84 protein-coding genes and 2 pseudogenes (2 of these 86 only partly in view) are annotated in these 115,343 nt (G+C 47.6%); 24 read left to right on the top strand and 62 right to left on the bottom strand.

The features are described 5' to 3' along the window. Positions 1 to 22: the 5' portion of an ABC transporter permease gene (locus MHB46_RS18700; RefSeq protein WP_341163085.1), read on the bottom strand. It extends 932 nt beyond the left edge of the window; only the first 22 of its 954 coding nucleotides appear in the window; it begins with the start codon at positions 20 to 22; its stop codon lies beyond the left edge, outside the window. A gap of 327 nt (positions 23 to 349) precedes the next feature. On the opposite strand from MHB46_RS18700, the gene MHB46_RS18695 reads away from it, so the two are divergent. From MHB46_RS18695 to MHB46_RS18680, 4 genes are all read left to right on the top strand, one after another. Further along, positions 350 to 1,027, top strand: a complete 678-nt coding sequence (locus MHB46_RS18695) for a response regulator transcription factor (protein WP_341163770.1) — start codon at positions 350 to 352, stop codon at positions 1,025 to 1,027. Beyond that, positions 1,024 to 1,941 carry a sensor histidine kinase gene (locus MHB46_RS18690; RefSeq protein WP_341163769.1) on the top strand — a complete coding sequence of 306 codons (918 nt, stop codon included), beginning with the start codon at positions 1,024 to 1,026 and terminating at the stop codon, positions 1,939 to 1,941. Before MHB46_RS18695 ends, MHB46_RS18690 begins: the two co-directional genes overlap by 4 nt. A gap of 109 nt (positions 1,942 to 2,050) precedes the next feature. Then, positions 2,051 to 2,728 (top strand): ABC transporter ATP-binding protein, encoded by a 678-nt coding sequence (locus tag MHB46_RS18685; RefSeq protein WP_341163084.1) that lies wholly within the window; start codon positions 2,051 to 2,053, stop codon positions 2,726 to 2,728. Further along, a complete protein-coding gene (locus tag MHB46_RS18680) occupies positions 2,725 to 5,265 on the top strand; it encodes an ABC transporter permease (RefSeq protein ID WP_341163083.1) in 2,541 nt (846 codons plus the stop codon). The genes MHB46_RS18685 and MHB46_RS18680 overlap by 4 nt, the downstream gene beginning before the upstream one ends. 111 nt (positions 5,266 to 5,376) lie before the next feature. On the opposite strand, the pseudogene MHB46_RS18675 reads toward MHB46_RS18680, so the two are convergent. After that, positions 5,377 to 5,907, bottom strand: a pseudogene (locus MHB46_RS18675) (GNAT family N-acetyltransferase). A 250-nt stretch (positions 5,908 to 6,157) separates the two neighbouring features. Here MHB46_RS18675 and MHB46_RS18670 point away from each other — a divergent pair. After that, complete coding sequence (locus tag MHB46_RS18670; RefSeq protein WP_061828937.1) at positions 6,158 to 7,129, top strand: ring-cleaving dioxygenase; 972 nt, start codon at positions 6,158 to 6,160, stop codon at positions 7,127 to 7,129. A 265-nt stretch (positions 7,130 to 7,394) separates the two neighbouring features. Here the strand turns inward: MHB46_RS18670 and MHB46_RS18665 are convergent, their stop codons facing one another. The 6 genes from MHB46_RS18665 to MHB46_RS18640 all read right to left on the bottom strand — a co-directional run bounded on the left by MHB46_RS18665 (position 7,395) and on the right by MHB46_RS18640 (position 15,641). Then, entirely contained in the window at positions 7,395 to 8,192 is a 798-nt protein-coding gene (locus MHB46_RS18665; RefSeq protein WP_341163082.1) for a hypothetical protein, read from the bottom strand. Between the two features lie 663 nt (positions 8,193 to 8,855). Continuing rightward, positions 8,856 to 9,059 (bottom strand): hypothetical protein, encoded by a 204-nt coding sequence (locus MHB46_RS18660; RefSeq protein ID WP_341163081.1) that lies wholly within the window; start codon positions 9,057 to 9,059, stop codon positions 8,856 to 8,858. 77 nt (positions 9,060 to 9,136) lie between these two features. Further along, complete coding sequence (locus tag MHB46_RS18655) at positions 9,137 to 10,834, bottom strand: M3 family oligoendopeptidase (RefSeq protein WP_341163080.1); 1,698 nt, start codon at positions 10,832 to 10,834, stop codon at positions 9,137 to 9,139. A 237-nt stretch (positions 10,835 to 11,071) separates the two neighbouring features. Then, a complete protein-coding gene (thiD, locus tag MHB46_RS18650; protein WP_341163079.1) occupies positions 11,072 to 11,881 on the bottom strand; it encodes a bifunctional hydroxymethylpyrimidine kinase/phosphomethylpyrimidine kinase in 810 nt (269 codons plus the stop codon). A gap of 197 nt (positions 11,882 to 12,078) precedes the next feature. Beyond that, positions 12,079 to 13,485, bottom strand: a complete 1,407-nt coding sequence (locus MHB46_RS18645; RefSeq protein ID WP_341163078.1) for a DNA-binding protein — start codon at positions 13,483 to 13,485, stop codon at positions 12,079 to 12,081. Positions 13,486 to 13,730: 245 nt separating this feature from the next. Further along, on the bottom strand, positions 13,731 to 15,641 hold the full coding sequence (locus MHB46_RS18640; protein WP_341163077.1) for a bifunctional 2',3'-cyclic-nucleotide 2'-phosphodiesterase/3'-nucleotidase: 1,911 nt from the start codon (positions 15,639 to 15,641) through the stop codon (positions 13,731 to 13,733). A gap of 257 nt (positions 15,642 to 15,898) precedes the next feature. Between MHB46_RS18640 and MHB46_RS18635 the strand changes: the two genes are divergently transcribed. From MHB46_RS18635 to phnE (MHB46_RS18620), 4 genes are all read left to right on the top strand, one after another. Further along, entirely contained in the window at positions 15,899 to 16,867 is a 969-nt protein-coding gene (locus MHB46_RS18635) for a phosphate/phosphite/phosphonate ABC transporter substrate-binding protein (RefSeq protein ID WP_341163076.1), read from the top strand. Between the two features lie 133 nt (positions 16,868 to 17,000). Then, a complete protein-coding gene (phnC, locus tag MHB46_RS18630; protein ID WP_039273947.1) occupies positions 17,001 to 17,771 on the top strand; it encodes a phosphonate ABC transporter ATP-binding protein in 771 nt (256 codons plus the stop codon). Continuing rightward, on the top strand, positions 17,768 to 18,622 hold the full coding sequence (phnE, locus tag MHB46_RS18625; protein ID WP_160789521.1) for a phosphonate ABC transporter, permease protein PhnE: 855 nt from the start codon (positions 17,768 to 17,770) through the stop codon (positions 18,620 to 18,622). Before phnC ends, phnE (MHB46_RS18625) begins: the two co-directional genes overlap by 4 nt. Beyond that, a complete protein-coding gene (phnE, locus tag MHB46_RS18620) occupies positions 18,619 to 19,416 on the top strand; it encodes a phosphonate ABC transporter, permease protein PhnE (RefSeq protein ID WP_013312028.1) in 798 nt (265 codons plus the stop codon). Before phnE (MHB46_RS18625) ends, phnE (MHB46_RS18620) begins: the two co-directional genes overlap by 4 nt. 87 nt (positions 19,417 to 19,503) lie before the next feature. Here phnE (MHB46_RS18620) and MHB46_RS18615 read toward each other — a convergent pair whose 3' ends face one another. The 14 genes from MHB46_RS18615 to MHB46_RS18550 form a co-directional block, all read right to left on the bottom strand. After that, complete coding sequence (locus MHB46_RS18615; RefSeq protein WP_341163075.1) at positions 19,504 to 20,634, bottom strand: aminotransferase class V-fold PLP-dependent enzyme; 1,131 nt, start codon at positions 20,632 to 20,634, stop codon at positions 19,504 to 19,506. A 162-nt stretch (positions 20,635 to 20,796) separates the two neighbouring features. Next, positions 20,797 to 21,672 (bottom strand): sulfate ABC transporter permease subunit CysW, encoded by an 876-nt coding sequence (gene cysW, locus MHB46_RS18610; protein WP_190298001.1) that lies wholly within the window; start codon positions 21,670 to 21,672, stop codon positions 20,797 to 20,799. Positions 21,673 to 21,764: 92 nt separating this feature from the next. Then, complete coding sequence (gene cysT / locus MHB46_RS18605; protein ID WP_254329475.1) at positions 21,765 to 22,598, bottom strand: sulfate ABC transporter permease subunit CysT; 834 nt, start codon at positions 22,596 to 22,598, stop codon at positions 21,765 to 21,767. A 78-nt stretch (positions 22,599 to 22,676) separates the two neighbouring features. Further along, positions 22,677 to 23,741: a sulfate ABC transporter substrate-binding protein gene (locus tag MHB46_RS18600; RefSeq protein WP_341163074.1), complete on the bottom strand. Its 1,065-nt coding sequence runs from the start codon at positions 23,739 to 23,741 to the stop codon at positions 22,677 to 22,679. A gap of 355 nt (positions 23,742 to 24,096) precedes the next feature. Next, the gene (locus MHB46_RS18595; protein WP_025722514.1) at positions 24,097 to 24,780 is read right to left on the bottom strand and encodes a hypothetical protein; all 684 of its coding nucleotides are present in this window, start codon (positions 24,778 to 24,780) and stop codon (positions 24,097 to 24,099) included. A gap of 116 nt (positions 24,781 to 24,896) precedes the next feature. Then, positions 24,897 to 25,391 carry a hypothetical protein gene (locus MHB46_RS18590; RefSeq protein ID WP_341163073.1) on the bottom strand — a complete coding sequence of 165 codons (495 nt, stop codon included), beginning with the start codon at positions 25,389 to 25,391 and terminating at the stop codon, positions 24,897 to 24,899. 93 nt (positions 25,392 to 25,484) lie between these two features. Further along, the gene (locus MHB46_RS18585) at positions 25,485 to 25,775 is read right to left on the bottom strand and encodes a hypothetical protein (RefSeq protein WP_341163072.1); all 291 of its coding nucleotides are present in this window, start codon (positions 25,773 to 25,775) and stop codon (positions 25,485 to 25,487) included. A gap of 333 nt (positions 25,776 to 26,108) precedes the next feature. Continuing rightward, on the bottom strand, positions 26,109 to 27,410 hold the full coding sequence (locus MHB46_RS18580; RefSeq protein ID WP_341163071.1) for a pyrimidine-nucleoside phosphorylase: 1,302 nt from the start codon (positions 27,408 to 27,410) through the stop codon (positions 26,109 to 26,111). A 32-nt stretch (positions 27,411 to 27,442) separates the two neighbouring features. After that, positions 27,443 to 28,150 (bottom strand): purine-nucleoside phosphorylase, encoded by a 708-nt coding sequence (gene deoD / locus MHB46_RS18575; protein WP_013312036.1) that lies wholly within the window; start codon positions 28,148 to 28,150, stop codon positions 27,443 to 27,445. A gap of 90 nt (positions 28,151 to 28,240) precedes the next feature. Further along, entirely contained in the window at positions 28,241 to 29,425 is a 1,185-nt protein-coding gene (deoB, locus tag MHB46_RS18570; protein ID WP_190298005.1) for a phosphopentomutase, read from the bottom strand. Between the two features lie 29 nt (positions 29,426 to 29,454). Continuing rightward, complete coding sequence (locus tag MHB46_RS18565; RefSeq protein WP_013312038.1) at positions 29,455 to 30,633, bottom strand: NupC/NupG family nucleoside CNT transporter; 1,179 nt, start codon at positions 30,631 to 30,633, stop codon at positions 29,455 to 29,457. 75 nt (positions 30,634 to 30,708) lie between these two features. Further along, positions 30,709 to 31,104: a cytidine deaminase gene (locus tag MHB46_RS18560; RefSeq protein ID WP_029519322.1), complete on the bottom strand. Its 396-nt coding sequence runs from the start codon at positions 31,102 to 31,104 to the stop codon at positions 30,709 to 30,711. Positions 31,105 to 31,134: 30 nt separating this feature from the next. Next, positions 31,135 to 31,797 carry a deoxyribose-phosphate aldolase gene (gene deoC / locus MHB46_RS18555; protein WP_341163070.1) on the bottom strand — a complete coding sequence of 221 codons (663 nt, stop codon included), beginning with the start codon at positions 31,795 to 31,797 and terminating at the stop codon, positions 31,135 to 31,137. A gap of 208 nt (positions 31,798 to 32,005) precedes the next feature. Further along, the gene (locus tag MHB46_RS18550) at positions 32,006 to 32,941 is read right to left on the bottom strand and encodes a sugar-binding transcriptional regulator (protein ID WP_023990386.1); all 936 of its coding nucleotides are present in this window, start codon (positions 32,939 to 32,941) and stop codon (positions 32,006 to 32,008) included. A 275-nt stretch (positions 32,942 to 33,216) separates the two neighbouring features. On the opposite strand from MHB46_RS18550, the gene MHB46_RS18545 reads away from it, so the two are divergent. Beyond that, on the top strand, positions 33,217 to 33,630 hold the full coding sequence (locus MHB46_RS18545; RefSeq protein WP_023990387.1) for a chemotaxis protein CheW: 414 nt from the start codon (positions 33,217 to 33,219) through the stop codon (positions 33,628 to 33,630). 62 nt (positions 33,631 to 33,692) lie between these two features. On the opposite strand, the gene MHB46_RS18540 is transcribed toward MHB46_RS18545, so the two are convergent. From MHB46_RS18540 to MHB46_RS18520, 5 genes are all read right to left on the bottom strand, one after another. Further along, positions 33,693 to 34,811, bottom strand: a complete 1,119-nt coding sequence (locus MHB46_RS18540; protein WP_341163069.1) for a slipin family protein — start codon at positions 34,809 to 34,811, stop codon at positions 33,693 to 33,695. A gap of 829 nt (positions 34,812 to 35,640) precedes the next feature. After that, positions 35,641 to 38,559 carry a glycosyl hydrolase gene (locus MHB46_RS18535; protein ID WP_341163068.1) on the bottom strand — a complete coding sequence of 973 codons (2,919 nt, stop codon included), beginning with the start codon at positions 38,557 to 38,559 and terminating at the stop codon, positions 35,641 to 35,643. Between the two features lie 573 nt (positions 38,560 to 39,132). Next, positions 39,133 to 40,233 (bottom strand): bifunctional diaminohydroxyphosphoribosylaminopyrimidine deaminase/5-amino-6-(5-phosphoribosylamino)uracil reductase RibD, encoded by a 1,101-nt coding sequence (gene ribD, locus MHB46_RS18530; RefSeq protein WP_341163067.1) that lies wholly within the window; start codon positions 40,231 to 40,233, stop codon positions 39,133 to 39,135. Beyond that, positions 40,230 to 40,994, bottom strand: a complete 765-nt coding sequence (locus tag MHB46_RS18525) for a GTP cyclohydrolase II (RefSeq protein ID WP_341163066.1) — start codon at positions 40,992 to 40,994, stop codon at positions 40,230 to 40,232. Before MHB46_RS18525 ends, ribD begins: the two co-directional genes overlap by 4 nt. An 82-nt stretch (positions 40,995 to 41,076) precedes the next feature. Then, the gene (locus tag MHB46_RS18520) at positions 41,077 to 42,174 is read right to left on the bottom strand and encodes an FAD-dependent monooxygenase (protein WP_341163065.1); all 1,098 of its coding nucleotides are present in this window, start codon (positions 42,172 to 42,174) and stop codon (positions 41,077 to 41,079) included. Positions 42,175 to 42,441: 267 nt separating this feature from the next. Here MHB46_RS18520 and MHB46_RS18515 point away from each other — a divergent pair, with 267 nt between their 5' ends. Then, complete coding sequence (locus MHB46_RS18515; protein WP_013312049.1) at positions 42,442 to 42,777, top strand: winged helix-turn-helix transcriptional regulator; 336 nt, start codon at positions 42,442 to 42,444, stop codon at positions 42,775 to 42,777. A gap of 148 nt (positions 42,778 to 42,925) precedes the next feature. Here the strand turns inward: MHB46_RS18515 and MHB46_RS18510 are convergent, their stop codons facing one another. Further along, positions 42,926 to 43,318 carry a winged helix-turn-helix transcriptional regulator gene (locus tag MHB46_RS18510; protein ID WP_039273904.1) on the bottom strand — a complete coding sequence of 131 codons (393 nt, stop codon included), beginning with the start codon at positions 43,316 to 43,318 and terminating at the stop codon, positions 42,926 to 42,928. Between the two features lie 149 nt (positions 43,319 to 43,467). On the opposite strand from MHB46_RS18510, the gene MHB46_RS18505 reads away from it, so the two are divergent. Continuing rightward, entirely contained in the window at positions 43,468 to 43,986 is a 519-nt protein-coding gene (locus MHB46_RS18505) for a DJ-1/PfpI family protein (protein WP_341163064.1), read from the top strand. A 193-nt stretch (positions 43,987 to 44,179) separates the two neighbouring features. Continuing rightward, complete coding sequence (locus MHB46_RS18500) at positions 44,180 to 44,881, top strand: YoaK family protein (protein ID WP_341163063.1); 702 nt, start codon at positions 44,180 to 44,182, stop codon at positions 44,879 to 44,881. Positions 44,882 to 44,893: 12 nt separating this feature from the next. Here MHB46_RS18500 and MHB46_RS18495 read toward each other — a convergent pair whose 3' ends face one another. The 4 genes from MHB46_RS18495 to MHB46_RS18480 all read right to left on the bottom strand — a co-directional run bounded on the left by MHB46_RS18495 (position 44,894) and on the right by MHB46_RS18480 (position 48,888). Next, the gene (locus tag MHB46_RS18495; protein ID WP_341163062.1) at positions 44,894 to 46,069 is read right to left on the bottom strand and encodes an alanyl-tRNA editing protein; all 1,176 of its coding nucleotides are present in this window, start codon (positions 46,067 to 46,069) and stop codon (positions 44,894 to 44,896) included. Between the two features lie 331 nt (positions 46,070 to 46,400). Beyond that, a complete protein-coding gene (locus tag MHB46_RS18490; protein ID WP_023990396.1) occupies positions 46,401 to 46,832 on the bottom strand; it encodes a universal stress protein in 432 nt (143 codons plus the stop codon). Positions 46,833 to 46,867: 35 nt separating this feature from the next. Then, positions 46,868 to 48,070, bottom strand: a complete 1,203-nt coding sequence (locus MHB46_RS18485) for a CynX/NimT family MFS transporter (RefSeq protein ID WP_341163061.1) — start codon at positions 48,068 to 48,070, stop codon at positions 46,868 to 46,870. A gap of 251 nt (positions 48,071 to 48,321) precedes the next feature. Further along, a complete protein-coding gene (locus tag MHB46_RS18480) occupies positions 48,322 to 48,888 on the bottom strand; it encodes a helix-turn-helix domain-containing protein (protein ID WP_023990398.1) in 567 nt (188 codons plus the stop codon). A gap of 315 nt (positions 48,889 to 49,203) precedes the next feature. Here MHB46_RS18480 and MHB46_RS18475 point away from each other — a divergent pair, with 315 nt between their 5' ends. The 3 genes from MHB46_RS18475 to MHB46_RS18465 all read left to right on the top strand — a co-directional run bounded on the left by MHB46_RS18475 (position 49,204) and on the right by MHB46_RS18465 (position 52,429). Next, a complete protein-coding gene (locus MHB46_RS18475; RefSeq protein WP_341163060.1) occupies positions 49,204 to 49,737 on the top strand; it encodes a MarR family winged helix-turn-helix transcriptional regulator in 534 nt (177 codons plus the stop codon). 138 nt (positions 49,738 to 49,875) lie between these two features. Further along, complete coding sequence (locus tag MHB46_RS18470) at positions 49,876 to 51,195, top strand: HlyD family secretion protein (protein ID WP_341163059.1); 1,320 nt, start codon at positions 49,876 to 49,878, stop codon at positions 51,193 to 51,195. After that, positions 51,179 to 52,429, top strand: a complete 1,251-nt coding sequence (locus MHB46_RS18465) for an ABC transporter permease (protein ID WP_341163058.1) — start codon at positions 51,179 to 51,181, stop codon at positions 52,427 to 52,429. Before MHB46_RS18470 ends, MHB46_RS18465 begins: the two co-directional genes overlap by 17 nt. Positions 52,430 to 52,551: 122 nt before the next feature. Here the strand turns inward: MHB46_RS18465 and MHB46_RS18460 are convergent, their stop codons facing one another. Continuing rightward, on the bottom strand, positions 52,552 to 53,112 hold the full coding sequence (locus MHB46_RS18460; RefSeq protein WP_160789910.1) for an NAD(P)H oxidoreductase: 561 nt from the start codon (positions 53,110 to 53,112) through the stop codon (positions 52,552 to 52,554). 161 nt (positions 53,113 to 53,273) lie between these two features. On the opposite strand from MHB46_RS18460, the gene MHB46_RS18455 reads away from it, so the two are divergent. Continuing rightward, on the top strand, positions 53,274 to 53,669 hold the full coding sequence (locus MHB46_RS18455; RefSeq protein WP_025721442.1) for a winged helix-turn-helix transcriptional regulator: 396 nt from the start codon (positions 53,274 to 53,276) through the stop codon (positions 53,667 to 53,669). Positions 53,670 to 53,710: 41 nt separating this feature from the next. Here the strand turns inward: MHB46_RS18455 and arsC are convergent, their stop codons facing one another. The 4 genes from arsC to MHB46_RS18435 form a co-directional block, all read right to left on the bottom strand. Next, entirely contained in the window at positions 53,711 to 54,130 is a 420-nt protein-coding gene (arsC, locus tag MHB46_RS18450) for an arsenate reductase (thioredoxin) (RefSeq protein ID WP_160789912.1), read from the bottom strand. Between the two features lie 25 nt (positions 54,131 to 54,155). Continuing rightward, the gene (locus MHB46_RS18445) at positions 54,156 to 55,445 is read right to left on the bottom strand and encodes an arsenic transporter (protein ID WP_245248335.1); all 1,290 of its coding nucleotides are present in this window, start codon (positions 55,443 to 55,445) and stop codon (positions 54,156 to 54,158) included. 87 nt (positions 55,446 to 55,532) lie between these two features. Next, entirely contained in the window at positions 55,533 to 55,883 is a 351-nt protein-coding gene (locus MHB46_RS18440; protein WP_160789908.1) for an ArsR/SmtB family transcription factor, read from the bottom strand. A gap of 81 nt (positions 55,884 to 55,964) precedes the next feature. Further along, the gene (locus MHB46_RS18435) at positions 55,965 to 57,557 is read right to left on the bottom strand and encodes an alkaline phosphatase family protein (RefSeq protein WP_341163057.1); all 1,593 of its coding nucleotides are present in this window, start codon (positions 57,555 to 57,557) and stop codon (positions 55,965 to 55,967) included. Between the two features lie 185 nt (positions 57,558 to 57,742). Between MHB46_RS18435 and MHB46_RS18430 the strand changes: the two genes are divergently transcribed. The 4 genes from MHB46_RS18430 (at position 57,743) to MHB46_RS18415 (ending at position 62,111) form a co-directional block, all read left to right on the top strand. Continuing rightward, the gene (locus MHB46_RS18430; RefSeq protein WP_069290455.1) at positions 57,743 to 58,516 is read left to right on the top strand and encodes an alpha/beta fold hydrolase; all 774 of its coding nucleotides are present in this window, start codon (positions 57,743 to 57,745) and stop codon (positions 58,514 to 58,516) included. 293 nt (positions 58,517 to 58,809) lie between these two features. Continuing rightward, the gene (locus MHB46_RS18425) at positions 58,810 to 60,315 is read left to right on the top strand and encodes an alpha/beta hydrolase family protein (protein WP_341163056.1); all 1,506 of its coding nucleotides are present in this window, start codon (positions 58,810 to 58,812) and stop codon (positions 60,313 to 60,315) included. Between the two features lie 87 nt (positions 60,316 to 60,402). After that, positions 60,403 to 60,576 carry a helix-turn-helix domain-containing protein gene (locus tag MHB46_RS18420; protein ID WP_341163055.1) on the top strand — a complete coding sequence of 58 codons (174 nt, stop codon included), beginning with the start codon at positions 60,403 to 60,405 and terminating at the stop codon, positions 60,574 to 60,576. Between the two features lie 308 nt (positions 60,577 to 60,884). Further along, positions 60,885 to 62,111 carry a sugar efflux transporter gene (locus tag MHB46_RS18415; protein ID WP_341163054.1) on the top strand — a complete coding sequence of 409 codons (1,227 nt, stop codon included), beginning with the start codon at positions 60,885 to 60,887 and terminating at the stop codon, positions 62,109 to 62,111. Between the two features lie 8 nt (positions 62,112 to 62,119). Here the strand turns inward: MHB46_RS18415 and MHB46_RS18410 are convergent, their stop codons facing one another. Further along, positions 62,120 to 63,337, bottom strand: a complete 1,218-nt coding sequence (locus MHB46_RS18410; RefSeq protein ID WP_341163053.1) for a macrolide family glycosyltransferase — start codon at positions 63,335 to 63,337, stop codon at positions 62,120 to 62,122. 189 nt (positions 63,338 to 63,526) lie between these two features. Further along, positions 63,527 to 66,835, bottom strand: coding sequence for a pectinesterase family protein (locus MHB46_RS18405; RefSeq protein ID WP_341163052.1), 3,309 nt, complete (start codon positions 66,833 to 66,835; stop codon positions 63,527 to 63,529). 188 nt (positions 66,836 to 67,023) lie between these two features. Between MHB46_RS18405 and MHB46_RS18400 the strand changes: the two genes are divergently transcribed. After that, the gene (locus MHB46_RS18400; RefSeq protein WP_341163051.1) at positions 67,024 to 67,863 is read left to right on the top strand and encodes a helix-turn-helix transcriptional regulator; all 840 of its coding nucleotides are present in this window, start codon (positions 67,024 to 67,026) and stop codon (positions 67,861 to 67,863) included. Between the two features lie 222 nt (positions 67,864 to 68,085). Here the strand turns inward: MHB46_RS18400 and MHB46_RS18395 are convergent, their stop codons facing one another. The 8 genes from MHB46_RS18395 to MHB46_RS18360 all read right to left on the bottom strand — a co-directional run bounded on the left by MHB46_RS18395 (position 68,086) and on the right by MHB46_RS18360 (position 76,968). Then, positions 68,086 to 69,123, bottom strand: a complete 1,038-nt coding sequence (locus MHB46_RS18395; RefSeq protein WP_341163050.1) for a threonine aldolase family protein — start codon at positions 69,121 to 69,123, stop codon at positions 68,086 to 68,088. Continuing rightward, positions 69,110 to 69,571 carry a MarR family winged helix-turn-helix transcriptional regulator gene (locus tag MHB46_RS18390; RefSeq protein WP_013312065.1) on the bottom strand — a complete coding sequence of 154 codons (462 nt, stop codon included), beginning with the start codon at positions 69,569 to 69,571 and terminating at the stop codon, positions 69,110 to 69,112. Before MHB46_RS18390 ends, MHB46_RS18395 begins: the two co-directional genes overlap by 14 nt. 175 nt (positions 69,572 to 69,746) lie before the next feature. Further along, positions 69,747 to 72,857 carry an efflux RND transporter permease subunit gene (locus MHB46_RS18385; RefSeq protein WP_341163049.1) on the bottom strand — a complete coding sequence of 1,037 codons (3,111 nt, stop codon included), beginning with the start codon at positions 72,855 to 72,857 and terminating at the stop codon, positions 69,747 to 69,749. Further along, positions 72,854 to 74,245: an efflux RND transporter periplasmic adaptor subunit gene (locus MHB46_RS18380; RefSeq protein WP_134902989.1), complete on the bottom strand. Its 1,392-nt coding sequence runs from the start codon at positions 74,243 to 74,245 to the stop codon at positions 72,854 to 72,856. Before MHB46_RS18380 ends, MHB46_RS18385 begins: the two co-directional genes overlap by 4 nt. Positions 74,246 to 74,446: 201 nt before the next feature. Continuing rightward, positions 74,447 to 75,097, bottom strand: a complete 651-nt coding sequence (locus MHB46_RS18375; protein WP_254327026.1) for a response regulator — start codon at positions 75,095 to 75,097, stop codon at positions 74,447 to 74,449. Then, positions 75,094 to 76,332 (bottom strand): sensor histidine kinase, encoded by a 1,239-nt coding sequence (locus MHB46_RS18370; RefSeq protein ID WP_341163048.1) that lies wholly within the window; start codon positions 76,330 to 76,332, stop codon positions 75,094 to 75,096. The genes MHB46_RS18375 and MHB46_RS18370 overlap by 4 nt, the downstream gene beginning before the upstream one ends. Before the next feature lie 251 nt (positions 76,333 to 76,583). Then, on the bottom strand, positions 76,584 to 76,754 hold the full coding sequence (locus tag MHB46_RS18365) for a hypothetical protein (RefSeq protein ID WP_176716844.1): 171 nt from the start codon (positions 76,752 to 76,754) through the stop codon (positions 76,584 to 76,586). A 19-nt stretch (positions 76,755 to 76,773) separates the two neighbouring features. After that, positions 76,774 to 76,968, bottom strand: a complete 195-nt coding sequence (locus MHB46_RS18360) for an H-type small acid-soluble spore protein (RefSeq protein WP_341163047.1) — start codon at positions 76,966 to 76,968, stop codon at positions 76,774 to 76,776. A gap of 199 nt (positions 76,969 to 77,167) precedes the next feature. On the opposite strand from MHB46_RS18360, the gene MHB46_RS18355 reads away from it, so the two are divergent. Beyond that, a complete protein-coding gene (locus MHB46_RS18355) occupies positions 77,168 to 78,367 on the top strand; it encodes a macrolide family glycosyltransferase (RefSeq protein WP_341163046.1) in 1,200 nt (399 codons plus the stop codon). Positions 78,368 to 78,442: 75 nt separating this feature from the next. Here MHB46_RS18355 and MHB46_RS18350 read toward each other — a convergent pair whose 3' ends face one another. From MHB46_RS18350 to MHB46_RS18325, 6 genes are all read right to left on the bottom strand, one after another. After that, the gene (locus MHB46_RS18350) at positions 78,443 to 79,858 is read right to left on the bottom strand and encodes a glycoside hydrolase family 32 protein (RefSeq protein WP_341163045.1); all 1,416 of its coding nucleotides are present in this window, start codon (positions 79,856 to 79,858) and stop codon (positions 78,443 to 78,445) included. An 83-nt stretch (positions 79,859 to 79,941) separates the two neighbouring features. Next, positions 79,942 to 80,769, bottom strand: coding sequence for a carbohydrate ABC transporter permease (locus MHB46_RS18345; protein WP_069080153.1), 828 nt, complete (start codon positions 80,767 to 80,769; stop codon positions 79,942 to 79,944). Next, positions 80,769 to 81,653, bottom strand: a complete 885-nt coding sequence (locus MHB46_RS18340; RefSeq protein WP_341163044.1) for a carbohydrate ABC transporter permease — start codon at positions 81,651 to 81,653, stop codon at positions 80,769 to 80,771. Before MHB46_RS18340 ends, MHB46_RS18345 begins: the two co-directional genes overlap by 1 nt. 59 nt (positions 81,654 to 81,712) lie before the next feature. Continuing rightward, on the bottom strand, positions 81,713 to 83,038 hold the full coding sequence (locus tag MHB46_RS18335) for an ABC transporter substrate-binding protein (protein WP_341163043.1): 1,326 nt from the start codon (positions 83,036 to 83,038) through the stop codon (positions 81,713 to 81,715). Positions 83,039 to 83,202: 164 nt separating this feature from the next. Further along, complete coding sequence (locus tag MHB46_RS18330; protein WP_341163042.1) at positions 83,203 to 84,180, bottom strand: LacI family DNA-binding transcriptional regulator; 978 nt, start codon at positions 84,178 to 84,180, stop codon at positions 83,203 to 83,205. A 308-nt stretch (positions 84,181 to 84,488) separates the two neighbouring features. After that, positions 84,489 to 85,835, bottom strand: coding sequence for a cellulase family glycosylhydrolase (locus MHB46_RS18325; RefSeq protein ID WP_341163041.1), 1,347 nt, complete (start codon positions 85,833 to 85,835; stop codon positions 84,489 to 84,491). A 385-nt stretch (positions 85,836 to 86,220) separates the two neighbouring features. Between MHB46_RS18325 and bglS the strand changes: the two genes are divergently transcribed. Continuing rightward, on the top strand, positions 86,221 to 86,934 hold the full coding sequence (bglS, locus tag MHB46_RS18320) for a beta-glucanase (protein ID WP_013312075.1): 714 nt from the start codon (positions 86,221 to 86,223) through the stop codon (positions 86,932 to 86,934). 91 nt (positions 86,935 to 87,025) lie between these two features. Here bglS and MHB46_RS18315 read toward each other — a convergent pair. From MHB46_RS18315 to MHB46_RS18275, 9 genes and pseudogenes are all read right to left on the bottom strand, one after another. After that, positions 87,026 to 87,199: pseudogene (locus tag MHB46_RS18315) on the bottom strand (ATP-binding cassette domain-containing protein). A 15-nt stretch (positions 87,200 to 87,214) separates the two neighbouring features. After that, positions 87,215 to 87,565: a DUF1048 domain-containing protein gene (locus MHB46_RS18310; protein WP_165179253.1), complete on the bottom strand. Its 351-nt coding sequence runs from the start codon at positions 87,563 to 87,565 to the stop codon at positions 87,215 to 87,217. Between the two features lie 12 nt (positions 87,566 to 87,577). Further along, on the bottom strand, positions 87,578 to 87,925 hold the full coding sequence (locus MHB46_RS18305) for a DUF1048 domain-containing protein (protein ID WP_165179252.1): 348 nt from the start codon (positions 87,923 to 87,925) through the stop codon (positions 87,578 to 87,580). Then, positions 87,922 to 88,230 carry a PadR family transcriptional regulator gene (locus MHB46_RS18300; RefSeq protein WP_341163768.1) on the bottom strand — a complete coding sequence of 103 codons (309 nt, stop codon included), beginning with the start codon at positions 88,228 to 88,230 and terminating at the stop codon, positions 87,922 to 87,924. The genes MHB46_RS18305 and MHB46_RS18300 overlap by 4 nt, the downstream gene beginning before the upstream one ends. A 267-nt stretch (positions 88,231 to 88,497) precedes the next feature. Then, complete coding sequence (locus MHB46_RS18295) at positions 88,498 to 89,010, bottom strand: hypothetical protein (RefSeq protein WP_341163040.1); 513 nt, start codon at positions 89,008 to 89,010, stop codon at positions 88,498 to 88,500. An 893-nt stretch (positions 89,011 to 89,903) separates the two neighbouring features. Then, positions 89,904 to 108,755, bottom strand: a complete 18,852-nt coding sequence (locus MHB46_RS18290) for a non-ribosomal peptide synthetase (RefSeq protein ID WP_341163039.1) — start codon at positions 108,753 to 108,755, stop codon at positions 89,904 to 89,906. A 229-nt stretch (positions 108,756 to 108,984) separates the two neighbouring features. Then, entirely contained in the window at positions 108,985 to 110,718 is a 1,734-nt protein-coding gene (locus tag MHB46_RS18285; RefSeq protein ID WP_341163038.1) for an ABC transporter ATP-binding protein, read from the bottom strand. After that, positions 110,715 to 112,541, bottom strand: a complete 1,827-nt coding sequence (locus MHB46_RS18280) for an ABC transporter ATP-binding protein (protein ID WP_341163037.1) — start codon at positions 112,539 to 112,541, stop codon at positions 110,715 to 110,717. Before MHB46_RS18280 ends, MHB46_RS18285 begins: the two co-directional genes overlap by 4 nt. Continuing rightward, a protein-coding gene (locus MHB46_RS18275; protein ID WP_341163036.1) for a non-ribosomal peptide synthetase crosses the window boundary here: on the bottom strand, positions 112,531 to 115,343 show its 3' portion. The gene runs 496 nt beyond the window's last position; the window shows 2,813 of its 3,309 coding nt (coding positions 497-3,309); its start codon lies off the right edge, out of view; its stop codon occupies positions 112,531 to 112,533. Before MHB46_RS18275 ends, MHB46_RS18280 begins: the two co-directional genes overlap by 11 nt.

The following is a 115,343-nucleotide window of genomic DNA, read 5'->3' as shown; positions in this document are numbered from 1 at the left end:
GTATTAAATAACGCAATTTCATCTCTAACTAAGGGAGCCTGTCCAATAACCTGTACCAAGCTTCGGCCCTGTCCTCCCCTCCAATAATGATAATCATTATCAAAAATCAACTAGGATAAATTATATCAGTCAACTCGTATCTGTCAATGTGAGGAGGTTTTAAAGTAGGACAAAAAAAGCTGCTGAGAACTTTCTCGACATCCCGCCTAGGCAATCCAAGGAGCAAATAAGAGTAAAATCCGGTAAACTGGAAATGGAGAGTTTGGGAGCCTCTTTTTTATGTTTATGATGAGTAGTTCTGGAAATCGAGTTCAATGACTTTGGTTAGTAAAAAAATAGGAGGAGAATGATGAATCACATATTAATCATCGAGGACGATATCGCCTTGAGTAACGGTATTGTTCTTGCTCTTAAAGAACCTAACAACGTATTTACGCAAACGCATGACATAGCTACTGCAAAAGAACATTTGAATGTTACTGCCTTTGACCTAGTGATTCTTGATGTAAATTTGCCGGATGGAAGTGGACTCGACCTTTTAACCCATATACGTAAAACAAAAGCTTTACCAGTCATTGTTCTGACTGCAAATGATATGGAAACAGATATTGTCACTGGTTTTGAGCTGGGTGCTGACGACTATATCACCAAACCTTTCAGTCTTATGGTACTGAGAGCAAGAGTTGGTGTTCAGCTAAAAAGAGCTAGGTATCCACTTGCCGATTCCTTCCAGCTTGATGGTTTTTCTTTTTCTTTTAACAAAATGGAATTTATTAAGAATGGTATACCTATTGAACTAAGTAAAACGGAGCAAAAATTGTTGCGCATCCTAATCAACAATCGGGGAAATACCGTTTCGCGTGATCATTTGATAGACAGCATCTGGACTGACGGGGCTGAATATGTAGGTGAAAATGCCTTGTCAGTTACGATAAAAAGGCTACGTGACAAGCTCGAGGATCATCCTTCTTCCCCACAATATATTAAAACGGTTTATGGGCTGGGCTACACATGGGCGTTGAAATGACAACACTCCTCTATATATGTACAGGAATTGCCGTTGTTGCTGTATGCACCGCTGTGGGTGCTATTATGCTTTATCGCAGGAGCATCCATAAAACAATGAAAACCATTGAAAACATGCTGGATGCCGCGATAAATGGCAGCTTCTCAGAGGATGTCTTTGATGAATCCGTTCTCTCTGCAATAGAAGCTAAATTTGCGAAATTTCTTTCCATTTGTTCCGTGTCCTCCAAAAATCTGCTTGCCGAAAAGAATAAAATAAATGAGCTGATTTCTGATATTTCGCATCAAACGAAAACGCCTGTTGCTAATATCTTGCTGTATTCCCAACTGCTTAGTGAATACGAATTATCGCAGGATGCATTCACTTGTGTGAAAGCTCTCTCTGCACAGGCCGAAAAGCTTAACTTCCTGATCCATGCATTAGTGAAAACTTCGAGGCTTGAAACGGGGATTATCACGGTAGCGCCAAGGCGGGAATCTGTTCAAAAGCTCCTTGATGCTGCACTGGAGCAAATGATACCAAAAGCAGAGACCAAAGGGATTTCAGTTGTTATGGAGGACACAGTTATCCATGCTTATTTTGACCTAAAGTGGACGAGTGAAGCTGTCTATAACATTATGGATAACGCCATAAAATATACAGAGACAGGCGGAAACATGAATATAAAAGTAATGGCATACGATTTGTTTTGCCGAATTGATATTATCGACAACGGCATAGGTATTGCAGAAGAAGAACAAGGTAAAATCTTTACCCGCTTCTATCGCTCCCCCACTGTTAACTCGCAAGAGGGTGTAGGTATTGGACTGTTTTTAGCTAGAGAAATCATCGCTGCGGAGGGTGGTTACATCAAAGTACGGTCACGCTACGACCGTGGTTCTACCTTCTCTATTTTTCTTTCTATGGATACTTAATTCTTTCAATACCGTTAGATTTCAGAAAGATTGTAGAAAGATCAGTGTGTTAATGTCTGTACTGTAGATGACTACGATCCAGACATTTTTTTGTGGAGGAGAACGTAATATGGCTCTATTGAAAACTCAGGCATTAAGGAAGCATTACGGGAACGGAGATACTGCTGTTCATGCCTTAGACGGCGTGAATCTGGAGGTGGAAAGCGGAGAATTTGTCGCTATTGTTGGTACGTCCGGGAGCGGCAAATCTACCCTTCTGCATATGTTGGGTGGACTTGATCGTCCGACAAGTGGAACCGTTACGATTGATGGTAAGGATATTTCTTCACTGAAAGACGAAGAATTGACTATTTTTCGCAGACGAAAGATTGGCTTCGTGTTTCAAAATTACAACCTGGTACCTGTCTTGAATGTCTACGAAAATATTGTGCTTCCTATTGAACTGGACGGTAAAGAACCGGACAAAGCCCACGTAGATAAAATTGTACATACCTTGGGCCTTCACCACAAAATGAATAATCTGCCAAACAATCTTTCCGGTGGACAACAGCAACGTGTAGCTATTGCCAGAGCACTGGCAGCCAAGCCCGCCATTATCTTGGCAGATGAACCCACTGGAAACCTGGACAGTAAAACCAGTCTGGATGTGATGGGATTGATCAAAGTTTCCAGCCAGCAGTTCCGCCAAACGATAGTGATGATTACTCATAATGAAGAAATCGCGCAGATGGCAGACCGTATCATCCGCATTGAGGACGGTAAAATAGTTGGCGGTGAAGGCGAATGATCAAGGTAAAGAACAAAAAAGTAATCCGCAAGCTGGCAGATAAGAGCTTCAAAGTAAACAAAGCCCGTAACCTCATTGCTATTGTTGCTATAGCACTAACCTCATTGCTATTTACAACACTGTTCACTATGGGGATTGGCGCTGGGGAAAGCTTACAACGGGCGACCATGCGCCAGGCCGGTGGAGATGGGCATGCCGTACTTAAATATATAACGGATGACGAATTTAATCATGTCAAGAATCATCCGTTGATCAAGGAAATAGCTTATAACCGTATATTAAGCGACGAAGTTAAAAACGATAAATTTCTAAAACGCCACACAGAGTTCTGGTATTACGATGATGTAGGGATGAAGCTTGGTTTTATTGAGCTTAAAGAGGGGCACAAGCCTGCGGCGGAAAATGAAGTGATCGCAGACTCCAAGACGTTGCAGCTATTGGGTGTTCCACTGGAGGTTGGAGCACCTTTGAGGCTAAAGCTTGACATACGAGGTAAAGAAGTACAGCGTGATTTTATCCTCTCCGGCTGGTGGAAAAGCGATCCTGTGTTTAACACAGGACAAATATTCGCCTCCAGATCCTATGTCGATGCTCATGCAAAGGAATTACAAAGCACCTATAAAAAAGATCATTTCTATACAGGAACCATTAGTGCATATATGATGTTCGACAATAGCCTTGATTCGCGAGGAAAGCTCAATAAAGTGATTACCGAAAGCGGATATTCGCTTGACGAAGATGCACCGAACTATATCGCGAGTAATGTAAATTGGGCATACATCTCAACCAATTTTAGTCTAGATACAGAGACCATCATAGCGTTAACTTCTGCCCTGTTACTGATCATGTTTACCGGTTATTTGATCATATATAATATATTCCAAATATCAGTGATGCGAGATATTCGTTTTTATGGTCTTTTAAAGACGATCGGCACAAGCGGCAAGCAGATCCGCCGGATCATTCGCAGACAGGCGTTAGTTCTTTCAGTGATAGGAATCCCGTTTGGATTAATAGCAGGTTTTTTTGTCGGTAAAGCACTTATACCACTTCTTATGAACAACACTACCTTTGCTGGTACCGAGATATCGGTATCTCCCAACCCATGGATTTTTATAGGATCGGCTTTGTTCGCGCTCATTACCGTAATGATCAGCACTTTCAAGCCAGGCAGGATTGCGGCAGCTGTTTCGCCGGTTGAGGCAGTAAGATACACAGACGGAAATACCAAGGGCAGCCGTAAGCTGAAAAAATCCACCGAAGGCGCTAAAATGATCCACATGGCTCGCTCCAACTTGGGGCGCAATACAAAGCGTACCGTGTTGGTAGTCATCAGTCTTTCGTTAAGCCTTGTACTTCTTAACACGGCGTTCACCCTGTCTCAGAGCATTGATATGGATAAGTTTGTATCCAAATTCAATGACACTGACTTTCTCATTGCTCATGCTGAATATTTTCATCGTCCCTATTTTAGCGGCCCTAAAAATGAGACCTCCGAGAGTTTTATTCAGGCTGTACAGACACAGCCCGGCTTTGAAGAGGGCGGTCGCTTGTACGGCGGCAGATTAGTGCTTACTGTCGAGAATGGAAAAGACACCCATGAGGACGATGAGACTGATTCTCGCGGCAACTTCATTGCGGCAGTATATGGGCTGGAAGATTTACCACTGCACCGGTTGCGATTACTAGACGGTGAGCTCGACTTTGAGAAGCTGGCTTCCGGTAAGTATATATTGGAAGGGGTAGATTTAGATGACCATGACATCCCCCAGATGGAAGAAGCTCTTTATAAGGTGGGTGAAAAGGTCACGCTTCACAGTTATATGGGAGCAGCAGAAGCTCCGCTGGATAGAGAGTATACTACGCATGCATTCACAGTGCTTGGTCATGTTGCAATTAAATATAGTACCAATTCTGATCGCTTTTCAAGTAAGTATAACTTCTATCTTCCGGCGAATATTTACAAGCCGCTTGCGGAGCAGCCTGCTGTGATGAGCTACGCCTTTAATGTATCCCCTGATCAGGAAGATGCCATGGAGAGCTTTTTAAAAAGTTACACCGAAACTACAGAGCCGGTAATGAACTACACATCCAAATTCACTTCAATGAATGAGTTTTCCGGTATGCAAAACACCATCATGATGATCGGAGGCACGCTCAGTCTGATTATCGGCATGATTGGTATCCTCAACTTTGTAAACGCAATTCTGACAAGTATATTGACCCGACGTCAGGAGTTTGCCATGCTGCAAAGTATCGGCATGACCAAAAAGCAATTGCGGGGTATGCTGATCTATGAAGGGCTATATTATGTTCTCGGCACCGCCCTATCCTCCATTTTATTAGGGATCATATTCTCTATTTCAATTGTGAAACCCCTAAGCAGTATGATGTGGTTTTTAAGCTATCACTTTATAATCTGGCCACTTCTAGCCTTATTGCCTGTACTATTATTGCTTGGGATACTTATTCCAGTAGCAGTCTATTCTATGAACAACAAACAAAGTATTGTGGAGCGACTTCGAGAATCAGAGTAGATGCACCTAAAAATAAGAAAGTAAAATACCCATGCGCGTCAAAAAAGATGACTCCTGATCCATTCAGAAGTCATCTTTTTATGCTTAGTAAGGCCTTATTTTACAGAATACCTATAACCTCCACTCTTCCCGTAGAAGCCCCATTCGGATCGAATCATAATACTCTCCATTATAATATCTGCACTTTCGAAGCCTGGCCTCGAGGGTCATGCCCAGCTTCTCTCCCACCTTCATCATCCGATGGTTTCCTGACCAGGTTGTAAAGCCTACTCTTACTAGAGGCAATGTATTAAACAAATGTGTGATCCATAGTCGAAGCGCCCTCGTACCATACCCACCGCTCCAATATTGTGAATCAAAGATACCTATTCCCATTTCAAGCCATTGTGAAGGCTGATGCTCCCAATAGTAGCTCACCGATCCAATGACCTTGCCTTCCACTTCAATGATCCAAAAGTCATCTTGTCCGATTCGTTATTCCTTCTCTTTTAAATAATCATCAAAAGAAAGTGGCTTATGTTCATAGTAGGGTGCATCCCACTGCTTCCATTCCGGTGCTTCTTCCTTAAAAGTTAACGTCCAAAGAGCCGGCAGGTCTTCTTCTGTAACAGGCCTAATCGTTAAATCCTTATCCGTATACATTTAGTGCACTCCTTTTATAATAAAATTTGTTCTATCTATATTGGGCTATATCGGGCTTTATTGTATCTGCTTTTGCATTATTTCGAATTTCTATTTTTGTCCGTCTTTGTAGCTAGTGTATAATTCAAGTTGACAAACAATCAAAAAACATATATCTTAATATCAAGATAATAAATATAAAGAAAAGTTTTTCGACTGTTTATTTTGTTTAGAAAAACCTAATCATATAAAAACCAAGGAGGATAATGACATGAAACTATTAGGATTGCATCACGTTTCGGCGATTACAGCGGCAGCGGCTAAAAATGTTGATTTTTATACTCAGGTAATGGGACTTCGGCTGATCAAGAAAACGGTGAACCAAGATGATGTTAGTGTGTATCACCTTTTTTACGGAGATGAGCGTGGAACTGCGGGTACAGAAGTCACTTTCTTTGAAATTCCACATGCGGGACAAACTCGTACAGGAAATAACAGCATTTCAGCACTCTCCTTACGGGTACCGAACGACAAGGCACTGGATTACTGGAAAAACCGCTTTGAGCAACTGGATGTAAAACATGGCGAAATTACGGATCAAGCAGGACGCCTGGCGCTTTCGTTTGAGGATTTTGAAGGACAACGCTTCTTCCTCGTTTCAGATGAGCATGATCACGGAATGCGCGGCGGCACGCCTTGGGAGAAAAGCCCTGTCCCTGCCGAATACGGCATTGTAGGACTTGGACCGGTTCATCTGACTATTCCCAAAGCGGAGAATACCATTCTTATTCTTGAACAGGTTATGGGCTTCCGCAAAAAGGGCTCCTATCCTTCTCCTGTTGCTGGACAACCGGATGTGGTTATCTATGAAACGGGTGAAGGCGGTACAGGAACCGAAGTTCATCTGGAAGAGCGCAACGATCTGCCACAAGAGCGACCAGGACGCGGCAGTGTGCATCACGTAGCCTTCCGTGTTGAAACTGAGGAAGAGCTCAAACAGTGGGTAGACCGTATTGGGCAGCTGCAAATTTCCAACTCAGGCTTTGTAGATCGCTTTTACTTCCGTTCATTGTATTTCCGTGAGCCGAACGGCATTCTGTTTGAATTGGCAACCGATGGACCCGGCTTTGATACGGATGAAGAACTCGAGTTTCTGGGTGAATCGCTGGCGTTACCGCCATTTTTGGAATCACGCCGCGCATCTATTGAAGCCAATCTCAAACCGCTTAACACCAAACATTAATTGAAGTTTAAGGATACGATCAGGTATGGTCAATTCGCCCCATAAATATTTATATTTCATGTTATTCAACTCATGAATTGTGACCGTTTATTGTGCATGGAACGACCAGCCACGAATGACAGAGCAGATCGAACACACCATACCATCTACCGGATATAACGGATTATTCTTTCTTAAATCTCAAAATGATCCGATAAATAAACAAAGAAAGCTTCAGACCGATGAAGGCCTGAAGCTTTCTTTGTTTTTCGCGCTTTACTTAACATCAAGCACCATACACTTTAGCTGTAACGAAGTTTACTGCTTGGCTAGCAGGATCACCAGCCCAAAATGCATCAAAATAAACCCCTCTGCCATTATCCGCATAAACAATGCTTGCACCTTTAACTAAAAATATCCCTACAACAATACCTCCAATCCAGCCTGGTAGACCCAAAGACGAAAGAATACCGGTAAGAGTTGATCCGGATATTGCACCAATTCCCCCAGCGTAAAGGGCTTTTGATTTGATATCATTTATTAATTGATGAGAAAAATAGATACGGTATCCCCACCAAAGTAATTCATAATCCCAATAAGAGAAAGTGTTAATCGAAGCTGTAGAGAATTTATTAGTAGGTACTACTTTTAAACTGTTATTATCCGTTGTAGTAACTGTTACATCACCTGAGATATTTTTCGCTTGATTATTTGCCGAATCTAAAGCTTTATTAACGAGTCCAAGTTCATCTTCAGTTAAATTTTTTGAAGCCTCTTCACTTAAAGTGAATGTTTGTGACTGTAGTTTTATGTAGGGATTTGCTTTGTTAATTAATTCTTGGCTGAGTTCGGAGGTTGATTCTCCCTGTACTGCATTTGGCGCTGCTGCTGCCAGTGCTGCTGTACTGCTGATAACAAGCATTAACATAACTGATGCCATCAAAGCTGATACAAATTTCCTTATTTTACCATTTTCCTCCCAATAATATGATATAATTGTAATAACAATATATATAGTACCATACATGAGATATTTTTGGTACATTTTTTTAGAAGGAGTTGTCAATTTTGAAAAACTTTTCAAAAATATTGATCATTGGATTTTTTACTGGAATCTTGACTATATTTATACTTACTGGAAAAGTAGAACTAAATGGTTTACTAGTTTGCTTTTTAAGCGCAGGAATAGTAGCAGTAGGATATCTGGCTATATATTTAATAAAGAAAAGGCGTAAATGATTTAACACGAAATCGGAAACCGCGAGTGTTCCAGCTCTCTTGGACTGATTTATATAATTACATCACACAATACAGCGTTATCGCATTACCTAGATGGCATATATATGTCTAGCCTTCCATGGAACAATGTAAAAAAGCAGAGATTTGGCTATCTAGCTGATCTCTGCTTTCTCCCGATTTCTTTGATTTTCGCCTATGCCCATTTCTGAAATAACGCCTTATTTTGGCTTACCCCTCGGCGGCTCATGCCGTTTATTTCATCCAAAATCTTCAGCACGTTGCCCCAATCACTCGGCAGCCGGATTTTTACCTGTTCTGCCGGTATTTCTTCGTTAATGACTCCCCACGGATAAACTTTCCCTTCTGCATCAATTCATAGTTAATTTGGAACAACCCAAAAAATTGTTTGCGCTTGCCGTGCAGCTCCAGCCGCAAAACAGCCCCGCAATTTCCGTGAGCTGCTGATCTGCACGTTCTAGAATTTAGCGCGCTTCCTCCAGGACACCATTTATCTGGTCACCAATCCCGGAATCGGCCTATACTGCTCCACGACAGCATTTATGGCGCACTGATACTCAACGCCACGATTCAGGAAGTCCAGCAGCTCACTAAAGGCTACAATGTCGTGATCTACAAAGGCTTGATGTTTTTTTTCATCCTTAGCAAACGCATAGCCAGCTTCTTCAAGAGTTCTCGCAAACTTATTAACCATTTACACAAAAGGGCATTCCGCTATCTGCAAGCTTTTCAGCTTTGACAGGTAAGCGGAAATGCCCTTTTTAGTTATGCTTACAGCTTTTTATCATCCACGCTGTTCAGCCATGCTTCGATTTCTCCGATCACAGAGGCGATACAGCCATCCTGGAAGGGCGAGATCAGTCCAGCCAGCTCAACCAATCCGGTAAAGGATCGACTTCCCCCAGCACGACACAGCTTCAAATAATCTTCCCACGCCGCTGTCCGGTCGATACTCATGCGTTTCCAGAATTGGAACGCGCACAGTTGCGCGAGTGTATAGTCAATGTAGTAGAACGGAGATTGGAAAATATGCCCCTGTTTGTGCCAGAATCCGCCCTGCTCCAGATACTCGTTGCCTTCATAATCCAGATGCGGTTTATACTTACGTTCAATGGAGCGCCATGCGCTTTTACGTTCGGCTGGGGTCCAGTCCGGATGTTCGTATACGGTATGCTGGAATTCGTCCACGGCTACACCGTAAGGCACAAACAGCAATGATGAAGATAGATGTTCAAAGTGATATTTGTCCGTATCTTCTTCGAAGAACAGATTCATCCAAGGCCATGCGAAAAACTCCATGCTCATAGAGTGGATCTCAGCCGCCTCCATCGTTGGCCAATGGTACTCAGGAATTTCAAAATGTCGGCTTTCATAGACCTGGAAGGCATGACCTGCTTCATGCGTCAATACGTCGATATCACCGGATGTACCATTGAAATTGGAGAAAATAAACGGTGTGCCATATTCGCTCAAAAATGTACAATAGCCTCCGCTTTGCTTGCCCTTTTTGCTGATCAAATCCATCAATCCACGTTCGATCATAAAGCTGAAAAATTCATGTGTTTCCGCTGAAAGTTCCTCATACATACGTGCTCCATTACGAATGATCCACTCCGGGTCACCTTTAGGCGTAGGATTGCCTGACAGGAAGTTGAAGCCCTCGTCATAATAGCGAAGCTGATCTACTCCGATCCGTTCGCGCTGGCGCTCCTTCAACTTGGTTGCCAGAGGAACGATATGCTTCAGCACCTGCTCGCGGAAATTGGCTACCATTTCGGCATTATAATCTGTACGTCCCAAGCGGGCATAGCCCAATTCTACGAAGTTGTCATAGCCCAACTTGTGTGCCATGCGCGTGCGCACCTTCACCAGTTCATCATAAATCCGGTCCAGCTCGTCCTCATGCTCACTCATAAATTGATATTTAGCCTCGGAGGCCTGTTTGCGCGTCTCCCGGTTGGTAGCCATTTCAAAAGGCAGGAGCTGCGACAATGTGCGTTCTTCTCCCTCGAACGGGATCTTCGCTGAAGCAATCAATTGAGCATATTCCGAGGTCAGCTTATTTTCCTGCTGCAAATCCTCAATAATATCCGGATGGAACGACTTGAGTGCTACCTCGGCAATACTGAAAAGCTGGCTGCCCCATTGACTCTCCAACTCGGTTCGGAATGGAGAATCCACCAATGCCCGGTAGTAATCGGTTACATACTCCTGAATAACCGGCATGAAATCATCAGCATACTCTTGCTCCGCTTTGTAAAAGGCATCCTCCGTATTAATGGAGTGCCGAACTTCCACCAATTGCAATTGTGTTTCCACATTACTGCGCAGCTTGTTAATTGCATGAATCACTTCATTTTGACGTTCTACGCTGTCTGCTTCACGAAACTGCTGCAACAGCGTTTTAAACCACTGTTCAATTTCAGGTTGCTCTGGTCGACTGTAAGCCATTTGGCTGAATAATGTCATTGCTTCGGTTCCTCCTTAAATGTAATAAATCTGATGCTTATTATACAGTACGATTAGACCAAACTGGAAGCTGCAATTCCAAAAAAATACAACCTCAAAAGCCGCAATACTATGTATTGCGGCTTTTGAGCCACATCTAACTCTATATATTAAAAAAGTCATGGTCTAAAACAATCTAATATATATTCAGCCTGATGGAGATTTATAAGTCTTTCTAAGATCGCATACCTTCATGCTTTATTGATTTTGCAAACGATGTGCCGCATGCAGGGTCGGACCGACGAATTCATTCAGCTTGAAGCTACCTTCAATGGCCTGTGTAATAAATCTCTTGGCCTGATCCACTGCTTCACGTATAGTCAGCCCTTGAGCCAAACCAGCCGTTACCGCTGCCGAAGTAGTGCAGCCTGCACCGTGGGTAAAGTTTGTTTTTACAACATCGGCTTCAAACCAGTCAAAAGTGATTCCGTCATATAGCAGATCCATCGCTTTACCTGCGCGAATTTTGCCACGGTCCTTGATCAGTACATGCTTAGCTCCACGCTCATGGATAATCGCAGCCGCTTCCTGCATCTGCTCCAGTGTCGTGATTGGTCCATTCTTCGCCAGTTGCGAAGCCTCGAACAAGTTCGGTGTTACCAGGTCAGCGCCAGGAATCAACAATTCCAGCATCGCCTCTGTATTTTCCGGCTGAAGCACTTCGTCCGTGCCTTTGCAGACCATAACCGGGTCAATTACGATCCGCTTCAGATCATGCTTTTTCAAATGGCTGGCTACCAGCTCGATAATTTCAACGGAACCAAGCATACCGGTTTTCATCGCATCAAAACCGATACCTTCCAATACAGTACGCAGCTGCGCTTCTACCACATCCAACGCAACAGGATATACAAGATGATCCCAGGTTTTAGGACCCATCGCTACTACGGTTGTCAATACGGTCATGCCATATACGCCAAGCTCCTGAAAGGTTTTCAGGTCTGCCTGAATACCCGCTCCACCGCTTGTGTCGGAGCCGGCTATCGTTAATGTTTTGGGAATCGTCATTTGTACATGCTCTCCTTCACTTTCTGTGCTGCATTTATCCTAATCCCGCTTGCGAAACTTGTCAACGCGCAAAACGGTCCTCTCTATGCTAAAAGTCACAAGCGACAGCAGCAGCTAAAAAACGAGAACATCCCCTTTTGAAACGGGAACATCCTCGCAATAACGTGTTATATGAAGAATTCGAATGAAATTTGGAATTATAAATATCCACCGGTACTGTGATCATAGGCATGATTCTTTTCATTTGCACGTACGCCCAGGCACAGACTCTGATACAACTGCTGCTGTTCCGGTGTAGCAAAATTCCGATGCTGCTCAAATAAAGCCATACAACCAATGATATGTTCGGTATAGCTATTATCGACAGACAGTTGCAAGCAATGCAGTATTTGTCCCACTCCCTCGGGGTAATCGCCTTTTCGGAAATAATACTCCGCATACACCTTACAAAAGGATGCAAAGCGAAATGCATTAAAGTGCTTGCGATAATGAGTGTCCCATCGTTCCGGTGCAAGCTCCCAGAAGCTCTTGAGTTGCTGACTAAACAGTCCCAGTTCGGCATCCACGAAATAACCGAATCGGTTCGCCGATTCGAGCAAGGTGTTCAAGCCTTCCAGTATCTCATCCGGATGCTCACGCAGGTAAGTAATATATTCATAGATTGCAGAAGTGTTGCCCATTTTAATTTCAATACAAAGTCGGTTGCCCTGTGCATATACACGATGCAGGTTGACCACTTTCCAGCCTTCTTCGTCTAAACCCTCAAACCAGCTCAAATCTGCATAACCCTCAATCCATTGCTTGGATTCCTCATATCTGCCCTGAAACTCATAGCAGCTGGCCTTGAGCAGATGCCCCTGAGCATAGTAATAAACGAGCGGCTTAAGCAGCTCCAGGTGCTCATCTCCAAAACGGTTCCGATTGCGATACAATGCCTGCGCCAGCTCTCTTAGCTCGTCCGCATACATTTCCATCTCGGACCATTGCATTTTTAAAGCAAACACTTGAGATAGCATATGTAAGCCTTCCAGTGCGTAAATTTCCGGTAGACGACTACGGTACAAATGGAATTGTACAGCAGCCTTCAAGTTCCGTTGGTTATCCTTGATCTGAATCTGGAATATACGGAAATAGCTGATCGCCAACCGTTCAGAGTGGGTATACTTCTCACTCTCGATGACACAATCATACAGAAGCATGGCGGCTTCATGTCTGCCATCCTCAAACATCGCTTCTGCGGTCTCAAAAATAGCAGGAACGTTCGATAAATCGTCCATCAAATAGCCAAGTACACTGCGTATACACTCCAGCTTGTTCAACTCTGAGCAACGTAGGAGAAACGGACGCAACCTCCTCCAGTGTGGTAAGGAATGAATAAAACATTCATCCACATACATCTCGAACAAAGATCCTTCTTCCAATCCCATGGCCTCGGTAATCAGATCAAGCTGATTGACTGAGATAGGCCGTGGTGGGTTCCGATTAAGTATACCGCTAAGTGTACCCGGATTTACCTTGGAAGCATCTGCAAAACATTGCATTGAAATGCCTTCACTTTGAATATACTTTTCTATTTCTGCGCGGATCGTGGTGTTTTTTTCCAAAGGGACACCCCCTCAAACGAATGATGGTGACTTTTTCATTACCTTTTAAACCAAAATTTGTTTAATCAAAGTATATGTCTATTTATACGAGAGGTCAATAACTTTAAACACGACTCAGGACATATAAAATCACGAATTTTGTACGATTTTAAAACTGTTTTATGAAAAAAGACCGTCCTCTGCGGGACAGTCTATTTCTATTATTTTGATGCTTGGACTTATAGGACAAAAACTAGTTAGCAGTTCTACCGTGAACGTCCGAAATCGATGGCAAACTTAGCGTATCCCTCTACCGTTAACCCTTCATAAAGCAACTCCGAACAGGCATTAGCGGCATCCGTTGCTTGCGGCGAGGTCAGAAACGTCACATGCGGACGCCCCGACCATGGGGCGAGGGACCAATGGCCGTCAGCTTTTGGCGTCAACGTCTTCATATGCCGCACGTATTCGGTCAGCACATGACGGTTCTCATCCGGTGAAGCAAGTATAATTCGCTCTCCACCCGGATTGACCAGCGCAGAGGAAAACGCGCGATAGTTATTCGTAACAACCAGATAATTTCGCTGCATATCCATCGGTTCGCCATCAAAAGACATCTGAATGATTCTGTGTGCATCTGGGTCCTTTAGGCCCCCGTCAGCATCATATTTGGCTGGCTGTGTTACATCAATCTGATACCTGATGCCGTCGATGATATCAAAATTAAAGCTTGGAAAATCAGAATTAATCAGCTCTTGCTCTTGTTCTGCTGAAGGATCAATTTGCCGGAATTGTCCAGCAGACCACTCTAGCCATTCCCGAATTTCCGTTCCGGTCAGTCGAACGACATGCAGCGTATTCGGAAAATTGTACAGATCGGCGATATGCTTGATCGCCAACGTCCCCGCCGGAATATGGGTATAGTACGACGGGCCATATCTGCCGCCTGTTTTAAAAGGAGCTGCTGCCGACAGAACGGGCAATCCTTCGTACTCGCTCCCTTGCATCTGCTGCTTCACATACCACATTTGCGCATCATTCACGAGCTGAACCGAAGCATCATCCATCACCTGAGCAAAAAAGCTGTTCACCCCCATCGTCGTCTGACCTACAGGTGCACGAATATACTCTAATGTTCCGGCGTGCTCTTCTGCTACCGCCAGCTGAATGGCAGTATCCGGTTGTACCAGCGCCTCCTTGCGTATCGGATCATACACCGGGCGTACCTCGGCAGCAGATGCAGCCACTTGCCACTTCCCTCCACTAAAGGTCAGCTCCAGATCAATGATCCCCAGATGATCCCCCCAAAAGCCCGGCTCCACTGCTGGAATATCGTGGATGGTACCTCGCTCTATATCAACACCTGTTTTCCCCATAAACGAAGGTCCGGGAAATACTTTATGTGCATGACCAAACACAATGGCATCGATCCCTTCCACCCTGCTTAGATGCAGCACCGCATTTTCCATATCAAGCGTTTCGGGAATATCCTCAAAGCCTGCATGGGGCATGGCAATGATCAGATCGGCTCCCGCCGCCTTCATTTGTGGAATAAACCATCTTGCCGTTTCCAGCATATCTTTGACAATGATTTTCCCCTCCAGCCACGCCTTGTCCCATTGCATAATTTGCGGAGGAACAAAGCCGATGATCCCTACCTTCAACAGATGCTTACCGCCTGCTTCATCCTCTACCGTCTTATCCAGCAATAGATAAGGTGTAAAGTAATTTCGTTCTTGTTCTCCTGCTATATAAATGTTGGCATTCACATAAGGAAATTGCGCTTCTCGAAGGCAAGTCTGCAAGTATTCCAGTCCATAGTTAAATTCATGATTCCCGATATTGCCTGCCTCATATCCAAGCAGATTCATGGCTTTATAGGCGGGATGCACCGCGCTTGAGTCCTGTTGGATTCGTTGTACAGCATAATCCCCCATCGGATTCCCTTGGATCACATCTCCGTTATCCAGCAGCATATGGTTGGGTACCTCCGCCCGGGCTATTTGAATCAAGCTGGCTGTTTGCGCCAGACCGTAATGCAGCGTTTCCTGATCCGTATAATAATCGTAATTCCACAAACTGACATGCAAATCGGTTGTAACCATAATGCGAAATTTCACTCTCACAAGGCTTACATTATCTTGGTCTGCCTTTTCGTTAATATCCAAAATATCCAATCTTGTTCTCTCCCTCAGCTTCGGTCATAGAGCTTGAACAAGTCTAACAGAGCACTGTTAAGAGAATGTTAAAATAAGCATTTCGCATAAATCCAGAAAATGGTTTTTACCATACGATAAATTTTACATCATTTTTACCAAAGTCAGGAGTGGTTTTTACCCTAGCTGTGGGACTAGCTGTTAAGATTTGGTTTGTCACAGTATTTACAGGTTTTTAATTTTATTTTCGTTATTACTATGTTTAGGGGGAAATTATTTTGTTCAAAAAAGCACTGACCTTGTGCATGACCTTCACACTGGCAGCGGGTCTAGCCGCTTGTGGCTCCAATGCAAGCAATAATAACAGCGCGTCCACTCCGGGTACAGATGGCTCTAAAAACGAAAGCACAGCCTATGTTCCTAAAGAGTTAAAGGTACAGTTCGTTCCTTCTCAAAATGCAGATACGCTCGAAGCCAAAGCCAAACCGCTCGAAAATCTACTGGGTGACAAGCTTGGAATCCCGGTGAAAGTAACGGTATCTCCTGACTACAATACAATTGTGGAAGCCATGTCTTCCAAGCAGGTCGATGTAGGATTCCTTCCGCCGAATGCTTATGTACTGGCCCACGATAACCGTAAAGCAGCCGACTTGCTGTTGCAAGCTCAACGCTACGGCATTGAAGATGCTACAGGTAAGGACACGACTGAAAAAGTAAACTTTTATAAAGCAATGATCGTGGTGAAAAAGGGTTCTCCGATTCAAAGTCTAGCTGATCTGAAAGGCAAGAAGGTTGGCTGGCAAAATGTAACCTCCTCCGCAGGCTACGTGTACCCTGCAGCAGAGCTGAAAAAAGCTGGCGTGGACCCGGACACGGATGTGCAGGGTGTGACAATCAAAGGCCACGATGCTGCTATTCTGGCGTTGCTGAACGGTCAAGTTGATGCGGTAGCTGTTTTCCAGGATGCACGTAACACGGTGAAGAAGGAAATCCCGGATGTATTTGAAAAAACTCGCGTCATTCATTACACAGCTAAAATTCCAAATGACACCGTCAGCGTACGTTCTGATATGGATCAAGCGTGGAGAGACAAGATCAGCCAAGCCTTTATTGACATTGCCAAAGACCCTGCAGGCGGCGAGATCATTAAAGAAATTTACACCCATGTAGGTTATGAAAAGGGTGACGATAAAAACTTCGACTCCGTGCGTGAATACGCCGAAGCCGCTGGTCAAGCGGTTAAGTAATCGGAGCAAACAAGGTACTTTAATGAAGTAACAGCTACGAAACAGGCTTTACGAATGACAGGGCAGCACCGTCCATGTATTCATGGCGGTGTTGTTTTCATTCCACCCCATCGGGGGAGAAAGTTGGGAGCATATGATCGAATTCCGTAACGTATCGAAAACATACCCGAACGGCACCAAAGGGTTGAACCATATTAATTTGACGATTCAGGAGGGAGAAATGGTCGTCATCGTCGGCTTATCCGGTGCAGGTAAGTCTACCCTGCTGCGTTCCATTAACCGACTGCATGACATTACGTCCGGCGACATTGTCGTGGGTGGCAGGTCCGTCACGTCTGCTGGAAGCAGCGAGTTGCGGCGCATTCGCCGTGATATCGGCATGATCTTTCAAAGCTTCAATCTGGTTAAGCGTTCGACAGTGCTCCGCAATGTACTTTCCGGCCGCGTCGGCTATCATTCGACGCTGCGGACCATTCTCGGTCTCTTCCCGAAGGAGGATATCGAACTGGCACTAACAGCGCTGGAGCGCGTGAACATCCGCGAAAAAGCTTACAGCCGGGCAGATGAACTGTCCGGTGGCCAACAGCAGCGCGTATCCATCGCCCGCGCCCTGGCGCAGGAGGCTAAAATCATTCTGGCGGACGAGCCTGTCGCATCGCTGGACCCGCTGACCACCCGCCAGGTCATGGATGACCTCCAGCGCATCAACCGTGAAATGCAGATTACGACCATCGTCAATCTGCATTTCATTGATCTCGCGCGCGAATATGCAACGCGGATCATCGGATTGCGCGCCGGAGAAGTGGTCTTTGACGGCACACCGGAGGAGGCTACGGATGAGGCCTTTGCGGAGATCTACGGCCGGGCCATCAAGCATGATGAGCTGCTGGGAGTGGGATCATGAAGCCCGGCTCCACTGCCCAGCCGCTCTCTTCGACGCAACCGTCACCGCATGCTGGACCGCCGCAGCCAAGCAAGCCGCCAGCAGGGCCACCTTTGCCAGGACGTTACAAGCGTTATGCCACCTGGATGATTTTTATCGTAGTGCTGGTAGCCTGCTCCATTCATACGGATGCCACACCTTACCAGTTGATCATCGGCTTGCCGGAGATGGGCAAATTGTTGGGCGAAATGTTTCCACCCGACTGGAGCTATCTGCCTACCATCTGGAAACCGATGCTGGAAACGATCCAGATCGCCATTGTTGGCACGACACTGGGAGCCATATTGGCGATCCCTGTCGCGTTGCTGTGTGCCTATAATGTGATGCCGCGCAAACTGATTTCGCTGCCAATGCGCACGATCCTGAACCTAGTACGGACAATTCCTGATTTGCTGTTTGCCTCAATCTTTGTGGCGGTGTTCGGCATCGGGCCGTTTGCAGGGATGCTCGCCCTGCTCTTCTTCTCCTTTGGCATCATAGCCAAGCTGACCTTTGAGGCGATTGAAGCCATTGATCCCGGGCCGCTGGAAGCCATGACCGCTGTTGGCGCGAGCCGCATTCAAATCATCGCCTTTGGTGTGGTTCCGCAGGCTCTTCCTTACTTTGTGTCGTACTTGCTGTATACCTTTGAGGTTAATGTGCGCGCGGCTTCCGTTCTGGGCCTGGTCGGCGCTGGTGGTATCGGTCTGTTGCTTGACCGTTCTCTGGGGCTATTCCGATATGATCGGGCAAGCATCATTATTCTACTGACCCTCGTCATCGTCCTTGCGATTGATTACGGCAGTAACCTGCTACGGAGGAAATTATTATGAATGATCCTACGCTTCGCAGACCTATTGGCTCCCGCCTGCGCCTATGGGCGATAGCTATTCTGCTAATCATCATTTATATTTGGGCTTTTCGCGGGATGCAGTTTGAAGGATTACAGGGAACGGCTAAAAGTGTCTCTGTCGCTATATTGGACGGCTTCCTTCATCCCGACTGGTCGTTCGTCTACATCCCTGAGGGAGAGGATTTACTGCGCGGGTTGCTGGATACGCTGGTCATTTCAGTGCTCGGAACCTTCGTGTCCGCATTTGTCTGCCTTCCGTTCGCCTTTTGGGCGTCCAGCAATATGACCCGTCTGCGTCCCTTATCGGGTAGCGGGAAATTTGTGCTTAGTGTCATCCGGGTTTTTCCAGAAATGATCGTCGCCATCCTATTTATCAAAGCCGTTGGCCCCGGTTCGTTTGCGGGTGTGCTTGCCCTCGGCATTCATTCCATCGGCATGCTAGCGAAGCTTTTCTCGGAAACGATCGAAAGTGTCGATCACGGGCCTCAAGAGGCTTTGATCGCGTGCGGTGCCAACCGTTGGCAGGTGATTTTCTTCGCCGTGCTACCGCAGGTGATTCCACAGTTTCTTTCGTATTCGCTTTACCGTTTTGAAATTAATATCCGTTCCGCTACCACGCTCGGTCTGGTCGGTGCAGGTGGTATCGGTACTCCGCTACTGTTTGCACTCCAAATGCGCAACTGGAACCGTGTAGGCGTTATCTTGCTCGGCATTGTGGTCCTGATCATTTTGACGGATCTGATTTCCGGCTGGCTGCGCAAACGGATCGTATAATTAGAATTCTAAACGTCCAAAGAGCCTCTCCTGTGTAAAAAGGGATGTTATACTCCCATTCACTCGGAAGAGGCTTTTGCCGTTCGTTCAACATCGCCCTGCCAATTCATCTATGACTCGTCGGACTTCCTCAGCCGTATTGTAAAAATGCGGAGCCACACGGATAACATCCTTTCGTGCTGAAACGATCATATTTTGGCTTCTCAAATTCCTTTCCACAGCCGACACGTCGGCTACTTCAACAGCGAGCAGGCTTGGTAATGTGCCTCCCCTGTAAGGTACACGTATGTGTAACCCTTTGCGCCGTCCATATTCAACGGAAAAATCCAACAACTCACTCATATAGGCCTGAATACTCGTGACTCCAATCTCCAGCAGCAGCTTTAAGGCCGCATTGGCGGCAAAAATGCTAATGAAAGAAGGCAATCCCGTCTCAAAGCGTCGGGCTCCCGCCGCCGGAACCGGGTGAGCAATATCAAACCGGGAAGCGGGCTCCTGCCCAAGCCAGCCTGTAAGACGGGGCTTGAAGCGGTCTATTCGGTCCTTGCTTACATAAAGAAAAGCCACGCCCGGAATTCCAAGCATATATTTGCGTGCTCCCGCGACCAAAATATCTACGCCCATTGCCTTTACATCCACTGGAACGATCCCTGCAGACTGATAAGCATCCACAAACAGCAACGCCTGCTTTCGGTGGGCTATATCGGCAATGGATTTTAAATCCTGCTGAAATCCGTTGGTATAGTTCACTTGTGACACCATAACGAGCGCAGTTTTCTCCGTAACATGCTCCTCATACTGCTCTATCGTCACTTCTCCCTCGATGGAGGGGATACAGCAGATGTGATCCCGGAACATCTCCTGTGCCTGCCAGATGTGTCCCACCGTCGGAAAGTCGGTGTCCGCATACACAATGCCTTCTTTTCCCGGTACATAAGGAAGGGCTGTGGCCACCCCGGCAATCGCCTCAGAGGCTGAGGACAGGACCGCAATTTCGTCAGGCTCCGCCCCAATGAGCTTGGCAAAATGCCCTCTAGCCTCCTCCAAACGTGCCATAGACAGATCGCCGTTATGACCGTGTTGCAGCAAACTTCGATGATATTCCTCAATGGCAGCGGAAACCGGCCTTGATACGGCCCCCTGGGAACAACTCCCTACATGGATATGTGAGGACAGCACTGGAAACAGCTGACGGTAGGACTGAAACGGATGTTTCATTTTTCCCTTCGCTCCTCCTGGGCACACCAACGTGCCTTGATATGATCATTTTATTATCCATATAAGCCACCTTAGAACAAGGGCCTCTCTTCCCATCTTCCCGCCGTTAACAGACGATAGACGCAAAGAGAGGCCCTGAGGGATCATATACAAAATCATAAATTAATGCACGCGTTTGCGTCCAAACCAGCTTTTAAGTACCAAGGTTGCCAGAGCAAGTAACAATAACAACGAGGCCACCGCAAAAGATGCCGAGAACTGATATTCGTTATACAAAATTTCTACATGCAGCGGCAGTGTATTCGTCTCTCCACGGATATGTCCAGAAACGACGGACACTGCACCGAACTCACCCATGGCTCGCGCATTACACAAAATGATGCCATACAACAAACCCCACTTGATGTTCGGCAACGTCACTTTCCAGAAAATGCGCCAACCGCGCGCGCCTAGCATGACCGCCGCTTCTTCCTCCTGCTGTCCCTGATCTTCCATCATTGGAATGAGTTCTCGCGCCACAAATGGAAAGGTGATGAACAGCGTCGCTAAAATAATACCAGGCAGAGCAAATATAATTTTAATATCATGCTCGTCCAACCACGGTCCAAGCCAGCCCTGTGCGCCGAACACTAATACATACATCAGCCCTCCGACGACAGGAGAGATGGCAAAGGGTAAATCAATCAAGGTGACCAGCAAGCCTTTGCCGCGAAATTGAAATTTCGTGATCAGCCAAGCGGCAGCTACACCAAATACCGTATTCAGCGGTACCGTTATCGCTGCCACCAGCAGCGTCAACCGCAATGCAGACATGGCATCTGGGTCCCGTAACGCTTCGACGTAGACGCCCCATCCTTGCTTGAGCGCTTCGGTAAGCACGACGATTAGCGGCAATACCAGTACCCAGAGCAAAGCTAAAAAAGCAGCACCAATTAGCGTCCACTTCACCCAAGTGGCCTCGGTCGTGACCCTGTTGGGCGGTGCGGATGAAGGCACTGGTGCAGAAGCAAGCTCCTGCCCAGTTATTGCTTGTGACATGGTGTATCCCTCCTTAGAATGCGGTTATCATGCGCAGCCCTGCATGTTAACGTTAGATAATTACATTAGACAGTTGCGTTTAGGCAGTTACGTTAAACTGCACGGCGCCGTGACCAGCGCTGAATGCTGTTAATCACGAGTAACAGCACGAATGAAATTACCAACAGCATCAACGCTACCGCCGTAGCTCCTGCATAGTCATTTTGCTCCAGCTTGGACATTATGAGCAGTGGAGCAATTTCCGTCTTCATCGGCATATTGCCAGAGATGAAGACGACAGAACCGTACTCGCCAATACCACGGGCAAAGGCGAGCGCAAAACCCGTCAACAGCGGTGGCACCAGCTCCGGCACAATAACGTTGCAGAAGATACGCCATCTGCCAGCTCCCAGCGTAGCAGCGACCTCCTCCTCATCCTTATCCAGCTCCTCCAAAACCGGCTGAACTGTCCGTACGACGAACGGAATGCCAATAAACATCAATGCTAGCGTAATTCCCGTCTGTGAGTATGCCAGCCTCCATCCAAGCGGTTCAAACAATGAACCGATCCAGCCATTCTGCGCATACAGAGCAGTCAAAGCAACCCCCGCTACGGCAGTAGGCAAAGCAAAGGGCAGATCAATCACCGCATCAAAAATTCGTTTCCCCGGAAACTCATAACGCACCAGCACCCAGGCTATCAATAAACCGAGAAACAGGTCGATCAGCGCCGCAGCCGCGGCACACAAAAAGCTTACCTTGTAGGAAGCCAGCACCCTGACATCAGTCGCCACGTCCCAAAATTTTTCCCACGTCAGTCCAGTTGAATTCAGAAGCAGTGCCGATAAAGGCACCAGCACCACCAGACTGAGATACAGCACACTATAACCCATTGTTAATCCGAACCCGGGAAGTACGCGTTTTCGGGTGGCTTGCACTTGACTCATGTTCTGTTCATCCCTCTCTGAATCCATTCACTATGACACTCGCGGCTACCGATCAATCGCCTACACAGTCCACCTATTTTATGAACTGCCGGGTACATAAATCTGGTCAAAAATGCCTTTGTCGCTGAAATGCTTCTGCTGCGTCTCCTTCCATGTCCCGAATACATCCTTCAAGGTTACGAGCTCCAAATTAGGAAATTGATCCTTGAACTTTGCCGTCACACTCTCCAGTGTTGGGCGATAATAATTTTCGGCAGCAATGGTCTGCCCTTCTTCACTGTACAAATATTTCAGGTACGCGTCCGCCACCTCGCGTGTACCTTTTTTATCTACCACCTTATCGACTACTGCTACCGGAGGTTCAGCCAATATACTGATCGATGGATATACGATATCGAATTTATCCGCACCCAGCTCCTTCACGGAGAGCAATGCTTCATTTTCCCATGCAATCAGCACATCGCCAATTCCACGCTCTACGAAAGTCGTTGTCGCTCCACGTGCTCCGCTATCCAGTACGGGCACATGCTTATACAGGTCCTGTACAAACTGCTGGGCTTTAGCTTCATCGCTATTGTTCTTCTTGAGCGCATAGGCCCAGGCTGCAAGATAGTTCCAACGTGCTCCGCCCGAAGTTTTAGGATTCGGTGTAATAACTTGCACATCGCCACGGATTAAATCGTCCCAGTCCTTGATCCCTTTCGGGTTCCCTTTGCGCACCAGTAACACGATGGTTGAAGTGTACGGGGCGCTGTTATGCTCATATTTACTTTGCCACCCCTCTTTAACAAGTCCTTTTTCCTGTAGCGCATCAATATCGTAGCCCAGGGCCAGAGTTACCACGTCCGCATCCAACCCGTCCTGCACAGAACGACTTTGCTTGCCAGATCCTCCATGAGATTGCTTGATCGTAACCTTCTGTCCTTTCTCCTTCTCCCAATGGGCGGCAAACGCTTTATTATATGCCTCATACAGCTCACGGGTCGGATCATAAGAAACATTGAGCAACTCCACTTCCTTGGAACCGGCAGCAGAACTACCATCCGCCTGCGTCCCTCCCTTGCTTGCCCCGCAAGCGCTCAGCATAATCGTTAAAACCAAAGATAGTCCGAGAATAAGTCCACTTTTCCATTGCCTTTTCATCAAGACACCCCGAATTCTATGTAATTTGTATTCATTTACGCCTGTTATTGACAGACATAATCAAAAAAAGAGCGGAGAATTCCCTGATGCAGCCCTGATAGGTCAAACCTGTCACGTGGACAGTGTCTGCCTGCTGTTCCTAGAGGTTCTCCGCCAAAATGGCGAGATCATACATTAATTCTTTAATTCCTACCTGTTTAATGAGTTATATGGATATAATACGAGAGTTTAGGAGTGATGTCAAACCTTTTTTTGGTATGTATCATCTGGACTTTTCTTTCTTTAAGAGGGGGGCAGTCAGAAACATGATATATGTTTCCGACCGTTTAGAGGTCATTTACACACGAAGTACGACTTAGTTGGCAACCGTTTCAAGATTAATCGAAAAGACTCCAAAAAGCTTCGGATTGTCCGTAGCTCTTCTCAACCACAGTTCACCCGATCCCACCATGACTCCCTGATAATTAACAAACAAATCATCTGTCTTTTGATTCACCAGCGCCTCGCGAATTGCATCCGTAAAAATCTGATCATACTTGGCCATAAAATCTTTCTTATTCGGAATCGTTAGCGACTTTTCACTATCATTAACACGCAGAGGGTACAAAATATAATTGGCCACTTTTTCCTTGTCATTGTCGGCAACTGCCTTCTGCAGCGCTTTGAACGTGTTCAAAAACGCTTTAGGATCTTGAATACCCGCTACCTCAAATGGATTTTGCGATGGATTGGAGGTTGCCGGAGAAGAAGATGTATCCGATGAAGCAGATGGAGCCGAAGGAGTTGATTTTTGTGCATCAGTACCGCTGTTTTCTGCACTCTCGCTCTCTTTCGCTGCTTTGTCACTTTGGGCTGAACCGCTACGATTACCACCGGCTCCGTTCTCGATTACGCTTGTACTGCTTCCAGTATCAATGGTTTCAGCATTCTTATCCTGACCACAGCCAGTAAGTGCTACAAAGGTAAGTGTAAGTAAAATGGCTGTCAGTGACAGCCTCCGTGACATCTTTTGATTACCGAATTCATGGTTTTTGGGCACAACGGGTCATCCTTTCTGCTTTCTGCTCTGACCTATTCTGTTCATTAAGTCTTCAACCGTTCTATTGTAACATAAGTAGACTAATGACCGCATGTCGCACCCTTTCTGGAAGGGGCTTACAGTGTAATATATGCGAAGGTTTTAACGTTTCCTTGCGATCCATCGTCCGTACTTACTTTCAAAATCAGCTCTTTCAAGGAGTCATTTGCTGCTTCATCCTGCCCTTCTGGCTTTACAAACAGCAGATCATGGCGTTCTCCTGGCTGCAACGTTCGACTGGAAAATCCGCTCGTTGTACCTTGCAAGTCCGATCCATTCGAACTGTTGAGCTTGTATTGTATGGGCTGCTTTCCAACATTCTTGATACTGATGTACAGCTTGCGCCCCTCTTCAAATTTAAAGTTCGTTTCGCCTTGTCCTTCAAAATGCATTCTTTGATCATGTACGATACGCTTCGCTGTGCCTCCCTGCTTATTCTGCACGCTTAGCGGTATTGCTGGATGCGTCACACTCGACGTTGATGTAGTATATGTGTGTGTCGGAAAACTAGCAAAAGTGGCATAACCCACAATTGCCCCTGCAACCCCCATCCAAACCCATTTCTCCATCATTTGATTTCCTCCTTTTCTTATCTATCCTTCAGTCGTCACCATGATTGCACAGATGGAACGGCTTATCTTCTATAAGGAAGCGATCCAGCCAAGTCATTTTATATATAAAATCGGGTGCGATTCGATGAATCCGTTCACAATGTCCAAAGAGCGTAGATTGTTCAAGTTTTGTATTTCAGGAGGCAACGTACGGATTCCGCTATACTGGATATCCAGATACTCCAGTTGTTGCAGCTCTCCAATTTCAGGAGGCAAATGCCGGAATGCCAGCTCCTCTTTGGGAATTACTTTAACATCTGGTGCCGGGCGATCATAGCATCCACAGCTGATCCTCAGGCTTTTGAGCCGGGTCAGCTTGGCAATGTCAGCCGGTAGCTCTTCCAAATCCGCTACTCGTATCGTCAGTGACTCCAACGATTCCAATTCGAATAAAGCGTGCGGTAGTGTTCGTATATCCTGCTCGAAAATGGTCAGATGGTTCAGAGAATGCAGTGTATGCCTAGCATAAACGTGTCTGCCCGTTCCATAGCATAATCAATCAGTCTTTCATAGGCTGCTCCCCGAACATCGCTGTATAATCTGAACATGTCTCTCTCCCTCTTGCCCTCCGCCTTACAATAAAAAAAGCCGAACTCATATCTATTATGAGTCCGGCTGTCATATTTTTCAAACTTGATCAAAGGCACCCAATACGACTTTTTGAATAGGGCTTACCGCTTACTCTGTCACTGTTCCATAGATCAGCACTGGTGCTTCCGCATGATCCGCAATACGGATGTTCGCGTAGATTTTCTCCAGTACTTGAGCTACATCTTCACGGTTCGCATGGATGGTAACCAGTGAATCGCCTTTTTGAACAGCATCCCCGACCTTTTTGTTCAGCATCAAGCCGACAGCCAGATCAATCTCGGATTCTTTGGTCGCACGTCCTGCTCCAAGCAACATCGCTGCGGTACCGATTTCGTCAGCCACGATTTCAGCTACCACACCGTCCTGCTTCGCAGGCACCTCAATAAGATACTGTGCTTGCGGCAAGCGTTCAGGATGATCCACTACAGAAGCGTCACCGCCCTGATTCGCAATAAACTCTTTGAATTTCTCCAGTGCTTTGCCATTGCGAATGACTTCTTTGAGCTTCTCTTCGGCGTTTTCGAGGGAATCTGCTTTCCCTGCCAAAAATACCATCTGACTGCCCAAAGTCATACACAGCTCTTCCAGATCTTTCGGTCCTTGGCCACGCAGCGTATCAATCGCTTCTTTTACTTCCAGTGAGTTACCAATGGCTACACCCAGCGGTTGACTCATATCGGAAATGACTGCCATCGTTTTTCGGCCCACATTGTTACCGATGCTCACCATAGCATGTGCCAGTGCTTTGGCATCATCTACGGTTTTCATAAATGCGCCTGCACCTGTTTTTACATCGAGCACGATGGCATCGGAGCCGGCAGCGATTTTCTTACTCATAATCGAGCTGGCAATCAGCGAAATCGAGTTGACCGTCGCCGTAACGTCACGCAAGGCATACAGCTTTTTGTCCGCAGGTGTAAGGTTACCGCTTTGTCCGATGACCGCAATTTTGCTGCGATTCACCAAATCCACAAATTCGTCCTTGCTGATTTCGACGTGGAAGCCTGCAATAGCCTCCAACTTGTCGATTGTTCCTCCGGTATGTCCGAGGCCGCGGCCTGACATTTTGGCTACCGGAATGTCCAAGGCCGCTACGAGCGGAGCCAGTACCAGCGTTGTTGTATCACCCACACCGCCAGTGGAATGCTTATCGACCTTTACACCTTCAATCGCGGACAGATCAATGGTATCACCCGAATGAACCATCGCCATCGTCAGATCAGCGCGTTCGCGTTCAGTCATATCTTTGAAGAAAATGGACATCGCCAATGCACTGACTTGATAATCGGGAATTTCACCCTGAGTGTAGCCTTGGATAATAAAATTAATTTCCTCCGTACTCAGTTCTTTTCCGTCACGTTTTTTCTCAATCAAGTCTACCATTCTCATATGTCATTTCTCCTCACTGTGCGTATGATCGTTTACAGAGATACTGCTGTATCCAGTGCAACTTCCATCATTTCTTTAAAGGTTGTTTGCCGTTCTTCTGCGGTCGTTTCTTCCCCCGTCAGCAAATGATCGCTTACCGTCAGAATCGTCAGTGCGTTTACGCCAAACTTGGCTGCCAACGTATATAAAGCCGAAGTTTCCATCTCTACACCCAGCACGCCGTATTCCATCAGCTTTTGTACCACTGATTTGTCATCACGGTAGAAGCTGTCTGAGCTGAATACATTACCGACATGCATGTTCAGGCCTTTGGCAACACCACGATCATAAGCGCCCTTCAATAGATCGAAGCTGGCAATCGGCGAGTAGTCGTAGCCGCCAAAGATATGGCGGTTCATGCCGGAATCCGTACAGGATGCCTGTGCCAAAATGACGTCACGAACGTGCACATGCTCCTTCATTCCGCCACATGTACCTACGCGGAACAGGTTTTTCACACCATATTCGCTAATCAGCTCGTTGACATAAATACTGATAGAAGGCAGCCCCATCCCAGTTCCCTGTACAGACAGGCGTTTGCCTTGGTACGTACCCGTGAATCCGAGCATTCCGCGAACCTCATTGTAGCAGGTCACGTCCTCCAGATACGTTTCAGCAATAAATTTTGCCCGTAGCGGGTCTCCTGGCAGCAAAATCGTTTCTGCAATTTCTCCGGGTTTGGCTCCAATGTGTACACTCATGTTTTTTATTCCTCCGTCCCATTTGTCCATGCTTGTATCGTTATTTATATTGTTACTAGTAATCTTGCTTGTACTCTTGCTGGTCCTTGATTACTGAAGCTCTGCCAAAAAGCTCGTTCCGTGTTCAGGCAGTTTCACACCAAAGTTATCTGCTACGGTCGCTCCAATATCAGCAAAGGTTTTACGAACCGCAAGCTCCTTGCCCCCAGCTGTAAAACGCGGGGAATATGCCAGCAAAGGTACGTATTCGCGGGTGTGATCCGTTCCCCGATACGTCGGGTCATTCCCATGGTCTGCAGTGATGATTAGCAGATCGTCATCGGTCATTTTGGCAAAAACCTCTGGCAAACGCGCATCGTAATCGTCCAAAGCTTGACCATATCCCTGCGGATCACGACGGTGACCGTATACAGCGTCAAAGTCCACCAAATTCAGAAAGCTTAATCCGGTGAAATTCTCATCGAGCGTAGCCACCAGCTTATCCATGCCGTCCATATTGGACACCGTACGCACCGCCTTTGTCACACCCTCACCGTCATAAATGTCGGAGATTTTACCCAAGGCGATCACATCTAGACCTGCATCCTTCAGCTCGTTCATGGTGGTGCGGCCAAACGGCTTGAGCGCATAATCATGTCGATTGGAGGTACGGGAGAAGTTCCCTGCCTCGCCTACGAACGGACGTGCAATAATGCGACCCAGCATGTACGGATCTTCCAGCGTGATTTTACGGCAGAACTCGCAAATCTCATAGAGTTCCTTCAAAGGTACAACTTCCTCGTGCGCCGCAATTTGCAGCACAGAGTCCGCCGAGGTATAGATGATGAGCGCTCCAGTTTTCACGTGTTCTTCGCCCAGCTCATCAATGATTTCCGTTCCGCTAGCAGGCTTATTGCCAATAACTTTGCGACCTGTGTGCTCCTCAATGCGTTGAATCAGCTCATCCGGGAACCCATCAGGAAATACACGGAAAGGAACCGCAATGTTCAAGCCCATGATTTCCCAATGGCCCGTCATCGTATCCTTGCCATTGGACGCTTCCTGCATCTTAGTGTAATACGCGAGCGGCTTGTCGGCCGCTGCCACTCCTTCTATGGAACGAATATTGGACAGACCGAGCTTACCCATATTCGGCATCTTCAGGCCACCGCGTTCGCGGGCAATATGACCGAGCGTATCTACATCGTAATCATCAAACTGGGCAGCATCCGGCGCTTCACCGATACCAACCGAGTCCATAACCACCAAGTGAATCCGTTTGAATTTAGACATCATAAAAATCCTTTCCTGACTCGCTGTTTTTTTTACAAAAACAACCCTGCAATCGTTGCCGACAGCACGCTAACCAGCGTTGCCCCGTACAACAGCTTCAGACCAAAGCGGGCCACCACATTTCCCTGTTTTTCATGCAACCCCTTCACAGCCCCCGAAATGATACCGATGGATGAGAAGTTAGCAAAGGATACGAGGAATACCGATACGATCCCGACCGTGCGCTCCGACAAGCCTGTTTGCTTGGTCAGATCCAGCATGGCCACGAATTCGTTGGATACGAGTTTGGTAGCCATAATGCTGCCCGCCTGAACGGCTTCGTTCCACGGAATACCCATGACAAAAGCGAAAGGCGCAAACACATATCCAAGCAGCGCCTGAAAGCTGATTCCAAACAACCAGGAGAAAATCCCGTTAACCATGGCAATCAGCGCCACAAAACCGATCAGCATCGCAGCTACCGTAATAGCAACCTTGAAACCGTCCATAATATATTCCCCGAGCATTTCGAAGAAGGACTGCTTCTCTTCCTCCTGAACCTCCAGTAAATCGTCTTCCTTCTCAATCTTGTACGGATTAATAATGGAAGCGATAATAAAGCCGCCGAACAGGTTCAATACCAAAGCTGTGACCACATATTTGGGATTTAACATTTGCATGTAAGCTCCCACAATCGACATGGACACTGTAGACATCGCAGACGCACACAGCGTATACAACCGATGTTTTGGCAGCAGACCAATTTGCTTCTTAACGGAAATAAACACCTCGGATTGACCCAAGATAGCCGAAGCTACAGCGTTGTAGGATTCCAGTTTACCCATTCCGTTTACTTTGCTCAAGACAAGCCCGATATATTTAATAATAAAAGGTAACACTTTTACATATTGCAAAATACCAATCAACGCGGATATGAACACGATTGGCAGCAGTACACCGATAAAGAACGGTGCTGCTCCTTCATTCGCAATTCCGCCAAAAACAAAGTTAATCCCTTCAGTTGCATATGCCAAAAGACTATTAAAACCTTCTGCAAAGCCTTTGACCAAAAATTCGCCAATTCCTGTATGCAGTAATACGAAAGCAAGCGCTGCTTGCAGAACAACCATAACCACCAGCGGACGATACCTGATTTTGCGCTTGTCACTGCTGGCAACGTAAGTAAGTGCAAATACAACGAGCAGTCCCACCAGAGCGATTACATATTTCATTTAATTTCCCCCTCATTACATTAAGCGCTTACATTACCCATAAAAAGAACGCGCCCCAAAGAGGCATTCTTTTTTTTATTTCCCCAGATCCGCAGGTCGAAAGGCACCCGGCAGTAATTGATCCACCGTCCACTCTTCTGTGTTGCCATGAAGGTTTGTCAGATAAATTTTGGTATCTTGATGAGCAAATTCGGAAATGACCTGACGACAGGCCCCACATGGAGACACAGGCCCTTCCGTATCAGCTACAACCGCAATCGAATCAATTTTCCGGCAGCCTTCGGATACCATTTTGAAAATCGCTGTCCGCTCTGCACAATTGCATAAGCCGTAGGAGGCATTTTCCACATTACATCCGTGGTAAATCGTGCCATCGCTTCCGAGAACCGCAGCACCCACCTGAAAATTCGAATACGGAACGTATGCCTGTTTACGCGCCTCAAGCGCTTTTTGAATCAATTGATCCTTCATTGCGAATCCCTCCATGACTTTAAAATAAACTTAGTAGGAAGATGTAGACTGCTCGCCCTCGATGATCTTCACACCGGAACTTGCACCGATCCGACTTGCGCCAGCTTCTACTAATTTTTGCACGTCTTCCAGACTGCGTACACCGCCTGAAGCCTTAACACCAATCTCAGGTCCTACCGTTTTGCGCATCAAAGCCACATCTTCCGCAGTAGCTCCACCTGTTGAGAAGCCTGTCGAGGTTTTCACAAAATTCGCTCCCGCTTTGACGGACAGCTCACATGCCAGTACCTTCTCTTCGTCTGTCAGCAAGCAAGTTTCGATAATCACTTTTACCAGTGTACCGGCAGCTGCCTCCACGACCGCACGGATGTCCTGCTCGACGAGCTGTACATCACGTGCCTTCAAAGCGCCTATGTTAATAACCATATCAATTTCAGTCGCACCGTTAGCAATAGCATCTTTCGTTTCAAATGCTTTTGTTGCGGACGTGCTCGCTCCCAGCGGGAAACCTATAACCGTACAGATGGCCACGCCCGTACCTGCCAGTTGCTCTGCCGAATAAGCTACCCACGCCGGGTTCACACATACAGAAGCAAACTGATATTTTTTGGCCTCGGCAGTCAATTTCGTAATTTCATCCTTCGTCGCATCTGCACGCAACAATGTATGGTCGATTAATGCTGCAATGTTCATATCTAAAAGCTCCTTCATTAGATAAATAGTGTGAAGACAAAAGTCATTTATTTCTCTGTGATGAGACCATCATAGCACGGCTTTGAACATATGTAAAACACATTTTGAAATTATGTTCAAGCTTATGCACAAGGCGTCACCTACAATTCATATTTCCCTGTAGGGACGTGCCATAACCGTATATTTTGCTGGGTTGAGACGACTTGCTCTATTGTAAAAGTGCTTGAGCCGTAAACTGATCCGTCACCAAAATATTCGCATACTTGCCACGCAGCGATGCCCGAATGGCCTCCACTTTACGCTGGCCTCCAGCGACGAGAATGGACTTCTCCTTCTTTCGCAAATCAGGCAAATCAATCCCGACGGTACGGCTATTGATTTCCTGACTGCATATATTGCCCTCAGCGTCAAAAAAGCGCGAGCAAATATCGCCCTTGCCAATTCTTTGCAGTAGCTTCTGCTCTTCCCCGTTAAAATAGCCCAATCGGAACAGCAACGCATCCTCCTTGACCGTACCCACCGTAAACACAGCGATGTTCGCCTGCTTGCCAAGTTCAATGATACGCTGGATATGCCGATCCTCCTCGACCATTTTCTTAACGGCGTGACTGTCGAAAATCACAGGCAGCGGCAAATACCGTGCTATGGTATGAAAGGCTTCTGCGAACAAGTTCACGGTTTCCACGGCATATGTGTTGACATGCGAATGGCTCACGCCTCCTTTGAGCTGAACCACCTCAACACCCTTGACCTGCTTTTGCTGGAGATGAAGCGCTACGGCATGCATCGTTGTTCCCCATGTCACTCCAATAATATCAGCATCCTGTACCGTTTCATGCAAATAATCGGCTGCTTTTTTGCTAATATGCTTCTTGATCTCCTGATATTCATTTAACGGCGAATAACAGACTAACACGGTATCCAGTCCGTACTTCTTCTTCACCTGCTCTCCGAGCGCGTCCATATCCTCCATCGGGTCCACAATACTGATCCGCACGTATCCCTGTTCCTTGGCAGCCTGCAGTAACCGCGATACCGTAGGACGCGAAACCCCGAGTCTGACCGCGATATCTTGCTGACTGTAGTCGTTTAGATAGTATAATCTGGCTGCCTCGATACTTAATCGCTGCTTTTCATGATCCATTCTACCTCAACCCGCTTATCTTAAAATGTAGTGCCAGCGGACACAGCTTTAGTCCCAAACATTATATATGAAGGGAAACTTGAAGCCACGCCTTGGCCGTATAGTTGTTAATTTGGAAGATTTAACTGCTCTTTTGTGATATTCTGTGATTAACTACAACTACTTTACCGCATCCTCAACTTTATCGTTCCATCTGTCAAAACGCAATAGTTAAACCATTTTACCGCTCATTCACAATCTGTGATGGCTTATCTGAATATGTAAGGAGAATTGCTATGTCTGAATTTATTGTGTGCAGTCTGGCGGACAAAAAGTTCGCTTTAAACTTTGTGGAAGTAGAAGAAGTCATGAATGCCAAAAAAGGAACGCCGCTTCCCTTTTCCGAGGCGTGGCATGAAGGAATGGTGACTATTCGCGGCAATGTATTTACGATCCTTAATTTACGCAAAAAGCTGTTTCTTCCTGCATCAAGCGATTCCGCCGAGGACAAAATGATTTTGCTCAGCCGTGCGAAGATTGCTCTGCTTGTCGATCAGGTGGAAGACACAGCTTCTGCTGAGGACAGTCAGCTACAAAGCAATGAGGAAGAGTGGCAACGCGAGTTGTTCCCTACAGTGATGGAGCATCAGGGTACCCTCATTCCGGTGATCGATATGGACGCTTTTCTTGCATCCACCAAGACGAACTAAAAAGCAAAAAATACTCCCGAACCTTGAGCCGGCTTGCACTCATCGTTCGGGAGTATTTTCAGTTATTGGAGTCCCTGCCCCTCTTTCATGTGAACCAGTGTGTTCAGCTGCTCCAGCAACGTATTTCCGCCAGTCAGCGAAATCGTGCCAATCTTCTCGCAGATTTTTTCCATGAATTCCAGTTCTTTAAGACGAAAGAGGGTGGCATTCTCGTCCATCAGCTTGGCCGTATTGAGCAGACTACGAGTGGATGCCGTCTCTTCACGTCGTGTGATGAGGTTGGCCTGTGCCTTCTTCTCTGCCAACAGCACGGTATTCAGAATATCCTTGATATCCCCCGGCAAAATAATATCCTTCACCCCTGCTGACGTAAAAGTCACTCCATATTCGCCACTCTGCTCATTCAGTCGAGTCAAAACATATTCCGCAATCTCTTGCTTCATTTTCAGCAAATCATCCAGCTTCATCGTGCCAACATATTCGCGCAGCAGCAGTTGAAGCATAATGTACATTTGTTCCTCGTATGCCCTGAATTCCAACGCCCGCAACGGGTCGATGATACGGTACTGACAGACGAAGTTGAGGCGCAGCGTGATTTTGTCCTCTGTCATGATTTCCTGTCCCGTCAGGTCCATCTGCTGTTGTCGCATATCTATCGTTTTGATCTCTGTATTCACTGTGGACATCCAGAAATAATATTTGCCCGGTTTTAGCTCACCCTGCAACACATTATCGTAATACAAAAATCCCAATTCATAGCTGCCCACCTGAAGTGTCTTCCAGAAGCCCGGTGTCTTGGACAAGAATGCTTGCCCCAATGCCTTATCAATTGCAGGCTGCCGAGTATCTGCACGAACAAAACGATGTTCCTTGAGCATGTTCCAAAAAGCATATTTTCCAGCCGTCAGTAGCTCCACAAATCGATTATCCTCATAATGCAACACATATTCATGGTCCTCTACATCAATGACATTCAATTGCTCAAGCAATAGGGGATCTGTCAAAAACAAACGAATGTCATGATCAGGTACAAAAAATGGTTCGGCTACATTCAAAATTTCAACTGCTTCCTGCTGAAATGTCTTTAATAGGTAAGTTCCTGGATGCAACAACTTGTGGTAGCTTCCTTTTTTGAACAGCAGCCCGCGCTCATCAGATTTAATCGTTATCTTCTTAAACATCGTATCACTCCTAGTATTAAAATCCTCCACTTAAAAGTATGCTTCTTTCTATGTGTGGCGGCTCCGCGGTCCAATTGATCTTCCGATCGCTGTTGCCACTGAATTTTTAGAATGGATGAACCCGTTAAAGGGTTAAAATTCAGTGGCAAAGGCGAACGCTTCGCTTCTTCAGATTCAAATGGGCCGCTCCGCTGCTATCCGCCTTAAAATCAACACACTTTTAAAATGAGGATTTTTTATTTTTTATTTGTTGTAGTAGGGTTATTGACCCTTGCAGAGCATCCCTCCGGTGTGGACGGCGGGGTCAAGCTTAAGGAAAAAGAAAGATACCGTCTGTTTCCGTGTTCTAGGGATGGGATTCATCAGCCCAACATCGACTGTGAATCTGTATCCCCGAGACCTCAAAACCTGTCGGCGCTTGCTCTCTCCGGTATCCACTGACCGCATAGCCATCGCCCCGGTATCTGTCATCGAGACCAGACATGGGATGCTCTTATCCGGGTCTTTTCATTGTTTTTATTCGATCATTCGAATACTCTACCAGAAGTCGCGTGGAAGGCGATTGGGAATTGAACCCTAATGTTGGTGGATACATCAGATTTACAGGATACCTGACCCCATCAGGGTAGGCACTGTGGGACCTTTGGAAATCCACGCCTCGGTAATATCTTCCTGTATCAGCCTTTATCATTATCGCGCAACCTGGAACTCACGAACATGACGAAAGTATTACGACCCTATAAAAAAAGACACAGGAGAAGCGTATGTGCTTCCCTTGTGTCTTTCTTTCTATAATTAACTGTCGCGTTCGTATCTTAGGTCTGATCCACTAGGATGTTTTTTCGAAAACGGGATCGACGCTCGGTAGTGGAAGTTGTGGAACGTCTGTTGTTGTAGAAGCAGTCTGCTGGTGTGTATAGCTGAATGAAGGGGTCTCGTATTGCAATCCCGCCTTTTCATAGGTAAACCAATAGCTGACAGCCTTCCCGATATCGAGGTCTGTAACCCGCTGCTCCCAGACACCGCCGTTGTTTGTCATTCGGTAATTGAGCTGTTGTCCACCAGTTAAAGTATAATGCACATCAACATAGGCCGAGGCTGTTTTGGGTGTAAATTGAAGCAATGCTTCATGATCGCTGACAAAGCGAGCTCCTACTTTATAATCCTCCGTTTCCCCGCCACCCTCATTACCACCAGATGCTGGCTCTGTCGTTACCCCTACCGCATTGCTTGCTGCAGATAGGTTACCAGCTGCATCTCGAGCCTTAACGGTAAAGCTGTAAGTGGAAGCTGCATTCAGCCCTGTAATTGAAGCGGAAGTACCGCTTATCTCTGCTGCCTGGGCCTCGTTCTTATAAACGATATAACCCGTAACGCCAACATTGTCTGTAGCTGCATCCCACTCCAGAGTGACTACCGAAGCCGTTTTGGTCGTAGCTCGAACATTCGCCGGGATGGACGGAGCCTCCGTATCAGGTTGCGGATTGCCACCGCCGCTTCCATTTCCGGTATTAAAGCTATTCGGCTGCACGGTAATACTGTGCCCATCTGAGAAGGTTACTGTTTTGACTTGGTTTGTAAAATTGTAGGCCACATAAGTTTTTACACCGTTTTTATGAAATACGGCATAAATAGGTGAATTAGCGGTGATGCTGCGGTCGATGTTGCCTAAAGCACCCAAATTGTAGATCCAGTGGTAGGCATTCGCCTTGGAATTCCCTGCTTCCGGTGTCATGGCTGCTACGCGTGCACTGAATTTCGCCTTGGCATCGGACGGGTTCGAGATTGCTCTGTACATATACACAATATCTTCCCACGGACTGAAGTTCCCACCGCTTTTTCGCAGCAGATCGTTATAGTTCTTAGCCGCATACTCCGAATATTGCGTCAGATACAAGGAGGCCGAGGTGATCGGTAGCCAGTTGATACCATGCACCTCTGCGGCATTATCGGTCCACCATGTTGCATTCCCTACCGTTTTACCGCCCCAGATCATGCTTGCCGTCGCGCTTTGCATCCCTGCAGGAGTGTTTGTGCCATGCACATCAAACCAGTATTCGTTAATGGCATTCATTTCAGTTGTGTATAGATAGATGCCGAGATCACGAGTTTGAGTATTTCCCGTCGCCTCGCCCCATAAAATAAGACCTGCCCAAGCATTCATCGCTTCCGAGGAGGATTCATTGTTGTTGCCATCACCAAATTTGGCATGGCCGGAAGCCCAAGTGTGTCCGGCATAGGGATCAAAATTACGCAAATACGGAAATTTTGAATCAGACCTGTCGGTATTGGCAATGTCGCGAATGAGCAGCTGCACCATTTGTCCCCATTGGGAATCGGATGCCCAGCTCTTGTCCACACGTGCAATTTCGGCTGCGGCCTTGATAAAGTATCCATAATGGAAGTGATGGTCATTTAATTCTACCGCACTGCCAAAGCTGTCGGGATAACCGATCAATGTCCCCCAATGGTTGTTATACACAAATAGACTGGAGCTTTTCAGATTCCCCGAGTTGTCACTAGCCTTAAACCAGTCCTGCAGCCGGCTTTTGATCTCATTGCGGAACTGGGTCGCTGCTGCGGTATTGCCAACCTGGTCGGCAATCGGCGCCAGCGCTGCTAGCTTGCCCAGACGTTTTCCCGTCCAGTACGTGTCTCTATCGCCAGAGTAGACTTCCGCTTTCGCTTCGTCTATATAACTGTTGAGCGTATTTTTATCGTAGGACCCCAAGTCGGGCAGGGAAGGCAGTACTCCTGTAAATTTCATTTTCGTTTGAAAAGACGCACCCTCTGCTGTTTTCATCAGACCGCGTACAGAATTGTACGTATAGCCTAGCAGGGGTTGTGATGAATTTTTCCACTGATGAGGGTATAAGGCAAAAATAGTGCCGCTTTGTGTGCCTTCCTTCGCTGTCGTTGCAACAGTAAAGGTGGTCGTTACCTCGGAAGAGGCTTCGTTATAGCTGTACTGTGCTTTGGAGTTTGTAACGAAAGAATAGGCGTATTGCTGAAATTTGTCCAATGTCGCGGTTGTTTTGTCAGGCAAAGCCGCCACTGTAAAATAGTTTTTCCCGTTTAATTGATTGATCAGCGTACTCGACCCGAGGCCAGACCAGGTGCTGCCGGAAGGACCAAACAGACCATAGTGTGAGCCATTGACTGTAATGCCAAGCACAGGGGAACTAGCTGACCCAGACCAAACCTCTGGCACCCCATTAAATGAAAGCTTGGGATTGCCACCGCCAAACTCAAAAAAAACATAAGGGGAGCCGTGTCCATAGGTAGCACTCATTTTATTGTTGCCGCTTTGAAATAATGATTTGACAAACCAGTCGCTGAAACCGTCCACTTTGGCATCCGGAAATGAAGCGCTTACAGAATGACCGATGGTAAAATCGTTCACATCATCCATCCAGCCCGCGATGTATCCCGGATTTACCGTAATTTTCCCACTCGGGTTAAAGATGCGTAAACCGTTTTGCTGATTTTTCAAGGCAAGGGGATGCGGATATTGAGCCTCGGAGTACGGTACCCAGGCCAGGCTGCTCCACCAGTCATTGGTAGGCATTGGGCTGATTACATTCGCTGTTTTGTAAATCTCGTTTTGCGGTGTTGCTGCTCCGGCAGGTAGTGTAGTTGAATATGAGCCAGCGCCTTGTGTGACCTCACCCGAAAAGGCTTTAGTAGAAACCGGTGCAGCTAAAAATATCAGACTGGCACTTAACAAGCATAATATCATCTTTTTCACAACCTACATCCTCCTTTGAATTCTATAATCCCTTTCACTGCAAGGATTTCCCTTTCTCTTCCAAGTTGAATTCAACTTCATTGTGCTCGATCTCAATTTCCAGGTCAATCCTTTTATTTCTATATTCTAACTAAACGAGGCGAAAGTCTCTAAAAATACATAAGAAACCAGGACGAAAAACCCAAATATTATGTAATTATGTCATTTCGATTTCACCCCATAAGACGTTCACCTTATGAGTTATTCACCCCATTAACCATTCACCCTAATAAACGTTTAGTATATAAAAAAAGAATCCTCCAGGCCTTTTAGCCCTTCAGATTCTCTGTTCTTTTAAGTATATGAGCTTTTGAGCTTTTCCCCTTCCCATGCTCCCCACCATTTCGAAAAATGAGTGACTTTGCGGTGGCCAGCAGCGGAGCGAAGGGGTTGAATCTGGAGAAGCGGTAGCGTTCGCCTTTGCAGTGGGATTCTTACCTTTAAATGTCTTATACAATCCGAAGAATCCCACTGCAACAGCGATCGGAAGATCAACCCCTTCGCGGAGCGCCTCCTCCACCGAAAACAACTCACTCATTTTCCCCGCCCAAAATACCCTTCTATTTTCCAATCTACACCAACCTGTGTCACGCTCAAATCATGCAATGCCACCGCATCGCTCATCGCAGACACGCCTTCTCCCCCGAGAAATCCCGGGGCCGCGCGTCCTCCTACCAACTTCGGTGCAATATACAGCACCAGCTTATCTGCCAGCCCTTGCTGCACGAACGAAGCGTTCACCTCGGCTCCGCCTTCCACGAACACCGATGACACCTCCGCCGCACCCAAAATATCCAGCATTTGCGGCAGGTTAACCCGATCACTGTTTTCATCCTGAGTCGGATATACCTTTACACCCAGTTGTTCCAACTGGCTACGCTTGCCTTCATCATAAACGCGCCCTGTGAATATCCAGGTAGGTGCCTCCACATCTGTAATGACACGGGCATCCACTGGAATTCGAAGCTTGCTATCCAAAATGATACGAATCGGATTCCGTCCATCCGGTAGACGAGTCGTAAGCTGGGGATTATCGTGAATCACCGTCTGTACACCGACCAGGATTCCCACATGCTCGTTACGTAGACGATGCACATCTTCCCGTGCAGCCTCAGACGTAATCCATTTGCTTTCCGAGGTCCGGGTTGCAATTTTACCGTCCAGTGTTACTGCCGATTTGATCGTAATAAAAGGACGCTTGCTCACGATATATTGGTTAAACACTTCATTCATGCGGATGGATTCCTGCTCACATACGCCGACAATGACCTCAATGCCCGCATCTTTCAAAATCTGTACCCCTCTGCCGGAAACCAGCGGGTTCGGGTCCAGCGCTGCAATCACCACTCGACGAATGCCAGCCTTCACAATCGCTTCCGCGCACGGGCCTGTCCGGCCGTGATGGGAACACGGCTCCAGCGTTACGTAAATCGTCGCTCCCTGAGCGTGTTCACCCGCCATACGCAACGCATGAATCTCGGCATGTGGCTCGCCGGGCTTCAGATGAGCGCCGATCCCAACGATACGACCGTTGTTGACAATGACTGATCCGACGAGCGGATTCGGTACTGTTTGCCCTTTAGCACTTCTGGCATTTTCCAGTGCCAGGCGCATATATTTTTCGTGAATGGTCATAGAACCTCCCTGAGATCGGAATCCCGCAAATGGCCGGATCGTTCCACTTTTGTATTCAAATACCGTTCATTATATTGCGACACATCGCCCCAGAGCGGCATGCGACCCGCCACATTCATACCCGATTTCTTCAAGGCATCCATTTTTTTAGGATTATTTGTAATCAAAGTTACCGGTTTTTGTCTCAGGTGACGGAGCACACTAATGGCATCCGCATAGTTGCGTGTATCATCTTCAAAACCCAATTGATGATTGGCTTCGACAGTATCCATGCCTTCTTCCTGCAGAATATAAGCCATTGCTTTACTAAACAAACCGATCCCGCGGCCTTCATGGTTAGCCAGATAGAACAACGCACCCGTTCCATGCTCCACGATCATTTTCATGGACTGGTGGAGTTGAAATCCGCAATCACAACGCTTGCTACCAAAAATATCTCCAGTATGACAAATACTATGCATGCGAACTAATGCATTTTCCGACTGTTGAAGATCACCGTACACCAAAACGCTTGACTGTTGTCCCTCTGCCAAATCCAGTGTGGACAATCGCTTCACAATCGTCACAGCGGTGGCATTCAGTAAGTCCTGACGATCTTCCTCATCCCGTACAGGCAACCAGCAGTACCACTGAAAAACAACCGTTTCTCCTTCCAAATTAACTGGCAGCTTGATCGGTCCTACCAAAATCGTCGAAGATTGCTCTCCACGAACGGTTTGAATTTTATCGTTAAGTAGCGTAGCTACATCTTTTTGGTTCATCTCTCTGCACCATCCTTTATATGAGCTCTATATAGAAAATGCCTAATTCTTCAAAGGCTAATCGTTATTGTCAGGGTACAAATCATTGAACTATGTGTAAGAAATGTTCATGAAACGTGGATTCCATCGTCAGCTGCCGTTCCTGAAGCTCGGTGACAGCCTGTCGTCGTCCGTCTTCGAACGCCTTTAGGTCTCCTGCGGTATAGCTCTTCTGCCGTAAACGAAGAAGCTCACTGGCTAGCACATCGGCATCCTTCAAAGCTGCGTTCAAGCCAAAAGCTCCCGTAGGTGTCATGGTATGCGCCGCATCTCCGATAAGGACCAGTCCGTTCTGCGCCCAGGTGTCACTGCGACTGCTGAAAATATCCAACGGTACGAAGTCCTTCCATGAACGAATGTGATCATGCACACTATGCTTCAAATCTGGAAAAGCCTCTGTAAACCGTTGTATAAAGGGTTCAAAGGATTGCTTAAACAGGGTTGAAAAGCTACCTTCCTCCACATTCCAGCCAATTTGAATATAGCCCTCAGCCTGCGAGAATAAAGCCAACTGCCCTCCGTTGACCCGTGCCAGACGAGTGACGGGCTCCCATCCAGCAGGTGCCGTAATTTTCGCCCATAGCAGATCATAGCCGTGTCGAATGTTCGTCACAGGCATCTGCGCCAGCTTGCGCACAGTCGAGTAGCGACCGTCTGCCCCTACAATCAACGAACTGTCAATCGTGATCTCATGGCCGTTCTTATCGCGGGCGGTCAAGCCTGTATACCCCTGCTCGCTGTTACCTTCCAAGGTAGTCACCGTTGTACTGGCCAGGTAACGGAAGAACTCGTAGGTTGCCGCCTGCTTGAGCAGAGCCTCCAAAAATCGAGGCTGTGGAATATGAACCCCCACATTATTATTTACTGAAGCTGGTTTGACCGTCTTCACCTGCTGCTGATGCTCCCAATATTCGATTCTTGTAGAGGCGAGAACATAGTCCTCATGAATTTGTTCGAGCAGCTTATGCTTTTGGATCACTTCCTGACCCTCATCATTCAAGATTTCACCGCGGAAAGCCTTACCCGCCACGCTCTGCCGCTCAATCAATACCGTGGATACACCCTGCTCCGCCAGTAGACAGGACAACAAAGTCCCTGCGGGTCCCCCTCCAACTACGCAAACTTCACATTCCAACTTCATCTGACTTCCCCCTACGCCCAAACCATAACCTCAACGATTAGTTCGTACCTGTTCATTTAATTACATCATTAATAATATCAAAATAATATCAAATTAAGTTCAAATTTTAAGTATTTACATCTTAAGTTCCGTATCGAATCCAATAAGTTACTTTATGTAACAAAGTATATTTATATCATGTCGTTTCGTCAAGTAATAAATTTATGTAAAGTAAAATCATTTACTTTTAACAGTGAATCGTTAATAATAGGAGCATGAGGTGATCATATGAACATTCCGCAGATGTGCCCACGGTTTGAAAAGGCTATGGAGCTACTAAGCAAGCGTTGGACGGTGTTGATCGTATTTCAACTAACTAATGGTCCGCAACGTTTCGTCGCTATTGAGAATTCAATTCCTAATTTAAGTGGAAAGGTCCTTTCGGACCGTTTGAAAGAGCTGGAGGAAGAAGGAATCATACAACGTATGGTTTATCCTGAGAAGCCTGTACGGATTGAATACTCTCTTACAGATAAGGGACGCGATTTAGCTCCTTTGTTTGACCATATCGGTACTTGGGCTACACGCTGGATTGAGGTTCTACCAGCACTTGAACAGCAATGATTCTTATTGAAGCAGCTTCACGGCTACCGCTATTGTTCCTAGACTAATATGATAAAAACACAGACTGCTAACATGCCAAAGAACGCCTTTGCTCTAAGTACAATTGTACTCATAGTGCAAGGCGTTCTATTTTTCATATGAAGGAACTTTAAACGTTCCCCTCACCGCTGCGTTGCATTTCCTCACGAATGGATTGCACCCGTTTTTTCCCCCAGTCATACATCATCTCCACAATCGGTAAAATCGTCATTCCTAGCTCGGTCATCGAATACTCCACCTTTGGAGGTACCTCGGGATACACTTCCCGGTGCACAATACCGTCCTCCATCAACTCCCGCAACTGATTGGTCAGCACTTTATGCGACAGCTTCGGAAACAGCCTTTGCAGGTCACTGAAACGGTGCGCTCCTTCCACACCCAGATGCCATAAAATGACGACCTTCCATTTTCCGCTTAACACTGACAAGGTTAGTTCCTTTTCGCAGTTATAGTCTCCGTTAACGATCTTTTCCCGTATTTCTTCTCTCAGCGTATCAGTCATATATCAACTAACTCCTTCTAAACCATCATGGTCTTGCACTTTAATAGTAACCTGCAGGTAACCTCCGTACTTGAAAGTGCATTCTTCACAGCCTGACGAGTCCACCCTACAATAGTAGATAACGTTACACATTCAAGGAGGAATAAAGTATGAGTAAAAAAGCTCTTTTTATTATACCCCCAGAGCGCTTTAATGAGGATGAATTGTTTAAACCAAAGGAAGCACTGGAGCAAGCAGGTGTTACTGTGACGCTAGCTAGTACAAAAACAGGCGAAATCACGGGTGACTACAACGGTAAAGCGACAGCTGATCTTGTTTTTACAGACGCTATGCTGGCTGATTATGATGTAGTATCTGTGATCGGCGGATCAGGTACGAATGACCATCTGTGGAATAACGCGGATCTCCAAGCTCTGCTAAAACAAACTCATGAGCAAAAGACTTTATTGGCTGGCATCTGCGCAGGCTCTGTAGCCGTGGCTCAAACCGGACTGCTCTCTGGCAGAACGGCTACATGCTATCCAGTGGATATACAAAAAGATCAGCTCCAATCGCATCAAGCCGAATATGTGGCGCAGCATGTCGTTGCGCATAGCGATATTATCACGGCCGATGGCCCGGATGGTGCTGAGGAGTTTGGTAAAGCCCTCGTTCAAGCTCTGCAATAAGCACATTCTCGAAGTTCCAGGTGGCACTTTAAACAACACTGTAACAAGCCGCATCACGTCCTTTCTATTGTATGGGACCTGATGTGGCTTCTTTGTGTCATTTTCATGCTAAAGTGACTAATTTAATTGTATGGTCCTGGATTTTCGTGTTAGCTTTAAAGAATCGACGTTTAGCATAGGAGGCTTATATGCCGTGATTATGAAAGGCAAAATCCATTTACATCAGGTAACGTCCGAATCGTTACGACTGGGCGCCTTACTATCATTAGTAGGGGGCTTTTTGGACACATATACCTTTGTTGGAAGAGGCGGTGTTTTCGCCAACGCACAGACAGGCAATATCGTGCTGCTGGCTGTCAAAGTCATTCAGGGGAACTGGATTCAGGCGTTATCCTATATCCCACCCCTGATCGCCTTTTCACTGGGCGTTTTTGTTGCTGAAGGGATTAAACGAAAATCAACCCATCGTTTAACTCCGGACTGGACCCGCACAATTATTTTACTGGAAATTGCGATTTTTTTCATCGTGGGACTGATTCCGCAAGGAGTTCCCAATACGGTAGTGGTGGTGATCGTCTCGTTCGTCGCTTCCGTGCAAATGACTTCCTTCCGCAAGCTCATTGATGTGCCGTACACCTCCACGGTCAGCACCGGTAACCTTCGATCAGCTATCGAGGCTGTCTATGTCGCTATGACGACCAAGGACACGAACGCTGCCATTCGAGCGATGCGTTATGGTGTCATCTTGGCAGCCTTCTTGGTAGGAGCCTTGCTGGGGGGATTTCTGACTTTGACGATTGGGGATAAAGCCGTTTGGGGCGCTGTTGTTGTACTTATTTTTTCGTTTATTTTATTTACAGAAGAGGAAAAGTGGAAGCTGCCGCTGCGTCACTAATCCTCCATTACATCAGCCCTGAATGAACTGCCGCTGGGCCGTTTCAAAGAAATTCAAAAGGTCTTCGCGGGACGCGAATGCTGCCTGAGCAGATTGGTTGCTACCGCCCCCCTTACCGTGAAACGCGCCCAGATTCTCTTTCAAAAATGCTCCGCAGGCAACAGACTGGGTGCCGTTATGTGCCAGAATGATTTTGTTTTCTGCTGTTGTGGCAAATAAAACAAGCAGATCATGCTCAGCTGTTAGCTTGGTAGCCAATTGCTGCATGTCCTGAAGGGATTTTTGCTCGAATACATGAGCAAGAACATGCCCCTGCACAGCAGATAGCAACTCTTTCGCCTGGTACGAAGCATTTTCCTCTTGTAGGAGCTCCACTTGCGCCTTAAGCTGCCTATGCTCCTGCTCCCACTTTTCGAATCGGGTCAAAATATCTTTTCGCCCGGTATTGAACTTCGTAGATAACACGTCCAATATCTGAACACTATCGTTAAAATCCTGGAGTGCGCGAACGCCACATTTGAAATGGATTCTTGCCATCCCCTTCTGCTTCTCCCATTTTAAGCATTTAATGATCCCAATTTCCCCGGTCTGAGCTACATGTGTGCCGCCGCAAGCATTATATTCAATGCCCTCGATCTCGACAATCCGAATATTTTCTGTCACTTTGGGCGTTTTCACCAGCGGAATATCCTTCAATTGCTCACTGGTTACAAAAAAACTTTTTATGCTGCGATTACTATAGATTTGCTGATTTACTTCCTGCTCGATTGCCGATAGCTGCGCAGGCGTTACATCCGAACAGTTCACATCAATCGTGGCATATTCTTGTCCCAGATGAAAGCTTTCAGTACGCGCACCCAACAACTCCAGACAAACCGCTGACAGCAAGTGCTGCCCGCTATGCTGCTGCATATGATCAAATCTGCGCTCCCAATCCAATTGGCAGGCTACTTTCCTATCCTCCGGCAAATGCTCTACCTGATGCCAAATATCCCCATCCTCGAGAACAACATCTAATACACGGACGCCCTGAATTGTTCCTGTATCACAAGGCTGGCCTCCGCCATGCGGATAAAAGGCCGTTTCCTCCAGCATAACCAAATATTTTCCGTCTCTTTCCATGCTCTGTGTAATATGAGTGTCCCACTCCGTAAGATTTGGAGCAGTGTAGTATAATTTTGTCGTCATTCCAGATTCCTCACTTTTAGGTTCTTTGTCTCGTACGATATCCACTTATTATCAAGCACTTCATTGTAAATATCAATGTAGGGAAAAGCTTGAACCATGGCACGAACAACTGTAGAAAGAAAATAAAGTACTAGACTGGATATGTTGGTCCCACGCGACATTTCGAATTATAAAACCGTCAGATCTCGTAAAAAAAGTATTAGACTGGCCCCAGCTATAAAAACAGCGGCAGCCGTGGACGAGAAAATAAAGTCCTAGACTGTCGCTGTTTTATTGAACTAAAGTTCTCCGTTAGTATAACAATGCATCATCTTTACGGTTCCCGAAGGAGTTAATGCACAATGAGGACTGGGCAACTTGATAGCTGTGAAACCTTGTGGCTGACACTTCCAAGCATCATTTCTTTTATGCCACTTAGCCCACGGCTTCCAATAATAATGAGTTGCTGCTTGGAATCTCTTGCATAATTTAATATTTCATGTGCAGGATCTCCCTTAAGATGAAGTGTTTCCGGGTTAATCCCCGCAGATTCTAATTTGGATTTGGCTTGTTGCAACTGTTCCAAACTCGCTTTCTCCATTTCGTTCAATATTTCTTCCAAGAAATGCCCTGGTAAATATGTCATGCCATTCGATACATATTCCTGGCTGACATTAACCAAGGTAACTTGAGTTTGTTTGTTTCGAGCTATTTCAACGGTTGCATCGAGGAGTTTGTTCGTTATTTCAGCTTTATCAATTGCCACAATAATTTTGTCAAACATATTTATCGTCCTTTCCGTGGCAGATCGTAACTATTTCAGCTACCTACAAAACGGTTTCTTGCTGCTCCTATACCGACTAAAAAGAGTAAGACCGAAGCGCCAAGCAGAATGAAAAGTGGCAGATTCCAACTATTTGTCGCATCATGCAGAAATCCTATAAGGGCAGGACCGATTGCGGCAAGAAGATATCCGATCGATTGCGCCATGCCAGACAGTTCCGCTGCTTGATGCGCATTTTCAGTACGTAAACCGAAAAACATCATGGACAAACTAAAGGCGCAGCCTCCACCAATTCCGAGTATTATAATCCACAACAGAATGATATTGGAGCTTCCGTATAGAAGTCCGAGCGTTCCCGTTAAAAGCAAAATGATTGTGATGACCACTAACAAACGTTGGCTAGACATGCGCCCAGCAATAACGGGGACAATAAAGGTAAATGGAAGCAGAGCTAACTGCATTATCGAGAGGTACCATCCTGATTGGTTTGAGCCAATTCCTTGCTGCTTTAAAATTTCAGGCAACCATGCGATCAACACATAGAAAACCATGGACTGTATACCCATAAACAAGGTTACTTGCCAGGCAAGAGGGGATCGCCAAACATTCACATCGTTGCTGGCCATCTGTTGACTCGTCGTGGTTGTTTGCTTCGTTTGATTTCTTAATTGGGGTAACCAACAGAGAATCGATACAAAGCTTAGAATCCCCCATATTCCCAATGCTCCCTGCCATTTTAGACCTGCGTTCACGGCTAGCGGTACACTGATTCCCGATGCGATTGCTCCAAATAAACTCATTGAAATTGAGTAAACACCTGTCATGGAGCCAATTTTATTTGGGATATCCCTTTTGATTAAACTTGGCAATAATACATTACATACGGCAATTGCGAATCCAAGAATTGCTGTCCCAATATATAGATTAGCTGCGCCAGATAAAGAACGTATTACAATGCCAACAGTCAGAACGATTAGGGCAATCAAAATGATACGTTCAATCCCATACCTTCGTCCAAATTTGGGTACTAGAGGTGATAATAAAGCAAAGACAAGCAAAGGTAGCGTTGTTATCAGGCCTGCTACTGTATTTGAAATACGAACGTCATCCCTTATGAGACTCACTAAAGGACCGACTGAGGTTAAGGGAGCACGTAAATTAGCTGCAATAATAATAATGCCGAGAATTATCAGTCCTATAGAGGATGGTACGGCTTTTATATTTTGTTTGTTCGACATTCTTCATTTCTCCTTACTAAATTCATACGTAAAATTTGTTTCCTGCTGATTGAAAAACTATGAAATAACATCCGCGCGAACAATAATAGTATAGTATAATATATTATTTTTAACAATAATTATTTTATGATATATTATTTTTAACAATAAGTATTTTATAACACACATTAACTCATCTAAAAACAAAAATACAACTCTGAATTCCCGTCATGGAATTCGGAGTTGTATTTAATAAGTGGAATTTTCGACTTTTAGAAACCATACTTTAAGGATATATGGAGCACTGTTTCGCTATTCGTACGATTGGTATAAGAGTGAGGACAATCTGCACGAAAACTGATCGTATCATATTGATTCAATGTGTAAATCTCTCCATTGACTTGAATTTCAATGGAACCAGTCATTACTGTCGCAATTTCAGTTGTATTCACATGATGACCTTCAGGGTGATACGAGCTATTCGGCTGTAAGTAAGCCCGACACATTTCAATATCGTTGCTTGCGTTTTTAAAGACCGGTTCAATGATCCAATTTTTTTGATCATTAGAAAACCGCAGTCCTTCGCCTGCTCGATACAAACTAACAGGGTCTTCTGATTTCAACAAAGCTAATAGCGGTAAAGATATGCCTTTTGAAATTTTCCATATAATCGCCAAAGTTGGATTTGTATCGCCACGTTCGATATTCCCCAGAGTAAGTTTGCTTACACCCGTTAATTCCGCTAAGTCGTCTAAGCTCATGTTTTTTTCTTTTCTGTACTTTTTCAAGACACCGCCGATTTGTAATACAATTTGTTTTGATTCATCGATTTCATCCATTTGATATTCACCTCAACAAAAAACAATTATAGCTAGTATACTGTTTATCTAGACTCTTTTCCATACAATTAGTATGGGATGGTGGACTACACTCCTATGCAAAATTCTGACGTCTATGTAACTAATCTGCCAGTTAGCTTAATGAAGCATCGTCAGTCTAATACTTTATTTTCTTTTGACAACAACCTCCATATAGTGAAAAATCTACATGACGATTAACAAAATTTAGCTTGAAATTCATTTTTGAATAGATTAAGATTAGTCGGCTAACTAATTTGTTGATTGGAACATACTGTAAGGAGAAAGGAGAACCCTATGGATTTTGATTTACGGGACTTGCCCACTCGTGAGGCGCTACAAGAATTTTCTAAGCGTATCCCCGAGATTGATGTAAGAGCGACGGAAGCTATGCTATTTTTTATGCGGGTATCTTCCAGGGTCTTTAAAGTCAGTTTTGAGGGTTTTGAGAAGTACGGTATATCTCATGGTAAATTTTCGATATTAATTCTTCTGTATCGCAACATCCATACAGGGTTACTGGCTACAGAGCTTGCGGAAAAAGTAGGGGTTAGCAAGCCAACCGTTACCGGTCTCGTTGACCGTCTGGAACGCGATGGGCTTATTATTCGATCTGTTCATCCTTCCGACCGCCGTATGAGCATTGTTAAACTGACCGATCAAGGAACAGAAATGATGGAAAGACTGCTGCCTATACATTTTACAAGCACTTCCACACTGATGAGCCACCTGTCCACCGATGAAAAAGAGCTGCTCCTGACGTTAATGCAAAAAATAGAAAGCGGCATCCCTCAAGCAAAAGAGATATATAAAGCAGCAAAACCAGAATAAGTTTTAATTTTGCGCTTTAGTTAGCCGACTAACTTTTAAATTATTAAATAAAAGAATAAATAAAATGTACATATCAGGATATTTATTTATTCGAGTCCCTGTTTAACTCATTTTATGAATTTAAGGAGCGTATTACTCATGAATCGCACACAAGTCACCAGCCTCATCATCCCTCTCATTTCTATCGCCTGTCTTATCGGCGGGGGGTTCCTACTCCAGACCAACGGACAAGATCAAGTCAATGCTTCTCGATCCGTTAAAGGCACAACACTAAATGCGGATAGCATTCATGTATCGTTTGAACAAGTAGGAGGCAAAATCCTGAACATCCCGGTAACAGAAGAAACTAAGGTGAAAAAAGGAACTGTCCTTATGACTTTGGATTCCACAGATGTGGATCTGCAAATTGAGCAGCTGCGGACACAAATCGCCCAGTTCAATACGCAAATCAGCCAACAACAACAATCCATCCATTTAGGGTATACACGAGCAGCAACTCAGGAAAAACAGGCACAGCTAGATATCGCGCAAGCTCAAGTGACTGAGCGTAAAAGTCAGGCGGCATTGCAGCGGGCACAAGCGGCTGAGCGTCAAGCCACTGCTGCGGAACAACAGGTCAATAACGGGGCTCGGGCTGAAGATGTTCAGCAGCAACGAATTGCCGTAGCTTCAGCCACCAAAAACGTTCAGACGGCGCAGACCAACTATAAGCGTAATAAAGCACTCTATGATGCAGGAAGTGCATCCAAAGCAGCGTTGGATGATGCCGAATCCTCTTTGACTTTAGCGACAAATCAGTTAAGCCAGCAAAAAGAGTCTCTTCAAAAGCTACTTCATGGCGCCACTTCTGAAGAACGTATGCAGGCCAGTGAACAGACGACACAAGCAGCCGTTTCGGTAAAACAAGCCGAGGAAGAAATTCGCGGTGCCCAATTGTCCGTCGATCGTTCCAAGACCCAGCTGGAAACCATTCAGCAGAGTCGTCAACAGTTGGCCGATCAGAAGCTGGCTATTGACCTCTTAAAGCAACAAAAAGACACACAGGAAGTTCAGCTTAAAACGTTGCTGCTCAAAAAAGAACGCCTGGTGTTAAAAGCACCACAGGATGGCAAGGTGACTTCGATTAGTACCAAAGTCGGCGAAAATGTGGCGCAAGGGGCTCCTGTGATTACCCTGGAAACCAATGATTTATATTACGATCTCTATGTGAATGAAGAACAAGCGGGGAAATTCAAGGCCAATCAAGAAATTAAAACTCATATCTCTGGTCTCAATAAGGACCTGAAAGGTACGGTACGCTATGTAACTGCTGCACCACAATTCGCTAATGTGAAGATGTCCCGTGAAAAAGGAGAAGCAGATACCGCTACATTCCAGGTACGTGTATATGTAACAAGAGAAGCAGCTTTGCTACCAGGCATGACCGTTGAGGTGAATACAAATGAAATCTCTTCGTGATGAATGGTCGTATCTGGTTCACTCCAAGTATCCGATCATAGCTATTATCTTCCCGTTGATTGCCGTACTGGGGTATTCACTGTTGCTCCCAAGCAGCCAAATTAACGACGCTAACGTGGTAGTAGTGGATCAAGATAACACAGCTTACAGCCGTGAGTTCATTCAGAAAATAGATGCTTCCCCGTATATGAACGTAGCTGAGATTGTTTCGTATACGGACAACCCTGAACAGTATTTTTATCATGAGCAATATTTGGCTGTTATTTCCCTACCGCATGGTTTAGAGGATAATCACAATCGTTCCCTTTCCAGCCGCGTGGGTCTCATTCTCGATAATACCAATGTTCAATCTATTACTTCGATTCGTACAGCTATGCAGGAAATTAGCGTTTCCGAGAATATGGAACTGTCTGTTCCAGCTATGTTGAAAACAGGGATGAACGCAGAACAGGCTCAAGGGGCCCTCAATGGTATCGCCTTGGAAGTGCGTTCCCTGTTTAATCCAACGAATGACTATCAGAATACGACGATACTTGCATTCACTTGTATGTTCTCTTTTATGATACTGAATATAAATAGTTTACCTCTGGTCGCCAGACTCCGAGTTTCCAAGAGGCTGGCTTCTGAGCTGCAAAATCCATTCAACATCCTGCTGCGTATGCTTCCTTATACGCTGTTTTCGACGGCTGGCTTAATCTTCTCTCTCGGGATGCTTAAAGTGTTTGGGGGAGGCCGTTTCGAGGCCAATCCAATTCTCTTTATAATTCCAGTTGTCCTGTATGTATTCGGTACCGTTTGTATCAATGTCCTGGTTGCATGGGGCGCTGCACATCCGGGAATAGCCATTGGCAGAATGGTGATGATACTCATGCCTGCTTTTGTTCTATCGGGGGCTGTTCTTTCCAGATCACTGTTTCCACCTTTAGCGATTCAAATCGGTGATTTCTTCCCCTTTGTATGGATGTATAAATTCCTGCGCACCATGGGTCTGCGTGGTGCACCCTTGCAGGAGATGCTTCCCGAACTCGGTTCTCTGTTACTATATGTGGGTGTACTCTCCATGCTGGTGATCGCCAGAGCCCTATGGGAGAAACAGAAGCTGGCCAAGCAGACTGCGGGCACTGCTTCTGAAAAGGGATTACCACATCCCGTTATTCCAGCAAGCACACCTGGCGGCGGATTATCTATGCAAGGGGCACCGTCAGCACCTATGCACGAGCCTGTAAAAGGATAGAGTCTCGTCTGTAAAATAAAAAAGGGTTAAGTGCCGTCTAACGAGCCTTAACCCTTTTTCAATAATCAGGATTTTGCGAAATCCTCAATAATATTAAATTCTCATTGTTATCAGAATAGAATTCACTTATATGCCAGACCTAATTGATAAGCGTGCTCCAGTAATCCTTCAATGTATTCTTTCGATTCGGACAAAGTATCATAGAAGAACTCCACCTTGGACTCTCTTACTCTTGCGTAACCAGCAATGGCTTTATTCAAATAATTAGTAACCAAATCGTGATATTCATACTTGATCAGATGTTCTTTCGTCCCTCCCGCCAAGCACATCCACAGAACCTGCTTTGTCGTGAACTCCTGAAGTAAACCTATGTTCCACACTTTATCCAGGTATCCTTTTAGCATGGACGGGACACTATACCACCATAATGGAAACACAAAGACTAGAGCATCCGCAGCCACTATTCTATCCATCTCTTTCCGTGTTTCAGGAGCATATTGTTTATGGGGCGTATTCCAATCCAGCTCATCTGCAGCGCTGTACACCGGATTGTATCCATCCCGATCCAAGTCCAAAATATCTACCTCGTGCTTATTCTCTTTCAATCCCTCTACAAAACGATTCATGACCGCAAGAGTAAGTGAATCTTCTCTAGGATGCGTGACGACCAATAGAACTTTCATGTATCCGTAACCTTCTTTCTCCTCATAATTGTTGAACCCTGTCTACAGATGCTATTATGGATGTTATACATTAAAGTGTGAAGTACGCACTTCAATGTACTGTAGGTACTTTAAGGTTCCTTAGTGCCTTTTGTACTACAGGTCGGAGAGGGGGAAAGTCTATGGAAGACAAAGCCAAAACCTATATGCTCGGGATCGATGCAACTTTGGAGGTCATCAGTGGAAAGTGGAAAGGCATTATCCTACATCATTTAACCAGCGGCAGAAAACGTACATACGAACTTCGTCAACTCATTCCGAAAATCACCCAAAAAGTGCTCACCCAACAGCTTAGAGAGCTTGAAAAGGATGGAATCATCCACCGCATCATTTATAACCAAGTTCCCCCCAAAGTGGAATATGAGCTTAGTGAATATGGATGGGATTTTAAAGATCTGCTTGATCGTTTTTGCTTATGGGGAGAAGATCATTTGGATAGGATCTATGGAGATAAAACAAAGGTACTGGAAGAGTATTCTGTGAAGGAAAAAAACGCCAAACAAGCACCACCTCTTTAAGGAGGCGTGCTTGTTTGAAATACTATAGCTGTGCACCTTGTTTATTCACCAGTCTCCGCAAATTTCCGAATACGAGCCCCAACTTCATCCCGTACACGCTGGAATACGCTCCATTTCTCTTCTTCTGTTCCTTGTGCTTTAGCCGGATCATCAAACCCCCAATGTTCACGACGAACGTGCGGAGGTGTGATAGGACATTTATCAGCAGCATCTCCGCACAAGGTCACAACGAAATCCGCGCTGTTCAGCAAAGCAGGATCTATAATATCTGAAGTTTGACCGGAGATATCGATCCCTATTTCATTCATCGCTTGCACCGCTTTAGGGTTAAGGCCGTGTGCTTCAATGCCCGCACTGTATACATTCCAACGGTCTCCCAAGTATTTTTTGGCCCAGCCTTCTGCCATTTGACTGCGACAAGAATTACCAGTGCACAAAAAGTAAATTTTCTTCTTTTCCATCATTACCGTCTCCTTCAATGTTCAATTATGAAATGATTAACCACAGATATAAGCCCAGTAGGGTCATAAAAAGTGTAGGAATAGTTAAGATGATACCCGTTTTAAAATAAGTCCCCCAAGAAATTTTCACGTTTTTCGAACGAAGCACATGCAGCCACAATAATGTGGCTAACGAACCGATTGGGGTTATCTTCGGCCCGAGATCCGACCCAATGACGTTAGCATAAATCAGTGCCTCTTTGACCATACCTGTTGTATGGGTGGCATCTATAGCAAGCGCATTAATCATGACTGTAGGCATGTTATTCATGACCGACGAGATAATCGCCGCAATAAAACCCATGCCCATGGTGGCCACAAACATACCTTGATTGGCAACCGCTTGAATCACATGGGCCAGCAGATCCATCAAACCGGCATTACGTAGACCATACACCACAACATACATTCCGATGGAGAAAAATACGATAGCCCATGGAGCGCCCTTAATGATTTCTTTCATCGGCACTGCAGGGCTTCTACGCGCCATCAATAAGAAAAAGATAGCAATAATACCGGCCACCACCGAAACGGGAATATTAAAAAATTCGCATGCAAAGTAGCCAACGAACAAAACCGCGAGAACGATCCAGGACATACGGAACATCTTTGGATCTTTAATCGCTTCCGCAGGCCTGATTAATTGTGTCGCATCAAACGTTTTAGGAATCCTTTTACGAAAAAAGAGATACAGTACTCCTATACTGGCTGCTAAAGAAAATAAATTAGGTATAATCATGCGACTCGCATATTCCATAAAGGTGATCCCAAAGAAATCGGCTGACACAATATTAACCAAGTTGCTGACCACAAGCGGAAGCGACGTCGTGTCTGAAATAAAACCGCTCGCTATGATAAAAGGAAACACCATTTTCTCATCCAATTTAAGTGCCCGAACCATCGCCAGTACAATCGGTGTCAGTATTAAGGCGGCACCGTCATTCGCAAAAAAAGCAGCAACAACGGCGCCAAGAATGGTCACATAAACAAACATCCGGGTTCCGCTTCCTTGCGCAGCTCGTGCCATGTGAAGCGCCGCCCATTCGAAGAAGCCTATTTTATCAAGCACCAACGAAATCAGAATAATGGCTACAAAAGCCAGTGTCGCATTCCAGACAATATGAGTAACTTCCCAAACATCATGCAAATCGACGACACCCACCAGCAAGGCGAGTATGGCACCGCCGCAGGCAGACCATCCGATGGACAAATTTTTAGGCTGCCAGATCACCAACACTAAAGTGGCTAAAAATATAATGCATGCCAACAAAATCAATGTTTTAAACCCCCATTACATTACCTTATAAACATATACTTATATTAAAAACACCGTTTATCCCCAAGGATATAAACGGAGTAGCCTTTAGGATGAACAAGCTGAGGAATCCGGTCCACAAGATGCGATCGGCTCCTCTTTATTCAGCCCTTTTAAAATCTGCTTAGAGTCTGGCATACTCTCAAGAACAGCTTGAATATGCGGCTTATCGTCTACATTTAAGGAATAGTATACCCACTGACTTCGTCGTTCTTCTTTTACAATCCCTTGCGACTTTAATTTTCTCAAATGTTGGCTAATTGCTGGCTGCGACATATCAAAGATATCTACAAATTCGCAAACACACCATTCTCTTTCTCTTAGCAGGGAAAGCATGGCCAAGCGGTTTTTATCTCCCAGTAGCTTTAAATGATCGGCTACATAACCAAGTTGCTCCAAAGTGTGACCCCCTTCCGGTTATATAACTACATGCTTATATGCTAATGGAGTTCAATCTTAATATCAAGAACCGAATAATACTTATTCGTTTACCAATTGCAGAATCCAGTCTTTTATATCCACAATTCGCAGTGTTTTGGGGCGTGTATTCGTTTCGGAAATAATTAATGGGACAAGGGAATCCTTTTCGTGCAGCGATCCATGAGCACCTCCACCGATGTGGGTGGGAGAACTTTCACCGACGAGTTCATATCCGGGTTGGACCGTGACGACAACATATCTTCCTTCATGTGAATTCATTGCCCCGTGTAACCTCGCCAAAACGTCTGGATATTTTCCATATTTGATCCGGTTGTTGTTTATCGTAATATCCACTAGATTTGTTTGACCCGATAATGTCCATGATTGTCCATATTCATCGGTCAATTTCCCACCGGGACGATAAGAAAACAGGCCACCATTTTTCCCCTTTGTAACATGAATATGGTTTGTACCATCTTTCATAGCGATAATGTCGAGCTTGTTCTCCTTTTGTAAAGACTTCACCACATCGGATAGCTCTACGTTATCGTTTATTGCATAGATATAGGCCATCCGTTCATTAGCGGCAATCACGATTTGGTCATCGTTTCTTACTGGTTGATTTAATTTTGCAATCCGGTAATGATTCAAAAGCGACTTTAAATCAACCGTTGCTACCTGTCGATCATTATAAATAGCGCTTTGCGCACTGTCACCCATGACAATCCATGTCGCATTGTTTACAGCCTGTTCCCACGAACCATATGCATTCAACACAGTTTGCAGTGCTTGATCCGCTTTTTCGATTCCCTCCAGTTGAGTCGGGCCCTTTCTATGCGCCAAATTATCATTCTCTGGAAAGTATGTGATGGTTACGTCTGGAAGTTTCTTCTGACTTATTAGAAAAGCGGTATCTTTTGCGGAAAATTCGTCGTTCATCCCAAATTTTTTCCACAAAGGAGTATTCCAGCTATTTTTCGGATTCAATTGTGCCAGAGCTGCATAAGATAACCATTTAGGTCCTGTTACTATCATTTTTTCTGGCACCCTGTTGCTATTCGCTATGAAGTCAGGCACCTTTAAGGCATGTTTCGTTTTCCCTCTGAAGACAACAGCATTGATGGACGCGGATTCTTTACCTTTGTCAGCCAATTCCTCATGTATGGTTTTCGTTTTTTTGTTCAAATGAACTTGGTTTAATTGGTAAATTGCGTCTAAGAATACTTGCAGTTGGTCTATCTTCAAGGCTTCTTTGGCACCATTGCCGTAGAGAATCATGCGTTTCTTTTGGTCGCTGTACCAAACAAGTCCAGGCACATGATGTTGGTCTGCATACGTTCCCGTTAATAATGTACTGTCGATTGTCACAGACATCGTAGGAAATGAACTCACTACCTGCGGGAAATATTGCCCATGTTTCAGGAGATATTGCATTGCCGGTGCGCGGCCTGCTTGAATCGCGTCTTGCAAAGGCTTATCCATTAACGAATCAATCAAGATCACAATGACAGGTTTTTTGCCCATTTGATTTACTGTGATAGGTGGCTTCACACTCTGTTGTTTTAACTGTTGACTGGAGTCCGCTCTACAGCCCAAGATCAACAACAATAAACTTAGCACTACTGCAATGGTAACTTTATTTTTCATACCCATGTATGTGTCCCTTTCTTAGAAAAACTTGATCCTCTTATTTTTTTCTTGTACTAAAAATATTATTCCTGCATTGGATCATCGGGACAAAGGTATCTCATACAAGCAATTAAAGTTAGACCTCCATGAATTTTTTGGATCTAATAGGCCAAATTTAAGATCAAACCATTCAGGAAGGGAGCATAACCATGACTACGACAAACATAAACGAATACTCCATGCATTATATGGATTCCGGTGAAGGAATGGCCATCCTATTCATTCACCCTCCAGTACTCACAAGCTTAAATTTCACATACCAAATTCAAGGACTCTCGCCCCATTTTCGAACTATAGCTTTTGATATCAGAGGACACGGTAAAAGTCAGCCTTCCGAGCAAACGGTTACTTACCCTCTCATCGCCCTGGATATTAAACATTTGATGGACCGGATGAGCCTTGATAAAGTATTTCTGTGTGGATATTCTACCGGGGGCTCGATAGTACTTGAATTCCTCTTGACTTATCCAGATCGGGCATGGGGAGGCATTGTTATCAGTGGAATGTCGGAAGTAAACGAATGGCGACTAAGAAATAAAATTTCTTTGGGCATTGCTCTTTCCAAAATCGGCACAATCGGTACGATTGCCCTTTCTAATGCTTGGTCACAAACGAAACAGCTATCTTTATTCCGTAAGTTATTCAACGATGCGAAGCAGGGAAATCCCAGGAATGTCGAACAATATTATCGATACAGCTTGAAGTACAACTGCACCTCACGGCTCGGGGAAATCCATCTTCCTGTCCTGCTCGTTTATGGTGAAAAAGATAAGCACTTTCATCCCTATGCCAAAATATTGCATCAACAATTACCAAATAGTGAGCTGGTTTTCCTTAAGAAAGCTGATCATCGCCTTCCTACGAAGGCCGCTGGATTATTGAATGAACTGATCAAGCAGTTCGTAGATCGGTTCAGCCTTTAAAGCAAATCCTACAGGATAATTCCACATACATATCTACATCCCACTCCTGTTACGTTAAGCGTCAAATAGCCCCCCACCTGTCAACATCCGTTGGCCATGACATGCGGCGGATGGGCATTCCTTTCCGGACCCCGGCCGAAAGGCAGGAATCAGCACATTACATGCCGTTTTCTGCGCCATCATCGCGCAATCTTACAAGAGTGTTAGGCAATTGTCATCTAGATCAATGGTATCAACCTAGCTGCTCCTCTATACTAATCCATTGATAGGATTATTTTTAAGGGGGAGTTGGCGTGAGGTTTTTTGAAATGCTGCTATTCTTTTCAAGTGCTTGTTTGTTGGCACTCCTGTTCATTATCAATCAACGTATCCGAAGACCAGCTTTGCTCCTGACAAGCGGAGCAGGCTCCATTTTTTTAGTGATACATTTGCTTGTCGAAGGATACAGGGTTCAGCTTTTATTTTTATACGGATTTACGATCCTGATGCTTATGCTCTCGCTTATAGACGTTTTCATAACGCTGAAAGTCGTTCGGACTGCCTCGCGAATCCGTAGGGTGCTGGGCCGCCTTTTTATCGTGATTGGGCTAATCGCAACGGCGTGCTTCCTCTATGTGTTTCCCGTATTCGACTTTCCGGCGCCAACCGGCGAGTTGAAGGTAGGCACGCAAGTCTTTCATTTCATCGATCCAAGCCGGGAGGAAACATTTGGCAAAACTGCGACAGGCAAAAGGGAATTGATGGTTCAGGTATGGTATCCGGCTCAAGCTGGCACCGACAAGTACGCTCCCTTTATTCCCGATACCCAGATTTTACGTTATATGGCCGCGGACTATGGCCTTCCCGGGTTTACTTTTCAACACCTGAAGTACGTATCCAGTCATGCTTATTCGGGGGCCGAAGTCTCTTCGGCACAGACTTCATACCCGCTGATCCTTGCGAATCCCGGCAATGGCTCTTCCAGGTTCCTCCACACGTCGCAAGCCGAAAATCTCGCGAGTCATGGATATATCGTGGCAGTGATCGACCACACCTACAATACATTTGCAACCGAGTTTCCGGACGGGCGAATCACGACCAGCACAACCAACGACTTATTCTCGCCCGCCCATGATTACCAGACGAGTAGAGGAAATCGCGACAAGTTGGGAAAAGTTTTAACCGGCGATGTGGCGTTTGCGCTGGACCAATTCGAGCTCATCCAATCGGGGCAGATTCTAAGTCATCTAAAAGGGAGGATTGATCTCGGTCATGTCGGGGTGTTCGGTCATTCCATCGGCGGAGCGACGGCCTATGACGCTTCTTACGATCCGCGAATCGCGGTTGGAATAGACCTTGATGGAGGGCTTTATCGACTGCGTGACAGAGAGGGTCTGCGAAAGCCGTTTTTGTTCATCAACTCGGAAAGCTATTTCGAAAAATTAAAAATGGTGATGGATAACCGGGTCTACACGGATGCAGAGCTTAACCGTATGGGCTCAACAAGAGAGTGGGAGGATCAAGTAACGGAAGATAAAAAGTTGGAGCTTGAACGGATGCGCGAAACGGTCGACGAAGGGGGACAAGTCCTCTATATCGAAAATACGGAGCATTTGAATTTTGCCGACGTACAGTTCATTTCTCCGATTTTCAAAATGCTGGGCATTACAGGAAAGATTGCGCCCGAAAGAGCGAACTCCGTTATCAATGCCTATATGCTGGATTTCTTCGATAGGTATCTGAAAAATCAAGGCGGAATCTTAATGAAAGGACCGGATAGCCGCTTTCCGGAGGTGAAGTTCGTAACCTCGCTATTATAAATTACGGAACAGGCTACTGATTTTGATATGCTCCCCTTCAAGTAGGCAGGTTTAATAAATAACCGCTACTTGAAGGGGAGTTTTCCTTTGTCTAAGAAGAACGCATACAATGCGATTGAGAAACTAGCCATCATACAGGAGTTAAAAGCAGGACAGAGCAGCCGTGTGGAAGTAGCAAAAAAACATAACATCAGCGTTACCACCTTAGTGAAATGGCGACATCGCTATGAGTTGTACGGAATGGGGGAGCGAAAGCTATGAGCAAGGGGCGGTCTACCAATCATCAGGAACGAATAGACATTGTTCTTTACTGTCTTGCCCACGATCATGACTACCGGAAGACAGCGGAACAGTCAGGTTAATCTCATGATCTCATAGCTAGGTTAGGAGTTGAAGGTGTGGAGAGTTTGACGCTTAGCCTGTTACTGTATCTTTGCCTGTATATTGACCTGCTCATCAAAGTGAAAAATAATATATAATATTTTACACCAAGTAAAGTACAAATTATGCTAAAGTCATATATAGTTTGGTTGGGATAGGTATGTATTCGGAAGGAGTGTAAAAATGAAATGCTAAAGCGTATTCAGAATCTTTTTGTTATCCCTAACTACCCATTGTTCATGATCTGCATGTTATTGCAAGGCATGGCTATATCCATCAGCGCACCTTTTTTAGCTGTATATTTTACAAGTACACTTGGCGTATCTGTGGGAACCTTTGGTGTGTTTACAGCGGTAACTTTGATTTGTGGCATATGGATAAGCTCTCTGATTGCCAAACGTTCTGATACCGGATTAGATCGTAAACAAATTTTGGTGATTTGTACGTTATTTAATGCCATAGCCTTTGCAGGATATCTTGTAATCCAAAATTTTTATGTACTTTTTGTTTATATGACGATCTTTACGGCCATTGGTGCTCCTGGGATGCCGCAGTTATTTGCCAGTGCACGTGAAGCAGTAGATCGCAGTAAATCTGCGGATCACGCCTTTGCTAATTCAACACTTCGGTCTATGTTTTCTCTTGGATTTATTACCGGGCCGCTTTTTGGTTCCTTTTTGATTGCACATACGGGCTTTAAGGGTATCTTTATGGGGACGACCTCTATTTTTGTTCTTATTGCTGTTCTTTTATTCTTTTTTATCCAGCAGCCTCCCGCTCAGCTTAAACATAAGAATCAACTTTCACTTCATAACATTACATTACATAAAAATATTGAGATTCTGATCCCCTTTTTAGTTCTTACTCTGCTCTATACGTCTCACTGGATGAACAGTTTAAATATTTCTTTGTTCATCATTCACAATTTAAAAGGTGACACGAGTGACGTTGCTCTAGTATCCAGTATTTGTGCCATTTTAGAAATACCTTTGATGCTCATGCTAGGCGTACTAGCAGCTAAATACTCCAACCGTTTGCTTGTATTTTTAGGGGCATTAACAGGAGTTGTCTATTATATCCTTGTCCTTATGTCTACGGAGATGTGGCAGCTATTCGTGGGACAGCTTCTTCTAGCTTTCTTTGTTGCAGTGATTTCTGCCATTGGCATTAGTTACATGCAGGATTTGTTACCCTCTCTTCCAGGGTACGCATCGACGCTATATTCCAATGCGACAACCATAGGAAGACTGGTAGGGAGCTTGATGGGCGGATTAACCGCTCAATGGATGGGTTACCGAAACACCTATTGGGTATGTTTGGCCCTAATTATCTGCTCCCTGGGTCTCCTGGCGATTTCAAAGAAATTAGAGTTTGGAAAATCTGCTGCTTTAAAAGAAAGGAATCACAGTATATAGACTGCGCCTTATTTTTCTATGGTGGAGAAATGACTCATAATTGTATCTGCAGCATGTCTATACCCACCAGCCTGGCGTAATGATTCACCGATCACATGAGCCTGTTCTTTATAGGTTGGATGACTCAATACCGCTAATAAGGCAGCTCTCAAACTAGCGGGTGTAAGCTCATTTTTATCCACAACAACACCCGCTCCCAGTTCCTGCACCCGACTGGCTACGATCGGCTGATCCGATGTTAAAGGAATCATGACCTGCGGTACATTGTAATATAGGGCTTCACTTGTACTGTTCATCCCCGCATGTGTAACAAAAGCGTCCACATGCTGAAGCATTTCCAATTGCGGAATATAAGGCTTGATTATAAAATTGTCAGGGATACACGGGGCCAAGGGCTCCATGTCTGTATAATTGCCTGAAGACAGCACAAACTGCACAGGCAAATCGCGAAATGCTGCAAAACAAAGCTTATAAAATTCCAAGTCTTTATTCAAAATAGTACCCATTGAAATGTAAACCGCCTGTGGATGCAGAACACGAAGTTGTTCGAACGGGAAAGATGGAGCATCTTTACGCGGTACAATAGAAGGACCTGTAAAAATAAAACTGTGATCCAGTTTTTCGGCTTGCGGTTGAAAATAGCGGCTTGTATAAACGATTCTTAAGCGCCCGCCATGAGGAGCAATCTCTTCTATAGCCGGAGCGTCAACCTGAAGCTCATTAGCTAGTTGATGCGTTATTTGCATCGTAGCCGTGTACAACTTTTTTACCTCCGGATCATTGTCATTCATGCCTTGCCCCGATCCCAACGGCTCTACGAAAGCAAAAGAAGCGATAGAGCACACAGCAGGGATTCCTAGCTTCTCTGCAATAATCGTTCCTCCCCAGCCCATCAAAGAATCATAGATTAAATAATCATAGGTTCTGTTTTCAATAACTCTCAAAACCTCTGGAATAATCGGAAGAATCATACCTTTTACCATCATGTACACAAATTGATAATGATGTTTGTATTCTGCTGGCTTTAAATCAGAGTCTTTAGAAAAAGCATCATCAACAAAAGGGTAGGTGATCATCTGTGCTCCTGTCTGTTGAATTCTCGTACGATATTCTTCCGTACACACATAGTCAACATCCTCCCCACTGTCTACCAACCTTTTCACTAATCCTAGTGTCGGATTAACATGGCCTTCAGCAGGCGTGATCACTACTAACACACGTGCCATACCTTACACCTCCAAATCAATAATAAATTACAATTTGAAATAAATGCACTTTTAACATAGCAAACATTTACCATATAAACAAGTATTTTCAACACCGAAAATTAAGTATGTATCCTCTACTCAAACTATAGAAATAAGCGAGGCTGAACGCTAGAAGCGCTTGCCCCGCTTAACCATTGAACATCAAATTTAAAGACGCCAATCCCAATGGTCTGTCCCGCTCAGAACAGCTTCAACGGTGTACTGGCTTGCTTCATCGGCGGTAAGCTGTTTGGCCCAAGGTACACGCCCGCTACTTTCTGCACCTGGCCCAAAGTTGTCAAACTCTCCAAATCTTGCGGTCTGCTCATTGGATTCCTTGCCCCAATTGTTCCAGCCGCCCGGCTTGATATGGTCATCCATATAGGTCTTCAAAAAAGTAACATGAGCGTAAGGGCGCCATGGCCGTCCGAGATCCACCTTGCCTGTCAAGCCATTTTCTGTTGTCAGCCGACATTGAATAAATACAAAGCCCGGCTTGTTCTCTTCTGTTGAAGCTGCTGTCACATATCCAGCACGCAGGCTGTGTATGATCGAATTATCAAACACGGCAGGTGCATTGCCAAATATAAAATCTACACTGCCACTGAGGTAGCTGTCCTTGAAATACTGTCTGCCACGGTTCACAAGCAACGTATCCTGTAGGCCGGTAATTTTGACATTATGATACTTACCACGATCGCCTTCGGCATATAACGCTACAGCCTGCACCTGCCCAGTTCCTTCTGTATTGGCAACCGTGACATTCTCCAACACAAAATCGGGACTTTGCACACGCATTGTATAGCTGTTGCTTGTTCCTAATTCTTTTCCGTCCACCACGGTTTTGGCCGTATCATCAAAAGAAATGATCGTTTTGTCGCGATCTTCTCCGATAATACTCAGATTTTTTTTGGAGGAATTCACCTTTATTTTTTCACGATACGTACCGTTTTTGAGATGGATAACTGTCCTTGTGTTGCTGTCGTCAGGGACTGCATCAATCGCTGCCTGGAGAGATGTAAAGTCAGCAGGGCCATAGGTCGCTACCACCACACTAGTGGGATGAGTTCCTCCTGAGTCTGTCAGGTTGCGGATGGTGACATTGCTGAATTCCGACGTATTGTAATTCCATACATCGTTTTGTTGTTTGGATGCATCGGTGGCCAACCCGAACAATAGCGGCTGATTATCCGGCACATCTATAACAGTTTCACCAACCTTCTCCCAGTTCGTCACACCATCTGCGGATACCCAGCCCGTAACCTTTTGTCCTTGTCGTACCAGACGAACCGAATATGGCGTTGCAATAAACGTCTCCATTGACGCACGTTTCGTCTTACCATCCGTTTGATCACGACTGATAAGAATACCCTGTTTGCCATATTTAACAAATGCTAAAGACATAAAGGCCATTTTTGATCCAGGCTTCAGCGATTCACGAATCATTACACCCGCTTCGGCATTATCATCCACCGGGGTAATTTGTTCCACACGGGCTGTAATTTCAGTGTCACCTTCCCATTTTTGATAAGCATAATGGAAAATATCTGCCTTACCGTCAACATCTCCCGCTGACTTCAGTCGTATTCTGCTGCCGCTTGTATCTTCTTTTAAGACCTGAGTATGCCCTTTTATATAACCATCGTTGCCCTCAGAGCCAATCTCTTCGCTGAGCCAACTTCCCGATGGCGCAGTCGTATTGACGTGAATGGTAACAGGATTGGAAAATGCAGCAGTCCCCTTGCGGTCGGTCACCCGTACAATAATATTATGGGTACCGTCTGTTACATGATTCCAATCGAGATGATAAGGCGCGGTCTCTACTTTACCAACAAGTTTACCATCAATGATAAATTCAACGTGAGCAATGCCATCTTGGTCCTTGGCCGTTGCAGTTATGGTCGCATCATGTCCTGCTTCCAAAATATCGTTATGCTTTAGTGCACGTCCGTTTGCATCCGACACCTGAACGACGGCCTCTGGATTGTCCACCTCATTTCCATTCGACAGCTTCTCAATAAGATCATTTAAATAGACCTCCAGATTCGTATAACCCTTGGCAAAATGAGCATACGCCCCTGTGCCAGCAAGCCCCTGACCGTTACGGTCATCTGCATTATTGGGGTCCAGCCCATGGGCACGTTCCCATTCATCCGGCATTCCATCATGGTCACTGTCAGAAAGCTCCGTCGTCGTTACGTTATAATCGTCGTAAATCCACCCTGCTTCACGCGGGGAGTTAATAAACGCACCCGTTCCATTCTTCACATCATTTATAATTCGGGCGTCCACCGCATCTCTTCTTGGCAGCGTGGCTCCTGAGCCGGCAAGCACTTCATTATATGCGGTTTGTGCATCCGTCGCTTGATATGGACCATACGCATCCGGTGAAATTCCGTTGTCGTATTCCCCTCTGACTTCAATCGGCTCCGCCAAACGGGTGGAAGGATCAATAATTGACCCAATGGATGTGCCAAGCTGCCAGTTATCTTTCGTAACCGAGTCATTGCCGTACATGTAGTTACCACCAATAAAGATGCGTGTTTTATATTTTTTACTACCTACGTCTACAAAAATTTGACCGCGAACGTCCTGATATGTGTTGGGGCCATACTTATAATAGTTATTTAGCACATTATACGATCCTTCACCGCCGCCGTATGAAGAGAAAAATCCCCAGTTATAAATGACATTATTGGTCATTTCCACAGCGTCAATTTGTTTTTTATCGGTTGGAAAACGCGGATTACGGCTTGCATTGTGAGCCAACAAGTTATGATGATAGGTGGAATTTCGTCCGCCCCATATGCCGCCATAGCCGTGGCGACCTTTCTGGTGCGTGGTCATTAGCATACTTTCGGACGCAATGGACCATTGTACCGTTGTATTGACGTTGTCATACAGGCTCAGTACCTCATCCACCGACCAGCTAAAGGAACAGTGATCAATCATTATGTTTTTATGGTATCTGGCCCCTAACGCGTCATCCTCACTGGAGTGACGATCGGTCAATCGGAAACGCAGGTAACGGAGAATGACGTTATCTGCATCAATCCCTGTTGTGTAATCGCTTACAGTTATACCGTCGCCAGGAGCTGTCTGACCAGCAACCGTCAGGTTGTTTCCCAAAATTTTAAGTGGCTCCTTGAGATGAATCGTTCCACCCACCCGGAATACGACCGTCCGATTATCGGAGCTGACCGCTGCGCGAAGAGATCCGGGTATGATCTGTTCCCCTTTGCCGTAGTCTGCCAGCGTGGTAACCTCATACACTTCACCTCCGCGTCCACCGGTAACATATTTACCGCCACCCTCCGCCCCCGGAAACGCCGGAATATCCGTCGCCACTTTTGCCACCTTTGCGATCTCTGTTCCTACCGCAGTCTCCGCTTGGATTAGTGGTGGGCACAAGGTCAACAACAATGAACCCACAACCACATTACATAGCACCTTTTTCCATGTACGCTGCTTGCTCATATTCTGTTTCCTCCCTAAGATTTTCTTCCACATCAGCGCATATTTTTATAAAAACACGATCCGAGACGTTCAGAAGCGCCTTCACCTCCCTTCATCAATCTTTTCTGCTTTTATCATTGGCAGGTTGTCATATATACTGTTGGTATATGAATGCGCTTACTTATCTTAATTTGTAAAGGAAGAAGCACATGAATGAAATGAAAGAAGATAAATATGTCATTGGCGAACAACAATTCTCCATTCATCACATCTATCGTACCGGTTTCACAGTTATGCCCCGGCCTCATGTCCACGAGAACTATGAGCTGTATCTCTTACTGCGAGGCGAACGCATCTATTTTATGAATGGCAAGGTATACACCGCTCGCAAGGGGGATCTGATATTCATCCTTCCTCATGACTTGCACTCTACTGCCAGTACGCAATTGCAGGAAACAGAGCGCATTTTGATTCATTTTTCTCCGACATTTCTCCCACAGCAGGATCATGACATTCTTGACCTGCCGCCGTATCAGCAATCCGCGTTACTTCGCTTACCTGCGAGAGAGCAAGTGGAGGTTGAACGTTTATTCCTACAGATGAATACCGAATGCAGGAATAAGCAGCCTCTGCATGACCGTTGCGTACAGCATTTACTGTTGGAAATGCTTATCCTGGTGCACCGATCGGAATCGATCGAGCGTAGTGAACCTGTTTCCTCTCATCCCATGCATCAGAAAATCACGGAAATTTCTTCTTTTATTCAGGATCATTACAATGAACCGTTAACTCTCGAACAAGTGTCCGCCTGCTTTTTCATTAGTCCAGCTTACCTAAGCCGTATCTTTCTAAAGTTGACTGGTTTTCATTTCAGCGAATACATCCGCGTAGTGAGGGTCAGAGCGGCCCAAACCAGACTCCGAACCACCAAAGACAAAATCCAGCATATTGCAGAGGAAGTGGGGTTCGGTCATGCTTCCCACTTTAATAAAATTTTCAAAAAAATAACCGGGCTCTCCCCTCTTCAGTACCGCAAGCAGGTTCGGTAGATATTCAGTGTAAAGAATTAGACTCCAATTTTATACCTCCGCTCTTGTCTTGTTTTTCCATTTTTATATCCACTTGCTCTTTCATGGAACTAAAGACAAGCCGCTTTGAAATAAGTAAAATGCACAAAAAAGCCATACTTCGCTGCAATGCATGCAACGAAGTATGGCTATTCCATAGTCATTCTCCATCTTTAAAATTATAAATTACTCTTTCTATGACTTTTATTGCAATGCTTTAATATCCTGAATCAGCATTTCAACATTTTCTTTCTTCGTAGCCCAACTGGTACAGAATCGAACTGCACTATGTGTATCATCAACCTTTTCCCAAAAGGAGTAAGTATATTTTTCACCCAATGCCTTTAGTATACGATCTGGTAAAATCGGAAACTGCTGATTGGTTGTAGAACGGTATTGAAAAGAAAAACCTTGCTCAGATAATCCGTTTTGAAGCAGCATTGCCATATCTATAGCGTGTTTGGAGATTTCAACGTATAAACCGTCTTCAAACAAAGTTTCAAATTGAATGCCCAACATTCTTCCCTTAGCCAGCAGTCCTCCTTTTTGCTTGATCATATATCGGAAATCTTTTTTCAATGTATCATTTAGAATGACTACTGCTTCTCCCATCAATGCTCCAATTTTTGTCCCGCCAATGTAAAACACATCGCAAAGCTGTGCTATATCTGCTAAAGATGCATCGCTATCTTCGGCCACCAAGCCATAGCCTAATCGGGCTCCATCTATAAACAGTGGTAAACCACACTCTTGACAGACTCTACTTAATGCTTCTAGCTCTGATTTGCTATAAATCGTTCCATTTTCAGTAGGTTGGGAAATATAAACCATCCCGGGCTGTACACTATGCTCAGGAGCGGCATCATTCCAGTGAGCGTCATACAGCTCCTTTACCTGCACGGCCCGGATTTTCCCATCATCACTTGGCAAAGTAAGTACTTTATGCCCAGTAGCTTCAATCGCTCCGGTCTCATGTACGGCAATATGTCCAGAAACTGCCGCAACGACGCCTTGATGCGGACGCAGAATAGAAGAAATGACGGTGGTATTGGTCTGTGTGCCTCCAACCAAAAAGTGTACATCCGCATTTGGGGAGTCACATGCTTCTTTAATATATGCTCTGGCTTTTTCACAATGATCGTCGACACCATAACCTGGAGTTTGTTCATCATTAGTCTCCAGTAGTCGCTTTAATATGCGCTCATGAGCACCTTCGGTATAGTCGCATTCAAATCGTATCATTCTGTATCCTCTCCAAATTATCCAATTTCTTCTGAATTAACAACATAGAAGCATGTAATTCCTTAATCTCTTCTTCTGAAAGTCCTTGAACTAATTTTAGAATTTGTTCATCAGACCTTTCATTCAGTTGGTTGTAGAATGCTTTTCCTTTAGGAGTCAAACGAATCAGATTTGTTCTATTATCCAACGTTGAATTTTCCTTAACAAGAAAGCCCTCTTTGCAAAATTTTGCAATGATCCTACTCATATAGCTGCGATCAATTTTAAGAGATTCGACTAGAGTATTCGCAATACAGGGCTCGATCAACCCGATCTCTATAATGACACGGGCCTCGGTAAAGGAATATCCGCTGTCCAGCACATGTCTATCTAAAACACCCAGTATATTCGTATAGAATCGATTAAAACGCCTCATATCCGCTATGATATTAGCATCTATATTGATCATAACTCCCCCTATTTAGTGGACTTTTGCAACAATTATAGTAATGATTTTTGTGGACTCTGTCAATGAAATAATAATCAATATCGACAAAAGAAAAAATCGTACATTAAGACACTCGTCTAATGCACGATTTCATAGTAATAAGGAGATAATGAAGTATATTCTTTTCTATATTTACCTATAAGGTCATTGAGCTATCGCTATTTATAGCCTTTTCCTTCTTATGCTTCCGTTTCAGCTTCAGATGAGCTACGACCATATACAGCGTCGGAACTACAAACAATGTTAAAATAGTTGAAAAAATTAGTCCGAAAATAATGGTCGTTGCTAACGGTTTGAACAAGATCTCCCCGATTGTGGCAATAGGAATCATACCCACAATCGCAGTTAGCGAAGTAAGCAGGATCGGACGGAAACGGGCAGAGCATGCCATTAGAATGGCGTCTGTTAAATCAGCGCCTTCACGCCGCGCATCTTCAATAAACTCTATCAGCACGATACCGTTACGCACGACGATACCAGCAAGTGAAATGATACCCATAATACTCATAAATCCAATTGGCATCCCTGAAATAAAACTTCCAAGGATTCCTCCTGCCGCTGCCAGATAAACAGTGGTCATAATAATGAGCGGTGTGGAAACCGAGTAAAACTGCATGGTAATTAAGAGGAGAATAAGAAAAATAACAATCAAAGCTAATTTGCCCAAGTCCTTAAACATATCAGACTGCGCAGATGTTTCCCCTCCCATCTCCCAGGTGTAGCCTGGTTCAAACTGGGTATTTGTAAGTTTGCTACGGATATCATTAGTGAGTTCTGTAGCCGTACGCCCATTTCCATTGGCTGAGATCGTTACCGTCCGTTCCAGATCATAGCGGTGGATTTGTTGGATGGAAAAGTCCGGTTTCATCGTGGCTAATTGGGATAAGGGGATTTGCTCCCTTGCCGCATTGTTCACACTTAATTGTTGGAATAATACCTCAGGATCATGGTTTGGTTTATTCATGTATATATTGACATCAAGCAATTCCTTACCCGTATCAAAATCCGTTACATTCACCCCGTCACCCATTAATAGCAAAGTACGCGTTAAATCGGAATAGCTAACCTGATATTTATCCAAGGCTTGCTGATTGATTTGGAAATTCAGATTATAGCTTTGCATACCCATATTATCGGTCACATCTACAGCTCCGGGGGTTCCCGCAACCATTTCTTTGACTTTAGTTGTCATGTTTTGCAGCTTATCCATGTCTTCTCCTTTTATACGGATAGACACCGCACTGCCGACCGGAATACCTAATTGGGGAACACGAATGCTGATTAATGCAGATGGATATTTAGCTTGTAGCGTATGGGTCCAGTTATCCACTGTTTTTTTGAGATCAAATAGCCCTTCTTTTCCAACGACAGCAATTTGGCCGTTTACCGCTCCCCCAGAGCCGTGACCACCTGCAACATCGCTGTACAGCTGAGGCGCTCCTCCACCTGCCGTTGCCGCCAGCCGCTCTGTTTCTGGCTGTTTTTTGACCCACATGCCAATCTCGTTAATAACCTGATTGGTTGCCTGCAACGATGTTCCTTCTGGCATTGTTACACTGATCGTGGCATCCGCTTGATCGGAATCCGGAAATAATTCAATAGGAACAACAGCAAGTAGTCCATAAGCTGCTGTACCCATCATAAGACCAATAAGCGCTGTTAAAAGTGGGCGTCGCAGTATTCTTGGCATCCAGTTTTTAGAGTACACATTGGATAGAGACTGGATTTGATTCCCCAGAAGTCCAGGTGGCTTAACTGTCCTATTATTCTCTTTTCCTTTACGACGTTGATCATACCATTGACGGAAAATAGGAATGATCGTTAATGACATAATCATGGAAGCCAGCATCGTTAACGAAATAACGGTAGGTATCGGTTTAATAAAGTCACCAATGGTGCCCGGCAGGAATAAAAGCGGGGCAAATGCTGCAACCGTAGCTAGTGTAGCTGTAATGATTGATAAGGATACCTCTTTCGTTCCTTTAATGGCTGCCTCCGTAGCATCTTCCCCAAATTCAGTGCGTCGGCGTTCAATATTGTCATTGACCACGACGGCATCATCAACCAATATCCCTAGCACGATGATTAATCCGATGACTGAAATTTGATTCAGCGTGATTCCTGTTGTGGGCAAGAAAATAAAGCCGATGGCGATGGAAACAGGAATGGCCAAGGCCACAAATGCAGAAGTCAGCAAATTTAAACCTAATGTACATATAACAATGACCGATATAATAGCGATGATCATCTCTTTGGTCAGATTTCCAAACATTTCATCTACTCGATCATTTTGCGCAAAAAGCAGCTCAAAATGTACATTCTTCGGCAAACTGCTCACAAGTTCATTGATTTTGGCTGTAGTCGCTTTAGATACTGTTGGTACGTCTGTGCCTGTATCTCCACTCACACTGATCGAAATAGCAGGCTTGTTATTCACATACGTATAACTAGCTGCTTTTTTAAAAACAAGTGAGGCTGTCCCTACATCTTTCAGAGATATCGGGAATCCATCGTCATTGCTTGAAATCTGGACGTTATTTAGAATGGATGGATCGGTAGAGGCATTTACCGTCAGCTGATAAGTACGCTCATTGAAATCCATACTACCTGTAGGAACTCTTTCATTCTCATTTTTGATTGCTTGAACAACCTGCTCCCAGGAGATGTTATATTGTTGCATCTTTTGTGTGTCTAAACTGATTCGTACTTCTTGATCTGGTATTCCTTGAATATTAACTTGCGAAACACCCGAGACCGTTTTTAATTGATCTTTCCATTTGTTCATTAATTCATTCAACGAGTATAAATTCTCAATTTTATCAGAAGTAATCGCATATGAACCAATGAAAGAGCTTGTCATGCTATCATTGATAACCGGCTGCATCGCATCATCTGGAAGCTCGGACTGTGCATCCTGTACCTTTGTACGAAGATCAGCCCATACTTTTGTCGGGTCTGCATCTTCAAAAGCTTCTACAGTTATACTGGATTGGCCTTTAGATGAAGTGGAAGAAACCGTTTTGACACCTTGTACGGCTTTAATTTTCTGTTCCATGACCTTAGTAATGGTTTGCTCGATTCTTTCGGGTGAGGCGCCCGGATAGATGGTTGTAACACTGGCTGACAAGGGAATAACATCGGGCTGCTCTTGTTTAGGTAACGATGTAAAATTGTAGAGCCCTAGCACAATGCACATGCCAAAGAAAATGAGTGTAATTTTTTGTTTTTTACCGATATATTTAATCATTCGGACGACTCCTCCGATTTCCCAAGTACATCATTCCCAATTAAATCACCATTAAATAAGGTTCCTGCTCCTTGTGTAACGATTTGATCGCCTGCCTGTAGTCCAGAGACCACTTCGAGCTGATTATTAGTCACTTTCCCCAGTTTAATCGGTGTTTTGACGGCTTTTCCGTTTACTGCTTTAAAGACATAAGGATCATTTCCCGTACTAATTACGGCCTCTACGGGCACTAAAAGCGCTTCGTTTTGATTCATGCTTTTAGATGCGCTTATGACTTGACCAGGTTTCCAATTCAGTTCGGGATTGGGAATGCTAACTTCCACATTGATGCTTCCCGTTTTGGAGTTAGTCGATGGATAGATCTGAGTAACGGTCCCTGTTCTAATTTCATCATAGAGAGATATATTTACTTTTTGGTTTTTCTTCCACGATAAGATTTCACTGTCCGGTACAGGGAGAAGTACTTTTAAAGTCTTGATATTTCCGACAACAAATGCCTCACTCCCGCTGGAGCCCAGTTGACCATCAGATATCTTTTTTTCAATCACAACACCCGTGATCGGGGAAGTTAAAGTAGCTTTTTTCAGTGACAAGGCTGACTGTTCATAAGCAGCCAATGCATCCTCATAGGTAGCCTGCGCCTGAGCTTTACTGGCTAGCCCTTGTTGTATAGTAGCCCTAGCCGATTCCAGCCCTGCCCTGGCCTGATCTACCCCGGCCGAAGCTTGGGCACGCTGTTCCTGGGATGCCCCTGCAAGCAAAAGAGACAATTTCTCTTGCGCATCACTTAAGCTTTTTTGTGCGTTTGCTAATTCCAGCTGCGCATTCTCATTTTCCGTTAATGATACTGCACCTGCCTGGAATAGACTTTGGGACCGTGCGGCATCCGCTTTCTTCTTGTTATAATTATTAGTTGCTACAGTAACCGCATTTTGAGACTGTGCAATCTCCTGCTTTTTGGCGCCATTGTTCAATTCCTGCAATTTGGATTGGGCCGCGTTGACCTGGGATTGTGAACTATGAATGCCCGCCTGGGCCGATTGAACAGAAGCCTCCGCTTGGCTTACACCAGCCTTTGCCTTTTCCATGGTTGCCTTTGCCCGATCTAGCTGTAACTGGTAAGCAGATGTATCTAGCTTCGCAAGGACACTCCCTTTTTCTACTGAATCCCCAACCTCGACCATGGTGTTCAATATACGTCCATCCGCTTCAAAGGAAACATTGGCCTCATTACTTGCCTGCAATGTTCCCGCCAAATTAAAATCATTGGCCAAAGGTTTCATTGCAAGTTTCTCAATTTTTACCGGGTGACTTGCTTCTGTTACAGAGTTCTCCGATGCACTGGAGCAACCGGAAGCTACTAAAGCTAATGCAACCCCTGCAATCATTATCCTGATTTCTTTTCTCTTCAACTAATGTCATCCTCTCTGATTCTCTCTTCTAAAGGTGCTATCAGCAACCCGTGGGTCAAGTAAACTTTTTCATTCTTTTTTCATGTTATAACAATGTACAAACAAAAAAATCGTACAAAGGGGCAAGCACCTTATGTACGACTGGGCAAATAAATAACATATTTTCAGTTATTATTTCTAAAGCTGTAAAATACCACGTTCCAACGAAACGGCAACGGCTTCGGATCTGGAATCAACACCAAGCTTGTTATAAATATTCGTTAAATGTGCTTTTACGGTACGCTCGGAAATTCCCATATCAAACGCAATTTCCTTACTTTTAAAACCATGTGCAACAGACTTTAATATGTGTCTTTCCTTATCAGTCAGAACTAAGCTTCTTTCGTGTGATTCTATCTCTGCTTCTCTCTTATTCGTAGCAGCAAATACCCTTGCTGTTATTTCTGGCTGAAGCAGCGTTTCACCCCTTAGCGCAGACTCAATAGTGCGAAATAAGTTTTCTCGACTGGTATCTTTTAGTAAATATCCTTTTGCCCCCAAAGATAGTCCCTTAATCATTAAATCATCTTCGTTATAGGTCGTCAGGATAATGACTGGTGTGTCATTTTGTTTTTCTCTGAGGGCTTTCATGGTTTCCAAACCACTCATTTGTGGCATATATAAATCCAACAATATGACATGTGGCTGAAGTTCCTCGATCAATTTAAGAGCCGTTACACCTTCTCCAGCTTCACCAATCACTTCATAACTGTCATTGGTCTCCAGCACCAGCTTTAATCCTTCTCTAACTACCCAATGATCGTCGACGATTAAAATCTTGTATTTCATGATAGGTCTCCTTTAGTAAGAGGCGCCTCTATTTTTATAGCTGTACCTTCTTGAAATATACTGCTGATATTGATTTTTCCACCCAGCATCCGTACACGTTCATGTATACCTATTATTCCGTAATGCCCTGTTTGCTTGGCAATAATATCCGTATCAAATCCTTTTCCATCATCGCGAATCTCAATTTCAATCATGCCCTCTTTATCTAAAATATGAATCCATACGGTATTAGCATGTGAATGTTTCGCTACGTTGGTTAAACACTCGCTTATAATAAACAATCCATGTTCGAACAACAGTCTGGGGACGGAAGCTTTAATTTTGATGTTGCGTGTTACACGAATGCTCGTAGCCATTGTAAATCGCTGTATTTCTTCCTCCACTGCTTCTGCAAAATCAACTTCCGAGATGGTTTTCGAACGCAGATTGTCTATAGCTCGCCTTGAATCAGACAATGTTCTTCGCACTTGTGACATCGATTGTTGGACGATCTCCTGAGCTCTTTGCGTACTCCCTTTTGTCAGATGGGCATCAATGGCTTCAAGTTGCATGATTAGCCCAGCAAGCCCTTGAGCCAGCGTATCATGAAGATCACGGGCCATGCGTTGCCGTTCGTTAGCAATTGTAAGTTCTTCGACCTTTTGATGTGCGATTTCAAGTTCTTTAAGAACGTTTTGCGTTCGGATTCGTGCTTTGACTTGTTTGAGAAAAAGAACGGCATAAGCTACTATAACAACTGCAATTAGAAAAAATAGCGGGATGAACAACACAAACTGCCTGCCATCATTATGCCAGACCACAGCTACACAAAAAAGTACATAGGAGATCAAAAATACAAGAATGACCTTAAACGGCTTATAATAAATACCTATACTCTGACCCACCAAAATTGGCATTAACCCAACCAGTACAATCGAAAAACTGTCAGGTAGAAGAAATGCACTTGAAAAGATCAATCCCCCTTGCACAACAAAATAAACCCATGAAAAATATTTTGCAACTCTTTGAGCATGCAAGTACAAGAGGATGTGCAATATGATGATTACAGTGAATAAGACACTTTGCAGCAGATTTAGACCACTAGACAAATGTTGAAGAATGACAGACTCACTATAAATTATAAAAATCCATATTATAGTTAATACTTTTGAAATATCTTTCTTCTCAAATTCACCTTCACTTTCACTTATTTCCGTATCTACATTCTGGACCTGTACATTGAATTCATCGTTCATAATTCCCTCCTACAATTCTAAATTCGGCTTTTCAACTTAATAGAGATAATAGCACTATGACGGCCTGGTCCATTTAGTTTGAACAGAAATCATTTATATATTATTTTACAAAAAAACAAACAGAAAAAAACGTACACATGGGCAACATCATTTGTACGTTTGGGCACTAAATACTATTTGTTCGACTCCAGCCAAATATGTGTCATATAAAAAGCACGCAGCAGGTTACCCTGTGCGCGCTTGGTCATTCTCTATTTCTCCTCCAACTCATCCGGTACATCGTATTTATTGATATGTGAGGTCATTGCTGCAACTGCTTCGCTGGCATCCGTCGTGGCCGGCACTTCTCTAACCACATCATCCGTCTGATCACGAAAGTTCAAACGGTCTGCCTCGATTTCCTTCTGTTGATTGGGTTTCATTTTTCATAGCCCTCCTTTCTTATTCCAGTGCCTGATCTCGTTCTGTTAACGCGTACAAAGGCACTTCCCGTTCCTCTTCCGGGTTGTTTAGCGCATAGATCCGTGCCGTCTCACGCTGTTCATTCACATGCTGAATATAAATGGGTAGCCCATCGCACAACACATTCGCCATGATGGAAGAGGACGCTATTTCTTGTGCTCTTTGAACATTCACTTAGAAAAAACCTCCCTTGCTAAATAGCGTTCGTCTTTACTATGCACGAGGTAAATATTTGTTATACACATTTCATGCCAACATGTGTTTCACGATCATGAAAGGATATCATTTGAAAAAATAAATATTATTGTTATTATGGATTAAGAGATTCAGTGAAAACTGCGATCTTAATTGTAGAGAAAAGGAGTAATGATGAATGTTAAACGTATTAATGGTTAACTTTCCGGCAGAAGGACATGTAAACCCCACGCTTGGGATCACGCAAGCCTTTGCAGCACGAGGGGACCAAGTACATTACATTACAACTGAGAAATACAAGAATAGACTCGAAGCAGTTGGAGCGAAGGTTCACCTGCATCCTGATCTGGTCAGGACTGCTTCCATTGATACCAACACTCCGGCAGGACTGAACGCATTTATGAATATTCATATCCAGACTTCGATGGACATCTTAGCCATCACTCAGGAGCTGTCCGAGCGTATTCAATTTGACTTGGTGTTCTATGATCGATTCGGAGCTGGTGAATTAGTAAGAGATTATTTGAATATTCCAGGCATTTCTTCATCCCCATCTTTTCTCATTTCAAATCATCTGATGGCTGCCAATCTCTTCCGCTCCGACGCTAAAGTACCGTTTCAGCCTGATGAACAAGTCACGTCTTCACTGCATCTCATGAAAGAAAGGTTCGGTGTTGCTCCCAAAGATCTGGTTCAATTTATGAACAATTCAGGAGCTTTGAATGTTGTATATACGAGCAGATATTTTCAACCGAATGGTGAAAAATTTGGGGACGAGCATCTTTTTATTGGCCCCAGCTTCCCGGAGCGCAAAGGAGAAAATTCATTCCCGCTGGACAGACTACAGGGTAAAAAGGTTTTATATATTTCGATGGGAACTGTGCTGGACCACACTGAAGACTTTTTTAACACCTGCATTGAGGCTTTTTCCGATTTTGAAGGCATCGTCGTGATTGCAGCTGGCGAGAAAGCTGACTTTACCAAAATTAACCCGGCTCCTGAGCACTTTATCATCTCGTCTTATGTTCCTCAATTGGAGGTATTACGTCATTCAGATGTATTTATTACTCATGGTGGAATGAACAGTGTGAATGAAGGAATTCACTTTAATGTACCCTTGGTCGTACTGCCTCAGGACAAGGATCAGCCCATGGTCGCACAGCGGTTAACAGAACTTCAGGCTGGCTATCGAATAACTAAGGATCAAATCAATACACAAACGTTAAAAGATGCCGTACATGAGGTAGTGTCAAACGCAGCGTATAAAGAGGGCGTACAAAAAATAAATGACAGCTTCCAGCAATCCGGCGGTACAAAAGAAGCTCTCGCAAAAATTGATGCTTATCTTGATGCTTATCTGCAACATAAGCGCGCCTAAAATCACACGAGCAAAATGGCCACAAAAAAACAGGAATCTGACCATCCACGGTCAGGTTCCTGTTTGTATGCGATTCTATGCGAGGATATCCCACTTCTGGAAAGAGGCAATCGTACAGTTTCCGTTCGCAAATGCACGAATACCTGTTGATTCCATTCCGGGATACACTCTTCCTGTGAGAACGTATTCGCCGTCGCCGATGAATATCTCCACAGAGCTTTTATCGACGAAAATCCGAAGCTCCAGACGCCCCTCTTGTAATTCCAAGGGCACTCTTCTCTCTCCGCCCGGTCCGATACCGGCACGCTCACGGTTAAAACGGAACAGACCGTCATCAGGACGATACGAGAGTACAGTCTCCTCTTCGTCGCCCACCCGCAGCTTCAAGCCGAATTCATCCGTATGGCCAGCCTCGAACTCAAATACGACCTTCAGTTCGTAGCTATCTCCGCGCGTGTCCATAATCTGCTCACCTGTCAGTAAGATATCTCGCTGCTCGAACAGATTGCATCGGTAATTCTTTACCTCTTCAAGTGGACGGAACAGCAGCCTGGCGCCGTCGATCACCGCTTCCCGCGGAAGACTCATCGCACCAGCCCAATGGTGCCCCTCCTGAGTCGGCATCTCCGATTCCCACATATCCATCCATCCGATAACGATACGCCGCCCTTTATCATCCAAGGTTGACTGTGGTGCATAGAAATCGAATCCGTGATCCACCTGAGCATACCGCTCTGCCGTAAATGTTCCGGCAGCGGAATTGAAATCACCTATACCGTACATAGTGGAATGCAGATTGCGGTAAGCCTCCCCCTGTGCAGGCATGCGCTGCGGGGATAGCATAAATACGTGCCGACCACCGAGCGGGAACAGATCTGGACACTCCCAATTATCGCCGAAGCGTCCGTCACTCACGGCTAGTACATTGACATACGTCCAGCTTTTCAGGTCTTCAGAACGGTAAAGCAGTACAAGTCCGTTCCCTTTCGCATCATTAGAGCCGAGAACGGCGTAATATTGATCTTCGTGCCTAAACACCTTAGGGTCACGGAAGTCTTTACGGCTGATCGTGTCCGGTATAGCGTCATAACCGATGACCGGGTTGCCCTCCCACTTTTCGAACGTTATTCCGTCTTCTGATACTGCAATTCCCTGCGACTGCTTGTAATCCTGATCTTTGTCAGGCCCGGTTACAACATGTCCGGTATACATCAGGACAAGCTTTCCGTCCTGCTCAATCGCACTGCCAGAGAAGCAGCCATCCTGGTCGAACTCACCGTCCGGTGCCAAAGCGATCGGCAGATAATCCCACTTCATAAGATCGCGGCTGACTGCATGTCCCCAGTGCATCGGTCCCCATACTGATTTATACGGGTAATGTTGATAGAACAAGTGATATTGCCCGTTATATTGAATGAAGCCGTTCGGATCATTCATCCAGCCCAATTCAGCCATTAAATGGTAGTGCAGCCGATAATCTGGCCGAAGCATATGCTTCGATTGGGAAATAAATTGATCTGCACGCTCTCTCGTATACGTTCTAGTCTGTTTGATAAAGCATCCTCCCCCTGCAGTTATTTAATCGAGCCTTGCATAACACCCTGAATAATATACTTCTGGGCGAACAGATAGATGATAATGATCGGAAATATCGTCAGTACCAAACTTGCCATCAATGGACCATAATCCACTGTATAGGTTCCATAAAAGTTATACGTGGACAACGGAAGTGTCCTTTGCTCCGGATCGACCAGAATGAGGGAAGGCAGCAGAAAATCATTCCAGATCCACAGCACATTGAGAATGGAAATGGTGGCAGTCGTGGGCATCAGTACCGGAAACACAATCCGGAAGAATGTCTGAAACCGCGTGCAGCCGTCAATTAGCGCCGCTTCCTCCAGTTCCTTTGGAATACTCTTTACGAAACCATGATAAATGAAGACGGCCAGCGAGCTGCCAAAACCGATATACATGTAAATCAGCGACCACTTGCTGTTCAGCAGATCAAGTGACCCGTAGATTTTCACCAATGGAATCATGATAGCCTGGAATGGAATGATCATGGATGCAACCATCAGCATAAATGTATATTGGTTGAACTTGGTGTTGTTTCTGACAAAATAATGAGCCGTCATCGCCGCGAACAGTGAGATAAACAGAACACTTAGCACCGTTATGACCAATGAGTTGGTGAAGGCAGCGATGTAATTCATTTTATCGAATGCATTCATATAATTGACCATACTGAAGCTCTCGGGAAGGGATAACGGATTTGAGGTGATGGCCATGTTTTCCTTGAACGAATTGATCAGTAGAAAGACGAACGGTACGATGAACAATATGAGTATGACTGTCAGCACAATGAATTTGATCACGGAGGAAGCAACTCTTTTTCTTGTCATTACGCCTCCACCTCCAACTTCTTGCTAAAATAAACCTGAAGCAGAGTGATGAGAGCAACCATCAGGAACAACACGAATGCTTCTGCTTGCCCCACACCATAATCACGGGAAAGGAATGCCTTTTCATACACATGCATCGACACCATTTGAGTACTGCTGAACGGCCCACCTTTTGTGAGCGCAAGGTTCACGTCATAGACCATAAATCCGCGTTGCAGGGACAAAAATATACATACGATGAAAGAAGGAACCATCAAGGGCAGTACCATTTTCCGTAGTCTGGTCCAGCTGTTTGCCCCATCAATGCTTGCGGCCTCCATAATATCATTCGGCACACCCGTCAATCCTGCGATGTAAATGACCATCATGTAACCCGCGTTCTGCCACACGGTTACAATCACGAGTGCCCAGAACGCTTTGTCGGGATCAGCCAGCCAAGTCGTGCTGAGCGACTGTATGCTGGCATGTTGTCCCAAATAGACAAGCACGTTGTTGAATATAAACTGCCAGATAAAACCGAGTACAATGCCGCCGACAAGGTTGGGCAGGAAAAATCCCGCCCGGAAAATACTCTGTCCTTTTAACCCTTTAGTCAGCACATAAGCCAGCATAAAAGCGATCACATTGATAAGAACAACGGTATAAAACACATACTTGAGCGTCAAGCCGAACGATTTCCAAAACTCAATATCTCTAAAAACAGACAGATAGTTTTGGATGCCAACTAGCGATAGTGTGGTGGAAATACCGTCCCAGTTTGTGAACGTCAGATAGATGCCATACAAAAATGGAATAATCATTACCGTTATGAAGGCAAACAAGGTTGGGCCGGTAAACAGCAGCCGCGTCCGCAGCCGGTTCCATACTCCTTTTTCCGTAATCATGATGATCCCTCCCTTTGTTCCGGGTTTCTCTCTCTATTCCAGGTAATTTGAAAACAACCTTATTTAACGGTTTTCCAGTAGTTTTCGATTTCTTTAACCAGTGTTGAGCGATCGCCCTGTTTCGCCAGATACTTTTGCATGGAAGATCCTGTCTTGGACCAGTGGTCGGCAGGCAGCATGCTCATCGACTGCTCTGACTTGCCTTTTGCGATATAATCCTGGATGGACTTGCCAAGCGGGTCGGCCGCAGGCAGTGTAATATTTTTGAACGCCGGGATAATGTTCGCTTGGTTCACGAGGAAATCCTGGCCTTTCTCTTCATAGACGATCCAGTTCAGGAACTTCTTCGCCGCCTCTTGCTGTTCCGGAGTAGTCTTCTCCTTGTCAATAACAATGCGCTTGGATACAGCAGACGAAATCTCCTGATTGCCGTAGTCAGCGGCATTGTCGCTGATGGGTACAGGCAGAAAACCATATTCTTTGTTAGCGGTATCAAAACTGTTGATTTGCGGCCATGCCCAGTTGCCCATGAACCAAATGCCAACTTCACCTTTGCCGAGCAGTTCCGGTCCGCGTTCATAAGTTCCTGCTAGCGGAGAAGCCTGATCGATATTGTATTTCATCATGACGTCGAATGTATCCATAAGTCCGTTAAATACAGGATTATTAGCCAAGTCCGCCTGGCCCGCTTTTAGTGACGCCATGAATTTGTCCACTTCAGCCATGTCTTTGTTCTGGCCTGCATAAGCAAGAGGCAAATAATGAGCGCCCAGGGACCAGTCCATTGATGAAATCACCAGTGCTTTCTTTCCGGATGTCTCGATTTGCTGAAACAGTTTTTCAAGGTCATTTCGGGTTTTAATTGTGGTGGGATCAAAGCTTCCGCCTACCGCTTTATCTACAACGGCTTTGTTGTAAATGAATCCGTAGCCTTCAACAGCCAGTGGAAACGCGTAATTTTTACCATCAAATGTCGTAGCATTGGTAGCGTTTTCAACAGTGTCCGCATTCCACTTTTCCCCGCTTAGATCGAGGATACGGTCCTTAAATTTCTCAACATCGCCTGTATCTAGCATGATCATGGTCGGCGGGTTTCCTGATGCATACAAGGCAGAGGCACGCTCAAAAGGAGATCCACCAGTCGGAACCGGCTGGATTTCAACAGTAATGCCCGGATTGTCTTTCTGGAACGCCTTCGCGGCTTCCTCCAGCTGTGGAAGGATTTCGCCTTTGGAGTTCAAAAGCGTAATTTTCACATTTTTCGAATCCCCTGATCCCCCTCCAGAAGCCGAATTACCTTCTCCTCCGGAGCCACTGCATGCAGACACCACCATAACCAAAAGAAGCAGCATTACCATCCATTGAACTCTTTTGAATTTCCTCATTGTTGTCATCCCCTTATTTATATAATGGCTCTGAACACTTAAATAAAACGCTTACAAACGGATTATATGTCAAGGGTTTAACTTGTGTCAATCGTTTGACATGTTGAATTTTTAACATGTACTAAAAAAAATCTGTTCCCCTTGTTAGAGGAACAGATTTTCATTCAGGTCGTTGCACGCTCAATTAGTTCAACAGGCAGCAGATTGACAGGTTGTACCTGCTCCCCTTCCGCCTGCCTGCGGATCAGCTCGACCGCCAGTCTGCCGATGTCTGTAATCGGCTGTCTTACCGATGTAAGTTCCGGCGTCAGCCAGGAAGCAACGCTTACATCATCGAAGCCTACAATGCGCACATTCTCTGGCACATGCCTTCCAGCGCGAATATATTCTTTCAGCGCAAAAGCCGCAATAATATCACTTGTTGCGAACACTCCATCAACATCGGGATGTTCATGAACGAGTTTTGAAATGATTCGCTCGTACTCCTTCTGGTCGAACACATTCAAGTCTGTTTGAACGATCACATGCTGGACACCATCCCTGCCCACGACATCCCGGAATGCTTTGGTCCGCTCATTGGACAGCATGTTCAGCTCCAGATTTCCGCATATATGCGCAATTTTCTGGCAGCCTTTGCTGATGAGCAGCTCCGTAGCCAGCTCGCCTCCGCGATAATTATCCGAGGATATGTAAGGAATACACGGGTCAATCTGTCTATCAAATGTCACAATCGGTGAATTCAAATGTCGGTACTCTTCTACTTCTAATGTATGGCTACCCATAATGATGCCATCCACCCGGTTCCGCTTCAACATATCGATATACACTTTTTCCTTCACGGGATCCATATGGGAATTGCACAGCAGGACCTTGCAGTTTTGCTGATAGGCATAGAACTCAACCTGATTGGCAAGCTCACTGAAGAAAGGATGCGAGACATCGGGAATAATCAGGCCAATAATATTAGACTGCTTGCGCAATAGGGATCGTGCTATTTCATTCGGTTGATAATTAAGTTCCTCCATTGCGTCGAACACTTTTTTGCGTGTAGTTTCGCTGATATATCCCCGGTTGTTCATTACACGGGATACTGTTGTGACCGACACGCCCGCTTTTAATGCTACATCATGAATTGTCGCCATATTAACCTCTTCCCGCACAAAATAAATACATACAAACTATACTCTCTCCTCATCATTTCAACAACCTTACATAACGGAAGCCTAAAAATGGACGTAAATGTTAGGTGACTGAACTTTGCGAATCCCAAATTAGAGGTTACAGCAAGTTCTACTAACTTCATATAAACTGATCATCATACATAATTCGCGAAGAGATTTCTTCTTCCATTTGTTCACCGCCTGCTGAGTGATTTTGAGTTCTCATTTCTATAAAATAATACGACAGCCTATCCAATTGGATAGGCTGTCGGTAGCTGAAAGTATTAACATCATTCTGATTGTGCGTCAGTCGGTGCATTAATGTATGTATCTGTAAGCACATCAGTCGGTGCATCCGCAGGCACATTATCCGTTGCTGATCCACTGTTCTGGAGTAGTGCTCTCGGATAGGCCTGTGCACGCTCATAGTACCAGCCAAACAAAAAGCGGGCCATCGCCTGACGTCGGGTATCGCCATCCCACTTTAACCCTGCTGTTGGGTCCGCAAATGAACTCCTTGCTCCAGATTCCAGCAGAAAGCCATTCATGTGTGCGGTCATGCTGACATTACCGGCTGCTGTAAAAATGGACTTCGTGTTTTTCCCAAATCCATCATTAGAGCCGTTAAACAAATTCCAGTACTCTGAATCGCCGGGTTGTGTTTTGAACCAGGTAAATTCTGTAACATTTATTGGATAGGCTTGAGCTGCCGCCTTAATGTTGGAATCCCATTGCGATTGCAGCTTGTCCTTGTTATCATAAGCTCCGTAGCCCGGATACCAGTGGACAGCATAGCCGTAGTTGTTCAAGGGGTCTGTCAGCGGGTGTTTTGCCACCGGGCTGTAAAATTGGTTGTATCCAAGTCCTGCAGCCCAGATGACATTATCCGCTCCTTTACTTCGAATCGTGGAAATAATAGAGTTCTGGAATCTTCTCAGATCATTCCAATGGTCAAGAAAATCATTCTCGCCGGGATAGCCTCCCCAATGCCCATTCGCATACGACTTAATTGGCTCGTTGATCAGTTCAAACATGACGTTATCCGCGCTATTAATAGCCGGCTGCGAGGCAAGATACCCCCAGATTTGATTAAATTTGTCCAAATTGGATTGTGTTGTACCCTGGTCGTTAGCCAAAGTGAAATCAAGACCAAGGGTAACATAAACGCCCTTTGTTTTCGCATAATTGATGTATGGAATAATCACATTTTGTGTAACTGCCTGTAAACCGGCGAAGTTGTATGACCCTGCGGCCACATCTCCCATATCCTGGCGGTCAATAAACAATCGGACCTGATTCATATACCAACCGTGGTTGCTTCCATACTTCGGTCTGGTGTCTGTAAAGGTGTCGGTGATATCCTTCAAATAAGCCAAAATTGCTGCATGACGATTGTTACCATTCAATTTGAGATAATAATTACTGTTTTGATAGGTCCAGTATGCTCCCGACGGCTGATGCCAGCCACTCAAAACAACAGGTTTTCCGCTGCTGTTCACCAATTGATTGCCCCTGACATGGAGCTCTCCCATGGGCATACCTGACCATGCATCTATATGTTGGTCAAACACCGGTTTTAAAGGCAATATGAATACAAGTATCAGAACTATTTTACATACCATACCTAATTTTTTCAAAGAAAGGCCTCCTCCTCAAAAATTTAATTGACTATTATGCCAAAAGAATAAAATGGTATAAACATGTAGTGGCTCCGCTTCCTGAGTCTATCCTATTTCAAAATTATCACCTCCCTTAATGGAAAATTATAACGTTTATTTGCATTTCTTGCATCTAATTGTATAACTTACATTTACAAACCACAACTTGATAAAATTTAGTTTTTTTGAAATTATTTTTCAATCGTTAAGTTTGCTATAGTCTACGCCTCAATTTCAAGCTACAATGAAGATGCCAAATATGGAAGCGTTTTATATTTTTTCGATAAGCCGGTCAATATTTGAAATAATGTATCATTGCCAGCCGTCTCTTTCATATTTGGTCAATCTTTTATGGAGGTGTAAAATGAAGAAGAAATCTTGGTTCACTTTAATGGTCACGGGTATTGTCTCTCTGTTTTTTTCGGTAAGCGTTTATGCGGGGAATGTTTTTTGGGAACCACTTAATGGTTTCAATTCTGGTGCATGGCAAAAGGCGGATGGATATTCCAATGGGAACATGTTTAATTGCACTTGGCGTGCCAATAATGTCAATTTTACGAACGATGGCAAAATGAAGCTTGGCTTAACAAGTTCTGCGTACAATAAATTTGACTGTGGAGAGTATCGATCGACGAACACTTACAGATACGGCTTATACGAGGTCAGCATGAAGCCTGCTAAAAATACTGGGATCGTATCTTCCTTTTTTACGTATACGGGACCTACTGATGGCACGCAATGGGACGAAATAGATATTGAATTTTTAGGCAAAGACACGACAAAAGTGCAATTCAACTATTATACAAACGGGGTCGGTGGTCACGAGAAGATTGTTGATCTGGGCTTTGATGCATCAAGAGGCTTCCACACCTATGCTTTCGACTGGCAGCCAGGGTACATTAAGTGGTATGTTGACGGGGTTCTAAAGCATACAGCAACTACGAATATACCGAGCACGCCAGGCAAGATTATGATGAATTTATGGAATGGCACCGGCGTTGACGACTGGCTGGGTTCGTATAATGGAGCGAATCCGCTATACGCCGAATACGATTGGGTAAAATACACGAGCAATTAGCCCGTAGCACAAAAGCAGCCCTGTAGTGGCTGCTTTTTTTGTGATGCATTGATTTAGCCATGTTCCGGCCATGAAGAAGATTGCTGGAAGTCTATTCAAAGCTGGCGATCACCCGATGCGCAGCTTGAATATAATCAGTGGTGAGGATTCTGACAATCGTCGTCTTGCCCGCGCCGTTGGAGCCAAGCAGGGCGAAAATCTCCCCTCGCTTCACTTAAAAATCCACGCCTTTTAGGACTTCTATGTCCTTGAAAGACTTTCGCATCCCGATATCCCCCTTTTACTTTGTTTTATCCGTAACCTTTTTCATGGCCTTGTTACCTTCTTGGTCAACAGATTCTTGATAGATGTCAGCGTAAGTTTTTGAATCTTTGATTAGATCGTCGCAGAATGCCGCTACGTCACTGCCTGTCACTTCGAGCACGCCTTTCCCCAAGGCCGCGCCCTCTTCAAAAAGATCGATAATTCCCGAGAGTAAACCCGCCCCGTCGGTTAGCTCAACAGGGCCGACCTTAAAGAGATATTTTCGAATCTCTTTATAAACAATCTGATAATCTTGCGGCAGCGCTTTGACACGCGCCACGTGCGCTCGCCACTCTTTTTTGCCTTCGATGATATTTCGTATTCTCATTTTATCCTCCTCCTATTCACCTAATTTTTTAGCGATATTATTGTTTAGTTGCTCGCGCCACTTGTCGCGAAAAGACTTTGCCCCTTCTTCGCCGGCCAGCGCTGAACAAAAGCCTTTGATGTCGTCACTCAAAACCTCTTGGACACTCTGACCGTCCGCCGCCGTTTCTTCTAGCAGGCCAAGCACACCGTCAAGAATTGGCATGAGGTTGCGACCGGTGAAATCTGAGTATCCCCAAAGATTGGAATTAATTTTTTCCCATGCCGCTTGATAATCAGCCGGCAGCTTTTTGACTCGCGATTCAAAAGTTTTGAATTCTTTAGTCATGTCGCCGCCGGTGATTTTTTCCCAAAAATTCATTTTTTCTCCTCCTTTAACTCGTTAATTTTTGATGATACGAACTCCCACTTTTCCCAGAACTTCCGCAGTTCCTCGCGCCCCGCGTCGTTGATCGCAAAAAACTTTCGCGGTGGTCCCATTTCGGAGGGCTTCTTGGTGATCTCCACCAACTTGTTTTTTTCAAGCCGGATCAGGATGGTGTACACCGTTCCCTCCACAACATCTGTGAAGCCGAGGGCGTTCAGCCGCCGCGTGATTTCGTAGCCGTAGGTTTCTTTGCGGCTTATAATTTCAAGGATACAGCCCTCAAGCACGCCTTTGAGCATTTCCGTTAGGTTTTCCAGCACAATCACTCCTTGCTATTCTGTATAACCGGTATGCAGTGTTACTTACTACCGCTATAAAGTATCACGTAGTAGATGAATTGTCAATAGCGTTATCTCTGACACGGATTTTACATTTTCAACTATCCTGCCCGTTAGCGTAACAAGGCTGCCATTCAATCCACGGCAGCCTCATGGTTTATTGAGTTGCCTCAACAAAGACCTCTTCTTTTGCTTCCCATTTTACGGCTTCAATCAGTGTTTAGACAATCATTTTACATATTGAAATTTGTCTGTATGCCATAAGATAGCTTCAAGCGGAGGAAGTGTTGAAACAATAGAGCTCTTTTTAGAATGAGTATAAGCTTCAGGGTCGCAGTTCAGCCCGCCATCAGGTAACTGATGCTTTAAGAGCCATTCGCGAATCCAAGGCAGTTCCTTGTCCAAATCACAGCCATACGCCATTAGAATCATATAGTATACGGCAAGTTCACAATGGCAGCAATCCATCTTCATCTTATCACTTTCACTTGTTGGATGGTCATCGGCGGATATGATGAAGGTCGGCCAGACCTGAGTTTCGAGTAAATATTTTGCTCCGACAATAGCAGACTCGGGAATTAGTTTCACCTCTCCCATTTCATAAAGAGCAGCCATATGCCACCAAGCTCCATCCCATTTTCGACGGCTGCACTCGCCGTGAGTCATCCCCAAATGGGGAGTAGATTCAAGGAACTGTATAGATTCTTCGATTGCTAAACGAATATTTTGATTTGTTTCCATCTGGGTATCTCCTTTTTGATTACCTCTACTTCACGCTTCAGTTAAGCAAAGTCTCACCTCGTATACCCTTACACTCTTAAAAAATTCGATATGTTATTAAACTATCCTGCCCGTTAGCTTAATGAAGCATCGGCAGTCTAATACTTTATTTTCTCAGTCTAAAACATTATTTTCTTCTGACATCAGCAACTAAAAAAACCGGTCATCCTAAACTAGGACAACCGGTTTTAAAAGATCAGAACCCACTATAATGTTAAGATACCAACTTTAATGTAACTGAACAATTAGTTGTCAGGTGATAAAAAAGTCGTGAACCAATTTTGTTGATTTTACTGCGTTTGCCAGAGCACCTGATAAACACGAAAAATAAAAAGTCTGAAACCACCACAAATTACCATAAAGAGAAAGTTGGAAACTTGTACTATTACGATAATATAATTTTCATAACCATTTCCTCAATATACTGAATGTCACATATAACGTGCTTAAATGATCAATTTTCTTTTTCAAAGAATTATCTCTAATAATTTGTCCATCTTTAGTCCATTGTCCATATATTTGAACTAACCGCCCTGTAGTTCGTGAGAGTTCAAGAAGTGCTGTGCCATTATATCTCTAGCTAGTTTATTAATTCTCTTTTTTTGTTCGAATGATAGCTTGATTTTACTTCATTCTTTAAATAATGAACTTATGGAATGGTTTGATTCTTAGTATGCCAAAGGTAAACTACGATTTCTGTTGTGTTTTGTCGATTTTCCAATAAATCGAAAAAGTTGCTCAGCGGCACTTGACGTCAGATTCCTGTGGTGGATTTTTCCCTTTCATTTGGAAAAAAACACCCGGCAGGATGCGTACCGAGAGAAATACGGCATACACCCAAGCCGGGTAAGGGATTAGAAAATAATATCAATGGCCTCTAGCACATCTTGCTCCTGTTCGGATTGCCCGTTCAGGGAAATATCCTTCAACAGCACCGAAGGCTGTTCGCAAATTTGGGTGATGATCACGAGCAGGTCCTGAGCGAAATTGTCGATCAGATTGCGCGTAAACAACTTGGTGGCATATTCAAACTGCCCGTTCATTCCCTCATCCAGCAACGAAATGACCAAGGTAAGATCAAATTGGGAAACCGTATGAGTTTCCGGATAAGATTCGATCTTGATATCCCCGAAGCTTTGAACATTATCTTCCTTGGTTTCCAGAACAAACATGACATCGAATACAGGATTGCGGCTTTGATCTCGCGGCGCCTGCAGCTTTTTCACAAGCTCCTCGAACGGATAATCCTGGTGGTCGTAGGCCCCCAGCATCGTTTCTTTGACTTCGTTCAAGTAAGCGAGGAACATCTTCTCCCCGGACGGATAATGGCGAATCGCCAAAGTGTTGACAAACATTCCGATGAGCGGCTCCAGGTCGGCATGTGTGCGGCCCGAAACCGGTATGCCTACAATGAAGTCTTCTTGTCCTGAGTACTTGCTGAGCAGGATTGAATAGGCCGCCAATAACACCATATAAAGGGTGGCACCGTTCTCATCGGCGATGCGCTGCAAGCTGTCGGTCATCTGCTTGTCGATGCTGAAAGGCAGCACATCTCCCTCAAAGCTGCGAGCGGCAGGTCTGACAAAGTCCGTAGGCAGTTCAAGCGTCGGCAGTTCGCCTTCCAGCACGTCCAGCCAGTAGACTTCCTGACGTTTCAGCCGCTCTTTTACAGGTTCGGACTGCTGCCAAGCGGCGAATTCCTTGTATTGAATCCGAAGCGGTTCCAGAGTCTCGCCGTTATACAGGCGCAGCAGCTCTTCGACGAAGATGCCCATCGACATGCCATCCGTGACGATATGATGAATGTCCAGCATGAGCAGATGCCGTTCCGCTTCCCATTCGACTAAGCCCACACGCAGCAGCGGCGGCCGCTCCAAATCAAAGACGCGCACAAAGCCGTCTGCGATGCTCTTCGTTTCACTTTCCGTCGCTTTCGTATACTCGACGGCAAACTTCAAGTCCGGATAAATCCGTTGTACCGGTTCGCCGTCGACCAACTCGAAGCCGGTTCGCAAAATTTCGTGACGAGCTATCAATCCTTTGAGCGCCGCCTCGAATTGATTCCGTTCCAAGCGCCCGACGAGAACCGTCATGCCGGACATGTTGTAGCTAAGCTCGGCGCCTTCCATCTGCTGCTGGATGTACAGCCGTTTTTGCACGGAGGAAAGCGGATAGTAATCCCTCTTATCCAGAACCGGAATGGAGAGGTGTTCCTGCCGCTCCAATTGGCTGATCGCTTCGGCCATCGCTTCGATGGTCGAGTGCTGGAACACATCGCGCAGCGGCAGATCCACGCTCAGCTCCTTGTGCACCTTGCTGACCATCGTCGTCGCCCGCAGGGAGTGCCCGCCGAGGTCGAAGAAGTTGTCCGTCACGCCAATCGTGACCGGCCCGAGCACGTCCTGCCAGATGGCGACCAGTTTCGCCTCCAGTTCGGTGCGCGGCGCCACGTATTCGCGGCCTGCGCTTGCTCCCCCTTCCGGCGCCGGCAGCGCCTTCCGGTCGATTTTCCCGTTCGGCGTCAGAGGCAGAAGCTCCAGCTCGACGAAGTACGACGGGATCATGTAACCCGGCAGCTCGCTGGAGATCGCCCGTTTCAGGTCTGCCGCCGTCAGTTCGCCATCCGTTGTGTAGTACGCGCACAGTGCTTTTTGCCCGTTCGCGTCACTTCGAACCAGCACCACCGCTTCGCGAACGCCTTCCACCCGCAACAGCTGCGACTCGATCTCGCCCGTCTCGATCCGGTAGCCCCGGATTTTCGCCTGGTTGTCGATCCGGCCGATGAAGTCCACGTTGCCGTCTTCCATCCACCGCGCCAAGTCTCCCGTGCGGTACAGCCGCTCGCCCGCGGTGAACGGACTGTCTACGAACTTCTCTTCCGTCAGCTCCGGACGGTTCAAGTACCCGCGCGCCACTCCGACTCCGCCGATGACCAGCTCGCCCAGCACCCCGACCGGCACCGGGTTCAGATGCGCATCCACGATGTAGAATTTCGCATTCAGCCACGCTTTGCCGATCGGCACATTGCCTGTCTGCGGCAGCTTCGCCAGCTCCTCGTCGTAGAAGCTTGAGTCGATCGCCGCTTCCGTCACGCCGTATGCGTTGATGATCCGGAACAACGAGCCGAAGCGTTCCTGCAAGGTCCGGTAATCCGCCACGCTGCAGCTGTCCGAGCTCGTGATCAACAGCTCCAACCGGCTCATATCCAGTTGCTGCTCGTGCACGTACTCCAGGAACGGCACGATCAGCGCCGGCGTCGATTCGAAGATGGTGACCCGCTCCCGCTCAATCCAGTGGTGCAGACGAGACGGATCGATCCGGTCGTCCTTCGGCACAATCACCATCGTGCCTCCGTTGTACAGCGTCCGCGCGATATCTCCCACGAACACGTCAAACGAGAAGCTTGCGAGCTGCAGCAACCGCACCGGGAACTGATCCAACCGGTATTCCCGCCGGTAGCCCGCCGCCGTGTTCACCAGACTGCGGTGCTCGATCATCACGCCCTTCGGCTTGCCCGTCGTTCCCGACGTATAGATCACGTACGCCAGGTCCTCCGGACGGCATTCGTGCAAGTGATCATCCGCTTCCAGCGGCGCATTCGTCCGCTCCTCGCTGTACGACGCTTCGTCGTCCAGGTACAGCACCGCCGCCAGCGCCAGCTCCTCTTCGCCGAGCCAGGCTTCGGCACGCTCTCGCAGCGGCGTTTGCGTCAGCAGTACCTTCGCTCCGCTGTCTTCAAGCATGAACCGCACGCGCTCCGCCGGGTAATCCGGGTCGAGCGGCACATATGCCCCACCCGCTTTCCAGACGGCCAGCACGGCCACCAGCACGGCCACCGAACGCTCGGCGAGAATGCCGACGATCGTCTCCCGGCCGATGCCGCTTGCGCGCAGCGTCGCCGCCAAGCGGTTCGCCCGCTCGTTCAGCTCCGCATACGTCAGCCGGTCGTTCTCGTACACGACGGCCGCCTCTTCCGGCGTGCGCTCCGCCTGTTCCTCAAACAGCTGGTGGAACGCGGCCGCAGGAGCCGCTTCAGGCTGCGCCGGGTTAAACGCGCCGAGAATTTGCTCTTTTTCCGCCGGTGTCAAAATACCCAACTCGGCAATAGTCGCCGACGGGTTGCGGAGAATAGATTCAAGCAGCTGCAAGTAGTGAGCGGCCAATTTCTCCACCGTTTCGGTTTTATAAAGAGCAGTGGCGTATTCAAACAGATATTCCAAGCCTTCCTCGATCTCCGTTACGTCCAAGCTGAGATCGAATTTAGAAACAATTTCTTCGCTGGCATACGTCGACAAATGGAGTCCGGGAAGCTGGATTTCCAAATTCTCTGTATTCTGCAAAGCAAACATCGTATCGAACAGCGGATTGCGGCTTAAATCGCGAGCCACGTTCACCTTATCCACCAGTTCCTCAAACGGATAATTCTGATGTTCAAAAGCGCCCAGCGTCGTCTCCTTGATTTCCTTCAAGTAGTCAAGGAACGTCTTACCGGCAGCCGGATAACTGCGGATGGCCAGGGTATTGACGAACATCCCGATCAGCGGCTGAACGTCGCTGTGATTTCTTCCCGCAATCGGCGTACCGACCACCACGTCTTCTTGCCCTGTATATTTATGCAATAATATTGTATAACCAGCAAGCAGAACCATGTAAAGCGTTGCGCCGTTCTCGGCTGCAAGCCGTTTCAGACCCTCGCTTTTCTCGCTATGCATAAACAATTGCAGCGTGCGGCCCTCGTAGCTCTGCATAGCCGGGCGCGGATAGTCCGTCGGCAATTCCAAAACCGGCAGCTCTCCGCGGAACATGTCGAGCCAGTAGGCTCCCTGCTTGGCAAGCTGAGCTTTCTGCTCGTCCGATTGCTGCCATACCGCATAATCTTTGTACTGGATGCGGAGCGGCTCCAACTGCTCCCCGCTGTACAAGCGGACGAACTCTTCGATCAGTACGTCAATCGAAACGCCGTCAGATACGATATGATGCGTATCGAACATTAAAATGTGCCGGTCCGGCGCCAGTTCGGCAAGGCCTACCCGCAGAAGTGGCGGCTTCGCTAGATCAAACGGACGAACGAATTGGCGCACCGTTTCTTCCGCCTGCTCCCCGCTGATCTGCACATATTCCACCTGGAAGGCGGCTTCTTCGTAAATCCGCTGAACTGCTTCGCCTTTTACCATCTCAAAACCGGTACGCAGCGTTTCATGACGAGCTACGAGCCCGCGGAACGCTTCTTCAAACCGCTGCCGGTCGAGCTCCCCTTCTAGCAGCATAGCTCCCGGTATGTTGTAGCTCAGCTCGGCTCCTTCCAGCTGGTTCAAGATATAGAGACGTTTCTGAGCAGAAGAGAGCGGATAATACTCGCTAGGTTCCGCAGTCGGAATAGCCGTGAACGAGCCGATCTCCAGCCGCTCCATAGCCGCGGCCATTTCCTCAACCGTCGAGTAGCGGAATACGTCGCGAAGCGGGAATTCAACGCCTAGCTCCTTATGCATTTTGCTGACAAGCGTCGTCGCCCGCAGGGAGTGTCCTCCGAGGTCGAAGAAGTTGTCCGTTACGCCTACCGCCTTCTCCCGAACAAGCACATCCTGCCAAATGGCGGCCAGCTTCGCCTCAAGTTCGGTGCGCGGCGCCACGTATTCACGGCCTCCGCCTGCTCCACCTTCCGGCGCCGGCAGCGCCTTCCGGTCGATTTTCCCGTTCGGCGTCAGAGGCAGGTGCTCCAGCTCGACGAAGTACGACGGGATCATGTACCCCGGCAGCTCACTGGCAATCGCCCGTTTCAGGTCTGCCGCCGTCAAGCCTTCTTCTGCTGTATAATAAGCGCACAAAGCTTTCTGACCTTCTTGATCTTCCCTGACGACGACGACCGCTTCCTTCACGCCACCTACACTCAGCAGCTGCGACTCGATCTCGCCCGTCTCAATCCGGTACCCCCGGATTTTCGCCTGGTTGTCGATCCGGCCGATGAAGTCCACGTTGCCGTCTTCCATCCACCGCGCCAAGTCTCCCGTGCGGTACAGCCGCTCGCCCGCGGCGAACGGGCTGTCTACGAACTTCTCTTCCGTCAGCTCCGGACGGTTCAAGTACCCGCGCGCCACTCCGACTCCGCCGATAACCAGCTCGCCCAGCACCCCGACCGGCACCGGGTTCAGATGTGCGTCCACGATGTAGAATTTCGCATTCAGCCACGCTTTGCCGATCGGCACATTGCCTGTCTGCGGCAGCTTCGTCAGCGGCTCGTCGTAGAAGCTTGAGTCGATCGCCGCTTCCGTCACGCCGTATGCGTTGATGATCCGGAACAACGAGCCGAAGCGTTCCTGCAAGGTCCGGTAATCCGCCACGCTGCAGCTATCCGAGCTCGTGATCAACAGCTCCAACCGGCTCATATCCAGTTGCTGCTCGTGCACGTACTCCAGGAACGGCACGATCAGCGCCGGCGTCGATTCAAAGATGGTGACCCGCTCCCGCTCAATCCAGTGGTGCAGACGAGACGGATCGATCCGGTCGTCCTTCGGCACAATCACCATCGTGCCTCCGTTGTACAGCGTCCGCGCGATATCTCCCACGAACACGTCAAACGAGAAGCTTGCGAGCTGCAGCAGCCGCACCGGGAACTGATCCAACCGGTATTCCCGCCGGTAGCCCGCCGCCGTGTTCACCAGGCTGCGGTGCTCGATCATCACGCCCTTCGGCTTGCCCGTCGTTCCCGACGTATAGATCACGTACGCCAGATCCTCCGGACGGGCTTCATGGAAGCTGTCGGTGCCAACATGCTGATGGCTCTCATCGCCGTCGTCCACAGCATCCGTCAGCTTGCCGGAGACAACCGACGCATTCGCCCGCTCCTCGCTGTACGACGCTTCGTCGTCCAGGTACAGCACCGCCGCCAGCGCCATCTCCTCTTCGTCGAGCCAGGCTTCGGCACGCTCTCGCAGCGCCGTTTGCGTCAGCAGTACCTTCGCTCCGCTGTCTTCAAGCATGAACCGCACGCGCTCCGCCGGATAATCCGGGTCGAGCGGCACATACGCCCCGCCCGCTTTCCAGACGGCCAGCACGGCCACCAGCAAGTCCACCGAACGCTCGGCGAGAATGCCGACGATCGACTCCCGGCCGATGCCGCTTGCACGCAGCGTGGCCGCCAAGCGGTTCGCCCGCTCGTTCAGCTCCGCATACGTCAGCCGGTCGTTCTCGTACACGACGGCCGCCTCTTCCGGCGTGCGCTCCGCCTGTTCCTCAAACAGCCGGTGGAACGCGGCCGCAGGAGCCGCTTCCGGCTGCGCCGGGTTAAACACGCCAAGAATTTGCTCTTTTTCCGCCGCCGTCAAAAGCTCCAACTGATTCACGCGGATGTTCGGGTTAGCCGCAACCTTCTCCAGTGCCCGGGCAAAATGACCGTGGATCAGCCTGATGTCTTCCTCTCTGAACGTCAGCGCATTGTACGTAAACCGCAGCAAAATATGCTCTTCCGGAATGACGGTAATGTCTAGGTCGTAGTTCGTTTGCTCCGGCGACTGGATATTACCGATTTTCAGCGCTTCTTTATCTCCGCCGACGACCTGCTCAATCTGTTCTTCCATCGGATAATTTTCAAAGACCATGATATGGTTGATCAAGTCGCGCTTTTGCTCGCTCAGCGACTGAATTTCGAACAGTGGGAACGTTTCGTAAGCTCCCGATGCCAGCGCTTGATCCTGGGTTTTTCTCAAGATATCGGCTACCGTCTCCTCGGCTTTGCCTTGAATACGGACCGGGATCGTATTAATAAACAGACCGATCATGCTTTCGATGCCCGGAATTTCCGCCGGACGCCCGGATACGACGGAGCCGAATACGACATCCTCGCTGTTGTTATATACCTGCAGAACCAGTCCCCATACGGTCTGCATGAACGTATTGAGCGTCACCTGCTGCTGGCGCGCCACCCGCTCGATTTGCCCGGTCAGTTCCTTGCTGAGTTCCACATCGATTTCAGCCGTTTCAAAAGCGCCCTGCTTCAGCTGCGTTTTCTCCTGGGGCAGCTTGGTCTGCTGATCGTAACCCGCCAAATACTCGGACCAGTAACGCGAAGCTTTCACGGCATCTTGAGCTTCCAGCCATTCGATATACCGGGAGTACGAGGTAACCGGAGGAAGCTCCAGCGTTCGCTTCTCCTGGAACGCGAAATAGGTGTCGAACACTTCCTTGATCATGAAGGACATGCACCAGCCGTCCATCAAAATGTGATGGTGACTCCAGATCACATGGTAGGACTCGTCGCCCGTGCGCAAAACTGTCACGCGCATAAGAGAGCCTCGGGCCAAATCGAACTTGTTCGCTTTATCCGCGCTGACGAAATCGGCTATCGTCTTCTCCGGGTCTTCATCGCTTACCGAGCGAATATCTTCGAAGTACACTTCACACTTCCGCTCGCGGAATACCACTTGAATCGGCTCGTCTCTCCAGCCGGTAATAAAGTTGGTCCGCAGCGCCTCATTCCGCTGCACCAGCGTATCCAATCCTTGGGTGAAGGCTTCGACATTCAGGCTTCCGTACAGATCGAAGGTCACCTGTTCGAAGTAAGCTTCCGAATCGGCATCCAGCAGGCTGTGGAACAACATCCCTTTTTGCAGCGGAGTCAGGGTGTATACATTCTCCAGTTCGCCGAGCGCCGCCGTATGTTCGGCCAGCCGCTCCAGTTCCTCCAACGTCACATCTTGAAGCAGTACGTCGCTAGGCGTAAGCTCCGGCCGCTCTTTCGATACGCAATGGCTGATGATTTCACGCAAGCTCGAATGAAGCAGGGTGCCCAGGCGCTCTACCGTTTCCCGTTTATACTGGGTTTCCCCATAACGGATCGTGAGTTCCTGCACTCCTTCCGACACCATACCGTTGATATCGAGGACATAATCCATCACTGCATTCGGGCTTGAATCGGAGCCCGGGCTGAACGGAGACGGCCTCGAGCCGCTGCTTTCGTAATCCTGGTCGAACTGACCCAAATAGTTAAAGCTGATCTCCGGCTCCAAAGCGAAGCGCTCGCCGTCACGCGGCGCCGACAAATAACGCAGGATGCCGTAGCCGATTCCTTTGTTCGGAATGCGGCGCAAGCTTTCTTTAACCTGTTTCACCTGATGACCGAGCGCCTGGGCGTGACCCGGCTCCAGAACGACAGGGAATTGGCTTGTATACCAGCCTACCGTGCGCGTAATGTCCACATCCGGCAAAATATCTTCCCGGCCGTGGCCTTCGAGATTCACCAGCACGCGTTCCCGGCCGCTCCAAGCTTGTACCGCGAGGCCAAGCGCGGCAAGCAGCAAATCGTTCATTTCCGTATGGTAAGCACGGTGTGCCTGCTTCAGCAGCTGTTCGGTTTCCTCCGCCGTCCAGCGAACGGTCACGAGCCCGCTGTCCTTCAGCTTGGATCTGCCTTGTTCAAAATCTTTCGGAAGCGGCTCATAGGTCAATTGCTCGATATGCTGCCAATACTCTCTCTCGCTTTCCATCGCCGGACCGTTCGCATAATCAGCGAGCTGTTTCGCCCACGTTTGGAATGAATCCGTTTTGAGCGGCAGACGGATCGGCTGCCCTTGCAGCGCCTGCTCATAGCCGGCAGCAAAATCCTCAAGCAGAATCCGCCAGGATACGCCGTCTACGACCAAGTGATGGATCGCGATGAGCAGGTGGTCGCCGTCGTCGCAGCGGAACAAGCCGAGCTTCACCAGCGGACCGTTTTCCAGATCGATGCTCGCTTGAATGTCATTCGCCTTAGCCTCTACCGCTTCTTTCACGTCGCCGACTCCCTTGAAATCGACAACTTCCAGATCGAACAGCGCTTCGTTCTCCCCGGCGCCGCGGTTCCAGGCGGTATAGCCGTTCTCGGTTTGGCGGTAAACCGTACGGAGAGCATCGTGATGCACGACAAGCTGACGCACCGCTTGGCGTAAAGCTTCTTCGTCAAAGCCTTGCTTGGAGAACTGCATGAACGCCTGGTTGCTGTGATGCACGTCGGCCGGATTTTGTTCAAAGAACCAGCGCTGAATCGGGGTCAAGATGACCTCTCCCGTCACTTCGGCCTGGCTTGCCGTTCTCTCCGCCGTTTGCAGCTGCAAACTAAGGGCGGAAATCGTCGGGTAATGGAACAAATCTTTCATGACCAGCTTGTACCCCGTTTGCAAAAGACGGGACGATACCTGCAAGGCCTTGATCGAATCGCCGCCGAGCGCAAAGAAATTGTCCATCGTGCCGACCTGATCCACGCCCAGCACCGACTGCCAGACCGACGCAAGTGCTTGCTCGGCAGGAGTACGAGGCGCCGTGTATGCAGCCTCGGCACGAATGCTTCCTTCCGGTACAGGCAGCGCTTTACGGTCGATCTTCCCGTTCGGCGTAAGCGGCATTTGATCCAGGCACATGATGCGCGAAGGCACCATATGGGAAGGCAGCGCGGCGTCCAGATGGGCCACAAGCCCTTCCAGATCGAAGCTGGAATCCGCTACGACATACCCGCACAAATATTTCTGCCCCCGCTCGTCCGTCCGGTCGATGACAAGCGCTTGACGCACGCCGGCAAAATTTTTCATGGCCGCTTCAATCTCACCAAGCTCGATCCGATAGCCGCGAATTTTCACCTGGTTGTCGATCCGGCCGATGAAGTCCACGTTGCCGTCCGGCATCCAGCGCGCCAGGTCGCCCGTCCGGTACAGCCGCTCCCCAGCGGCGAACGGGCTGTCTACGAATTTCTCCGCCGTCAAATCCGGGCGGTTCAAGTAACCGCGGGCCACACCCGCTCCGCCGATAACCAGCTCGCCCAACACCCCGATCGGCACCGGCTTCAGATTCGCATCCACGATGTAGAACTTGGCGTTCAGCCACGCTTTCCCGATCGGCACGCTGCCCGTCTTCGGCAGCTTCTCCAGCGGCTCGTCATAGAAGCTGGAGTCAATCGCCGCTTCCGTTACGCCGTAGCTGTTAATAATACGGAACTGCGAGCCGAAGCGCTCCTGCAAGGTGCGGTAATCCGCTACGCTGCACGCATCCGAGCTTGTGATCAGCAGCTGCATCAAGCTGAGCTCCAGACCCTCGGCATGCACATGCTCCATGAACGGCACGATCAGCGCCGGAGTCGATTCGAATACCGTCACGGCGTAGTCGCGAATCCAGCCGTAGAGGCGGGTTGGATCAATCCGGTCGTCCTTCGGCACGATGACCATGGTGCCGCCGTTGTACAGCGTCCGCGCAATGTCGCCGACGAACACGTCGAACGAGAAGCTTGCTAGCTGCAGCAGCCGGATCGGGAACTGATCCAGGCGGTATTCCCGCCGGTAGCCCGCCGCCGTGTTCACCAGGCTGCGGTGCTCGATCATCACGCCCTTCGGCTTGCCCGTCGTACCGGAGGTGTAGATGACGTAAGCCAAATCGCGCGGCTTGTTCACATTCGCCGGATTCGATGCGAGATCCGCCGCTAGTACGTTCTTCTCAGCTTCTGCCGTGGCGGACGTTTCGGCAGCAGCCGTTTCCGCTTGAGCCAAAGCCTCCGCCTCTGCGCCTGCTTCGCCCAAAGCTTGTACGCCCACAGCCGCTCCGAGGCTGTACGTCGCGGCGTCGTCAAGCGCAAGCACCGTTTGCAGCACTAGAGCTCCGTCGCTGCGCCAAGCTTCCGCCTGCTCCAGCAGGCGGGTCTGTGTGAGCAGCACCGACGCCCCGCTGTCCGCGAGCATATACTCGATCCGCTCCGCCGGATAGTCCGGGTCGAGCGGCACATAAGCGCCGCCCGCTTTCCATACGGCGAGCACCCCGATCAACAGCTCCGCCGAACGGCCGGCCAGAATGCCGACCACCTGCTCCGGCTTCACCCCGCGCGCCCGCAGTGCATACGCCAGACGATTCGCTTTGGCGTTCAGCTCCGCATACGTCAGCTTGCTGTCTTCGTAGACAACCGCCAGCGCTCCCGGAGTGCGCTCCGCCTGCTCCTCGAACAGCTCGTGGAACGTTCTCTCTCCCCACGACTCATCCGCTTCCAAACCTGTACCCTCTGCGGCGGGTTGCTTCGCAAGAGCCGAAGACGACACGTCAAACCCGACCAGCAAATCATGCTTTTCGCTGTCCGTCAAGATATCCAAATCCGAAATCCGCGCACCCGGCTGAGCCAGGATCGACGCCAATAGCTGCTCGTAATGACCCGCCAGCCGTACCATCGTTTCCTGTCTAAACAACGAGGTAGCGTACTCGATCTTGCAAACCAGCTCGTTATCGGCTTCCACGATATCAAGGCTAAGATCAAACTTTGCCGTCTTTTCCTCGATGTCGAACAGCGACCATTGCAAGCCTTCCATGGTTAAATCCAAGCTTTCGTGTTTTTGCAAAGAAAACATGGTGTCAAACAGAGGATTCCGGCTTAAATCCCGGCTCACCTGAAGAGCTTCCACCAGCTCCTCGAACGGATAGTCCTGGTGCTCGTAGGCACCAAGCGTCGTTTCCTTCACTTCCTGCAAGTAATCCAGGAACGTCCGCTCCGCCGCCGGACCCAAGCGAAGGGCCAGCGTATTGACGAACATGCCGATAATCGGCTGCAGGTCGGCGTGAGAACGGGCGGCAATCGGAGTGCCGACCACTATATCTTCCTGTCCCGCGTATTTATGAAGCAATACAGAGTACGCAGCCAGCAGAAGCATGTACAGCGTCGCCCCCGAATCGCCGGCAAGCCGTTTGAGAGCTTCGCTTTTCTCCGCATCCAGCGTAAACGTGAGCGTTTGACCGTCAAACTGCTGGACGGCCGGGCGGGAGAAGTCGAGAGGCAGCTCAAGAACCGGAAGCTCGGAGCTGAATACCCCGCGCCAGTATTCCTCCTGCCGTTTGATGCGCTGGCGCTGCTCCTCGGATTGCTGCCAAACGGCGTAATCCTTATATTGAATCCGCAGCTCCGGCAATTCTTCCCCATTGTAAAGCCGCACGAATTCGCGCAGCAGCACGTCCATGGAAAGGCCGTCGGAACCAATATGATGAATATCCAGCGCGAGCAGGAATTTCTCTTTCTCCAGTTCGATCAGCAGGGCGCGCAGCAAAGGCGGCTGGGTCAAGTCAAAAGGCTGAATGAAGCCTTCAAGAATGGCCGCAACCTGATCTTCGCTTGCTTGAAGCTTCTCGACCTTGAAAGCTACGAGCGGATGAATACGCTGAACCGGCTCCCCATTCACGATTTCAAAACCGGTGCGCAGCATATCATGCCGGGCCACCAAAGTTGTCAGCGCCTTTTCCACTTTGGCCTCGTTCAAAGCCCCTTCCAACTGCAAGGCACTCGGGAGGTTGTAATTCAGCTCCGAGCCATCCAGCTGGTGTAGGACGTACAGCCTTTTTTGCGCGGAGGAAACCGGATAGTACGCTTTCTCTTCCGCTTTCGGAATCGAGCTGTGCCACGTTTCTTCCAAGCTGGCAATAGCCCCGGCCATCGACTCTATCGTCGTATAGCGGAACACATCGCGCAGCGGAAGTTCGACGTTCATTTCCTTCTGAATCTTGCTGACAAGGTTCGTCGCCCGCAAGGAGTGGCCTCCGAGCTCGAAGAAATTGTCCAGGACTCCAATGCCGGAGTAGCCCAGCACTTCCTCCCAGATCTTCACAAGCTGGGACTCCGTCCGGTTACGCGGCGCTACGTATTCGACGCCCGTTTGCAAGCCGCCTTGCGGCTCCGGCAGCGCTTTGCGGTCCACTTTTCCGTTGGACGTCAGCGGCATGCGCTCCAGCTGCACGAAGTACGACGGGATCATGTACCCCGGCATTTCCTGGGCCAGCGAGGTTCTCATTTCGCTGACCGTCAGCGTCCGGTCCGCCACAAAGTAGGCGACAAGCGCCTTCTCGCCCCCGCCGTCCTGACGGGCTAGCACCACCGCTTCTTCCACGCCCTCGACGTTCAGCAGCTGCGTCTCGATTTCGTCCAGCTCGATCCGGTAGCCGCGGATTTTCACCTGATGATCGATCCGGCCCAGGTATTCGATGTTGCCGTCCGGCAGCCAAGCCGCCAAGTCGCCCGAGCGGTACAGTTTCTCCCCCTCCGCAAACGGGGAATCGACGAACTTCTCCGCCGTCAGATCCGGACGGTTCAGGTATCCTCTCGCAAGGCCTTCCCCGGCCACGTACATTTCGCCCGCTACGCCGATCGGCACAGGGCGGCGGTTTTCATCAAGGACGTATACGCTCAGCGTCGGGATCGGCTTGCCGATATTGCTCTTCGCCGCCTCAATCTCGACCCACGTAATTTCCTTATACGTAACGTGAACCGTCGTCTCGGTAATGCCGTACATATTAATCAGCTTCGTCTCCGGGTACTTCGTCTTGAAGCCCTTGAGCAGCAGCGGACTGAGCGCTTCGCCCCCGAAGATGACGTTGCGAATCCGCAGATCGTACGGATGGTCCGCCAAGACCTCACGCAGCAGCTGGTAGAAGTACGTTGGCGTCTGGTTCAAAATCGTGACCTGTTCGCGGCCCAGCAGCGCCAGGAAATCGGCCGGATTTTTCGCCGTGAGTGGCGGTACGATGACCAGCTTGCCTCCATACAGCAGCGCTCCGTACATTTCCCAGACGGAGAAATCGAAGCAGAACGAGTGGAACAGCGTCCACGTGTCGGATGGCCCGAAGTCAAACAGGTTCTTGTCGTTGAACAGGAGGCGCACGACGTTCTTATGCTCGATCAGCGTTCCTTTCGGTCTGCCGGTCGTTCCCGACGTGTAGATGACATAAGCCAGGTTGCCCGGCCCGGAAATCGGCTCCAGGTTCGAAGCGTCCAGCGCATCGGCGGAGTCCGCCCCTCTGTCGCCCCAAACGAAATCGTCCAATTCAAGGCGTGTTCCTGCAAAGTCGGTCTTCTCGTGCAGATGCTTTTGAATCAGCAATAACGGCGCGCCCGAATCCTCGATCATGAAGCGGATGCGCTCCTCCGGGTAGTCGGGATCGACAGGCACGTATGCTCCGCCCGCTTTGAGAATCGCCAGAATGCCGACAACCATATCGAGCGAGCGTTCGGCCAGAATCGCTACCAGCTGGTCCGCTTCTACTCCCGTCTCCCGCAGCTTCCGCGCAAGGCGGTTGGATCGCTCGTTCAGCTCGCGGTAGGTCAGCTGCCGCTCGTTCATGACGGCGGCCACGTTGTCCGGGTAAAGCTCCGCCTGCTCTTCGAACAAGCCGTGAATCGTCTGCTGCCGCGGGTAGTCCGCCTCCGAATCGTTGAAACCGCGCACCAGCTCGCGGATTTCCTCCTCCGTGAGCATTTCCAGCGAGGCAATATCCTCGTCCGGCGCTGCTGCGATGGTTTCGAGCAGTTTGTCATAATGTCTGGCGAACCGCTCCGCGGTCTCTTGTTTATACAGAGCCGTAGCGTACTCCAACCGGCATTCGAGCTGACCGTCCAGCTCCGAAATATCCAGGAGCAGCTCGAACTTGGATGTTTGGTTTTCTAGTGGATAAAACGATTGCTCCAGCCCCTCGATGACAATTTGCTCGTTCTCCGTATTTTGTAGGGAGAAGAACGTGTCAAAGAGCGGATTCCGGCCGGTCGCGCGCGGAATGTGAAGACTTTCTACCAAGTCTTCGAACAAATAATTTTGGTGTTCGAAAGCCCCGAGCGTGATGTCCTTGATTTCTTCCAGGTACGTAAGGTACGGCTTGGAACGCTCCGGACGGCTGCGAATGGCCAGCGTGTTGATAAACATCCCTACGATCGGCTGCACTTCTTCCTGCGTTCTTCCAGCAATCGGCGTTCCTACGATCAGATCTTCCTGACCCGAATATTTATGCATAAGGATGGTGTAAGCCGACAGCAGCACCATGTACAGGGTCGTCCCTGTCCGTGCCGCCAGCTCTTTCAGCTTCTCCGTCCGACCTTTCTCGATATAAAACTTCACGGTTCGGCCGTCAAAGCTTTGCACCGCAGGCCGCGGGAAGTCCGTCGGCAGCTCCAAGACCGGCAGCTCGCCCGACAGCTGTTCCAGCCAATACTCCTTCTGCGGCTGGAGCATCTGCCCGTAAGCTTCGGAATGCTGCCAAACGGCATAATCTTTGTATTGAATGCGCAGCGGGGCCAGCTCCTCGCCCCGATACAGGCGGCTGAACTCGTCGAAGAGCAGCGCTGTCGAAATGCCGTCCGAGACGATATGGTGCATATCGAACAGTAGAATGTGGCGATCCTCGGCGACTTCGATCAGGCCGATGCGGAGAAGTGGCGGCTTGGTCAGATCAAACGGGTGATAGTAAGCTTCCACCACTTGCTCCACTTCCCGCTCGCTCGCTTGGAAATAATCTACAGCAAACTCCACCTCGTCATAGATGCGCTGGACAAGCTCGCCTTGAACCTGCTCGATCCCGGTACGCAGCGTCTCATGGCGCTGAATCAGCGCCCGGAACGCGTGCTCGACGCGCGTGCGGTCCAGCTTGCCTTCGAGAAGAAGCGCCGCCGACATATTGTAGCTGCGCTCGGCCCCGTCAAGCTGGCGCAGGACGTACAGACGCTTTTGCTCGGATGAAACCGGATAGTACTCGGCCTCAGCCGCCTTTGTAATCTCATACGTCTCCTGCTGCCTTAAACCGCCGATTCTTTGGGCTAGCTGTTCGATCGTGGTGTAGCGGAAAACTTCCCGCAGCGAAACCTCGACTTGCAACTCTTTCCTAATCTTGGAAACCAGCGTGGAGGCCCGCAAGGAATGACCACCCAAGTCAAAGAAATCGTCTTGGACTCCAACTCGCGCAATACCCAGCACCTGCTGCCAAATGAGAGCAAGTCTTGTTTCCAGCGTTGTGCGAGGAGCCACATACTCACGGCCTACTTCTACCTCTCCGGTCGGTTCAGGCAGCGCTTTACGGTCAATTTTGCCGTTCGGCGTGAGCGGAAGCTTATCAAGAGACACCAGCCGGGCCGGGACCATATGGGCCGGCAGCTCTTGCTTCAATTGGGACAGCAGATCGCTCAGCTGCAAGGAAGCATCCGCCGCGACGTAGCCGCACAAATACTTTTGCCCCTGCTCATCCGTACGGTCGGTCACCACAGCCTGCTTGACGCCCGGGAAACGCAGCAGGGCCGTTTCAATTTCGCCGAGTTCGATCCGGAACCCGCGAATTTTCACCTGATAGTCGATCCGGCCGATGAAGTCGACGTTGCCGTCTTCCAGCCAGCGGGCCAAATCGCCTGTCCGGTACAGACGTTCGCCCGGCACAAACGGGCTGTCCGCAAACTTCTCAGCGGTTAAGTCCGGACGGTTCCAGTACCCGCGCGCCACCCCGGCGCCGCCGATGACAAGCTCGCCCGGAACCCCTACAGGAACCGGCTTTAACGCGGCATCGACAATGTAAAACCGGGCGTTCAGCCAAGCTTTGCCGATCGGCACATGCCCCGACGGCGGCAGCTTATCCAGCGGCTCACCGTAAAAGCTGCTGTCAATGGCCGCTTCGGTAACGCCATAGCTGTTGATGATGCGGAATTGTCCGCCGAATCTTTCCTGCAGCAATCGGTAATCGGTGACACTGCAAGCATCCGAACTGGTAATCAGCAACTGCATGGAGCTAACGTCCAGCCCTTCTTCATAAATATGCTGCATGAACGGCAGGATGAGCGCAGGCGTCGATTCGAATACCGTAATGTTTTGGTCCCGAATCCAGCCGTATAAGAGGTTCGGATCAATCCGGTCATCCTTCGGCACAATCACCATCGTGCCTCCGTTATACAGCGTCCGCGCGATGTCTCCGACGAACACGTCAAACGAGAAGCTGGCCAGCTGCAGCAGCCGCACCGGAAACTGATCCAACCGGTACTCGCGACGGTACGCATCCGCCGTATTCACGAGACTACCGTGCTCGATCATGACGCCTTTCGGGCGTCCCGTCGTACCCGAGGTGTAAATCACATAAGCCAAGTCTTGTGGGGCGCTGCCGGCAGATTCAAATTCCACGGCTAAGGCATCCCTGTTATAAATCTGTTCATCGTCCATGGCATAGACAGCTTGAAGCTTCAGCCGGTCATCGGCCAACCAACCTCTGGCCCGCTCCAACAGATGACGCTGCGTAAGCAGCACCGATGCATCGCTATCGCTGAGCATGTACTCAATCCGCTCCGCCGGATAATCGGGGTCCAGCGGTACATAGGCTCCGCCGGCTTTCCAAACGGCGAGCACCCCGACCAGCAGTTCCACTGAACGCTCCGCCCAGATCCCCGTAATCGTCTCCCTTCCCACGCCCTGTTCGCGAAGGAGAGAAGCCAGCCGCTCGGCGCGTTCGTTCAATTCGCCGTAGGTCAGCTGTTTGTCCATGTAGACGACTGCCGGATGATCCGGAATTTCCCGGGCAAACTTTTCAACATACCGATGAAACGCTTCTCCCTCGCTCAGCCCTGCCACCGGCGGGTTAAAAACGTTGAGAATGCGGTGTCTCTCCTCATCGCTCAGCAGAGAAATCTCGCGTACCGGCAGTTCGGGAGTCTGAAGAAACTGGTCCAGAACGGTTACATACTGTTCCATAATCCGATCAATCTCGGCCGTCTCGAACAGGCCGGTACGATAGGAAGCATGGAGAATTACATGGCCTTCATTCAGCATATGGTCGAAGCGCAGCAGCAAATCGTCCATCTCGTGCCTAGCGAAGTGAGCCTCCAGGCGTACCTTGATTTCTTCGTACTCCACGATTTTCAAAGGCAGATATTCCAGAGACGTGCGGAACAGCCCCGAAAGATCGTTGCGGCCGTGTTGTTCGCGTAAATCCTGGATCAATTGGTTATAAGGGTATTTCTGATACCGCAGATCCGCCGTATTTTCCTTGGAAACCGTTTGGATCAAGGAAAGCACGTGCCCGTCTGGATTCAGACGAATCCGCGTAGCCACGGTGCTGACGAACATGCCGATCGTTTCTTTTTCCTTCTTGCTGGTGCGATTGGCGAAAACCGTGCCGACCGGAACATCGGTGCTGTCGGTCAGCTTGTACAATAAGGCGTACATGGCGGACAGAAATAACGTATATAAGCTGACCTGATATTGTTCGCTGAAGGCCAGAATGCGTTCATACCGGGAACCGTCCAAAGTGATGGCCAGTTTATTGGATTCGCTGCCGATCGAGAATGGCGGATACGATTTAATGCCGGTCGTTTCAGGCAAAGTGTTGTACTTCGTCAGCCAGTATTCCTTGCCTTTTTGATAACGCTGCGATTGCTCATATTCACGCTCCGCGGAAATATAATCCAGATAGGTAGGGGCCTGGTAACTGCTGGAGATGCCTTTGCGCAGTTCCAGGTATTTTTCCATCACCGCATGCAGCAAAGCATTGACGGACAAGCCGTCGGCGATAATATGATTTACCGTCAAATTGAGCCATACTTGGCCGTTCGCAAAATGGATAATCGTAAATTGGTAGAGGTGTTCGTCGAACACGCTGGCCGGTTTTTCGCTTACTTCTTTCACCCAAGCATAGAATTGTTCGGTTGTGCCTATTTCGAGGCGGCTTATCCTAGCTTGGACATTCTCCGGCTCTTCGAACCACTGCGTTGGATTTTGCAAATCCCCGCTAATGCGGATTCGGAAAACGTCATAGGTTTTGACGATCTCTGCCGCCGCTTGCTCCAGAAGCTGTGTGTTGATCTCGCCCGTAATCTGGTAGGTCGCGGAAAGCATCGTGATGGACGTTCCCGGATTCATAATTTCCATGAACCATATTCGGCGCTGGGCTTGCGTTAATCCATATTGCTCGTTGGTATTCTCTTTCACATCGACACACTCCCGGTTTAGAGATTCTTTATAGATAGGCTTTGTACCTAGATGTCACTTAGTCACTCTTAGAAGAACCGCGCGGCCATTCCCGGAACGGCTCCTTCGGACTCTGTCCCCTTTTTCGTGTCTGCGTTTTCTGGTAACTACCGGTTATAAAGTCATACCTTGGATTACTAAAAGACTCTGTCGCATTCGCAAGCAGGAAGCCGCCCGCCGTAAAGCGGGTCTAGCCGTACAGCCGGGCGTAATAACCCCCGAGCGCCAGCAGGTCCTGATGGCGGCCCCGCTCGACGACCGTCCCTTGGTTCATGACGGTAATCAAATCCGCATGTTCCACGGTGCTGAGACGGTGGGCGATCAGAATGGTGGTGCGCCCCTTCATCAACACGTTCAGGGCCTGCTGTACCCAATGCTGGGATTCGTTATCCAGCGCGGAAGTCGCTTCGTCCAGCAGCAGAATCGGGGCGTTTTTGAGAATCGCCCGGGCGATCGCAATTCGCTGCCTTTGTCCGCCCGACAACGACGCTCCTCTCTCTCCCGCCGGCGTTTTATACTGTTCAGGAAGTTCCTGAATGAAATGGTGAGCGTATGCCGCTTTGGCCGCTTCGATCACTTCTTCATCCGTTGCATCCGGGTTGCCGTAGCGGATGTTTTCCTCAATCGTGCCGGTAAACAAGAACGGCTCCTGCGGAACGTATGCAATCTGCCTGCGGATTTCGTCCAGCGTGTAATGGCCGAACGGTTTGCCTTGGAGCAGGATTTCTCCGCTGTCCACAGGATAAAAGCCGAGCAGCAGCTTGATCAGCGTACTTTTGCCGCTGCCGCTGGCCCCCACGATAGCGGCGACCTGGCCGGGAAACACCTGCATGGAGATGTCGACAAGCACCTTTTTATCCGCCTGATAGGAAAATTCCACATCGCGAAACTCCACCGCAGCCTCCGACACGAGCTCGCTGTGAGGAGATCCCAAACGCTCCGGTTCCTCTTCCTCTCTTAGTACCTCTTGAATCCGGTGAGCGCCCGCGATCGAATTTTGGGTCATCGACAGAACCATCCCCAAGTTCAACAAGGCGTGCGTCAGATTCACTTGCAGAACTGCCAGGGCAGCGACGCTTCCCATTCCCATCAGTCCGTAGGCATAAAGAAGACTGCCGATGACGATGATGCCGCAGAACGTGACGTAGCTGATAAAATGATTCACCGCAGCCTGCATGCCGTTCTTCTGCGCGGTTTGCCGAAGCGTCTGCGTCATTTGTTCGTTCAACGCCTCGTACTGGCCGTAAATCGTGCGGATGCGGAACAGCTTCACAATTTGAATGCCGCCCATAAAATCTTTGAATTTTTCGGTCATTTTACCGAGCGTTTGCAAGCCTTGTTCGGACAAGGCGCGAATATCCCGCGCAAATTTCAGGCTGACCACGGAGGACAGCAGCAGAATGACGAAGGATACGCCGGCAAACCGCCAATCGATCAACACCATGGAGACAATGGAGCCGATGCAAAAGACAACTTGAAGCAGCAAAACGAAGTAAACCTGCGAGAATGTAAACTCAACGGTCGTTACGTCGTTGTTCACCCGCGACAGCAAATCCCCATGGTGCGTCTGCTCCAGGAATCTCGGCCGCACCCGGCACAGCTTGTCATAAAGACGTTCGCGGATATTCAGCACAGTCAACTCGACACTGCGCTGGTATAAGTAAATGAACCAGGGAGAAATCACATTTTCCAGGAACAAGGCCGCGCCCAAAATAATAAAGGCTTCCACCATCAGGGACGTATCTCGTGACACGGCGAAATCAACCAAGTTATGTACGACCAAGCTGAAGGCGATCAGGAACAATGTCTGGGTGAGCGCCGTCACGGCCAGGCCAATGGCGTACTGGGTTTTGCGCTTGCGGTTCATAAACATCAGCAAGTAGCCGAGTTCTTTCACTTGCGAGAGCCATCCGCCCTTTTTCATGTGTACGCCACCTCCCTGCGTTCGGCAGACTCGGTAAATTCCTGATAGTACGACTGGGCGTACAGTCCCTTCATCTTCAGCAATTGTTCATGAGTGCCCTTTTCAACAATACTCCCCTGTTCCATGACCCAAATTTCGTCGGCGTTTTGTACTGTAGAAAGCCGGTGGGCAATAACCATCGTCGTTCTCTGCTTCATCAATACGCCCAGCGCTTCCTGAACCGCGCTTTCCGACTCCGGATCAAGAGCCGACGTTGGCTCGTCCAGCAGCAGAACGGGAGCATCCTTAAGAAAAGCCCGGGCCATTGCAATGCGCTGGCGCTGCCCGCCGGACAAAAGGCCTCCGCGCTCTCCGACATACGTCTGGTAGCCGTCGGGAAGCTGCATAATGAAGGAATGCGCCTGAGCGGCTTTGGCGGCTTCGATAATCTCGTCCATCGACGCTACTTCCCGCCCGTAGCCGATATTTTCAGCGATCGTGCCGCTAAACAAATATGAATCCTGGGTTACCACGGAAAAATGCGACCGAAGCTGCTCCGGATCGGCGCCGTGGATCAGGCTGCCGAACACGCGGATCTCGCCCTGGTCCTCCGGAAGCGGATAAAAGCCGCATACAAGCTTAAACACCGTGCTCTTCCCTCCACCGCTCGCTCCGACAAGCGCGATCGTCCTCCCTTCCGGCACCGAGAAGCTAACATTCCGCAGGATCGGAGAGCTCTCCTCATACCCGAAGGTTACGTTCTGAAACTCGATGGGGGCGGCGCTCGCTTTCGAAAGCGAACGGCCATTTTCCGTTTCGGTCGGCTGCTCGACGATTTCGGAGACCCTTCTCAGGGCACCGGCCATTTCGAACGTCCGCGTGATGAGCTCGGGAATATGCTCCAGCGGCTCCAGACACAGATTCAGCAAGTACAGGAAGGCGATCAGCTCTCCCGCGCCTAGCTGCCCTTTGTAGATCAAATAGCTTCCGTAACTGACGGCGAAAATGATCGGGCTGATCATCAGCGTGGAAAGCAGCGGGTTGACCCAGGCTTCCCGCTTTTTCACGGCCAGCTTTTTTTGGGCCGTCAATTGCAGCAGCACTTGGTAGGAGCGAGATAACATGCCGGATAGCAGGTAGCTTTTTACAATAGGCATACCCCCAAGCGTATCCTGGAGGTTGACGTTCATTCGACCCATGTTCGCCTGGGCTTCCTCCGTCAACCGCTCCAACTGCTTGCCGATCCATTGGGAAACCAGCAGCGCTACGGGAAATAACAGCAGGCTGTACAGCATCAGCTCCCATTGGAGGTAGATCAAATAAGCGAAACAGCCGATGAACACCAGCGGATGATAAAACCACTGGGCGAGGTCCCGAATCATAAACTGCTGGATCAGCTGCAGGTCGTTGTTGATCCGCGACAATACGTCGCCGGAGTGCTGCTTTTCCAAGTAGGAGACCGGGAGTTTGCCGATATGACGCATGACATGGTTGCGGATATCCTGCACCGCAGAGGCGCTGCTCCGCTCCACGCCGAAGCTCATGAAAAACTTCGCCGGCACACCGATCAAGATAACCACAAAGACCGTGTACACGATTCGCAGAACGATTGGCCCCGCCCCCTTCTCGGCCTGGGTGGTCAGCTGCTCGATCAAACTTCCCATCCATATCTCAATAACGGCGGCGGCAATCGCGGACAAGATACCGACGATCATCCAGCCTTTGTGACGGCTTACATAGGACATCAGCCAGCGGAACGCTTTCCAGGCGGCGTAAGCGGTTTGGCGCTTGGAGGGCGCCGCTGTGCCTTGTTCTAGAACAGACGGCTGGCGGTCAGCTTCCATGCAGTACCCCAGCCTCCGCTTCGATCTGCCGCTTGACTTGCTCTAAGATGTCCCGGATGACGACGGCCGTTTCTTCCACGCGAGCGAGTTCCAGCAATTCCTCGTGCGCGCCCTCCAGCCGGTAATCGGCGTAAGCTTGCGTCGTTGCCCCCCGCCAGGAAGGCGATTGGTGCTCCAGGCGGAACGCTTCGCTGTCCTTCGCAATCAGTTCGTAAATCCGGGCCGGGATCGTGCCGGAATTAATAAGCTGCGCTTCGTACGCCAAGGTCGCTTTGACCTTCCGATGAACCCGCTCCCGCACGAGCAGGTTGCTCATTAATTCCTTCTCTTCTTCGTCGAAATCGGCAAGCGTTTCTTCAAGCTCTTTCTCCGACGTTTCGGAAGGCGTCAGCGTGTCCTTAATCCACGAGTCCACCATGAGCACGTCCGTTACGGAATACCCTCTTTTCTCCATCGTTTTGGCTACCTCGAACGTCAGGTTGCCTCCGAAGCAGTAGCCGAGCAGCACGTAAGGTCCTTCCGGCTGGATGCGGACGATCTCGTCCACATAACGGTTCAGCATGACCTCGTAATCGACGGCATCGTCGATAAAATCAATGCCGTAGAGCACGAATCGGCCGTCGAGCCTGCTTGCGAGCTCTCGGTAACCGATGCCGAAGCCGCTGCCCGGAGGGAAGCAGAACACGTTCAGATCTCCTGCTTTATTCAGCTTAATGAAGGAGTCTCCCCCTTTATCCAGGCCCAGATCCCCCTCTCCGAAAGCCATGGCTTCAACTGTTAAATTGTGGAATTGGCGGTTCAGCGGTATCTCGATGCCCGTTTCATCGTAAACGGCTTGAACGAGCCTCATCAGACTTAACGAATTGCCACCCAACTCAAAAAAGTTATCCTTTACGCCGACCTGCGGAACGCCAAGCGTATCCTGCCAGACGCGGGCGATCTTCATTTCGCGCAGCGTTCTCGGCGCGACATATTCCGCTCCTCCGGCCGCGGCTTCCTCCGGCGCGGGCAGCGCTTTGCGGTCGATTTTCCCGTTCGGGGTCAGCGGCATCCGCGAAAGCTGCACGAGGTGCGAAGGAATCATATACCCCGGGAGCTGCTTGGCGAGCTCCTCCTTGAGTTCATGCGCCGCCAGCCTCGTTTCCGCGACGTAATAAGCGACAAGCTGCTTATGGCCGTTCGCGTCGTCGCGGTCGAGCACCTTGGCTTCTTGCACGGCGGCGATCTTCAGCAGCTGCGTCTCGATTTCGTCCAGCTCGATCCGGTACCCACGGATTTTCACCTGATGATCGATCCGGCCCAGGTATTCGATGTTGCCGTCCGGCAGCCAAGCCGCCAAGTCGCCCGAGCGGTACAGTTTCTCCCCCTCCGCAAACGGGGAATCGACGAACTTCTCCGCCGTCAGATCCGGGCGGTTCAGGTATCCTCTCGCAAGGCCTTCCCCGGCCACATACATTTCGCCCGCTACGCCGATCGGCACAGGGCGGCGGTTTTCATCAAGGACGTACACGCTCAGCGTCGGGATCGGCTTGCCGATATTGCTCTTCGCCGCCTCCATTTCGACCCACGTAATTTCCTTATACGTAACGTGAACCGTCGTCTCGGTAATGCCGTACATATTGATCAGCTTCGTCTCCGGGTACTTCGTCTTGAAGCCCTTGAGCAGCAGCGGACTCAGCGCTTCGCCCCCGAAGATGACGTTGCGAATCCGCAGATCGTACGGATGGTCCGCCAAGACCTTACGCAGCAGCTGGTAGAAGTACGTTGGCGTCTGGTTCAAAATCGTGACCTGTTCGCGGCCCAGCAGCGCCAGGAAATCGGCCGGATTTTTCGCCGTGAGTGGCGGTACGATGACCAGCTTGCCTCCGTACAGCAGCGCTCCGTACATTTCCCAGACGGAGAAATCGAAGCAGAACGAGTGGAACAGCGTCCACGTGTCGGACGACCCGAAGTCGAACAGGTTCTTGTCGTTGAACAGGAGCCGCACAACGTTCTTATGCTCGATCAGCGTTCCTTTCGGTCTGCCGGTCGTTCCCGACGTGTAGATGACATAAGCCAGGTTGCCCGGCCCGGAAATCGGCTCCAGGTTCGAAGCGTCCAGCGCATCGGCGGAGTCCGCCCCTCTGTCGCCCCAAACGAAATCGTCCAATTCGAGGCGCGTTCCTGCAAAGTCGGTCTTCTCGTGCAGATGCTTTTGAATCAGCAATAACGGCGCGCCCGAATCCTCGATCATGAAGCGGATGCGCTCCTCCGGGTAGTCGGGATCGACAGGCACGTATGCTCCGCCCGCTTTGAGAATCGCCAGAATGCCGACAACCATATCGAGCGAGCGTTCGGCCAGAATCGCTACCAGCTGGTCCGCTTCTACTCCCGTCTCCCGCAGCTTCCGCGCAAGGCGGTTGGATCGCTCGTTCAGCTCGCGGTAGGTCAGCTGCCGCTCGTTCATGACGGCGGCCACGTTGTCCGGGTAAAGCTCCGCCTGTTCTTCGAACAAGCCGTAAATCGTTTTCCCCCGCTCGAACCCGGCTTCGGTGTCATTAAATCGCTTCAGCAGCGTCTCCCTCTCGTCTGGGGACAACACATCGGCTTGTCCGAGCTCCAGATCCGGCTGAAATAAAAGCACGGACAGCAGCCGAACAAGATGGTCGGCCGCCTGTTCCACAAATGCCCGCTCGTACCGCTGCCCGTCAAAGCTTATTTCCAGCTCGATGGAGTGGTTTTGGCGGTCGAAGCGAAAAACCGTATCGGCCGCCACCCGGTTACCCAGCGGTTCCGGATGAATCGGGGCGAAGGATGCGACGG

This window comes from Paenibacillus sp. FSL H7-0703 (assembly GCF_038003485.1).
GTDB lineage: Bacteria > Bacillota > Bacilli > Paenibacillales > Paenibacillaceae > Paenibacillus > Paenibacillus polymyxa_B.
The sequence above is the reverse complement of the archived record's forward strand: the minus strand, read 5'-3'. Positions and strand labels throughout refer to the sequence as shown.

Coding starts and splice junctions, on each gene's coding strand:
- MHB46_RS18695 (WP_341163770.1), top strand. CDS start 350: ATGAATCACATATTAATCATCGAGGACGATATCGCCTTGAGTAACGGT.
- MHB46_RS18690 (WP_341163769.1), top strand. CDS start 1,024: ATGACAACACTCCTCTATATATGTACAGGAATTGCCGTTGTTGCTGTA.
- MHB46_RS18685 (WP_341163084.1), top strand. CDS start 2,051: ATGGCTCTATTGAAAACTCAGGCATTAAGGAAGCATTACGGGAACGGA.
- MHB46_RS18680 (WP_341163083.1), top strand. CDS start 2,725: ATGATCAAGGTAAAGAACAAAAAAGTAATCCGCAAGCTGGCAGATAAG.
- MHB46_RS18670 (WP_061828937.1), top strand. CDS start 6,158: ATGAAACTATTAGGATTGCATCACGTTTCGGCGATTACAGCGGCAGCG.
- MHB46_RS18660 (WP_341163081.1), bottom strand. CDS start 9,059: ATGGTTAATAAGTTTGCGAGAACTCTTGAAGAAGCTGGCTATGCGTTT.
- MHB46_RS18655 (WP_341163080.1), bottom strand. CDS start 10,834: ATGACATTATTCAGCCAAATGGCTTACAGTCGACCAGAGCAACCTGAA.
- thiD (WP_341163079.1), bottom strand. CDS start 11,881: ATGACGATTCCCAAAACATTAACGATAGCCGGCTCCGACACAAGCGGT.
- phnC (WP_039273947.1), top strand. CDS start 17,001: ATGATCGAATTCCGTAACGTATCGAAAACATACCCGAACGGCACCAAA.
- phnE (WP_160789521.1), top strand. CDS start 17,768: ATGAAGCCCGGCTCCACTGCCCAGCCGCTCTCTTCGACGCAACCGTCA.
- phnE (WP_013312028.1), top strand. CDS start 18,619: ATGAATGATCCTACGCTTCGCAGACCTATTGGCTCCCGCCTGCGCCTA.
- MHB46_RS18615 (WP_341163075.1), bottom strand. CDS start 20,634: ATGAAACATCCGTTTCAGTCCTACCGTCAGCTGTTTCCAGTGCTGTCC.
- cysW (WP_190298001.1), bottom strand. CDS start 21,672: ATGTCACAAGCAATAACTGGGCAGGAGCTTGCTTCTGCACCAGTGCCT.
- cysT (WP_254329475.1), bottom strand. CDS start 22,598: ATGAGTCAAGTGCAAGCCACCCGAAAACGCGTACTTCCCGGGTTCGGA.
- MHB46_RS18600 (WP_341163074.1), bottom strand. CDS start 23,741: ATGAAAAGGCAATGGAAAAGTGGACTTATTCTCGGACTATCTTTGGTT.
- MHB46_RS18590 (WP_341163073.1), bottom strand. CDS start 25,391: ATGATGGAGAAATGGGTTTGGATGGGGGTTGCAGGGGCAATTGTGGGT.
- MHB46_RS18580 (WP_341163071.1), bottom strand. CDS start 27,410: ATGAGAATGGTAGACTTGATTGAGAAAAAACGTGACGGAAAAGAACTG.
- deoD (WP_013312036.1), bottom strand. CDS start 28,150: ATGAGTGTACACATTGGAGCCAAACCCGGAGAAATTGCAGAAACGATT.
- deoB (WP_190298005.1), bottom strand. CDS start 29,425: ATGATGTCTAAATTCAAACGGATTCACTTGGTGGTTATGGACTCGGTT.
- MHB46_RS18565 (WP_013312038.1), bottom strand. CDS start 30,633: ATGAAATATGTAATCGCTCTGGTGGGACTGCTCGTTGTATTTGCACTT.
- MHB46_RS18560 (WP_029519322.1), bottom strand. CDS start 31,104: ATGAAGGATCAATTGATTCAAAAAGCGCTTGAGGCGCGTAAACAGGCA.
- deoC (WP_341163070.1), bottom strand. CDS start 31,797: ATGAACATTGCAGCATTAATCGACCATACATTGTTGCGTGCAGATGCG.
- MHB46_RS18550 (WP_023990386.1), bottom strand. CDS start 32,941: ATGGATCATGAAAAGCAGCGATTAAGTATCGAGGCAGCCAGATTATAC.
- MHB46_RS18545 (WP_023990387.1), top strand. CDS start 33,217: ATGTCTGAATTTATTGTGTGCAGTCTGGCGGACAAAAAGTTCGCTTTA.
- MHB46_RS18540 (WP_341163069.1), bottom strand. CDS start 34,811: ATGTTTAAGAAGATAACGATTAAATCTGATGAGCGCGGGCTGCTGTTC.
- ribD (WP_341163067.1), bottom strand. CDS start 40,233: ATGACCATTCACGAAAAATATATGCGCCTGGCACTGGAAAATGCCAGA.
- MHB46_RS18525 (WP_341163066.1), bottom strand. CDS start 40,994: ATGAACCAAAAAGATGTAGCTACGCTACTTAACGATAAAATTCAAACC.
- MHB46_RS18520 (WP_341163065.1), bottom strand. CDS start 42,174: ATGAAGTTGGAATGTGAAGTTTGCGTAGTTGGAGGGGGACCCGCAGGG.
- MHB46_RS18515 (WP_013312049.1), top strand. CDS start 42,442: ATGAACATTCCGCAGATGTGCCCACGGTTTGAAAAGGCTATGGAGCTA.
- MHB46_RS18510 (WP_039273904.1), bottom strand. CDS start 43,318: ATGACTGATACGCTGAGAGAAGAAATACGGGAAAAGATCGTTAACGGA.
- MHB46_RS18505 (WP_341163064.1), top strand. CDS start 43,468: ATGAGTAAAAAAGCTCTTTTTATTATACCCCCAGAGCGCTTTAATGAG.
- MHB46_RS18495 (WP_341163062.1), bottom strand. CDS start 46,069: ATGACGACAAAATTATACTACACTGCTCCAAATCTTACGGAGTGGGAC.
- MHB46_RS18490 (WP_023990396.1), bottom strand. CDS start 46,832: ATGTTTGACAAAATTATTGTGGCAATTGATAAAGCTGAAATAACGAAC.
- MHB46_RS18485 (WP_341163061.1), bottom strand. CDS start 48,070: ATGTCGAACAAACAAAATATAAAAGCCGTACCATCCTCTATAGGACTG.
- MHB46_RS18480 (WP_023990398.1), bottom strand. CDS start 48,888: ATGGATGAAATCGATGAATCAAAACAAATTGTATTACAAATCGGCGGT.
- MHB46_RS18475 (WP_341163060.1), top strand. CDS start 49,204: ATGGATTTTGATTTACGGGACTTGCCCACTCGTGAGGCGCTACAAGAA.
- MHB46_RS18470 (WP_341163059.1), top strand. CDS start 49,876: ATGAATCGCACACAAGTCACCAGCCTCATCATCCCTCTCATTTCTATC.
- MHB46_RS18465 (WP_341163058.1), top strand. CDS start 51,179: ATGAAATCTCTTCGTGATGAATGGTCGTATCTGGTTCACTCCAAGTAT.
- MHB46_RS18460 (WP_160789910.1), bottom strand. CDS start 53,112: ATGAAAGTTCTATTGGTCGTCACGCATCCTAGAGAAGATTCACTTACT.
- MHB46_RS18455 (WP_025721442.1), top strand. CDS start 53,274: ATGGAAGACAAAGCCAAAACCTATATGCTCGGGATCGATGCAACTTTG.
- arsC (WP_160789912.1), bottom strand. CDS start 54,130: ATGGAAAAGAAGAAAATTTACTTTTTGTGCACTGGTAATTCTTGTCGC.
- MHB46_RS18435 (WP_341163057.1), bottom strand. CDS start 57,557: ATGGGTATGAAAAATAAAGTTACCATTGCAGTAGTGCTAAGTTTATTG.
- MHB46_RS18430 (WP_069290455.1), top strand. CDS start 57,743: ATGACTACGACAAACATAAACGAATACTCCATGCATTATATGGATTCC.
- MHB46_RS18415 (WP_341163054.1), top strand. CDS start 60,885: ATGCTAAAGCGTATTCAGAATCTTTTTGTTATCCCTAACTACCCATTG.
- MHB46_RS18410 (WP_341163053.1), bottom strand. CDS start 63,337: ATGGCACGTGTGTTAGTAGTGATCACGCCTGCTGAAGGCCATGTTAAT.
- MHB46_RS18405 (WP_341163052.1), bottom strand. CDS start 66,835: ATGAGCAAGCAGCGTACATGGAAAAAGGTGCTATGTAATGTGGTTGTG.
- MHB46_RS18400 (WP_341163051.1), top strand. CDS start 67,024: ATGAATGAAATGAAAGAAGATAAATATGTCATTGGCGAACAACAATTC.
- MHB46_RS18395 (WP_341163050.1), bottom strand. CDS start 69,123: ATGATACGATTTGAATGCGACTATACCGAAGGTGCTCATGAGCGCATA.
- MHB46_RS18390 (WP_013312065.1), bottom strand. CDS start 69,571: ATGATCAATATAGATGCTAATATCATAGCGGATATGAGGCGTTTTAAT.
- MHB46_RS18385 (WP_341163049.1), bottom strand. CDS start 72,857: ATGATTAAATATATCGGTAAAAAACAAAAAATTACACTCATTTTCTTT.
- MHB46_RS18380 (WP_134902989.1), bottom strand. CDS start 74,245: ATGATTGCAGGGGTTGCATTAGCTTTAGTAGCTTCCGGTTGCTCCAGT.
- MHB46_RS18375 (WP_254327026.1), bottom strand. CDS start 75,097: ATGAAATACAAGATTTTAATCGTCGACGATCATTGGGTAGTTAGAGAA.
- MHB46_RS18370 (WP_341163048.1), bottom strand. CDS start 76,332: ATGAACGATGAATTCAATGTACAGGTCCAGAATGTAGATACGGAAATA.
- MHB46_RS18365 (WP_176716844.1), bottom strand. CDS start 76,754: ATGAAACCCAATCAACAGAAGGAAATCGAGGCAGACCGTTTGAACTTT.
- MHB46_RS18355 (WP_341163046.1), top strand. CDS start 77,168: ATGTTAAACGTATTAATGGTTAACTTTCCGGCAGAAGGACATGTAAAC.
- MHB46_RS18350 (WP_341163045.1), bottom strand. CDS start 79,858: ATGCTTCGGCCAGATTATCGGCTGCACTACCATTTAATGGCTGAATTG.
- MHB46_RS18345 (WP_069080153.1), bottom strand. CDS start 80,769: ATGACAAGAAAAAGAGTTGCTTCCTCCGTGATCAAATTCATTGTGCTG.
- MHB46_RS18340 (WP_341163044.1), bottom strand. CDS start 81,653: ATGATTACGGAAAAAGGAGTATGGAACCGGCTGCGGACGCGGCTGCTG.
- MHB46_RS18335 (WP_341163043.1), bottom strand. CDS start 83,038: ATGAGGAAATTCAAAAGAGTTCAATGGATGGTAATGCTGCTTCTTTTG.
- MHB46_RS18330 (WP_341163042.1), bottom strand. CDS start 84,180: ATGGCGACAATTCATGATGTAGCATTAAAAGCGGGCGTGTCGGTCACA.
- bglS (WP_013312075.1), top strand. CDS start 86,221: ATGAAGAAGAAATCTTGGTTCACTTTAATGGTCACGGGTATTGTCTCT.
- MHB46_RS18310 (WP_165179253.1), bottom strand. CDS start 87,565: ATGAGAATACGAAATATCATCGAAGGCAAAAAAGAGTGGCGAGCGCAC.
- MHB46_RS18305 (WP_165179252.1), bottom strand. CDS start 87,925: ATGAATTTTTGGGAAAAAATCACCGGCGGCGACATGACTAAAGAATTC.
- MHB46_RS18300 (WP_341163768.1), bottom strand. CDS start 88,230: ATGCTCAAAGGCGTGCTTGAGGGCTGTATCCTTGAAATTATAAGCCGC.
- MHB46_RS18295 (WP_341163040.1), bottom strand. CDS start 89,010: ATGGAAACAAATCAAAATATTCGTTTAGCAATCGAAGAATCTATACAG.
- MHB46_RS18285 (WP_341163038.1), bottom strand. CDS start 110,718: ATGAAAAAGGGCGGATGGCTCTCGCAAGTGAAAGAACTCGGCTACTTG.
- MHB46_RS18280 (WP_341163037.1), bottom strand. CDS start 112,541: ATGGAAGCTGACCGCCAGCCGTCTGTTCTAGAACAAGGCACAGCGGCG.